Source organism: Thalassospira povalilytica (genome assembly GCF_002844235.1).
GTDB lineage: Bacteria > Pseudomonadota > Alphaproteobacteria > Rhodospirillales > Thalassospiraceae > Thalassospira > Thalassospira povalilytica.
In genome coordinates this window covers 57,672-173,014 of record NZ_PGTS01000009.1, presented here as the reverse complement: position 1 = coordinate 173,014, position 115,343 = coordinate 57,672, and the positions used below count along the sequence as shown (strand labels likewise).

The 115,343-nt window shown below is 55.4% G+C and carries 108 protein-coding genes and 1 riboswitch (2 of these 109 cut by a window edge); of the genes, 42 read left to right on the top strand and 66 right to left on the bottom strand.

Annotation, left to right across the window (positions count from 1 at the left end; translation table 11 throughout):
• On the bottom strand, positions 1 to 758 hold the 5' portion of the coding sequence (locus tag CU041_RS19775) for a diacylglycerol/lipid kinase family protein (RefSeq protein ID WP_101248173.1). 622 nt of this gene lie to the left of the window's left edge; the window shows 758 of its 1,380 coding nt (coding positions 1-758); it begins with the start codon at positions 756 to 758; its stop codon lies beyond the left edge, outside the window.
• A gap of 74 nt (positions 759 to 832) precedes the next feature.
• Positions 833 to 1,336, bottom strand: coding sequence for a Dps family protein (locus tag CU041_RS19770; RefSeq protein ID WP_068517290.1), 504 nt, complete (start codon positions 1,334 to 1,336; stop codon positions 833 to 835).
• 226 nt (positions 1,337 to 1,562) lie between these two features.
• Here CU041_RS19770 and CU041_RS19765 point away from each other — a divergent pair, with 226 nt between their 5' ends.
• Together CU041_RS19765 and CU041_RS19760 are read left to right on the top strand one after the other, a co-directional pair.
• Entirely contained in the window at positions 1,563 to 2,030 is a 468-nt protein-coding gene (locus tag CU041_RS19765; protein WP_101248195.1) for a hypothetical protein, read from the top strand.
• 97 nt (positions 2,031 to 2,127) lie between these two features.
• Positions 2,128 to 2,712, top strand: a complete 585-nt coding sequence (locus tag CU041_RS19760) for a YqaA family protein (RefSeq protein ID WP_101248172.1) — start codon at positions 2,128 to 2,130, stop codon at positions 2,710 to 2,712.
• 71 nt (positions 2,713 to 2,783) lie between these two features.
• On the opposite strand, the gene CU041_RS19755 is transcribed toward CU041_RS19760, so the two are convergent.
• Positions 2,784 to 2,993: a hypothetical protein gene (locus CU041_RS19755; protein ID WP_101248171.1), complete on the bottom strand. Its 210-nt coding sequence runs from the start codon at positions 2,991 to 2,993 to the stop codon at positions 2,784 to 2,786.
• 344 nt (positions 2,994 to 3,337) lie between these two features.
• Between CU041_RS19755 and CU041_RS19750 the strand changes: the two genes are divergently transcribed.
• The 4 genes from CU041_RS19750 to chrA all read left to right on the top strand — a co-directional run bounded on the left by CU041_RS19750 (position 3,338) and on the right by chrA (position 7,577).
• Positions 3,338 to 3,865: an RNA polymerase sigma factor gene (locus CU041_RS19750; protein ID WP_068517288.1), complete on the top strand. Its 528-nt coding sequence runs from the start codon at positions 3,338 to 3,340 to the stop codon at positions 3,863 to 3,865.
• A gap of 1 nt (position 3,866) precedes the next feature.
• Positions 3,867 to 4,109 (top strand): hypothetical protein, encoded by a 243-nt coding sequence (locus tag CU041_RS19745; protein WP_101248170.1) that lies wholly within the window; start codon positions 3,867 to 3,869, stop codon positions 4,107 to 4,109.
• Between the two features lie 516 nt (positions 4,110 to 4,625).
• The gene (locus CU041_RS19740; RefSeq protein ID WP_101248169.1) at positions 4,626 to 6,095 is read left to right on the top strand and encodes an AMP nucleosidase; all 1,470 of its coding nucleotides are present in this window, start codon (positions 4,626 to 4,628) and stop codon (positions 6,093 to 6,095) included.
• Positions 6,096 to 6,395: 300 nt separating this feature from the next.
• Positions 6,396 to 7,577: a chromate efflux transporter gene (chrA, locus tag CU041_RS19735; RefSeq protein WP_233433190.1), complete on the top strand. Its 1,182-nt coding sequence runs from the start codon at positions 6,396 to 6,398 to the stop codon at positions 7,575 to 7,577.
• A gap of 60 nt (positions 7,578 to 7,637) precedes the next feature.
• Here chrA and CU041_RS19730 read toward each other — a convergent pair whose 3' ends face one another.
• The 6 genes from CU041_RS19730 to CU041_RS19705 all read right to left on the bottom strand — a co-directional run bounded on the left by CU041_RS19730 (position 7,638) and on the right by CU041_RS19705 (position 13,919).
• Positions 7,638 to 9,098, bottom strand: coding sequence for a serine hydrolase domain-containing protein (locus CU041_RS19730; RefSeq protein WP_101248168.1), 1,461 nt, complete (start codon positions 9,096 to 9,098; stop codon positions 7,638 to 7,640).
• Positions 9,099 to 9,194: 96 nt separating this feature from the next.
• Positions 9,195 to 10,361 carry an MFS transporter gene (locus tag CU041_RS19725; protein ID WP_101248167.1) on the bottom strand — a complete coding sequence of 389 codons (1,167 nt, stop codon included), beginning with the start codon at positions 10,359 to 10,361 and terminating at the stop codon, positions 9,195 to 9,197.
• Between the two features lie 165 nt (positions 10,362 to 10,526).
• A complete protein-coding gene (locus tag CU041_RS19720) occupies positions 10,527 to 11,114 on the bottom strand; it encodes a helix-turn-helix domain-containing protein (protein ID WP_233433189.1) in 588 nt (195 codons plus the stop codon).
• Between the two features lie 133 nt (positions 11,115 to 11,247).
• Complete coding sequence (gene rsmD / locus CU041_RS19715) at positions 11,248 to 11,817, bottom strand: 16S rRNA (guanine(966)-N(2))-methyltransferase RsmD (protein ID WP_101248166.1); 570 nt, start codon at positions 11,815 to 11,817, stop codon at positions 11,248 to 11,250.
• A gap of 6 nt (positions 11,818 to 11,823) precedes the next feature.
• A complete protein-coding gene (locus CU041_RS21055; RefSeq protein WP_101248165.1) occupies positions 11,824 to 13,200 on the bottom strand; it encodes a pseudouridine synthase in 1,377 nt (458 codons plus the stop codon).
• On the bottom strand, positions 13,197 to 13,919 hold the full coding sequence (locus tag CU041_RS19705; protein ID WP_101248192.1) for a gamma-glutamyl-gamma-aminobutyrate hydrolase family protein: 723 nt from the start codon (positions 13,917 to 13,919) through the stop codon (positions 13,197 to 13,199). The genes CU041_RS21055 and CU041_RS19705 overlap by 4 nt, the downstream gene beginning before the upstream one ends.
• Positions 13,920 to 14,215: 296 nt before the next feature.
• Between CU041_RS19705 and CU041_RS19700 the strand changes: the two genes are divergently transcribed.
• Positions 14,216 to 14,668: a nucleoside deaminase gene (locus CU041_RS19700; RefSeq protein WP_068517281.1), complete on the top strand. Its 453-nt coding sequence runs from the start codon at positions 14,216 to 14,218 to the stop codon at positions 14,666 to 14,668.
• A 1-nt stretch (position 14,669) separates the two neighbouring features.
• Here CU041_RS19700 and CU041_RS19695 read toward each other — a convergent pair whose 3' ends face one another.
• Positions 14,670 to 15,143: an RrF2 family transcriptional regulator gene (locus tag CU041_RS19695; RefSeq protein WP_101248164.1), complete on the bottom strand. Its 474-nt coding sequence runs from the start codon at positions 15,141 to 15,143 to the stop codon at positions 14,670 to 14,672.
• Positions 15,144 to 15,299: 156 nt separating this feature from the next.
• Here CU041_RS19695 and CU041_RS19690 point away from each other — a divergent pair, with 156 nt between their 5' ends.
• The gene (locus CU041_RS19690) at positions 15,300 to 15,941 is read left to right on the top strand and encodes a class I SAM-dependent methyltransferase (RefSeq protein ID WP_233433187.1); all 642 of its coding nucleotides are present in this window, start codon (positions 15,300 to 15,302) and stop codon (positions 15,939 to 15,941) included.
• 62 nt (positions 15,942 to 16,003) lie between these two features.
• Here CU041_RS19690 and CU041_RS19685 read toward each other — a convergent pair whose 3' ends face one another.
• On the bottom strand, positions 16,004 to 16,270 hold the full coding sequence (locus tag CU041_RS19685; RefSeq protein WP_233433186.1) for an Atu4866 domain-containing protein: 267 nt from the start codon (positions 16,268 to 16,270) through the stop codon (positions 16,004 to 16,006).
• A gap of 92 nt (positions 16,271 to 16,362) precedes the next feature.
• A complete protein-coding gene (locus CU041_RS19680) occupies positions 16,363 to 17,109 on the bottom strand; it encodes an SDR family oxidoreductase (protein ID WP_212733824.1) in 747 nt (248 codons plus the stop codon).
• Between the two features lie 170 nt (positions 17,110 to 17,279).
• Here CU041_RS19680 and CU041_RS19675 point away from each other — a divergent pair, with 170 nt between their 5' ends.
• Entirely contained in the window at positions 17,280 to 18,197 is a 918-nt protein-coding gene (locus CU041_RS19675; protein WP_101248162.1) for an AraC family transcriptional regulator, read from the top strand.
• 55 nt (positions 18,198 to 18,252) lie between these two features.
• On the opposite strand, the gene CU041_RS19670 is transcribed toward CU041_RS19675, so the two are convergent.
• Positions 18,253 to 19,854, bottom strand: coding sequence for a glucan biosynthesis protein (locus CU041_RS19670; RefSeq protein WP_233433185.1), 1,602 nt, complete (start codon positions 19,852 to 19,854; stop codon positions 18,253 to 18,255).
• Between the two features lie 170 nt (positions 19,855 to 20,024).
• Positions 20,025 to 20,223: riboswitch (cobalamin riboswitch) on the top strand.
• A gap of 227 nt (positions 20,224 to 20,450) precedes the next feature.
• Here CU041_RS19670 and CU041_RS19665 point away from each other — a divergent pair.
• From CU041_RS19665 to CU041_RS19655, 3 genes are read left to right on the top strand one after another with little or no spacing between them, the layout of a single operon-like run.
• On the top strand, positions 20,451 to 21,482 hold the full coding sequence (locus CU041_RS19665) for an ABC transporter substrate-binding protein (RefSeq protein WP_101248161.1): 1,032 nt from the start codon (positions 20,451 to 20,453) through the stop codon (positions 21,480 to 21,482).
• Entirely contained in the window at positions 21,482 to 22,513 is a 1,032-nt protein-coding gene (locus CU041_RS19660) for a FecCD family ABC transporter permease (protein WP_101248160.1), read from the top strand. The genes CU041_RS19665 and CU041_RS19660 overlap by 1 nt, the downstream gene beginning before the upstream one ends.
• Positions 22,510 to 23,310, top strand: coding sequence for an ABC transporter ATP-binding protein (locus CU041_RS19655; protein ID WP_101248159.1), 801 nt, complete (start codon positions 22,510 to 22,512; stop codon positions 23,308 to 23,310). The genes CU041_RS19660 and CU041_RS19655 overlap by 4 nt, the downstream gene beginning before the upstream one ends.
• A gap of 33 nt (positions 23,311 to 23,343) precedes the next feature.
• On the opposite strand, the gene purD is transcribed toward CU041_RS19655, so the two are convergent.
• Positions 23,344 to 24,627, bottom strand: a complete 1,284-nt coding sequence (purD, locus tag CU041_RS19650; RefSeq protein WP_101248158.1) for a phosphoribosylamine--glycine ligase — start codon at positions 24,625 to 24,627, stop codon at positions 23,344 to 23,346.
• A gap of 119 nt (positions 24,628 to 24,746) precedes the next feature.
• On the opposite strand from purD, the gene xseA reads away from it, so the two are divergent.
• From xseA to CU041_RS19635, 3 genes are read left to right on the top strand one after another with little or no spacing between them, the layout of a single operon-like run.
• The gene (gene xseA / locus CU041_RS19645; protein ID WP_101248157.1) at positions 24,747 to 26,465 is read left to right on the top strand and encodes an exodeoxyribonuclease VII large subunit; all 1,719 of its coding nucleotides are present in this window, start codon (positions 24,747 to 24,749) and stop codon (positions 26,463 to 26,465) included.
• Positions 26,465 to 27,319 (top strand): M23 family metallopeptidase, encoded by an 855-nt coding sequence (locus tag CU041_RS19640; protein WP_101248156.1) that lies wholly within the window; start codon positions 26,465 to 26,467, stop codon positions 27,317 to 27,319. The genes xseA and CU041_RS19640 overlap by 1 nt, the downstream gene beginning before the upstream one ends.
• 15 nt (positions 27,320 to 27,334) lie before the next feature.
• Positions 27,335 to 28,891, top strand: a complete 1,557-nt coding sequence (locus tag CU041_RS19635) for a gamma-glutamyltransferase family protein (protein WP_101248155.1) — start codon at positions 27,335 to 27,337, stop codon at positions 28,889 to 28,891.
• A 31-nt stretch (positions 28,892 to 28,922) separates the two neighbouring features.
• Here CU041_RS19635 and CU041_RS19630 read toward each other — a convergent pair whose 3' ends face one another.
• From CU041_RS19630 to CU041_RS19600, 7 genes are all read right to left on the bottom strand, one after another.
• On the bottom strand, positions 28,923 to 29,426 hold the full coding sequence (locus tag CU041_RS19630; protein WP_068517269.1) for a MarR family winged helix-turn-helix transcriptional regulator: 504 nt from the start codon (positions 29,424 to 29,426) through the stop codon (positions 28,923 to 28,925).
• A gap of 113 nt (positions 29,427 to 29,539) precedes the next feature.
• Positions 29,540 to 30,133 carry a hypothetical protein gene (locus CU041_RS19625; RefSeq protein WP_068517268.1) on the bottom strand — a complete coding sequence of 198 codons (594 nt, stop codon included), beginning with the start codon at positions 30,131 to 30,133 and terminating at the stop codon, positions 29,540 to 29,542.
• Positions 30,134 to 30,233: 100 nt separating this feature from the next.
• Complete coding sequence (locus CU041_RS19620) at positions 30,234 to 31,133, bottom strand: LpxL/LpxP family acyltransferase (protein WP_101248154.1); 900 nt, start codon at positions 31,131 to 31,133, stop codon at positions 30,234 to 30,236.
• Entirely contained in the window at positions 31,126 to 32,097 is a 972-nt protein-coding gene (gene lpxK, locus CU041_RS19615) for a tetraacyldisaccharide 4'-kinase (RefSeq protein WP_101248153.1), read from the bottom strand. The genes CU041_RS19620 and lpxK overlap by 8 nt, the downstream gene beginning before the upstream one ends.
• Positions 32,090 to 33,382 (bottom strand): 3-deoxy-D-manno-octulosonic acid transferase, encoded by a 1,293-nt coding sequence (locus CU041_RS19610; protein ID WP_101248152.1) that lies wholly within the window; start codon positions 33,380 to 33,382, stop codon positions 32,090 to 32,092. The genes lpxK and CU041_RS19610 overlap by 8 nt, the downstream gene beginning before the upstream one ends.
• Positions 33,379 to 34,152 (bottom strand): lysophospholipid acyltransferase family protein, encoded by a 774-nt coding sequence (locus CU041_RS19605; RefSeq protein WP_233433184.1) that lies wholly within the window; start codon positions 34,150 to 34,152, stop codon positions 33,379 to 33,381. The genes CU041_RS19610 and CU041_RS19605 overlap by 4 nt, the downstream gene beginning before the upstream one ends.
• A 26-nt stretch (positions 34,153 to 34,178) precedes the next feature.
• The gene (locus tag CU041_RS19600) at positions 34,179 to 35,909 is read right to left on the bottom strand and encodes an ABC transporter ATP-binding protein (RefSeq protein WP_082817672.1); all 1,731 of its coding nucleotides are present in this window, start codon (positions 35,907 to 35,909) and stop codon (positions 34,179 to 34,181) included.
• Between the two features lie 256 nt (positions 35,910 to 36,165).
• On the opposite strand from CU041_RS19600, the gene CU041_RS19595 reads away from it, so the two are divergent.
• A complete protein-coding gene (locus CU041_RS19595; protein WP_101248150.1) occupies positions 36,166 to 36,966 on the top strand; it encodes a BUD32 family EKC/KEOPS complex subunit in 801 nt (266 codons plus the stop codon).
• Positions 36,967 to 37,014: 48 nt separating this feature from the next.
• Here the strand turns inward: CU041_RS19595 and CU041_RS19590 are convergent, their stop codons facing one another.
• Both CU041_RS19590 and CU041_RS19585 read right to left on the bottom strand, forming a co-directional pair.
• Positions 37,015 to 38,154 (bottom strand): glycosyltransferase family 4 protein, encoded by a 1,140-nt coding sequence (locus CU041_RS19590; RefSeq protein WP_101248149.1) that lies wholly within the window; start codon positions 38,152 to 38,154, stop codon positions 37,015 to 37,017.
• Entirely contained in the window at positions 38,151 to 39,068 is a 918-nt protein-coding gene (locus CU041_RS19585; RefSeq protein ID WP_068517261.1) for a UDP-2,3-diacylglucosamine diphosphatase, read from the bottom strand. The genes CU041_RS19590 and CU041_RS19585 overlap by 4 nt, the downstream gene beginning before the upstream one ends.
• A gap of 219 nt (positions 39,069 to 39,287) precedes the next feature.
• Between CU041_RS19585 and CU041_RS19580 the strand changes: the two genes are divergently transcribed.
• Entirely contained in the window at positions 39,288 to 40,235 is a 948-nt protein-coding gene (locus CU041_RS19580; protein ID WP_068517260.1) for a diacylglycerol/lipid kinase family protein, read from the top strand.
• Positions 40,236 to 40,733: 498 nt separating this feature from the next.
• On the opposite strand, the gene CU041_RS20760 is transcribed toward CU041_RS19580, so the two are convergent.
• The gene (locus CU041_RS20760; RefSeq protein ID WP_170310314.1) at positions 40,734 to 40,895 is read right to left on the bottom strand and encodes a hypothetical protein; all 162 of its coding nucleotides are present in this window, start codon (positions 40,893 to 40,895) and stop codon (positions 40,734 to 40,736) included.
• Here CU041_RS20760 and CU041_RS19570 point away from each other — a divergent pair.
• Complete coding sequence (locus CU041_RS19570; RefSeq protein ID WP_170310313.1) at positions 40,885 to 42,843, top strand: methyl-accepting chemotaxis protein; 1,959 nt, start codon at positions 40,885 to 40,887, stop codon at positions 42,841 to 42,843. The two genes, CU041_RS20760 and CU041_RS19570, sit on opposite strands and share 11 nt — an antisense overlap.
• A 103-nt stretch (positions 42,844 to 42,946) precedes the next feature.
• Here CU041_RS19570 and CU041_RS19565 read toward each other — a convergent pair whose 3' ends face one another.
• Positions 42,947 to 44,296 carry a TldD/PmbA family protein gene (locus CU041_RS19565; RefSeq protein WP_068517258.1) on the bottom strand — a complete coding sequence of 450 codons (1,350 nt, stop codon included), beginning with the start codon at positions 44,294 to 44,296 and terminating at the stop codon, positions 42,947 to 42,949.
• Between the two features lie 251 nt (positions 44,297 to 44,547).
• Here CU041_RS19565 and CU041_RS19560 point away from each other — a divergent pair, with 251 nt between their 5' ends.
• Positions 44,548 to 45,135, top strand: a complete 588-nt coding sequence (locus tag CU041_RS19560) for a hypothetical protein (protein ID WP_233433183.1) — start codon at positions 44,548 to 44,550, stop codon at positions 45,133 to 45,135.
• A 49-nt stretch (positions 45,136 to 45,184) separates the two neighbouring features.
• On the opposite strand, the gene CU041_RS19555 is transcribed toward CU041_RS19560, so the two are convergent.
• Positions 45,185 to 46,711, bottom strand: a complete 1,527-nt coding sequence (locus CU041_RS19555) for a UbiD family decarboxylase (RefSeq protein WP_101248187.1) — start codon at positions 46,709 to 46,711, stop codon at positions 45,185 to 45,187.
• 254 nt (positions 46,712 to 46,965) lie between these two features.
• Between CU041_RS19555 and CU041_RS19550 the strand changes: the two genes are divergently transcribed.
• From CU041_RS19550 to CU041_RS19540, 3 genes are all read left to right on the top strand, one after another.
• Positions 46,966 to 47,322: a DUF4170 domain-containing protein gene (locus CU041_RS19550; RefSeq protein ID WP_068517306.1), complete on the top strand. Its 357-nt coding sequence runs from the start codon at positions 46,966 to 46,968 to the stop codon at positions 47,320 to 47,322.
• A 17-nt stretch (positions 47,323 to 47,339) separates the two neighbouring features.
• On the top strand, positions 47,340 to 48,089 hold the full coding sequence (locus CU041_RS19545) for a hypothetical protein (protein WP_101248145.1): 750 nt from the start codon (positions 47,340 to 47,342) through the stop codon (positions 48,087 to 48,089).
• A gap of 319 nt (positions 48,090 to 48,408) precedes the next feature.
• Positions 48,409 to 50,106 carry a methyl-accepting chemotaxis protein gene (locus CU041_RS19540; RefSeq protein ID WP_068517255.1) on the top strand — a complete coding sequence of 566 codons (1,698 nt, stop codon included), beginning with the start codon at positions 48,409 to 48,411 and terminating at the stop codon, positions 50,104 to 50,106.
• 278 nt (positions 50,107 to 50,384) lie between these two features.
• On the opposite strand, the gene CU041_RS19535 is transcribed toward CU041_RS19540, so the two are convergent.
• The 3 genes from CU041_RS19535 to ubiA all read right to left on the bottom strand — a co-directional run bounded on the left by CU041_RS19535 (position 50,385) and on the right by ubiA (position 54,129).
• Positions 50,385 to 51,092, bottom strand: coding sequence for a class I SAM-dependent methyltransferase (locus CU041_RS19535; protein ID WP_101248144.1), 708 nt, complete (start codon positions 51,090 to 51,092; stop codon positions 50,385 to 50,387).
• 69 nt (positions 51,093 to 51,161) lie between these two features.
• The gene (locus CU041_RS19530; RefSeq protein WP_068517253.1) at positions 51,162 to 52,961 is read right to left on the bottom strand and encodes a cation:proton antiporter; all 1,800 of its coding nucleotides are present in this window, start codon (positions 52,959 to 52,961) and stop codon (positions 51,162 to 51,164) included.
• 214 nt (positions 52,962 to 53,175) lie between these two features.
• Positions 53,176 to 54,129: a 4-hydroxybenzoate octaprenyltransferase gene (gene ubiA / locus CU041_RS19520; protein WP_101248142.1), complete on the bottom strand. Its 954-nt coding sequence runs from the start codon at positions 54,127 to 54,129 to the stop codon at positions 53,176 to 53,178.
• 73 nt (positions 54,130 to 54,202) lie between these two features.
• Here ubiA and CU041_RS19515 point away from each other — a divergent pair, with 73 nt between their 5' ends.
• A complete protein-coding gene (locus tag CU041_RS19515) occupies positions 54,203 to 55,003 on the top strand; it encodes a 16S rRNA (uracil(1498)-N(3))-methyltransferase (protein WP_068517252.1) in 801 nt (266 codons plus the stop codon).
• An 11-nt stretch (positions 55,004 to 55,014) separates the two neighbouring features.
• Positions 55,015 to 56,385 carry a glutamate--cysteine ligase gene (locus CU041_RS19510; protein ID WP_101248141.1) on the top strand — a complete coding sequence of 457 codons (1,371 nt, stop codon included), beginning with the start codon at positions 55,015 to 55,017 and terminating at the stop codon, positions 56,383 to 56,385.
• 81 nt (positions 56,386 to 56,466) lie between these two features.
• Here the strand turns inward: CU041_RS19510 and glpD are convergent, their stop codons facing one another.
• From glpD to phnD, 5 genes are all read right to left on the bottom strand, one after another.
• Positions 56,467 to 57,987, bottom strand: a complete 1,521-nt coding sequence (gene glpD, locus CU041_RS19505; protein WP_101248140.1) for a glycerol-3-phosphate dehydrogenase — start codon at positions 57,985 to 57,987, stop codon at positions 56,467 to 56,469.
• Position 57,988: 1 nt separating this feature from the next.
• Positions 57,989 to 58,813 (bottom strand): phosphonate ABC transporter, permease protein PhnE, encoded by an 825-nt coding sequence (gene phnE, locus CU041_RS19500; protein ID WP_068517249.1) that lies wholly within the window; start codon positions 58,811 to 58,813, stop codon positions 57,989 to 57,991.
• Positions 58,807 to 59,613: a phosphonate ABC transporter, permease protein PhnE gene (phnE, locus tag CU041_RS19495; protein WP_068517248.1), complete on the bottom strand. Its 807-nt coding sequence runs from the start codon at positions 59,611 to 59,613 to the stop codon at positions 58,807 to 58,809. The genes phnE (CU041_RS19500) and phnE (CU041_RS19495) overlap by 7 nt, the downstream gene beginning before the upstream one ends.
• The gene (gene phnC / locus CU041_RS19490; RefSeq protein WP_068517247.1) at positions 59,610 to 60,407 is read right to left on the bottom strand and encodes a phosphonate ABC transporter ATP-binding protein; all 798 of its coding nucleotides are present in this window, start codon (positions 60,405 to 60,407) and stop codon (positions 59,610 to 59,612) included. Before phnC ends, phnE (CU041_RS19495) begins: the two co-directional genes overlap by 4 nt.
• 85 nt (positions 60,408 to 60,492) lie before the next feature.
• Positions 60,493 to 61,461, bottom strand: a complete 969-nt coding sequence (gene phnD / locus CU041_RS19485; RefSeq protein WP_228194372.1) for a phosphate/phosphite/phosphonate ABC transporter substrate-binding protein — start codon at positions 61,459 to 61,461, stop codon at positions 60,493 to 60,495.
• Positions 61,462 to 61,689: 228 nt separating this feature from the next.
• On the opposite strand from phnD, the gene CU041_RS19480 reads away from it, so the two are divergent.
• Both CU041_RS19480 and fumC read left to right on the top strand, forming a co-directional pair.
• Positions 61,690 to 62,493 (top strand): DeoR/GlpR family DNA-binding transcription regulator, encoded by an 804-nt coding sequence (locus CU041_RS19480; protein WP_068517245.1) that lies wholly within the window; start codon positions 61,690 to 61,692, stop codon positions 62,491 to 62,493.
• Positions 62,494 to 62,653: 160 nt separating this feature from the next.
• Entirely contained in the window at positions 62,654 to 64,045 is a 1,392-nt protein-coding gene (fumC, locus tag CU041_RS19475; RefSeq protein ID WP_101248139.1) for a class II fumarate hydratase, read from the top strand.
• Positions 64,046 to 64,120: 75 nt separating this feature from the next.
• Here the strand turns inward: fumC and CU041_RS19470 are convergent, their stop codons facing one another.
• Positions 64,121 to 64,621 carry a DUF2867 domain-containing protein gene (locus CU041_RS19470; RefSeq protein ID WP_170310311.1) on the bottom strand — a complete coding sequence of 167 codons (501 nt, stop codon included), beginning with the start codon at positions 64,619 to 64,621 and terminating at the stop codon, positions 64,121 to 64,123.
• 59 nt (positions 64,622 to 64,680) lie between these two features.
• On the opposite strand from CU041_RS19470, the gene CU041_RS19465 reads away from it, so the two are divergent.
• The 4 genes from CU041_RS19465 to CU041_RS19450 all read left to right on the top strand — a co-directional run bounded on the left by CU041_RS19465 (position 64,681) and on the right by CU041_RS19450 (position 67,150).
• Positions 64,681 to 65,199 (top strand): DUF2946 family protein, encoded by a 519-nt coding sequence (locus tag CU041_RS19465; RefSeq protein ID WP_101248137.1) that lies wholly within the window; start codon positions 64,681 to 64,683, stop codon positions 65,197 to 65,199.
• 67 nt (positions 65,200 to 65,266) lie between these two features.
• Positions 65,267 to 65,809 carry a copper chaperone PCu(A)C gene (locus CU041_RS19460; RefSeq protein WP_101248136.1) on the top strand — a complete coding sequence of 181 codons (543 nt, stop codon included), beginning with the start codon at positions 65,267 to 65,269 and terminating at the stop codon, positions 65,807 to 65,809.
• 112 nt (positions 65,810 to 65,921) lie between these two features.
• A complete protein-coding gene (locus CU041_RS19455; RefSeq protein WP_068517240.1) occupies positions 65,922 to 66,425 on the top strand; it encodes a cupin domain-containing protein in 504 nt (167 codons plus the stop codon).
• Positions 66,426 to 66,502: 77 nt separating this feature from the next.
• Positions 66,503 to 67,150 (top strand): LysE family translocator, encoded by a 648-nt coding sequence (locus CU041_RS19450; RefSeq protein ID WP_101248135.1) that lies wholly within the window; start codon positions 66,503 to 66,505, stop codon positions 67,148 to 67,150.
• Between the two features lie 136 nt (positions 67,151 to 67,286).
• Here CU041_RS19450 and CU041_RS19445 read toward each other — a convergent pair whose 3' ends face one another.
• The 12 genes from CU041_RS19445 to CU041_RS19390 form a co-directional block, all read right to left on the bottom strand.
• Positions 67,287 to 68,282, bottom strand: a complete 996-nt coding sequence (locus CU041_RS19445; RefSeq protein WP_101248134.1) for a dipeptide ABC transporter ATP-binding protein — start codon at positions 68,280 to 68,282, stop codon at positions 67,287 to 67,289.
• Complete coding sequence (gene dppD / locus CU041_RS19440) at positions 68,282 to 69,295, bottom strand: dipeptide ABC transporter ATP-binding protein (RefSeq protein WP_068517237.1); 1,014 nt, start codon at positions 69,293 to 69,295, stop codon at positions 68,282 to 68,284. Before dppD ends, CU041_RS19445 begins: the two co-directional genes overlap by 1 nt.
• A gap of 3 nt (positions 69,296 to 69,298) precedes the next feature.
• Positions 69,299 to 70,222, bottom strand: coding sequence for an ABC transporter permease subunit (locus tag CU041_RS19435; RefSeq protein WP_068517236.1), 924 nt, complete (start codon positions 70,220 to 70,222; stop codon positions 69,299 to 69,301).
• A gap of 14 nt (positions 70,223 to 70,236) precedes the next feature.
• Complete coding sequence (locus tag CU041_RS19430; RefSeq protein WP_068517235.1) at positions 70,237 to 71,247, bottom strand: ABC transporter permease subunit; 1,011 nt, start codon at positions 71,245 to 71,247, stop codon at positions 70,237 to 70,239.
• Between the two features lie 119 nt (positions 71,248 to 71,366).
• Positions 71,367 to 72,974, bottom strand: a complete 1,608-nt coding sequence (locus tag CU041_RS19425) for an ABC transporter substrate-binding protein (RefSeq protein ID WP_101248133.1) — start codon at positions 72,972 to 72,974, stop codon at positions 71,367 to 71,369.
• A gap of 408 nt (positions 72,975 to 73,382) precedes the next feature.
• A complete protein-coding gene (locus CU041_RS19420; RefSeq protein ID WP_101248132.1) occupies positions 73,383 to 74,402 on the bottom strand; it encodes a threonine aldolase family protein in 1,020 nt (339 codons plus the stop codon).
• 115 nt (positions 74,403 to 74,517) lie between these two features.
• Positions 74,518 to 75,633 carry a threonine aldolase family protein gene (locus CU041_RS19415; protein ID WP_233433182.1) on the bottom strand — a complete coding sequence of 372 codons (1,116 nt, stop codon included), beginning with the start codon at positions 75,631 to 75,633 and terminating at the stop codon, positions 74,518 to 74,520.
• 36 nt (positions 75,634 to 75,669) lie between these two features.
• The gene (locus tag CU041_RS19410; RefSeq protein ID WP_101248131.1) at positions 75,670 to 77,952 is read right to left on the bottom strand and encodes a CHASE2 domain-containing protein; all 2,283 of its coding nucleotides are present in this window, start codon (positions 77,950 to 77,952) and stop codon (positions 75,670 to 75,672) included.
• Between the two features lie 36 nt (positions 77,953 to 77,988).
• Positions 77,989 to 79,449, bottom strand: coding sequence for a FecR family protein (locus tag CU041_RS19405; protein WP_101248130.1), 1,461 nt, complete (start codon positions 79,447 to 79,449; stop codon positions 77,989 to 77,991).
• A gap of 2 nt (positions 79,450 to 79,451) precedes the next feature.
• A complete protein-coding gene (locus tag CU041_RS19400) occupies positions 79,452 to 80,921 on the bottom strand; it encodes a tetratricopeptide repeat protein (RefSeq protein WP_101248185.1) in 1,470 nt (489 codons plus the stop codon).
• A 251-nt stretch (positions 80,922 to 81,172) separates the two neighbouring features.
• Positions 81,173 to 82,606 carry a metalloprotease TldD gene (gene tldD, locus CU041_RS19395; protein WP_101248129.1) on the bottom strand — a complete coding sequence of 478 codons (1,434 nt, stop codon included), beginning with the start codon at positions 82,604 to 82,606 and terminating at the stop codon, positions 81,173 to 81,175.
• 228 nt (positions 82,607 to 82,834) lie between these two features.
• Positions 82,835 to 83,890: a COX15/CtaA family protein gene (locus CU041_RS19390; protein WP_101248128.1), complete on the bottom strand. Its 1,056-nt coding sequence runs from the start codon at positions 83,888 to 83,890 to the stop codon at positions 82,835 to 82,837.
• Between the two features lie 255 nt (positions 83,891 to 84,145).
• Here CU041_RS19390 and CU041_RS19385 point away from each other — a divergent pair, with 255 nt between their 5' ends.
• Complete coding sequence (locus CU041_RS19385; RefSeq protein WP_068517228.1) at positions 84,146 to 84,706, top strand: precorrin-2 dehydrogenase/sirohydrochlorin ferrochelatase family protein; 561 nt, start codon at positions 84,146 to 84,148, stop codon at positions 84,704 to 84,706.
• Positions 84,703 to 85,446, top strand: coding sequence for a phosphoadenylyl-sulfate reductase (locus tag CU041_RS19380; protein ID WP_101248184.1), 744 nt, complete (start codon positions 84,703 to 84,705; stop codon positions 85,444 to 85,446). Before CU041_RS19385 ends, CU041_RS19380 begins: the two co-directional genes overlap by 4 nt.
• Before the next feature lie 52 nt (positions 85,447 to 85,498).
• Here the strand turns inward: CU041_RS19380 and CU041_RS19375 are convergent, their stop codons facing one another.
• Together CU041_RS19375 and CU041_RS19370 are read right to left on the bottom strand one after the other, a co-directional pair.
• Positions 85,499 to 86,953, bottom strand: coding sequence for a deoxyguanosinetriphosphate triphosphohydrolase (locus tag CU041_RS19375; protein ID WP_231856650.1), 1,455 nt, complete (start codon positions 86,951 to 86,953; stop codon positions 85,499 to 85,501).
• A 133-nt stretch (positions 86,954 to 87,086) separates the two neighbouring features.
• Positions 87,087 to 87,506 carry a DUF4870 family protein gene (locus CU041_RS19370; protein WP_101248127.1) on the bottom strand — a complete coding sequence of 140 codons (420 nt, stop codon included), beginning with the start codon at positions 87,504 to 87,506 and terminating at the stop codon, positions 87,087 to 87,089.
• A gap of 226 nt (positions 87,507 to 87,732) precedes the next feature.
• On the opposite strand from CU041_RS19370, the gene gor reads away from it, so the two are divergent.
• Entirely contained in the window at positions 87,733 to 89,094 is a 1,362-nt protein-coding gene (gor, locus tag CU041_RS19365) for a glutathione-disulfide reductase (RefSeq protein WP_101248126.1), read from the top strand.
• A gap of 64 nt (positions 89,095 to 89,158) precedes the next feature.
• On the opposite strand, the gene CU041_RS19360 is transcribed toward gor, so the two are convergent.
• From CU041_RS19360 to CU041_RS19340, 5 genes are all read right to left on the bottom strand, one after another.
• Positions 89,159 to 90,361, bottom strand: a complete 1,203-nt coding sequence (locus CU041_RS19360) for a mandelate racemase/muconate lactonizing enzyme family protein (RefSeq protein ID WP_101248125.1) — start codon at positions 90,359 to 90,361, stop codon at positions 89,159 to 89,161.
• 75 nt (positions 90,362 to 90,436) lie between these two features.
• Positions 90,437 to 91,744: a TRAP transporter large permease gene (locus CU041_RS19355; protein WP_068517223.1), complete on the bottom strand. Its 1,308-nt coding sequence runs from the start codon at positions 91,742 to 91,744 to the stop codon at positions 90,437 to 90,439.
• An 85-nt stretch (positions 91,745 to 91,829) separates the two neighbouring features.
• The gene (locus tag CU041_RS19350; protein ID WP_101248124.1) at positions 91,830 to 92,423 is read right to left on the bottom strand and encodes a TRAP transporter small permease subunit; all 594 of its coding nucleotides are present in this window, start codon (positions 92,421 to 92,423) and stop codon (positions 91,830 to 91,832) included.
• 194 nt (positions 92,424 to 92,617) lie between these two features.
• The gene (locus tag CU041_RS19345; protein ID WP_068517222.1) at positions 92,618 to 93,646 is read right to left on the bottom strand and encodes a TRAP transporter substrate-binding protein; all 1,029 of its coding nucleotides are present in this window, start codon (positions 93,644 to 93,646) and stop codon (positions 92,618 to 92,620) included.
• Between the two features lie 45 nt (positions 93,647 to 93,691).
• Positions 93,692 to 94,255, bottom strand: a complete 564-nt coding sequence (locus CU041_RS19340) for a gluconokinase (protein WP_101248123.1) — start codon at positions 94,253 to 94,255, stop codon at positions 93,692 to 93,694.
• A gap of 171 nt (positions 94,256 to 94,426) precedes the next feature.
• On the opposite strand from CU041_RS19340, the gene gntR reads away from it, so the two are divergent.
• The gene (gntR, locus tag CU041_RS19335) at positions 94,427 to 95,452 is read left to right on the top strand and encodes an HTH-type transcriptional regulator GntR (protein WP_101248122.1); all 1,026 of its coding nucleotides are present in this window, start codon (positions 94,427 to 94,429) and stop codon (positions 95,450 to 95,452) included.
• Positions 95,453 to 95,475: 23 nt separating this feature from the next.
• Here gntR and CU041_RS19330 read toward each other — a convergent pair whose 3' ends face one another.
• From CU041_RS19330 to CU041_RS19320, 3 genes are all read right to left on the bottom strand, one after another.
• On the bottom strand, positions 95,476 to 96,048 hold the full coding sequence (locus tag CU041_RS19330; RefSeq protein WP_101248121.1) for an IMPACT family protein: 573 nt from the start codon (positions 96,046 to 96,048) through the stop codon (positions 95,476 to 95,478).
• 52 nt (positions 96,049 to 96,100) lie between these two features.
• Positions 96,101 to 96,745 carry a hypothetical protein gene (locus CU041_RS19325; RefSeq protein WP_170310309.1) on the bottom strand — a complete coding sequence of 215 codons (645 nt, stop codon included), beginning with the start codon at positions 96,743 to 96,745 and terminating at the stop codon, positions 96,101 to 96,103.
• A gap of 126 nt (positions 96,746 to 96,871) precedes the next feature.
• Positions 96,872 to 97,615, bottom strand: a complete 744-nt coding sequence (locus tag CU041_RS19320) for a sulfite exporter TauE/SafE family protein (protein WP_101248119.1) — start codon at positions 97,613 to 97,615, stop codon at positions 96,872 to 96,874.
• Between the two features lie 421 nt (positions 97,616 to 98,036).
• On the opposite strand from CU041_RS19320, the gene CU041_RS19315 reads away from it, so the two are divergent.
• Positions 98,037 to 99,422, top strand: coding sequence for a class II 3-deoxy-7-phosphoheptulonate synthase (locus CU041_RS19315; RefSeq protein ID WP_101248118.1), 1,386 nt, complete (start codon positions 98,037 to 98,039; stop codon positions 99,420 to 99,422).
• Positions 99,423 to 99,816: 394 nt separating this feature from the next.
• Positions 99,817 to 100,302: a hypothetical protein gene (locus CU041_RS19305; RefSeq protein ID WP_068517214.1), complete on the top strand. Its 486-nt coding sequence runs from the start codon at positions 99,817 to 99,819 to the stop codon at positions 100,300 to 100,302.
• A 129-nt stretch (positions 100,303 to 100,431) separates the two neighbouring features.
• Here CU041_RS19305 and CU041_RS19300 read toward each other — a convergent pair whose 3' ends face one another.
• Genes CU041_RS19300 through CU041_RS19290 form a run of 3 tightly spaced genes read right to left on the bottom strand, consistent with a single transcriptional unit; the run spans position 100,432 to position 102,733 of the window.
• Positions 100,432 to 101,007: a hypothetical protein gene (locus tag CU041_RS19300; RefSeq protein WP_101248116.1), complete on the bottom strand. Its 576-nt coding sequence runs from the start codon at positions 101,005 to 101,007 to the stop codon at positions 100,432 to 100,434.
• 31 nt (positions 101,008 to 101,038) lie between these two features.
• Positions 101,039 to 102,370 carry a M48 family metallopeptidase gene (locus CU041_RS19295; RefSeq protein ID WP_101248115.1) on the bottom strand — a complete coding sequence of 444 codons (1,332 nt, stop codon included), beginning with the start codon at positions 102,368 to 102,370 and terminating at the stop codon, positions 101,039 to 101,041.
• Between the two features lie 18 nt (positions 102,371 to 102,388).
• On the bottom strand, positions 102,389 to 102,733 hold the full coding sequence (locus CU041_RS19290; RefSeq protein WP_082817668.1) for a YbjQ family protein: 345 nt from the start codon (positions 102,731 to 102,733) through the stop codon (positions 102,389 to 102,391).
• Positions 102,734 to 102,840: 107 nt separating this feature from the next.
• Here CU041_RS19290 and CU041_RS21035 point away from each other — a divergent pair, with 107 nt between their 5' ends.
• The 6 genes from CU041_RS21035 (at position 102,841) to CU041_RS19260 (ending at position 109,361) form a co-directional block, all read left to right on the top strand.
• A complete protein-coding gene (locus CU041_RS21035; RefSeq protein WP_267893505.1) occupies positions 102,841 to 102,972 on the top strand; it encodes a hypothetical protein in 132 nt (43 codons plus the stop codon).
• Between the two features lie 21 nt (positions 102,973 to 102,993).
• Positions 102,994 to 104,670, top strand: coding sequence for an NAD+ synthase (locus CU041_RS19280; protein WP_101248113.1), 1,677 nt, complete (start codon positions 102,994 to 102,996; stop codon positions 104,668 to 104,670).
• A gap of 24 nt (positions 104,671 to 104,694) precedes the next feature.
• On the top strand, positions 104,695 to 106,047 hold the full coding sequence (gltX, locus tag CU041_RS19275) for a glutamate--tRNA ligase (RefSeq protein WP_101248112.1): 1,353 nt from the start codon (positions 104,695 to 104,697) through the stop codon (positions 106,045 to 106,047).
• A gap of 67 nt (positions 106,048 to 106,114) precedes the next feature.
• The gene (gene cysS, locus CU041_RS19270) at positions 106,115 to 107,491 is read left to right on the top strand and encodes a cysteine--tRNA ligase (protein WP_101248182.1); all 1,377 of its coding nucleotides are present in this window, start codon (positions 106,115 to 106,117) and stop codon (positions 107,489 to 107,491) included.
• A gap of 178 nt (positions 107,492 to 107,669) precedes the next feature.
• Positions 107,670 to 108,611, top strand: coding sequence for an aldo/keto reductase (locus tag CU041_RS19265; protein WP_101248181.1), 942 nt, complete (start codon positions 107,670 to 107,672; stop codon positions 108,609 to 108,611).
• A 24-nt stretch (positions 108,612 to 108,635) separates the two neighbouring features.
• The gene (locus CU041_RS19260; RefSeq protein WP_101248111.1) at positions 108,636 to 109,361 is read left to right on the top strand and encodes a DUF6064 family protein; all 726 of its coding nucleotides are present in this window, start codon (positions 108,636 to 108,638) and stop codon (positions 109,359 to 109,361) included.
• Here the strand turns inward: CU041_RS19260 and CU041_RS19255 are convergent.
• The 6 genes from CU041_RS19255 to lsrA form a co-directional block, all read right to left on the bottom strand.
• A complete protein-coding gene (locus tag CU041_RS19255; RefSeq protein ID WP_101248110.1) occupies positions 109,351 to 110,022 on the bottom strand; it encodes a LysE family translocator in 672 nt (223 codons plus the stop codon). The genes CU041_RS19260 and CU041_RS19255 overlap by 11 nt on opposite strands.
• 158 nt (positions 110,023 to 110,180) lie before the next feature.
• Positions 110,181 to 111,428, bottom strand: coding sequence for a class II aldolase (locus CU041_RS19250; protein WP_101248109.1), 1,248 nt, complete (start codon positions 111,426 to 111,428; stop codon positions 110,181 to 110,183).
• Positions 111,429 to 111,520: 92 nt separating this feature from the next.
• Positions 111,521 to 112,546: an autoinducer 2 ABC transporter substrate-binding protein LsrB gene (gene lsrB, locus CU041_RS19245; protein WP_101248108.1), complete on the bottom strand. Its 1,026-nt coding sequence runs from the start codon at positions 112,544 to 112,546 to the stop codon at positions 111,521 to 111,523.
• 10 nt (positions 112,547 to 112,556) lie between these two features.
• The gene (locus tag CU041_RS19240; RefSeq protein ID WP_101248107.1) at positions 112,557 to 113,558 is read right to left on the bottom strand and encodes an ABC transporter permease subunit; all 1,002 of its coding nucleotides are present in this window, start codon (positions 113,556 to 113,558) and stop codon (positions 112,557 to 112,559) included.
• Complete coding sequence (gene lsrC / locus CU041_RS19235) at positions 113,558 to 114,607, bottom strand: autoinducer 2 ABC transporter permease LsrC (protein ID WP_101248106.1); 1,050 nt, start codon at positions 114,605 to 114,607, stop codon at positions 113,558 to 113,560. The genes CU041_RS19240 and lsrC overlap by 1 nt, the downstream gene beginning before the upstream one ends.
• Positions 114,600 to 115,343: the final stretch of an autoinducer 2 ABC transporter ATP-binding protein LsrA gene (gene lsrA / locus CU041_RS19230; protein WP_101248105.1), read on the bottom strand. It continues 762 nt past the right edge of the window; 744 of the gene's 1,506 nt are visible here — the last part of the coding sequence; its start codon lies beyond the right edge, outside the window — the gene reads right to left on this strand; it ends in the stop codon at positions 114,600 to 114,602. The genes lsrC and lsrA overlap by 8 nt, the downstream gene beginning before the upstream one ends.

Sequence of the window (115,343 nt, the reverse complement as noted above, 5' to 3'; positions counted from 1 at the left end):
CTGCTGTTATCGACCGAGCCGAATAAAAGTTCGGCGGCGATATCAAGACCACTAAGTGTGTCGACACTGTCGCGAATGGCAAACATGTGCAAAAGACCGTCTTCCGGGCTTTTGGATTCGCTCGGACGCAGGCCGCCGCCAAAATACCGGCCATTGGTAATGGTCAGCTGGCGCAGCTTCATTTTTTGCGGTTTCTCATCGCCGCAGGTAATCGTCAGATCCAGCGGATCCATTTCGTGCCAGCTTTGCCAGTTGGCAACGGCATAGCTGATTGCGCCCAGGGTGCGCTTAAGATCGGGATTGATCCGTTTGCGCGCATCGGCCGGAACACCGATGCTGGCCGCATTGATAAAGCTGTGGTCATTGACCCGCCCGACATCCAGCATCCTGATCTGACCATGAATGGCAGCGCGCGCGGCATCAACCAGATCATCGGGCAGGCCAAGGGTCCGCGCAAAGTCGTTTGCCGTGCCAAGCGGTACGGGGATCAGAACGGTGCGGGTTTCAATCACGGTTTCAAGAACCGCATTGATGGTGCCATCCCCGCCACCCACAGCGACAATGTCACCGGGTTTGGCAGTGGATTTCAGGTGTTTGCAAATATCATCCGGATTGTCACACAGCGTAAGATCGGTCTGATAACCGGCATCTTCGAACACGGTGCGCAGGGGTTCTGCGCCATTGGTACGCCAGTCATCAGGCAACTTTTTGCGGGTTAACAGCAAATGTACCTTACCGGTCAGATCGGAACTTTTCACGGCAATGGACTTTCACAAGATGAGAGGGGCGGGGGTGAACCGGCGCCTGATGGCGCCGGTTCATAATATATGTATCAGGAAATCGTTGCGCGCAGCATCCAGGCTGCTTCTTCATGCACGCCGATGCGTTCGGTCAGAAGATCGGCGGTTTTTACGTCATCGACTTCCTCGGCTGCGGCAACGCCGTCACGGATCAGGCGGGCCATTTTTTCGTGGTCATCAACAAGCTCGGCAACCATGTCATTGGTTTCAAGCAGCTTATCCTGATCAGAAATGACAGAATTTTCCATCATTTCCTTAAGACCGGTCGGTGCCGCAAAGCCGATGGCGCGAATACGTTCGGCCATATCGTCAATGGCGGCATGCAGGTCTTCATACTGCTCTTCGGTCATTTTATGCAGCGAATAGAAGGCCGGGCCGACCACGTTCCAGTGAACACCGCGCATTTTGGCATAGAGTACGTGCGACGAGCCAATGATCTGGGTCAGCATCGTGGCCAGTTCGCGGCGATCCTTGCGGTTCACGCCGGTTTCGACGGGAAATTCCTTTGCAACGGTCTGCATACTGCTATGTGCCATTTTAAAACTCCTTTGGTTTTGAGGCGCCCCCGCACGGCACGATATATATATGTCATGTGCCTTATTGCGATTTGGCGGGGCCGCTTTGACCATATAAACGTTGGCCTTTTTCAAAAGTTCCATGAAATAAAATCACCATAATTGGAACATTCTTTTGCACCATCCGTTTGTCAGTGTAAGCAGCGCGCAAGTAATTGTGCTGCCTATTATGAATAAGGAGGTTGTGATGTTGAGCAAGAAAACGCTGATGATTGGTACTGTACTTATGTCGATGGGTGTTGCGGTTCCGGCCTATGCCGGTTCGGCGAATGCCACCGACGCATCGGGCACGATCAAGACCGATGATGCAATGAAGTCGGACGCCAACAAGCTGGGCGACAAGATTGCGGCCCAGTATGAAGAAGCCAAAGACTTCACCTTTGAACAGAAAGAAGATTTCCTGGCGTGGGTCGATGAAAAATCCGACCAGCTTGGTGATCAGTATGACGACGTGTCTGCCCGTGTGAAAGATGACAGCGAAGACGCTGTTGATGAACTGGCAGAAGCCTGGGATAGCGCTACCGACGAGTTGAGCGATGCCATGGCATCGGCCAAGTACGCATCGGCAGATACGTGGGAAGACGTCAAACGCGATACGCTGAACGCACTTGAAAATGCGCAGAAAGCCATCTCGGACAGTCAGTCCGCCGAATAAGACGTCACAACCTGAACTCGGCGATTGACGTCCGAGGGTGACAGCCCGCCCGTTTTGGGCGGGCTGTTCTTTTTTGTGCGGCAGGAAGGACATCATCTTGAAAAGCGATCAAAATCGTTCTTTCGGAAGGCTCGGGGATTTTTTCCGTGCAGCCCAGGAACGGCTGGCAAAACTTGCCGCCGGGCGCAAGGGACTGGCCGGTATTGCCGGGGCGTCGTTTCTTGAAACAACCATCATCCCGATTCCGATTGAAATCGTGATTGCTCCGGTGATGGCGGCATCGCGTGCACGCGGCTTTATCGTCGCCACGGTGACCTTGGCTGGCAGCGTGGCCGGCGCGGTCGGGCTTTATTTCCTGGCCTGGGCATTATTTGATGATCTGGCCCAGCCCCTGATTGACATGATGGGCAGTCAGCAACAGTTTGATGAACTTCAGGCGAAATTCGAAGATGGCGGGTTCTGGCTGGTCTTTCTGGTCAGTGTCACACCTGTTCCCATGCAGATTGCCGCATTGGCAGCCGGGGCCGCGTCCTATCCGGTTTGGCTTTTTCTGATTGCCATTACGATATCGCGGGCCTTGCGATATTACGGATTGTGGGCACTGGTTTTGGGATTCGGCGCGGGAATCGCCCGCATTTTCGAAGGAAAGAAACCCAAAAACATTTCCGTTCCCGGAAAATAAGTCCTGTATTGGGAAAAAATGGATATGAAAAAGGCCCGCTTTTGACGGGCCTTTTTCATGGAAGATTTGTTTTATTCCGGCTCAACACGAAAATCTGTCGTGCTTTTGCCTTCTGTGTCCGGTTCTTCGACGTCCTCGGCGATAAGACCGCGGCGGATCAATTCACGGATTGCGGCGGCACGCGTTGGCATTCGATGATCGAAGCGCCAGTCATCAATGACCTTAAGCTCCTCGTCATCCAGCATGATCTGGAGCTTTTCTGTTCTTTTCGGCGTTGGCACGTGGGGTTTCCTGTCAATTTCAGGAGCTTTAATTAGCCCCTGAAGCCTTTGAAAATCAAGGCATTCAAAAATTTTGGAGTAACTTACGTTACCTCCGTTTCCTCCATAAGACAACCATCTTGCTGACTCTCGGTAAGTTCGAGCAGTGATGTAAGTAATGTAAAGTAATTACAGGCAGTAAATAATGTAACGTGATGCACTTAACTACATTGTGTCAGATATGTGTTTTGATAATGTTGTGTATGTGCTGTTTGTTCATTGTATTGCCTAAGTTAACTATACGATTTTACTTTAAATTTCATTTTCTTTTGTTACGGTAAGTTCATCCGAACAAGGAGGTTGTGATGTCTACTCAAGTGATGAACGAAATCGAAGACCATGTGCCAGCACTGCGCCGTCATGCATATCGCCTGACCGGCAGCACCGATCTTGCGCAGGATCTGGTTCAGGACACTTTGTTGAAAGCCATCAGCAAGAAGGACCAGTTCGAAGAAGGCACGAGCCTTAAGGCCTGGTTGCACCGGATCCTGTTCAACACCTTTATTTCCAGCAAGCGCCGTGAAAAAACCCGCGGCCCGCAGGTCGACTGGGATGATCTTGGTGATGTGTATGGTCATGGCAGCAACCAGATGGCGCGTCTGCAATTGCGTGATGCCGACCGTGTTCTTGAAGAATTGCCCGAACAGGAACGCCAGGCCATCCTGCTGACCGCTGTTGAAGAAGTATCCTATCAGGATGCTGCCGATCAGATGTCTGTTGAAATCGGTACCGTGAAATCGCGTGTTGGACGTGCACGCCGCAAACTGCGTGCGTCGGTCGGTCGAATCGAAGCGCGCGAGCACGCGTCACGCTACGTCTCAGAGGCCGCATAATATGAGCCCGGTTCTTGCGATATATGGCAAGGAGCACATTCTTGGCTATGTACGCGGGACACTTCAGGACGACGAAGAGAAACACGAAATCGAAAGCCTGGTCCAAAGTGACCCGCGTGCCGCCAGAATTGTAAGTGACTTGAAAATGACCCATCTAGGTGACTCGTGGGCATTTGATCAGGGCGCGAAGCACAGGCTTGAATACCTGCAAGAGATCGCCGAAGACGCCGATATATTAGCATGAGATATGCGTCAGGCGAATGGATGCTACGCGTCGATTAAAATTGACATTAATGACCAATGGTCATATAAAACTCACATCAGGGTTGACCGTCTTTTCCCTCAACGTCTAAGGCACCTCCCTGAAATTGCCGAAACCGTCCCCCGGTTTCGGCACTTTTTTTGCCCGGATTCCGGCACCCGCGATAAAGTCACCGGTGCGCAGACTATTTGAGACCGGCCTTGTTATGGGCCGCGCATCAAAACTGTCATTTGGAATTCTTGAAAATAAATCCGACATATAAGTCATAAGCATCTGAAACCGCCGGAAAAGCGGGTTGTTTCGGCACAGCCGGTTCCCTGTATTTCAGGATATTCACCCAGGGATAGAACGGGATGAAAAAGTTTTCGGTTGTCAGAAGGCGGGCGGGCGGTGATAAATCTCTCGCTCCAAGGGCCTTTGTAATTGATCGGGCGTGATTTCACGCACCTTGATCAGACAGGGGTTCTGAAACAACAATAACAAAAAGGAGCATCCATTATGGTTTCTGGAGTACACGGATCGGTACGCGATCTGTTTGAATTCACTGACGCTGACAAGGCACTTGCGCGCATCAAGGATATCTATGCGACCGGTGCCAATGCCGTCCAGGAGGCCTTTAACCGTTTCGGTCAAGGTCAGCAATCTTCCCCCGTACGCGCCTATTACCCGTATCTTGGCATCGAAGTGCCGCCGGAAAAATTGCATGTCGAAAGCACGCTTTCGTTCGGCGCACCACGCGACCCGGGCATTTACGGCACGACGCTGACCCGTCCTGACCTGTTTGAAGAATATTACCGCGAGCAGATCGAGCTTCTGCTTAAGAACCACGACGTGCCTGTTGTGGTTGGTGTGTCTGATCGCCCGATCCCGCTGCCATTCCTGGTCGAATCGGCAACCGACAGTATCGGTCCGACCGATATCCGGTCGATGCAACTGATCTTTGACATGCCCGATCTGGCCCGTACCGATGATGATATCGCCAATGGCGTGCATTACGGCAACAGTGACGGCCCCAAACCGCTGTCGCTGTTTTCCGGGGAACGTGTTGATTATTCACTGGCACGCTTGCGCCATTATACGGCGACTGCACCGGAACATTTCCAGAAGTTCGTGCTGTTCACCAACTATCAGCGCTATGTCGATGAATTCATCGAATTCGCCAAATTGCAGCTCGAAGATCCGCAAAGCCCCTATGTCGCCTTTGTCGAACCGGGGCCGAAGGTCCATGTGCGCAAAGACGCCCCGGCGGGCTGGCAGGAATCGGGCGAGGCAGTCAAGCAACTGCCGCAAATGCCGTCCTATCATCTGATCCGCGAAGACGGGCTTGGTGTGACGCTGGTCAATATCGGTGTCGGGCCGTCCAATGCAAAAACGGCAACGGATCATATTGCCGTGTTGCGTCCGCATTGCTGGTTGATGCTTGGTCACTGTGCGGGGCTGCGGCGCAGTCAGTTGCTTGGTGACTATGTGCTGGCCCATGGTTATGTGCGTGATGACCATGTTCTGGATTCGGATTTGCCCTTGTGGATTCCGGTCCCGCCGATTGCCGAAGTGCAGGTCGCGCTTGCCGACTCGGTTGCCAAAATCACCGGTCTCAAGGGCCGCGAGATGAAGGCACGCATGCGAACCGGCACGGTGGCAACCACGGATAACCGTAACTGGGAACTGCGTTATAGCGAACTGTTCGGCCGTCTGAACCAGTCACGCGCAATTGCCGTGGATATGGAAAGTGCGACGATTGCTGCCAACGGTTTCCGGTTCCGTGTGCCATATGGCACGCTTCTGTGTGTTTCCGACAAACCGGTCCATGGCGAATTGAAACTGCCGGGCATGGCTAACAATTTCTATCGCCAGCGGATCGGTCAGCATCTTCAGGTTGGTCTCGATACCATTGATACCCTGCGTCAGGACGTCAATCAGCTGCATTCACGCAAATTGCGTTCGCTCGACGAACCGGCATTCCGCTAAAACCCGGATTTCCGGTCTGGCGCTTTGATCTTGCCCCTGTCACCGCATCAAACCGGTGGCAGGGGTTTTATTATGGTTTGATGACGAACGGGCAGGGGGCTGCTTTTGACTTTGCAGGTGCAGCCCGGTTGCGTAAGTTCAGGCAAAAAGATCCTGACGAACGTGATCATGGGGCAATAACCCGCAATGTCTGACAACATGACAAACCCTGACTCGGACCCTGACTTTGACCCTGCGCCGGTGTCATCTGTCTCACCTGCTTTACTGCCGGAAAACGGTGTGGGGCTGTGGCAGATTTTCATGATTTTCCTGCGCCTTGGTTTGACCAGCTTTGGCGGGCCAGTCGCCCATATCGGTTATTTCCGCGAAGAATTCGTCGCGCGGCGCAAATGGCTAAGTGATGCGGCCTATGCCGATCTGGTTGCACTGTGTCAGTTCGCACCCGGACCGGCCAGTTCACAGGTTGGCATGGGGATCGGTATGGCGCTTGGCGGTGTGCGCGGATCCCTTGTGGCCTGGCTTGGTTTTACGATGCCGTCGGCCATTGTGCTGGCGGTTCTTGGCATGGCGTTTGTCGGGTTTGATCTGGCATCGGTTGACGGGGTTCTGCGCGGTCTCAAGCTGGTGGCGGTGGGCGTGGTTGCCCATGCCTTGTTTGGCATGGCACGAAGCCTCTGTCCCGATATTGCGCGTGCGGTTCTGGCCATTGTTGCCGCCGCCATCATGATCGCAAGCAACACGGTCCTTGCGCAATTTGCAGTCATTCTGGGCGGGATGCTGGCCGGTTTTGTGATGCTGCGCGCCAAGGTCGATGACCATCCGATGGCGCCGATGGCCCCCCGTTCGGCCACAGGGGCGATTGCCGCACTTTGTTGTTTCTTTGCCCTTTTGGTCATTTTGCCACTGGCTGCCCATTTTGATCAAAGCGGGCTGTTTGCAGTCATTGACGGGTTTTATCGCAGCGGGGCGCTGGTATTTGGCGGCGGGCATGTTGTCTTGCCGCTTCTCGAAAATGCGGTGGTCGATCCGGGCTGGGTCGATACACAGACCTTCCTTGCCGGTTATGGCGCGACCCAGGCGGTTCCCGGGCCGATCTTTACCTTTGCAGCGTATCTTGGTGCTGCCTTGCATAACGGGTCGGCCACGGATGGCGGCATCGTGATCAGTGCGGTGACGTCGATGATTACCCTGGTGGCGATCTTTTTGCCGGCCTGGTTGCTGGTTGTCGGGCTGTTGCCATTCTGGGACCGGGTACGACATATCGGCGCGATGCGGGCCGGGCTGCTGGGCATTAATGCCGCGGTGGTTGGGTTGCTGGCGGCGGTTCTTTATGACCCGATCTGGACCGGTGCAATCCATGACATGTTTGATATCGGCTGTGTCGCGATCGCCTTTGTTGTTTTGCAATGGCGGATCATGCCGGTCTGGGCGCTGGTCGGGATCGGGGCAGGTGCCGGGTATGTTGTGGCGCTGCTGGCCTAGGATCTGAACCCGGTTGAATGTTCAGACACCGGTTCAGTCCTACTGATCAGTCAATGCTTGTCAATCAGTGCTGGGCCCGGTGGCATCCTGGATGTCTTCGCCGTCCGGACTGTTTTGCGATGCGGTCGGGGTATCGGGAAACAGGTTGCTGATATCGGATACGAAATTGCGCAGGTTGAATGCTTCGCGCTTGCGGGTAACGCCAAGCCGCACGATGACCAGTTCCTTGGACGGGATGACACTAAGTGACTGGCCATCATGGCCAAGTGCAAAGAACGCATCATCGGGCAGTTCGGCGATGCCGTTTCGCGGGTTGCCTTCGTCATCACGGTCGCCGGGCAGATCAAGCCACCAATGCGCCCCATAAATGCCGTCGGGATCACTTTCATCCGGGCTGCTGGTGTAATCGACCCAGCCTTCGGGCAGCAAACGCTGTCCTTCCCAAACGCCATCCTGAAGATAAAGCTGGCCGATCTTGGCCCAGTCGCGCGCCGTTGCATGCATGAAGCTTGATGCGATGAAATATCCCTCGGGATCGGTTTCGATCACCGCACTTTTCATGCCAAGCGGCCGGAACAAAAGTTCGGTCGGGCGGGCAAGATATGTGCTGCGTGAACCGCTCAGATTGCGAACAGCAGCCGACAGAATATTTGATGCCCCGGAATTATAGGCAAAGACTTCACCCGGGCTGTGTTCCTGCTGTTTGGATACGGCATAGCCCGCGGCGGCCGGCTGGACGAACAGCATCTGCACCACATCGGAAAGCGGGTTCCAGTAGGATTCGCTAAATTCAATGCCGCTTCGCATCCGAAGCAACTGGTCATAGGTAATGGCCGCGCGCGGATCATTTGTCTGCGCCTGCCATTCATTGATCAGAACCGGATCATGAATGTCGGGCATCATGCCTTCGTTCTGCATGCGGCCCAGAACGGTGTTCCAGACACTTTTGGTCATCGACCATCCCGGAAGCGGCGTCTGTGCGGTAATGCCGTCGGCATATCGTTCGGCAATGACCTTGCCGCGATACAGGATCAATACCGCGCGCGTGCGCCGTTCGGGGCGGACACCGGGTTCGTCCATGACATCAAACAGGATATTGTTCAATGCGCGGCGGTCGACTTCGGCCGGAAGGCTTGTGGTCAGAAGCGGCTTGGCAGCAATCGGTTTGATCACCGGTGTCGAATTGCGCAGGCGCGCAATATGGGCCTGATCATCGGCCAGCGTGCAGCCCAGATTCGGCCGATAAACCGCAAACCGTTTCCGGAAACCGAATGCATGGGCGCTGACCGTCTGGTTGCGCAGATCGACATTGGTGGTGATCAGCGACAGCAACGCATTATTGTCGGCAAGAACGTCTTCATCGCGCGCACGGCTGGATGGCAATCCGTTCACAAAAATCGCCGAACACATGATCTTTGCGCTATAGGCCGCACCGACCGGCGCAAGCCAGATAAAGAACGCGGCAACAACAGACAGGCCAATCAATATCGTTCCGATAAAGATGGCCTTGATCAACTGCATCCCGCTTCCCTGCCCTGTGTGTCATTGCCTCTTTGATTGAGGGGATTGGAGGGTCGCCTGCTTCGCAGGATAGGTCAAGTCATCGTATCGTATAGGTCAGGCGGTTACGCGGCGTATGGGGGACCTGATCGCCGAAATCATGAAGCCTGCAAAATAGAAACCGGCAAGGATCACCGCCGCACCACCCCAGCCATTGAAATCAATCATGGCCCCGGTAAGCGGTGGGACAATGACCACAAAAATCTCGGCAAATTGGGCCAGCATCCCCTGAAGGGCAGGCATTGAAAGACCGTCCTTGGCGATGGCCGGCAACAGGGCAAAACAGGTGCCGGCAACCGCCCCCTGACCGATATTGAAAATCACCAGCGCGATCAGGCTGATTGCCATGTCCGTGCTGACAAACAAGGTCGCGATGGCGGCTGCCATCATCGGCAAAAACGCGATCAGAATGCGCCGTCCGGCAACCTGACGGCCAAGGGCCACGCCCGCACCGATACTGCCGATAATATTGCCGACAATCGCGGTCGTTCCGATGACCCCGGCTGCCGGTGCGATCCCGATATCAAGATTGTCGACCATCATTGCCGGCATGAAGGCGAGGGCTGCGGATGTTGCCCCGGCAAAGGCGGAAAATGTCAGTGCGACTTTCAGCGCGGAACGTGATTTCAGAACCCCCATCACCCCGCTGCCAAGGGATTTGCGCACGGTCGGGGTGGGCGGTTTTTCCATCAATGCCAGAAGCGGCAATAAAACAAGAACAGGAACCGTGCAGGCCGCAACCGCCAGACGCCAGTCCAGCCACACGACCATCGCCGCACTGATCCAGTTGCCCAATGCAATGCCTACCGGAATGAAAGTGCCCCAGATGCTCATGGCCATGGCGACCATTTTCGGATTGTCAAAACCCGCCATCCAGCTCGGCGCACCGACCACAATCAGCAAATAGCCGATCGATGTCACCAGCCGCCCGGCATAAAGCAGTGGCGTCGCATTGGCCGTGGCAAAGATCACGGCACCGGCAATCATCATAAGCCCGCCCAGGACCAGTGATTTGCGCAAACCGGCGCGCGCAGCCCATACACCGGTTGGAATGGCGGCAAGTGCCCCGGCCGCGGTGATCAGGGACGCAACAAGACCGAATTCCGCCTGGCTAAGGCCAAAGCCCGCCCGCAAATCGGGGGCAATCGGCCCGATCAGGCCAACCTGCATGGATGCAGTCAGTCCCAATCCATACAGAATGATGATGGCAAATATCGGTGGCATGTGGCGTTTCCGTCAGGTGGTGTTTTTTATGGTTTGAAATGGCAGATCGCCGGAAACGCACGGCACTTCAAATGCACGGCAATTCCGGTGTCGCTATGACTACCCGAAATCGGGGGCCGGTGACCACGTATGAAATATGCGTGCGGATGGGAAAGTCGAACCGGATCAGATGTGGTTCGGTGCCTGGTCATAGCCGGTGGTCAGGCGCACCGCCGTTCCATCCGACAGGAAAAAACGTTCCCACAGAATGAAGCTGTCAACGATGCGCATCGGCGCACCGTCCCGTCGGGATGTCTCGAAGGTCAGATGATCGGCCTGATCTTCGTGCCATCCCATGTCATGCAGGCTTTTTTCCGCGGTTGCGATTTCCGGTGTGGCAAACCGCCAAAGCGATGTGCCAAGCAGTTCGGTGCAGTCGCGCTGCCATTCATGGGCCCGGGCATGAGATGCGCAGAGCAGTCTGTGGGACCGGTCCTCGATCAGGTGGACCCGCTGGCTGGAATGGGTGACCAGCCGCTTGATCGCATGATCAAGACGGAAATTGCGTTTGCGCGTCATCATCTGATGGATCAGGTCATATTGCAGCGGGGCAGGGCGCTGTGTGCCGTTTTCCCAGCGCGAAACGGTTGCCTGTGTAACACCCAGAATATCGGCCAGACGCGATTGTTTAATGTCGCTCATGCGGCGCCATTGGCGCAACAGGCGTCCAAATTCCTTGTCCGGGGCGGGTGTCGACAGGGCTTTCATGATCATCAACCGTTTCAATGCTGTCTGAACGGTATCACAAATTGCGCAATCTGGCAGCAGGCGGGTGGGAATGGCTGATCTGCGCGATCATTTCAATCGCGCTCGTAAATCGCACTTGTAAATCGCGTTTGGGCGATGATCAGCCTGCCATGCGGCCGATATCAATCTGGCAGCGGCCATATTTGCGTGAATCACAAAGTTCAAACCCGGCAAGGCCGATTTGCGGATCACGGGGATCACGTTCGGCAATGATCAGGGTATTGGCATCAATCCATCCGGCTGTGGCAAGGGCGCTGATGCTGGGTTCGAGCAAATCCTTGCCATAGGGCGGATCAAGGAAAATCATGCTGGCCGGTTCAATGGCGCGGGGTGGTTTGGTGGCATCCGCGCGCTGTGCCTTGGCCTGATTGCCGACCTTCAGGGTATCAATATTCTGCTCGACAATGGCGATGGCCTTGCGGTCGGTGTCAAAGAACACGGCCTTTGACGCCCCGCGCGAAAGGGCCTCAAGACCCAAGGCACCAGACCCGGCATAGGCATCAAGCACCACACCGTCATAAAGCGGGTGGAAGTCATCCTCGTACCAGCGTGATGCGTGCGACAGGATGTTGAAAAGCGCCTCGCGCACACGATCAAGGGTCGGGCGGGTGTCACGCCCTTCAGGCGCGTTCAAAACCCGTCCACGATGACTTCCGCCAACAATCCGCATTTATGGTCAGTCCTTTTTACCGCGCGGGCGGTTGCCTGCGGGTTTGCGACCCGGTGCGGAATTGCCCGATGATGCGGGCTTGCCGCCGCGTGCACCTGAACGACCGACCGGCTTGTTGCTGACATCGTTGAAGTTGCCACCCGAACGGTTGCCTGAACGACCACCGCCTGCACCTGCATTCGACCGGCCGTCCGCACCGGCACCAGAACCGGCACCACGGCCGCGCCCGCGCCCGTTGCCGGGGCCATTGCGGTCATCGGGTGCACCGGCCTTGCCGCCGGTGCCGTAACGACCGCGACCCTTGTTGGTCGGGCGTGCAGCACCGCGTTCATCGCGTTCTTCACGCTCCGGGCGGGTATTCTGGGCGGCGGGTTTGCCGCGTCCACCCGGACGCGGGGCCGCACCGATGCGCGGACCCTTGCGGGCGGCACCGGAACTTGGGCGGGAAGCAGCGCGGTTATCGCGCGCATCCTCGCCATCACTGGTGTTCTGGGCGGTACCTGCCGGGCCACCCTGATTGCCTTGCGGGCGTTTGCGCTGGGCGGGTTGGCCAAATACGGTACGCGGTGCTTTGGGGCGACCGGTGCCGCCACGGGCAACCGATTTCTTTTCGGAAACCTTGCTGTAATCACCGCGGAAGAACGCGGCGAGCTGTTCTTTCATTACCTTGCCGGTGATTTCTTCGCACTCGCCCGGGGCCAGACTGCCCAACTGGAACGGGCCGTAAGATACGCGCATCAGGCGCGTTACCGGCCAGCCCAGATGTTCCATCACCCGGCGGATTTCACGGTTCTTGCCTTCGCGAAGCGTGACGGTCATCCAGGCATTGGTGCCTTTCTGAACGTCGACTTCGGCCTGGATCGATCCGTAATGGACGCCATCAACCGTGATGCCTTCTTCAAGCTGTTTAAGTTTTTCTTCCTCGATCCGGCCATGCACGCGCACACGGTATCGGCGGGCCCATCCGGTTGCCGGAAGTTCCAGATAACGGGCAAGTTCCCCGTCATTGGTCAGCAACAGCAACCCTTCGGAATTAAGGTCAAGACGACCAACCGAAATCACACGCGGCACATAGCTTGGCAGATGTTCAAATACCGTATCGCGGCCCTGTTCATCGCGGTGGCTGGTGACCAGCCCGCGCTTTTTGAACAACCGCCACAGGCGCGGCTTTTCCTTTTCCGGCAACGGCTTGCCATCGACAATGATCTCGTCCTCGTCGGTGACCGTTACGGCGGGGCTATCAAGCTTTCTGCCATTCAGGCGCACCAGACCTTCGGCGATCATGCGTTCGGCATCGCGCCGGGAACAGACACCGGATCGCGCAATGCGTTTGGCAATGCGTTCGGGTTTGTTGTCGTTCTGGGTGTCGTTTTTGTCGCTCATTTGCGGGCCTCGGCAATCAGGGCGTCAAAGATTTTGGCATCGCCCGAGCTGATATGAAATTCGGGATGCCACTGGACCCCGAGACAATAGCGGTATTTCGGATGTTCAATCCCCTCGATCACGCCATCAGGCGCATAGGAATTGATGACCACATCCGGGCCAACTCCATCAACCGCCTGATGGTGGGCGGAATTGACCGACAGTGTTTTGGCATCGCCAACGATTTTGGCCAGAAGCGTATCGGCCTCGACCGTGACGTCATGACCGGCCTCGTCGCGCGGGTTTGGCTGTTCGTGGGGAAGGCAGTTTTCGATCGCGTCTGGGATATGCTGGATCAATGATCCGCCCAGAATAACGTTCAAAAGCTGCTGCCCGCCGCAAATGCCCAAAACCGGCATGTCGCGTTTAAGCGCACCTTCGGCCATCGCCCATTCAAATTTGGTGCGCCGATCCTTGGTGACAACCGTGTCATGTTTTTCGGTTGCGCCAAACAGGCCGGGATCAACATCAAACGCGCCACCGGTCACCACCAGCCCGTCAATCAGATCAAGAAGATCGGGCACCAGTTCAATTTCATGGGGCAGGGGCATGGGAATGCCACCGGCTGCCGTGACCGCACCGGCATAGTTTTCACGCAGCGCATACCACGGGAATTTGGAATATCCGCCCGGTTCTTCGGAATCGAGTGTAATGCCAATGATCGGCTTGCGCGTGGTCATGACGATGCGAACCTTGATGCTGGTGACGGGATGGCGAAACAAGTTTGGCGGAAACTACCTTTCTAACCCGTGAAGGGCAACGGCAATTCACGCCGACAGTCTATGCGTTCTGCGCAGGCGGGCAAGGGTGTGTTGATCCGCCAATGCCGGTGATCATGGCTTGACCGACCCTGTGGAGTGATAGGACAATGTCATGAACCCAAAAAGGACCAAATGTCCTGAAACAAAGTAAAAGACCGGACCCGGCAGGGATGACGCCGGTCTGTCACTGGTTCGATCATCGGGATGGAAAGACTATGAGCGCAGACAGCTATATGGACATGGCCCTTGAAGAGGCCCGCGCGGCCGCACGTCGCGGCGAAGTACCGGTCGGGGCGGTTCTGGTTGATGCCGATACCGGCGAAGTTCTGGCGCGCGCCGGAAACCTGACCGAAGAAATGAACGACCCCACGGCCCATGCCGAAATTCTGGTGATCCGGGCCGCCGCCGGGGCAAAGGGTGAGCCACGTCTTCCCAATTGCGATCTTTATGTCACGCTGGAACCCTGTCCGATGTGCGCAACCGCCATTTCATTTGCCCGCCTTCGGCGCGTCTATTTCGGGGCCTATGATCCCAAGGGCGGTGGGGTTGATCACGGCCCGCGCGTGTTTGAAAGTTCAAGCTGCCATCACCGCCCCGAAGTTTACGGCGGGATTGGCGAGGTGGAGGCCGCAACCCTTCTGAAGGAATTCTTTGGCAGCCTGCGCTGACTCAGTGGTGCTGGTCAGCAAAATGATGCAGGTTATCCGGGCTTAATCCCAATTCCGCCAACCGCTTTTCAAAATCAACGGCCAGATCGGCCATGGTGACCGATGATAGTGCCGTGATGAATGTCTCGGACGCCAATTGCAATGCGCGCGCGGTCGCCGTATTGGCCGCCTTTTCCATCAAGCATTGAGACTCTTCATCCCCGCAGCCAAGGGCAAAAAGGGTCGGTGCGCCCAGCGCCTGATAAATTTCCGCCAGCGTGATTTTTTCAAGCGGCCGTGCCAGTTGCCAGCCGCCGCCATGGCCCTTGATGGATGTTAATATCCCCCGATCACGCAGCCCCGCCATTGTCCGCCGGACAACGGCGGCATTGGTATTGAGCATCCCGGCCAGTTGTTCTGATGTCGCGGGGTCTTTCATGTCGCTCAGATGCAAAAGCGCATGCAAAACCCGGGGCAGGCGGTTGTCCTGACGCATGAAGGCGGTCCTGTTTGTCGATCAGATGTTTTGTCATTTTTATCACATGTAACAATCAAAGATACATGAAATTGACAGGCATGGCGAATCATGTAACTTTTAATGTTACGTGACTCGCCATCACGGATATCCCCCGACTTTATCAAGAGAACTCCGATGAAATTTGATCCAAATGTTGATCCCAAAATGGACGCCAGAACCTTTTGGGAAGAAACCTATGAAAAGCAGTCCCCGCAAACCAGCGGCAAGCCGTCTGCTGTTCTTGAACGGTTTGTTGCCGGTCGCCCGGTGGGGCGCGCACTTGAACTTGGTTGTGGCAAGGGCGATGACGCCGTCTGGCTGGCAAAAGGCGGGTGGCAAGTGACAGCTGTCGATATTTCGGAAACGGCACTCGGCTATGCGCGGGCCAATGCCCTGCGCAATGGCGTGCAGGATAATATTGCCTTCGCGGCCCATGATCTGGATACAAGCCTGCCAGGCGGCACTTTTGATCTGGTAACCGCGCAATTCCTGCAATCACCGCTGGAATTTGCCCGCGACAAGATTTTGAACCGGGCAGCACAACAGGTTGTGACAAACGGCTTGTTGCTGATTACCACCCACGGATCACGTCCATCATGGTCATCGGCCCCCGAAGACATGGTGTTCCCGACACCTGCACAGGCACGCGATGCCCTGGGGCTTGATATGAGCCGGTGGAAAACCGTCACGGTGGATAATTTCGAACGCATGGCGACCGGTCCCAAGGGTGAAAAGGGCTCGGTCATTGATACGGTCATTGCGCTTGAACGTATCTGAGTAAAACAAAACCGGGCGGGCCCGTATGCTCGCCCGCGTTGTCCGGGGGTCGGCAGGCTGATCTAGTTTATGGTCGCCTCGCGGAACATCACCATACCGCCGTGATACAGAACGTCATTTTCAAAATATCCATCTGCGGTAAAGCCGGTGTCATCCTGATAGGTGATGTAATTGCCCGATACCTGATAATCGCCCTGATAGGCCGATTGACGGGTGCCACGGGCTTCGTCATAGCGACCATTGGGCAGCAGTTCCTGACGGACATGGCCGTCCTTGGTCACCCACATGCCGATATAGGGATGCGGGGCGGTTTGGATGGTTTTGCGCATCTCTGTCTCCTGTTGGGCCGATGCTGATGGTGCAAGCACCACCAGCATCATCAGCAAAGTTGCAAAGCCGGATGAAAGGACGGATTGCCTCATCAGAAGGCCGATGCCGTCGGCCGGACGATCACTTCGTTGACATCAACATCGGCGGGTTGATCAAGCGTATAAAGAACCGCACGGGCAATCGCATCGGGTGTCAGGGCGATCTGGCGGAACTGGGTCAGCAATTCCTTGCTGGTCGGATCGGAAATATCGTGGCCCAGTTCGGTTTCAACCACGCCCGGCGAAATGGTCGTCACGCGGACATTTTCGCTTTCCTGGCGCAGGCCTTCGGAAATGGCCCAGACGGCGTATTTGGTACCGCAATAAACCGCCGCACTTGGCACAACAACATGTGCACCAATTGATGCGGTATTGATGACATGGCCGCTGCCCTGTGCCTTGAAAATCGGAAGAACAGCAGCAATCCCGTTCAGAACACCACGGATATTGACGTTGATCATGTTTTCCCACTCATCGGTTTTAAGTTCCGACATCGGGGCAAGCGGCATCACGCCGGCATTGTTGAAAATCGCATCGACGCGCCCGAAAAGGTTCTGGGCGTTATAAACCAGTGCCTCGACACTGTCGGCATTGGTGACATCAACCGACCGGGCCATGGCAGTGCCACCGGCGGCCTCGATTTCGGTAACAATCTGATCAAGGCGTTCGGTACGGCGCGCGCCCAGAACAACCTTGGCCCCGCGCGATGCAAGCAGCCGGGCGGTGGCCTCCCCGATGCCGCTGCTGGCGCCGGTGATGATGACGGTCTTGTTTTCGAGATAATTGATCGGGTTCGTCATGACATGCTCCTTTGGTTTGTGTAATGGCGCTTACTGTGTCGATCAATGGGTATTTGTTGAATACACAGAACTCGAATTGGATTGCCTGATCCTCCAACTCGGGCAAAGTCCGCTTTTTCCAGGGTGTCGGGTGTGTATACTGCATCCAAGGAAATCAAAGGGATTTGGCCATGGACAGTTATCGGCGGCTTTGCGAACTGATTGATAAATACTGCGATGCGGATGGATCGGTGCGCACCTCGATCGAACCTGTCTGGATGTTTCGTTCGACCGCACCAAGCCTTAAGGTGCCAACGATTTACAAGCCCTGCCTGTGTCTGATTGTGTCGGGGGCCAAGGAAGTCACGCTGGGTCAGGAGCTCTATCGATATGAACCCGGACAGCTTCTTGCGGCATCGGTGGATTTGCCCCTTGTCGGGCATGTGACACTGGCAAGTGATCAGCAACCCTATCGCAGTTTGTCGCTTGATCTTGATGGCAAGATTTTAAGCGAACTGGTCACGCATATGGATCTCAAGATCGGGGCAGAAGGCGAAAGTGCCCGCGGGCTGTTTGTCGAACAAACCACCGACAGCCTGATTGATGCGGTGTTGCGCGTGGTCGAGTTGCTTGAAAGGCCCGATGACATTGCGGTCATGTTGCCGCTTCTGATGCGCGAAGTGCATTACCGACTGTTGCGCACCGGCAAGGGCGCGCTGATTGCCGGTCTTGCGATTGGTGGCAGCAATATGCAGCGGATATCGGCGGTGTTGCGGTTGATGAAGGATAATTTCGACAAGCCGCTGAAGATCGAGGAGCTGGCAGATTTCGCCAATATGAGCCCGTCATCCTTCCATCATCATTTCAAACAGGTCACCGCCATGAGCCCGCTGCAATATCAAAAGCGCCTGCGCCTGACGACGGCGCGTCAGATCATGCTCGCAGAAATGAAGGACGCGGCCAGTGCGGCCTATGCGGTCGGCTATGAAAGCGCATCGCAGTTCAGCCGCGAATATGCCCGCATGTTTGGTGCACCACCGATGCGCGATGTCATGGCAATCCTTGGGCAATCGGGCCAAGCGCGCCCGGGCGAAGGCATGGCGTCGTAAATAAAAAAACAGGGGGCGGTGTTGCCGCCCCCTGATCATTCTTGCCGGGTTTTGATCAGCCTTGATGCTGATTACCCAATGCCGGCAGATGCTGGAACATCCAGGTTTCACTGAGCGGGGCGTCCCCGCGTTTGAGATACATGCGCAGATCAACCGGATCGGTGCCGGCCGCTTTCAGGTCAAAGGCCGCCCGCCAGATGCGGGTATCCATGATCGGTTCGATCTTGGTGCGGGTGATTTCACCACGCGATGTCGATACGACGATTTCCGGGAACTCGCCATAGGCAAGGGTGCCAAGAACATCGCCTTCGAATTCGACGGAAAACTTGACCTCGTCTTTCGGGCGGTTGGTGCCCGGTTCGCCGCCGCGTCCCATGCGGGTCGACGTTGCCTTTGCCAGTTCGGCAACCGGGAACGGGTTATGGGCCTGCCAGTGAAGGCGATATTTGAACTGATAGCTGTTCCCGGCCTTGGCCGGGGCGTTCGGAACCCAGAATGCCGCGATGTTATCGTGGATTTCATCGTCGGTCGGAATTTCGATCAACTGTACGGCACCGTCATTCCAGTTTTCCTGGGGTTCGACCCACAGGCTGGGGCGACGGTGATAGCGTACACCATCAAGATAGTTCTTCACATCGCGGTCACGCTGCATCAGGCCAAAACCGCGCGGATTATGATCGGCAAAGGCCGATGCGCGGATGGTTTCGGGGTTGTTCAGCTGTCGCCAGATGCGTTCGCCACTGCCGGTCCACAGTTCCAAGCCATCGCTGTCATGGACTTCCGGGCGCCAGTCAAACCGGAATGATTTGTTCTGTTCGGAATACCAGAACATGCTGGTCAGCGGCGCAATGCCAAGCCGTTCGATATCGCGACGGACAAACAGGTGTTTTTCGATATCCATCGTCACGCCCTGCCCGCGATAGAGCAGGAATTTGTATGCACCCGTAATGCTTGGCCCATCAAGCAGGGCATAGATGGTGACCGGGTCTTCGGCATTTTTGGCCGGCTCGATAAAGAACTGGCGGAAATCGGGGAATTCTTCGGGTTGGGATGTGGCGGTATTGACCGCAATCCCGCGCGCGGACAGGCCATACTGGCCTTCATCACCGATGGCACGGAAATAGGATGCGCCAAGAAACGCCGCCCAGTCCTGGGTTTTCCAGTCATCACGCGACAGTTCTTCATGAAGGCGGAACCCGGCAAAGCCGCTGTTTTCGGGCAGCTGGCGGGCAATACTGTCGGCTGGCATGTCAAAGTAATCGGGTTTATAGATGACTTCGCGTGCCGTGCCATCTTCCAGAAGATACATGTGCACGGGCTTGGCGAAATACATGCCCAGATGGAAAAACGTTACCGGATAGGTGCCCGATCCATCGGAAAACGGCGAATGATCGCGTTTGTAATGCAATTTTCCATGGGTGTCGTAATCGATCCGCCCGACAATTTCCGGGTTGGGGGCGACTGGCGGCTCATAGGCGGCCTGCGCCATCGATTTGGCACGCGCAATCAGATCGGCAAAATCAAACGGCTGTCCCGCACCAAGGTCAAGCCCTGGTACTTCTGCCAATGCATGCTGATAGATCGACATTCCCGGCAGGATAAGACCGGCTGCCGCGATGGATTTCAAAAAGCGTCTGCGTTCAACAGAAGTCGTCATGTGCATCATGTTCCAATGGTTTCATTTGTCGGCAAGCATACCAGACAGTGTGGAGGTAATCGGGATGAAACATGGCAAATTCAAGGTCGTGTCGACTGCAATTTCTGCATGGACCCCTGTGTAAATGCCTCTGGTCATCTGCCAATTTCCTTGACCGGGTTTGGGCTTTAATCTAACGGTCAGATGTCGGTATCCGGATATCGGATAAAGGGAATTCGATTTGGGCTGCATGCCCATCAACCGAAGCTGCCCCCGCAACTGTAGGCGGTGAGCGTTTTTCTGACCAATGCCACTGGGATGAACCCGGGAAGGCCAGGAAAAGTGCTTTGACCCGCGAGCCAGGAGACCTGCCGACATGAATGCGACGGACCGGGCGGGGTGCCCCGGAGAATGTCGGCATATGTCGCGGTTTCCGGCAGTTTTTTGTAAATGAGCCTGAATACCGATCCTGACATCTTCCGCCATTTCCCGACACTTTTGCCAGTCCCTTGACGATAGTAAAGTGTATGTTATGTTATAACATAACATTTGCGATATGCTGTGCAGTGGCCGGTGATTGCCGACCCTTGCCGGTATGTCTTTGAAAGGAAGTCAAAGTGATCAGTAAATACAAATTTGCGCTTGCGGTCGGGGTGTTTGCCGCAGGGCTTGCTCAATTTCCTTCGACAGGAAACGCGACCAGTTATCCTCTGACTATTGAGAATTGCGGACGTAGTGTCACCTTTGACAAGGCACCGGAACGTGTTGTGTCGCTTGGTCAAAGCAATACGGAAATTCTTTTCCTGCTTGGGCTGGCGGACAAAGTTGTTGGCACGGCCGTTTGGTTCAACTCCGTGGCAGAGCAATATCGTGAAGCCAATGCCAAAATCCCGAGGTTGGCAGACAATGATCCCAGCTTTGAAAGCGTAGTTGGGCAGAAACCAGACCTCGTCACAAACCAGTATCAATGGCATGTTGGACCAAACGGTGCCGTTGGAACGGTTGATCAGTTTTCCGAACTTTCCATCCCTGTTTACACGGCACCTGCCGATTGTGTCGGCAAGGACAACAGCACAGGTGGCGATGGCACGCGCATTGACGCATTTTCGATGGATTTGATTTACCAGACCATTACGGAAATGGCGTTGATCTTTGATGTCGAACAGCGCGGGGCAGAGCTGGTTGCAGATTTGCAAGCGCGCGAACAGGCCGCACGTGACCGTGTAAGTGCGGTGGATGGCAACGGCATTTCGGCCGTTTTCTGGTTCTCAAGTGCTGAAATTGATGTTGATCCGTTCGTTGCCGGACAAAAGGGCGCACCGGCCTATATTGCCAATGTGCTGGGTGTTCGAAATGTCATCGAAAGTGACGATGAATGGCCCAAAGTCGGCTGGGAAACGATTGCGCGTTCCAACCCCGACATCATTGCCATTGGCAAAATGGATCGTCGTCGTTTTCCTGCAGATGACTGGGAACTGAAAATGAAGTTCCTGCAATCAGATCCGGTGACCAGCCAGATGTCTGCGGTTAAAAATGATCATGTGATCGTGTTTGATGCCTTGTCGATGAACCCGACCATCCGAACCATTGACGGTATCGAAAAACTTGCGCAGGCCGTTGAAGATTTCCGCGCAGGCGTCATTAATTGATGGCCTTGCTTTCTTCAGCAACCGGACTTCGCATCAGCGCAATATGTTTTGCGCTGATGCTGCTTTGCGGTGCGCTTGCCGTTGCTGCCTCTGTCGGGGAAACAGCCATACCGGTTCAGACAGTCATGGACACGATTGCCAACCATGTCTGGCATGCCGGGCGCGATGTTGATCCGATTGATGCGGGTATTGTCTGGAACTATCGCCTGAGCCGGGCCGTGGTGGCGGCATCCTGCGGGGCAGCATTGGCGCTTTCGGGGGTTGTTTTACAGGCCTTGTTACGCAATGCACTTGCTGATCCCTATTTGCTTGGGATTTCGGCGGGGGCATCAACCGGGGCGGTCAGTGTTGCTATCCTTGGTCTGGGCGCTGGTATGCTTGGATTGTCACTTGGGGCCTTTATCGGATCTGTCCTTGCCTTTGCCTTTGTTACGCTTTTGTCGTTGCAGGCTGGGCGCGGGACCGGGGCGATCATCCTTGCCGGTATCGCCGGGGCGCAGCTTTTTAATGCGATGACAGCGTTCATCGTGACCAAATCGGCCAGTGCCGAAGAGGCCCGCGGGATTATGTTCTGGCTGCTTGGGAATTTAAGTGGTGTGCGGTGGCCCGATGTCTGGCTGGCGCTGCCAATGGCGTTGATCGGGCTGGTGGTGTGTCTTTGGCATGCGCGTGCACTTGATGCCTTTACCTTTGGGCAGGAGTCGGCAGCCTCGCTTGGGGTGCCGGTTCGGCGGGTTTATATCCTGTTGATCGGGGTATCTGCCCTGATGACGGCGGTGATGGTCAGCATTGTCGGGTCGATCGGGTTTGTTGGCTTGGTTATTCCGCATGCTGTACGCTTTTTTGTCGGTACACGGCACGGGATGTTGTTGCCTTTGTCAGGCCTGATCGGGGCATTGTTCCTTGTGGGTGCAGATGTTTTGTCACGTGTGATCATTCCGGGTCAGGTTCTTCCCATCGGGGTGATTACCGCCTTGATCGGGGCACCGGCCTTTGCGCTTATTCTTTGTCATGGAAGGGTTCTGCGATGACACTGGAACTGCGCGATGTTGGGTGGAACGCCGGTTTCAAGAAAATCATCAGTGATGTGTCGCTGCGGGTTGAACCGGGGGAATTTCTTGGCCTGATCGGGCCGAACGGGTCTGGCAAAACCAGTCTGATGTCGGTTCTGGCCGGTATTCGTGCCCCGTCTCGTGGACAGGCCCTGCTTGACGGGCAGGCGATGAAAAAAGTCGGGCGTCGCAATCTGGCGCGACGGATCGGCTTTGTCGAACAACAGGCCGACACCATTGACCGCATTACCGTGCGCGAGGCGGTGGCGCTGGGCAGAACGCCGTATCTGAGTTTGCTGTCACCCTGGTCGGAAGATGACCAGGCGATTGTCCAAAAGGCGCTGGAAGCGGTTGAGATGCATCTGATGGCTGACCGGATGTGGCAAACATTGTCGGGCGGGGAAAAACAGCGCGTTCATATCGCCCGGACATTGGCGCAACAACCCGATTTCCTGTTGCTGGACGAGCCGACCAACCATCTTGATATCCATCATCAATTGGGATTGCTTGATCTTGTCCGTACCCTTCCGGTGACGGTGGTGGCGGCCCTGCATGATCTGAACCATGCGGCGATGTTCTGTGACCGGATTGCGATGATGGATCGTGGCAAACTGATTGCGATTGGCACGCCCGAACAGATTTTGACATCGCAAAACCTGCGCGATGTTTTCGGGGTTGCCGCCGATATCGAACGCGATGATCAGGGCCGCTGTCATATCCGCTATCAGGTCGGGATATCGGGCCAGACGGGCATAAAAAAAGACCGGGTTGCGTGACCCGGTCTTTTGAAAATCGCGTTGGATGCGGGCTTATGCCTGTTCGCGGGCCACGGCGCGCCAGCCGATATCACGGCGGCAAAAGCCACCTTCCCAGTCAATCGCATCAACCGCCTCATAGGCGCGTTTCTGGGTTTCAGTGACGGTTGCACCGCGCGCGGTGACGCCAAGAACGCGACCACCGGTCGCAACCAGCTTGTCACCATCCATCTTGGTGCCGGCATGAAGGACTTTGACCTTGTCCATGGCGTCTGCCGCCGGGACGTTTTTGATCTCCGTACCCTTTTCATAGGAACCCGGATAACCCTTTGCCGCCATCACGACGACCATTGCGGTTTCGTCATGCCATTCCGGTTTGACGGTGTTAAGCGTACCGGTTGCCGCACCATCAAGGATATCAAGTACATCTGATTTCAGGCGGGTCATCAGAACCTGACATTCCGGATCACCGAAACGAATGTTGTATTCGATCAGTTTCGGGTTGCCTTCATCGTCAATCATAAGGCCGGCAAACAGCACACCCTTGAACGGGTGGCCTTCATTGGCCATGCCTTTGACGGTCGGGATGATGATCTGTTCCATGACCTTGGCTTCGACCGCATCGGTAAAGACCGGGGCCGGGGAATAGGCCCCCATGCCGCCCGTATTGGGGCCGGTATCGCCTTCGCCAACCGCCTTGTGATCCTGGGCTGCAACCAGCGGAATGACGTTTTCGCCATCGCAAACCGCAAAAAATGAGGCTTCCTCACCTTTGAGAAATTCTTCAATCACGATTTCCGCCCCGGCGTCGCCGAACTTGCCACCGACCATGCATTCATCAATTGCGGCAAATGCTTCGTCTGTGGTCTGACAGATCGTTACACCCTTGCCTGCGGCCAGACCGTCGGTCTTAACGACAATCGGCGCACCGTGCTTTTCAACAAATGCCTTGGCATCGGCGGGGTTGGTGAAACGGCCATAGGCAGCAGTCGGGACACCGAACTTTGCCACCATGTCTTTCATGAAGCCCTTGGAGCCTTCAAGCTGGGCGGCCGCCTTGGAACAACCGAACGACTTGATGCCAACAGCATCAAGCGCATCAACAAGGCCCGCAACCAGCGGGGCTTCGGGGCCGACAACGACCAGATCAACCGCATTGTCCTTGGCGAAGGTTACCAGGCCGTCGATATCGCCATCGGAAATCGCGACACATTGCGCAGAATCCGCAATGCCGGCATTGCCCGGCGCGCACCAGAGTTTGGAAATGCGCGGGCTGCGCGCAATGGCCCAGCATAGTGCGTGTTCACGTCCGCCGCCGCCAACGACCAGAACCTTCATGACTTTATCCTTCGACTTGTCCGATTGCTTGATGGTCCATGCGCGATGAACTAGGCTAGACCCAAACGCCATCCCGCAGAATGATTCAATGTGCGGGCTTTTAGCATAAAGTGCCCTTGATGACGCAAGATTTGTTCGACCCTTATGCCCCGGTACCGGAAACCCCTGTGAAATCGGGAAATGCGCCCGAATTTTCGGTATCCGACCTGTCCAATGCACTCAAACGCACGGTCGAGGATGCCTTTTCCTTTGTCCGGGTGCGCGGGGAAATTTCCGGCTTCAAACAGGCCAGCAGCGGCCATATGTATTTGGCGCTCAAGGACGACAAGGCGGTTCTTGATGGCGTGTGCTGGCGCGGGCAGGCGGCCAAACTTGGTCTGGTGCCCGAAGACGGCATGGAAGTCATCGTTACCGGCCGCCTGACAACATTCCCGGGCCGTTCGAAATATCAGATCGTGATTGAAAGCATGGAAGTCGCGGGCGAAGGCGCGCTTCTGAAACTGCTTGAAGAACGCAAAAAGAAACTCGCCGCCGAAGGGCTTTTTGACCCTGATCGCAAAAAGCCGATCCCGTTTCTGCCCGATGTCATTGGCATCGTGACATCGCCGACCGGGGCGGTGATCCGCGATATCATGCATCGACTGCGTGACCGTTTCCCGCGCCGGGTTCTTTTGTGGCCGGTGCTGGTTCAGGGGCAGGGTGCCGCCGAACAGGTGGCCGAGGCCGTGCGCGGTTTCAATGATCTGTTGCCCTATGGCCAGATCCCGCGACCAGACGTTCTGATCGTGGCGCGTGGTGGCGGGTCACTTGAAGATTTGTGGTGCTTTAACGAGGAAGTCGTTGCCCGTGCGGTCGCCGATTCCGACATTCCAGTGATTTCGGCAGTCGGGCATGAAACCGACACCACCCTGATTGATTTCGTTTCGGACCTGCGCGCCCCGACCCCGACCGGGGCGGCGGAAAAGGCCGTGCCAGTGCGCATGGACCTGATCGGGCAGGTCGAAGAAGACGGTCTTCGACTGGCCCAGGCCGTGCGTCGTCTGGGTCTTGAAAAGAAAACCGCCCTTGAAAGTCTTGCACGCGGTCTGGGGGATCCCAAAAGGATGCTCGAAGAACGCGCTCAGACACTCGATAACTGGGCGGATCGTTTGCCGCGTGCAGCTGTTAACCTGACGCAGCAGGCGCGTGCGCGCCTGAATGAGGCCAGTGCGCGGCTGGTCAGTCCGCGTGAACAGCTTTCGGAAAAGCGCGGGCGCCTTGAAAATGCGGCCCTTCGTCTGGACGGGGCGATGAAATCCGCCCTTCAGATGCAGCAAGCGCGTCTTGACCGCGCGGCTGCGGGCTTGCGCCCCGGTGATGCCAAGCGTGATGTTGTCCGGGCGGAAACACAGATCGCCGATCTTGGTGCCCGGATGCAGGCAGCGGTTGGCAATATCGTCAAACGCGAGGCCGAAGGACTGGCGCGTTATGACCGGCTTCTGGAAAGCTATTCCTATCGTAATGTTCTTAAACGCGGCTTTGCCGTGGTCCGTGATGGGGCGGGCAACCTGGTTGGCAAGTCGGGCGATCTTGTTACCGGGCAGTCCTATGATCTTGAAATGGGCGATGGCATCACCCGTGTCACCGCTGGCGAGGGTACCGCGACGTCGGGGCCGGGGAGCGCGAAACCGTCAGAACAGTCACAACCGTCAGAACCGGTACAGCGCAAGGATGATAGCGCTAACATCGCGGTTGAAACAGCTGGCGCAACCGTGGCGCCAAAGCCTGCCAAACCTAAGCCGGCGAAAAAGAAAAATCCGCGTCCACAGGACGATGACAGGCAGGGGAGCCTTCTGTAATGCGTTTGGCATTTAAAACCGTTATCGCAATTGCCGGTCTTTTGGGGGCAAGCATCACCGCACAGGCGGCCGAGCCGACCTATCAGGGGCAATTTGTTCAGGGCGGGATTGTTTTTGGTCAGACAAATGCCGGTGATGTTGTCCTGCTTGACGGGGATGCGATTGATACCATTGCCCCGGACGGGCGGTTCATCATCGGGTTTCCCCGCGATTATGAAGGTCCGGCCAAACTGACGGTTCGCCATGCAGATGGCAGCACCGAAGAATTCGCCTATGCGATCGCCGATCGCGAATTTGATATTCAGCGCATTGACGGTCTGCCGCCCAAAATGGTCACGCCCGATCCCGACGTCATGAACCGGATCAAGGATGACAGCCGTCAGGCCCGCGAAGCCCGCACCGAACGCTTTACCGAGAATTTTCTTGAGAACGGCTTTATCTGGCCTGCCCTTGGCCCGATCAGCGGGGTTTACGGATCACAGCGTATCCTGAATGGCGAACCGCGCGCCCCGCATTGGGGGGTGGATATCGCCGTTCCGATCGGAACCCCGGTGGTGGCCCCGGCTGACGGGATCGTGACCCTTGCCCATCCCGATATGTATTTTTCGGGTGCCACCCTGTTTATTGATCACGGGCTTGGCATGGTGTCGGCCTTTTTGCATCTGTCTGAAATCGACGTCAAAGTTGGTGATGTCGTCAAACAGGGGGATGTGATTGCCAAGGTGGGCGCATCAGGTCGGGCAACCGGTCCGCATCTGGACTGGCGGATCAATGTCGGGGCGGCACGCGTTGATGCCCAATTGCTTGTACCGCCGATGGACCAAGCCCAAAAGGCGGCAAACGCCAATAATTAACGGGAAACGCAAGCCATGAAAAAGCACGGGGCCGTCGCCGCAGGACATGAAGTCACCGCACGCGCCGCCGCCCGTGTGCTTGATGATGGTGGCAATGCGTTCGATGCGGTGGTGGCGGCCATGTGGGCGGCCTGTGTTGCCGAACCGGTTTTGGCGTCCCTTGGTGGTGGCGGTTTTGTGATGGCACGCCCGGCTGGGGAACCGCCGCGTCTTTATGATTTCTTTGTTGAAACCCCGCTTGAAAAGCGATCCCGCGAAGATCTTGAATTCGAAAGCCGTCTTGCGACTTTTGCCGGGGGTGTCACCCAGGAATTCCACGGCGGTTATGGATCGGTGGCAATGCCGGGCGTTATTGCCGGCCTGTTTGAAATTCATGATGATCTGGCGACTTTGCCAATGGCACAATTGGCCGAACCGGCAATTGATGCGGCCCGAAATGGCGTGATTCTGGATGATTTTCAACGCTATGTGATGGGGATTGTCGAACCGTTGCTGGGCTTTTCGGCGCAAAGCCGTGCCGTTTTTGGCAAGCCGGGCCATACCGACGAAGCCGGGTTTGAACTGCTTGAAACGGGTGCCCGCCATGTTCAACCCGATCTTGCGCACTGCATTGAATATTTGGTGCGGACCGGTGCCGACGGGTTTTATCGCGGGGACATCGGACATGCGCTGGTCCGGGAATGCCAGGAATTCGGTGGATATCTTGGGGCGGATGATCTTGCGGCCTATCGTGTGCTGGTGCGGGACCCGCTTCTGGTTGGCGGGCGCAAGGGCCGGTTTGTCCTGAACCCGCCCCCGGCGTCGGGCGGGGTGCTGGTGGGATTTGGTCTTAAGCTTGCGCGGGAAATGGCACTGGGTGGTTTCGGGTCGGCCCGCCATCTTGAGGCAATGTCGCAGATCATCCACGCAACCGGTTTGGTGCGCGGGGAATATGGCGCGACGTCGGCGATCCTGTCGGACGAGCTTTGCGAAAGATATCGTCTGATGATCGGCGAACGCCCGCTTAGTCAGCAGGGCACGACCCATATTTCGGTTGTCGATGAAGACGGCAACCTTGCCGCTGCGACCATCTCAAACGGGTCAAGTTCCGGGCGGATCGTGCCGCAAACCGGCATCATGATGAACAATATGCTTGGCGAAGCGGATCTTTCGCCCGACGGGTTTCATATGTGGCCCTGCGGGGTGCGGATGACATCGATGATGACGCCTGCGCTTTATCTTGGCGATGATGGCGGGGCGATTGCGCTTGGATCGGGGGGATCAAATCGCATCCGGTCGACCATGCTTCAGGTGCTTTTGAATATTGATGTATTTGACATGACCCTGCACGGGGCGGTATCCGCGCCGCGCATGCATGTCGAAGACAGCCTTCTGTCGGTGGAACCGGGCTTTGATGATGCGTTGCTTGATCAGCTTAGTCTTGAAAATCAAAGCCGCTGGGACCGCGAAGACATGTTCTTTGGCGGGGTTCACGCCGCAAAGGTCAGCGCGGATGGCGCCAGGTTTTCGGCGGTTGGTGATGCCAGACGCAATGGAAACCAGATCATCGGTCTGCCCGAACAAGGCGTCTGATCGCGACCGGAATTGGGCGTGGTTGCGCAGCCTATCCGTTCTGGCCGCTTTGCGGGGGCACCCAGTCGGCGGCCTTGACGTCAAGGATCGGGGCGGCGTCAATCTGTTCTGCGTCCATCATGGTTGCCACGCGCTGCATTGATGACAGAAGCTGTGTTTTTTCCCAGTCGGGCAGAGCTTCGAACTGGGTAATGAATTCTTCATGCAGCATGGTTGGCGCCGTTGCCAGAACGTCGCGCCCGGCATCGGTCAAAAAGGTGTTTACCACCCGTTTGTCGGTCGAACTGCGACGGCGTTCGGCAAGGTTGCGCTGCTCAAGACGGTTCAAAATGGTCGTCACAGTCGCCTGGCTAAGCGACACGTGATTGGAAATGCGTTTGACCGTGACATTCTGCAATTCGTCAATGGCGCGCAACACCATGACTTGCGGGATGGTCAGGCCACATGCCTTCATCACACGTTTGGAATGGAGATCCGTCGCCCGGATAATCTGGCGCAAGGCGACAAGAATGTCCTGCCAATAGGCTTCGGTCATGACGGTTCCCTTTGACGTTTCGGGCGTTTGAAGGTGTGAGTTACCGGGTAACGACCTTTGCGTGATTGATCAAGACCAATTGTCCTGTGACAAACGCGATGGGGCGTTGAATTCTATCTGAACCGCTGGATCACGGCAAAAATCAGCGAAAAGATCGCAAGCAGGATAATCGCCACTGTTGCGATCAGTAAGGCCTGCTTGGTGCGCAATTCATTGGCCTGTTTCAGTTCGATATAGGCAATGACATTGTGGCGCAACTGATCCATTTCCGGGCCGACATCAAGACTGTTCATGTAAAGTTTGGCGCCAGCACGCGCCAAAAGATCATTGGTCTTGTTCATTTGCTGGGTAAACAGGGCAAACCGTTCTTCGGTATCGGCAAGATCGCCTGTCAGGTCGTCTTCAGTATCGCCCGCACGTGCAATCGTGATTGCCGTTCGGGTCAGGTCATTGGCGTCGGCTTCGACACATTCGGCAAGTGTGGACCGTGGATTTTCGTCCGAACATTCGACCGGGCGGTCGCCATATTCCTCGATGGCCTTGCGCAGATGTTCCTTGAGCTGCTGATCAAGTTCGGATATCCGCAGCCGGATTTCCCGGGCGGTTTCGCGGATATCGGCAATGTCATGATCAAGCGCCATGCTTGGCCAAACGACAAACATCGATCCGGCGATCATCAAAGTCAGAATGATCAATAAGCGGCGCAAGAAAGGGTAGCTCCTGACCCCGGGGTTCAAATTTCAGAACCGCAAGTCTGAAGCAATGATGTTCTCAATGCGTTAATAAATGCCGGAAAATTTGCAAATGCTAATTTGGCCAGCGGCGATGGACCCAAAGCCACTGGGCGGGGCGTTCGCGGATCCAGGATTCCATCATCGCATTCACATCGGTCATGATTTTGGCGACATCGGCGTGACGGTCGCCGGTTTTGGTGACCGGAACGGGGGGATAGAACGTCATGCGAAAATGCGCGCCATTGATCCGTTCTGAACGCACCGGAACAATCGGCGCATCGTATTTGAGCGCAAATTGCGCAAGTGCGGGGGCCGTCATTGCATCGCGGCCAAAGAACGGGACCGCGATGCCGTCGCTCATTTTCTGATCGACCAGCATGCAGGCATGGCCGCCGTCTTTCAGGCAACGCGTCAGTTTGCGGGCGCCACTTGGACCTTTTTGTACCAGTTCGCCCCGGAATGTCTTGCGGGCGCGCATGAACAGGTTATCGACCCACGGATTGTCGGGCGCGCGATAGACGCTCATCATTTCCATGTCCAGCACGGTGGCAATGCACATGGTGACTTCCCAGTTGCCGATATGACCGGTAAAGAACAGGCCGGGTTTGTCATCGTCCTTTAGCGCCAAGCCGTTTTCCACGCCGACGATTTCGATGCGGGGCCCGCCCGGACGCAGTTTGTGAAGATGGGGGATTTCCCCGGCCGACCGGCCAAGATTGTCCCACATATCAACGATGATCTGATCAATTTCGGCCGGTGACTTTTCCGGGAATGCCTTGACCAGATTGTTGCGGGCCTTTTTGGACTGTCCCAGTTTGGGGCCGATTGTTCGCAGCAGCCAGCCGCCAAACCCCGATGCCATATCGATCGGCATGATGGCGAACATCCAGTAAAGCAGATAGGCCCCGAACCCTTGCAACGGGTGGGACAGGTATTTTTGGCGCATCCGGTAAAGGTCGCTGTTCTTATCCATCGGCGAGTACTGTCTTCACAATCTGGGAAAGCTGATCGGGTGCCTCGAACACCAGTCGAATGTCGAGACTGTTTATGCCGTTCCGGCTGTCGGATGGCAAGCGCATCAGGTCTTTTTGCGTGGTTACAAGTTCCGCATCGAGTTTTGCCGCTGTCATGCGCAAAGCTGTCAACTCATCGGGCGCAAAGACATGATGGTCGTCAAAATCCTGTGTGGCGACGATCCGTGCCCCGACCGACGCCAGACTGTCATAGAGTTTCTGTGGGCGGCCAATGCCGGCAAAGGCGACAACATTCTTGCCGGCAAAGCGGTCGCCGTTTACGGGCACGATCCGTGCGCGCAGGATCGGTACGGATGCCGGAAGATTGGTGATGAAGTCCGGGGTCTTATCGCCGATCAGAATGATCGCATGGACCTTTTCAAGGCCGCTGATCAGGGGTTCGCGCATGGGGCCTGCGGGCATGACGCGGCCGTTTCCGATGCCATAATTGCTGTCGATAACGGCAAAGCTGCAATCCTTGATCAGGGACGGGTTTTGCAATCCGTCATCAAGAATGATCGCATCCGCACCGGCATCCCGGGCCATTTCCGCACCCAGAAATCTTTCGCGCGATATCCATGCCGAACCATGATGCGCCAGAAGCAACGGTTCATCCCCGACCTTTGATGCGTCATCAAGATCAGGGTCGACGCGATGGGGACCGGCAATGGAGCCGCCATAGCCGCGGCTGACAAAATGCGGGTGACGACCCAATGCGCTTAGAACATCAAACAGGGCAACGGATGTCGGTGTTTTACCCGCACCGCCGACGGTGAAATTGCCAACGCAAAATACCGGGCAGCCCGGATGGCGCGCGGTTGTGGTTTTTGCGCGCACACATGCCCCGGCACGCCACAGCAATGACAACGGGCTTAGCAGCTTCGGAACCAGACCATCTTTCTGCCAGAAGCGGGGATCACGCATGATCGGCCTCGTCGATTGCTTTTTGCGCCATCAGCGGGCGCAGCGCATCAACGGTATGGTCAAGAACTTCTGCCTTTGAATTGGCATAGTGCAGGGCGGCTTCGGCGATCGTTCGCGCGGTCTCGCGATCACGCAGCAGGGCACCAACCTGACGGCACAGATCATCTGCATCCGATGCCGGGCGGCATGCACCCGCAATACGCATTTCTTCGCTGATGGTGGCAAAGTTGCTCATATCCGGGCCATGCAGGATGGCGCAATTCAGGCGGGCCGGTTCAAGCGGGTTTTGCCCGCCCGATGCGCAAAGCGTCTTGCCCATGAAGCAGACCGGCGCGATCCGGTAAAACAGGCCCAACTCGCCAATTGTGTCGGCAAGATAGATATCCGTGCCCGGGGTGATGATGTGACCAAGGCTGCGTCGGGCAACTTGCAACCCTTGTGCGATCAGCTCGGCCTCGATCTCGTTTGCGCGGTCCGGGTGGCGTGGCACGATGATGGTCAAAAGCCCGGCCTGTTCGGCTGAGAGCTTTTTGTGAATGTCCCCGGTAATGCGTTCTTCACCGGCGAATGTGCTTGATGCCAGCCAGACCGGGCGCAGTCCGATCTGTTCCTGAAGCTTTGCCAGTGCGCTTTCATTGGCAGGCAGCGGCGGGGCGGCGAATTTGAGGTTCCCGACCGTTTTGACATTACCAGCGCCTAGTGAGGCAAACCGATTTGTTTCGTCATCACTTTGCGTCAGCACAAGATCAAACGCCGATATGACCGGGCGAATGAATGACGGATAGCGGGAATAGCCCTTAAAGCTTTTTTCCGAAATCCGGCCATTCAGAAGGGCAAGTTTCACACCGGCCTTTTGTGCCTTGGTCAGCATATTGGGCCAAAGGTCACTTTCAAGCCACAGTGCGACATCGGGTTTCCAGTGATGCAGGAAACGGGCAACGCAGACCTGTCGGTCGATTGGAATGAATTGATGGATCACACCTTCCGGCAGGCGGGCATTCATGAGTTCGGCCGAAGTAACAGTCCCCGTCGTCACCAGAATGGACAGGCCGGGATAGCGACGGCGAATTTCATCAATCACCGGCAAGGCAGACAATGATTCGCCAACACTGGCGCCATGGATCCAGACAAGGTGACCCTTGGGACGAACCGCACTTGGATGACCGAAACGTTCGCCAATACGGCCCGGATCTTCCTTGCCGCGTTTTTTTCGCCGGTTCAGATAAAGATGAAGTGCCGGACCAAGCAGGCGGGTCGCCGCGCGATAGGCGTAAAACAGGCTCATTTGCCGGTTTCCCCCGCTGCGATTTCGGACCGTTTCTGTTTGGGCAATTCATCGGGCCCGGCAGGTGTAATGACGTCAAGTCCAAGATCGCGGTCGGTATCCTGGGTCAGTTTGGTCAGGGCGTTTTCGATTTCAAGCCGCTTTGCTTCAAGACCGGCATCATCGAGTTTGCGCTCAACGAAAACCGGTTCCCCCCAATGAAACACACCGCGAGAAAATGGCACCGGCAGGGGCAGGACAAAACGGTCCCAGCTTTTGAAAATCTTGCGACTTGATGCGGAATAAGTCAGTGGGAAAACCGGAACGCCGCCCATGCGGGCTGCCTGTACGACCCCGTCGGATGCCCGCATTCTGGGGCCGCGGGGGCCATCGGGGGTCATGCCGACAACGTCACCGGCCTTGAGTGCCTTGATGATTTGACGCAGGGCCGCAGCACCGCCTTTGCCAACCCCGGTGGAGCCCGCGATGGTTTGAATGCCGAAATGAGCCACGGTGCGCGAAATGATTTCACCATCGCGATGTGAAGAAATCAGCATATGAAACGGCAAATCACCGCCAACCGCACGCCAGGTATAGGGCATCATCAACAAACGTTGATGCCAGAAGGCAACGATGAACGGTTTGCCGTCGCGCAAATATTGCGCGGGCAGATCGCCGCCTTCTGTTTTCCAGCGGCCGGTCACGCGGACAAGGCGCACATAGGCTGCTGCTATCCAGCACAAGGTGCTGCGCATCGTGTCGCTTTTGATGATCCGCTTATGCCACTGCACGCCCGATTATCCCGAAATTGCCCGGATCAGTTTCCGTTTTCTTCTGAGAATTGCAGATTATAGAGGTTTGCGTAAGCCCCTCCAAGTTCAAGCAATTCTTCGTGCTTGCCCTGTTCAATGACGCGCCCGTTATTGATGACACAAATCTTGTCGGCATCAACAATGGTCGACAGACGGTGCGCAATCACAAGGGTGGTGCGCCCCTTCATCAATTCGGAAAGCGCGCCCTGGATATGGCGTTCGGATTCCGTATCAAGGGCCGATGTTGCTTCGTCCAGAAGCAGGATCGGTGCGTTTTTAAGCATTGCGCGCGCAATTGCAATACGCTGACGCTGCCCGCCTGAAAGCTTCACGCCATGTTCGCCAACTATGGTGTCATAGCCGTGTTCAAGCTGAAGGATGAAGTCATGGGCGGCGGCGTGACGGGCGGCTTCCTCGATCTCGGCGTCGCTGGCACCGGCGCGACCATAGGCAATATTGGCGCGTACCGTATCGTCAAACAGGGTGATTTCCTGACTGACCAGTGCGGTTGCCTTGCGCAGGGATTCAAGCGTAACGCCACGGATATCCTGACCATCAATGGTGATCGCACCGGCATCAATGTCATAAAAACGCGGGATCAGGTTCAGGATGGTGGATTTGCCCGCACCGGACGGACCAACAAGTGCGACGGTTTCCCCGGCCTTGATATCCAGATCAATATCGCGAAGGGCGGTGATTTCCGGATTATAGGAAAAGGCGACGTTTTTGAAGCTAATATCGCCACCTGAAACCGTTAGCGCTTTGGCATCCGGCGCATCCTTGATTTCGGGTTCTATATCAAGAACTGTGAAAACGCGCTGTGATGCTGCCAGACCTTGCTGCAGGGTGATGTTGATATTTGCCAGACGTTTTACCGGCTCATAGGCCAGCAAAAGGGCCGTGATAAAGGCAAAGAAGCTTCCGGGATCACTGGCACCGTCGATCACCCGGCTGCCGCCATAAATAATAATCGCTGTAATCGCCGCACCCCCAAGCGTTTCCATGATGGGGGATGAACGGGCACTGACGGTTTGTGCCTTGAAGCTCAGTTTGAAGACTGTCTCAACCAGCTTGCCCATACGTGAACATTCGTAAGGTTCCATGCCATATGCCTTTACATGGCGGATGCCCTGGAATGTCTGTTCAAGCAGGGTGGCAAATTCACCAATTTGCTGCTGGGTGTTGGCTGACACCTTGCGCATCCGGCGACCCAGTCGCGCAATCGGATAGATCGCAGCGGGAAAGACCGTGAATGCAATGATGGCAAGCAGCCAATCCTTGTAGAACATGACGCTGATCAGCACGATGGCAGTCAACAAATCCTTGCCAAATCCGGTCAGCGAGTTGGAAACGGCCGCACGCATTGCCGTGATGTCGTTGGTAAAGCGCGTGATCAGCTTGCCGGTATTGGTGCTGTGGAAGAAGCCGATATCAAGACGAATGACATGTTCGTACAAACGGTTTTGGATGTCGGCCAGAATGCGTCCACCGACATAGCTCATCAAAACGGTCTGGCCGTAATTGGCGAAACCTTTCAGTGCAAAGGAACCAAGAACTGCGGCGCCGACAGGAACAAGCATCGCTTCGCGCTTGTTGATGAAGACATCATTGATAATGGGGTCCATCAGAAGCGCATAAAGGCCGGTTGCACCAGCCATTAAAGCCATACACAGAAGAGCAAGAAGAATTTTCCCGAAGTATGGAGCAACGGCATCTTTGACGATGCGCTTGACCAACGGCCATGTGCCCCAATGTTCTGTGGTGTGGTCCAAGGAGTTCTTGGGCAATTGCTTCTTCCTGGTCGTTTAGGCCATTTCCACATTGTATCGAACTGATACTGTCTATATGGATAAGGCTTCAAATAAATATTCAAATGTACGCGCTGTTGCTAGCACGCCGAGCCATAAGCGGCAAGCCGCAGTAAGCTTCATGCGGACACAAAACTGATCTGTAGATCAGCAGGTCACAAAGAGCGACATATAAGACAAAATAATGAACGAGCAACTGCACGCACTTGTCGAGCACACAATAGCCCAGGGCGTGGGCGCACGCGTTTTCCCGTTAAGCTGGAATGGCCGGCGGATATGGGTCAAACAGGCGGTGCCGGCAAAGGAAAAAGTCTGGCATCGGTTGCAGCGTTTTCTGGCCAATGTCACGGGCATTCCGCTTTTGCGTCCAACGGTGTCGCCCGGCGGCAAGGCGGGGCTTGTGAATGAAGCCAATACCCTGCGCAAGCTGGCCGCACGTGGCGTACTTGTGCCTGATCTGATTGGCGAAGGGGCCAACTGGATCGCAATCGGTGACAATGGCGGTATCCTTCAGACCAGGATCGAAGATGATGTTCGGTCCGGCAATGAAGACCGGGTCAAACAGCATATCACTGCTGCTGCATCCGCTTTGGCGCGGTTGCACGCATCGGGTGTGTCGCACGGGGCACCGTTATTGCGAAACATGACGATACGCGATGATGGCCAGATCGGCTTCATTGATTTTGAAGAAGACCCGAATGCCCGCATGCCATTGGAAGATGCGCAAGCCCGCGACATTTTGTTGTTCGTATTTTCCATTCAGCGCGAATTCAAAAAACGTCCGGAATTGTTGCGGTCGGGATGGGCAACCTATGTTGCCACAGCGGGCGAGACTGCCGGGCAACTTGTCCCGTTGCGCAAGGTCATCAGGCTTTTGCGACCGGTTTACATGATTTTGCGCCCGTTCCGCAGATGGCTGGGAACGGACGCGTTGAATGGTATTCTGGCTTATCGCACTTTGCGCAAAAGCCTTTATCGCAAATAGAACTTCACCCGTTCCACGCTTTCCGTCGGTTTCCCCGGGGCCAGCCACTTACTGGGCGGGTTGGCCGACCGGGGCTGTGCCAAGGCTTTCCTGATCTTGATCGGGGGATGTCGCCGGGTTTGTGCCTGCATTGTGCCGGGTAGCATCGTCAACCGAAATCCGGACGGCCTCGATCCCGTCAAACCCGCCGGAAAACGGTGCCAGATTGTGCAGGAACTGGGTGGCGGAATTCTGCCAGCTATATTGTTCAGCCAATGCACGGGCATCTTCGGATGTCAGCTCAAGTGCGGCCAGGGCTGCTTCGCGTAGGTCGGCATCAATGGCACCGGCCTTGGTGCCGCGCACGATATCGGCTGGTCCCTGAACCGGGAAGACGGCAACCGGGGTGCCCGATGCCAGTGCTTCAAGGATCACAAGGCCGAAGGTGTCGGTTTTGCTTGGAAACACAAAGACATCCGCCGAAGCAAAGGCTGTTGCCAGTTCTTCGCCAACCTTTTTGCCCAGAAACTGCGCATTGGGATATTTGCCCTTAAGCTCGTTAAGTTGCGGGCCGTCGCCAACCACGAACTTTGTCCCGGGCAGATCAAGGTCAAGGAAATGGCCGATATTCTTTTCCACTGCAACCCGCCCGACAAACAGCCAGTGTGGTTTCGGGAAATCGCCAAATGAGGCGTCTGGTCGGGGCCGGAACAGATCAAGATCCACCCCGCGCGACCAGATATGCAGGTTTTCAAAGCCCCAGTCGGACAGTTCCTGACGCAGGCTTTCGGTGGCGACCATGACCGAGCGTGATTTGGAATGGAATTTGCGCATCCCGCGATAGGAAATCGACAGCGGAAGCCGCCAGCGCGCATGAATATATTCCGGAAACCGCGTGTGATAGGCGGTTGAAAACGGCAAACCGTGTTTCAGGCAATAGGAACGCGCAGCCTGACCCAGCGGGCCTTCGGTCGAAATGTGGATGGCGACCGGGTGCAATGCCTCGATCATTTTGGCCATCTTGCGTTTGGCAAACAGGGCCAGACGGATTTCCGGATAGGTCGGGCATGGAACGGTTTTGAACTGATCGGGCGAAATGATGTGAACATCATGTCCCATCGCGCCCAGCTCGCCACGTACGGTTTCAAGGGTACGGACAACACCGTTTACCTGCGGATACCAGGCATCGGTTACGATCAGTATTTTCATGCAGTCTTTCCAATCGGGGCATCGCTGCGCTTTTTGGAAGCACCCGATGCGGAATTGTCCGTGCCATGGGCAATGCGGAACATGGAGATCAGTTTGCCAAGACCCAGTGACGGGGTACTTGCAGCGTCCCGTCCGGGGCTGGAATGGCTCATGGCCATCTGGCGCATTTCGGCCCAGTGCAGAAGTTCAAGCTTGCCATCCTTGTCTTCAACAAGGGCGGTGCAGCTTTCGACCCAGTCGCCGTCATTGCAATAAAGCACATCTCCGATCATGCGTTTTTCGGCATGATGGATATGACCGCAAACCACACCATCGACCTTGCGTTTCGCGGCTTCGTGGGCGACGGCATTTTCGAAATTGCAGATGAACTGAACGGCGTTTTTGACCCGGTTTTTAAGATAGGCCGAAAGCGACCAGTAACCGTATCCAAGGCGGCGGCGAATGCCGTTATAGTAACGGTTAAGGGCGATGGCCAGGTTGTAGGCCGTGTCCCCAAGATAGGCCAGCCATCTGGCATATTTGACAACCCCGTCAAATTCATCGCCATGGATGACCAGCAGGCGTTTGCCATCGGCTGTTTCGTGGATATCGTTCATTTTGACATCGACATGCCCAAAGGTCATATCGACAAATTCACGGGCAAATTCATCATGGTTGCCGGGGACAAAGATGACTTTGGCGCCATTTTTTGCCTTATCCATGATTGTCGTGATAACAGCATGGTGACTTTCCGGCCAATACCAGCTTTTCTTGAGCCGCCAGCCATCAATAATGTCACCGACCAGATAATAGGTATCTGCTGTTACTTCATTGAGGAAATCCAAAAGAAGATCTGCCTGACATCCACGTGTCCCCAGATGGACGTCTGAAATCCAGACCGTGCGGTAATGCGGTTGCAGCGTCATCGCTGTCATTGCCGCTCCTCCGTATCCTGCCAAAAGGATGGCTGGAATTCGGCGTTTCGAGGTGCCGAATACTGTCCCCAACCAGTATCGGTTTAAAATAAAAAACGTGATTTTATAACCCGTTCACAGAAATTTCGTCGTTCTGTAAAGCAACTGTTACATTTTTTCTTTCATATGGTAGTGCGTGTGTATGATTTATTTCGGTTTTATTTCGGAAGTATGTTCTGAATGACCCATGCCGATGTGACTGTGATTTTCAATCCCCGTGCGGGGGGGAACAAACAGCGGTTTCTGTCCAAGATTTTGCAACATGCAGGGATCAGGGTGGAATTGTTGCAGACAACCCATCCCGGGCATGCCCGTGAATTGGCGCGCAAGGTGCGTGCCCATCAACGCCTGTTTGTTGCCGGCGGCGACGGATCATTGAACGAGGCCCTGAACGGTCTTCTTGATGCCCAGATCGATGGTCACGAAGTCCCGCCACTTGGCGTGATCCCGCTTGGGACGGCGAATGTTCTGGCCGTCGAAGTCGGGCTGGAACGCAAGGCAAAGGCAATTGCCGACTATATCAACAATCCCGGTCAGGTCTGGATCCGGCCCGGACTGGTCAATGGGCGGGCCTTCTTTTTGATGGTCGGAATGGGGGCCGATGCCGATACGGTTGCCAATGTGTCGCTCAAGCTCAAACGCATGATCGGCAAGGGTGCCTATGTTCTTGAAGGATTGCGGAACATCTTTTTCCCGCGTCATCGCGACTTTGAAGTCAATATCGGGCGGGAAAACTATCGGGTGGCCGGGGTTGTGGTGACCCATGCGCAGCATTACGGCGGCGAATTCATCATTTCACCAACTGCGAAGCTGACCGATAACGGTTTTGATGTTGTCCTGATGCCCGGCAACGGTATCGGTGCATTGTCGCGCTATGGGCTAGCCCTGACGTTAAACAGGTTGCATGAGCAAAGCGATGTCTCGGTTGTGCGGTCTGAACGCATCACGATCACCAGCCATTGTGGCCCGGCTCCGCTTCAGATTGACGGTGAAAGTGCCGGCAAACTGCCATGCGAAATCAGTCTGTCGCCCTATCCGGTGCGGCTGATGGTGCCACAGGCCTATGCAATGGCCGCGGGTGGTGTGGTTGAAACCGGCCCGGAACCACTTCGCCTGACCAGCGGTTAACCCCGAAGCGAGGACTTCAGAGCAAATGCACGATATCCCGGTTGTTTGCGGCCGGGATATCAGAAGGCATGTGATCACGCTTGGAAGTCGCAAAGCAAAGATCAGGTATTCTTTTGCAAATCCCCACGACCTTACCCGCCATTTTGCGGGTTTCCCGCGTGTAAATCGGCGTTTTATGGACCGATGCCCCGGTTCTGATTTTCGATGCCCTTGGGTTGATAACGGGGGATGGTCCAATGCGTTTGCCCTGCTTTGCGGCGGTTGCCAGCATGTCTGGAAATTACAGTGTCTGTTGCTGAGAAACAGGGAAACTGATCCGCCGAACTGGGCCGATCTGCCGGGCATATTCGAAAGGACAGGTATACAGGTCTTCTGGATAGGTCGGCCTTACTTTTCCTTGTAATTTCGCATGTTACGCCAAACCTTTAAGTTAGTTGCAATATTGTGATTATCTAAAACAAGGGTTGTGTACTCCCCATATGGGGAGGGTAGTGACTGTCATGAGCAGATACCTTGGTAATCAAAGAGATCGTAGCGCGGTGCTGCGAACACGGAGGGTATGATGGTGTCGCGTGTTTCTTCTGCGCCGACGGGGGCGTTTTTGGAAAACTTGGGTGTTAAGACAAAGATTCTATTGGGGTTTTCAGCAGTGCTGGTCATTCTTGTCTCAGCGCTGGCATTCGCATTCTACAGCTTCACCAAAGTTGCACATGATGTTGATGAATATGCGTTGCGGGTCGAAGAAGCCGCACTTGTTGCCCAGATTGAAACGCGGTTTTTGCGTTTCAAAAGTCATGCCCGCGAATTTGCCAACAAGGCAAGCGCCCATGACGCGGAACAGGTGTTCGTCATCGCCGATCAAATCCGCCCAATTCTTGACAAGGCATTGCAAAGTTTCGAGTCAGCCGAACATCGTGCCCGGATCGAGAAAATATCAGGGGCACTTGATCGCTACATGCAGGATTTCGAAAAAGTCCGTGATCTGAGCGATGAATATCACGCCCTGATCACTGACCGTCTTGAACCCGACGGGATCAAGGTCGTTTCCGATCTCAATGCATTGATCGCACGTGCAGAAACCACCCAGAATATCGATGCCCTGAAAAAGGCGGTGGCCGCGCGTGAACATGCGCTTCTGGCGCGTCTTTATTCCAATATTCTGATCGGGCGTCAGGATGACAGCTTTGGCGAAAAGGCGGCCAGCGAGTTCGGTCTTCTCAAAACCGGGCTGATTGAAATCAACCAGACAGTACCCGATGCGGAATACAAAAAGACTATCGGCGAAGTCATGACATTGTTTGATGATTACCGTGATGCATTTGACAAGATCCGGTCAAATGAACTGGTCATCATTGAAACGGTCAATGGCGATATGGAACAGGCATCCAGTCTGTTGCTGTCTGAAGCAGCCGATCTGATGGCGGAATTTTCGGCGACCGAACATTCAATTTTTGAACGTGTTGTTGATGAAATCGGTCTGGCGGAAACCGAAATCCTGATCGCGTCGCTGATCGGTATGGGGCTTGGCATCGTCATTGCCATTCTGATCGGTGATCGTTTGTCAAAGCCGATCATTGCCATCACCCAGATCATGCGCAAGCTTGCCGATCATGATCTTACGGTCAGTGTGCCCTGGCAGGAACGGCGCGATGAAATCGGCCAGATGGCCGGCGCGGTTCAGGTCTTCAAGGAAAATGCCATTCGCAATGACGAACTTGAAGCCAAGGCAATCGAAGATGAAAAACGCGCCAAGGAAGCCCAGCGCCAATTCATGAACCAGACGGCCGACACGTTCAATTCCGATGTCGGGCAGATCATTGAAACCGTTGCCGCGGCGGCGGTGGAATTGCAGGCAACCGCAGACAGCATGTCACGGCTGGCAAGTTCGGCATCCGAACAGACGGTGGCTGTGGCATCGGCAACCGAAGAAGCCAGCGGCAATGTGCATTCTGTTGCCTCGGCCACAGAGGAACTCAATTCCTCGATCGAGGAAATCAACCGTCAGGTTGTCCATTCATCCGATGTGGCACGCAGTGCAGTCGGGCAGGTCAACAAGACCCAGGCCGACCTTCAGCAACTGGTCGAAGCATCGGAAAATATTTCAAATGTGCTGAAACTGATTTCCGATATTGCCGATCAGACCAACATGCTGGCCCTTAATGCCACGATTGAAGCCGCACGGGCCGGTGATGCCGGGCGTGGTTTTGCCGTGGTCGCAAATGAGGTCAAAAATCTTTCCGATCAGACCGCCAAGGCGACCGAGGAAATCACCCGTTATGTCGAAAACCTTCAGGCCCGCACCGGAAGTGCGGTCAATCAGGTTGAGGCAGTGGGCAAAACCGTCAGTGAAATGGATGCAATTATTGCCACCATTTCATCGGCGATCGAAGAACAGACCGCAGCAACCCGTGAAATCGCCTTTAACGTTGAACAGGCGGCAACCGGCACCACCACGGTCAGTTCAAACATCGCAACCGTCAGTTCGGCCGTCAATGAGGCCGGAACAGCATCGGGTGACGTTTTGCGTGCGGTCAGCATGCTTTCGGAAAACTTCACGACCCTGAAAGGTGCCACGGACAATTTCGTCAACACGATCCGCGCAAGCTGATCGGTGAGGTAATCTGACGGATACAAAAGACCTGAAAAAAAAACGCCCGGCACATTCAAGCCCGGGCGTTTTTGTATCTGGATGTCTGTTGTGTCGGTCAGGATTACTGACCGGCCAGCGTCATGCCATCAATGCGCAAGGTCGGTGCATTGGTGCCGTATTTGAAGGTCAGATCATTGGCCGGGACCACGGATTTGAACATGTCCTTGAGGTTCCCGGCCACCGTGATTTCCGATACCGGATAAGCCAGTTCACCATTTTCAATCCAGTAGCCCGACGCACCGCGCGAATAATCGCCGGTAACGCCATTGACGCTGCTTCCGATCATTTCGGTGATATAGAGACCCGATTTGATATCCTTGATCATGTCTTCGGGCGAAATGGTGCCCGGTTCCATGTAAAGGTTGGTGGTTGACGGCCCCGGAAGGCTTCCGGCCCCGCGCGATGCGTTGCCCGTTGATTTCAGCCCCAACTGGCGGGCCGAGCGCAAATCAAGGATCCAGGTTTTCAAAACGCCATTTTCAATCAGGTAGCGTTTTTCATTGGCGACACCTTCGGCGTCAAACGGTTTGGAGCGCAGACCGCGTTTGCGGTGGGGGTCATCGACAATGTTGATATGCGGGGCAAAGATTTCCTTGCCCATCGCATCAAGCAGGAAGCTGGTCCCGCGCGCGATGCCCGATCCGTTGATCGCACCGGACAGATGGCCAACGATTGAGGATGAAACACGCGGATCATAAATGACGGGAACCTGCGTGCTTTTGACTTTGCGCGGGTTCAGACGGCGCAGGGTTTTTTCAGCGGCCTTTTTGCCGATCTCGACCGGGTCACGCAGGTCGGTCGAAAAGACCGCGCTGTCATAATCATAATCGCGTTCCATTGCAGTTCCGGTCCCGGCCAGCACCGAAACCGAAATGTGACTGCCCGAACCGGCATAGGAATTGGCAAAACCATTGGTCGCGGCCAGCGTGATCTGATGGCGGCCCCAGCCGGCTTCCGATCCTTCGGAATTGGTGATGCCATCGACGGAACGGGCGGCTTCTTCGCAGGCACTTGCCCATTCGATCAGTTTGTCCTGGCTGACTTCACCCGGTTCACAAAGTTCAAGCGCGTCGACATCAAAACTTGCGGCAAGTTCGGACGGATCGGCAATACCGCAATACGGGTCTTCCGGGGCGTTCTTGGCCATGGCAACGGCCCGTTCGACCAGTTCGTTCAAGGCAGCGTCGCTGGTGTCCGATGATGACACGACAGCCTGTTTCTTGCCGATCAGAACGCGCAGGCCAAGATCGGCTCCTTCGGACCGTTCAAGCTTTTCCATCTTGCCCAGTCGCTGGGCAACCGAAAGAGATGTTCCTTCGACATAGACGGCATCTGCGTCATCAGCACCGGCTTTCTTGGCGCGCGCCAGCAGATCATTGATACGATCAAGTGTCATGTCGGTCTTGGGCATGGAAGCTCCCTTATTTCGGAATGTATCTATCGGCTAGTTATAGGCGGCAGGGACGTATTCGCAAAGAACAGAAACGGTTTGACGCATCTGCATTGCAGGTGCCCTTGGTCTTGTTCCCAAAGGTGGCGTGAATGTATCTGTGGGGCAAGGGGCTGGACGTTCTGTTTTCATCTCTGTTTCTGCTATAGTCCGGAAAACAGCAAATAATTGGCGGTGATGCCGCCAGACAAAGCACACGGGATAGAATGCAAATGCGGAACATAACGTCGGGCGTAATCGGCTTGGCATTGATTTTGGGAATTTCCCATCCGGCTTTGGCAGATGAGCCGGGTAATCCGTCTGGTCCCGATGAAAATGGCGTTTGGGAACTGAATGCCAATGGCAATGCCGACCCGGTTTCAAGCGCGCAGCTTTATAGCGAAATGCGCATTCAGGGTGGCCAATATGCCAGCAATTACCGGCATCAGATGCTGACCGGGGATTTTACCTGTGACGATGTGGTCGACCGGGTTGCGGGCTGGGTCGATCTAGATAGTCCCGACGGTCCGAAATTTGCCATGCTGTTTGTCACCAACCATGGCGGTAAGGCACAAAGCGAAATCCGCTACCTGCCGTTCGAGCAGTCCGAACAATATGCACTTTGCATCCATGATGAAACCGCCCCGCCGGTCATGAGCTGGCAGGAAAACAGCCCGGAATTCATGGAAGAAGTCATCGGATCGAAAGAGATGTGCAATTTCGCCATCCGGGTGGATGACTTCATGTGTGATGCGCCGCAATTCTTCTATTCTGAAAAACCGGCGGAGAATGGCGATCACTGGTTATTTTTCCGAAATTGATTGTGAGTTCTTGAAAAGAAAAGGCGGGTTAGAAGCCCGCCTTTGTCAACTAATCCCGCCAGATTTTCTTGCCTGATCCGGGAAGGCCATAGCGTTCCCATTTCTGATCAACCCGGTCGATGATGTCATCATCCATATAGATTTTTTCGCCCCATTCGCGGTCGGTTTCGCCCGGGAATTTGTTGGTGGCATCAAGGCCAAGCTTGCCGCCAAGGCCCGATACGGGGGATGCGAAATCAAGATAATCAATCGGGGTGTCGGTAACCGTGGTGATATCGCGCACCGGGTCCATCCGGGTCGAGATCGCCCACATGACGTCCTTCCAGTCGCGCACATCAATGTCGTCATCCACGACGATGACGAACTTGGTGTACATGAACTGACGCAGGAATGACCACACACCCATCATCACGCGCTTGGCGTGACCGGCATAGGCCTTTTTCATCGATACAACTGCGATACGGTAACTGCATCCTTCGGGTGGCAGCCAGAAATCGACGATTTCGGGGAATTGCTGTTGCAGGAGTGGCACGAACACGTCGTTGAGTGCCTCGCCCAGAACCGACGGCTCGTCTGGCGGACGCCCGGTAAAGGTCGAAAGATAGATCGGGTTCTTGCGCATGGTGATCGCGGTCACGGTAAAGACCGGGAAATCTTCGACCGAGTTATAATACCCGGTATGGTCGCCATACGGTCCTTCGGGCGCATATTCGTCCAAGGATACGTAACCTTCGAGCACGATCTCGGCCGTTGCCGGTACCTTGAGCGGCACGGTCTTGCAATCAACCAGTTCAACCTTTTCACCGCGCAGAAGCCCGGCAAACTGATATTCCGAAAGGGTATCGGGCACCGGGGTAACCGCGGCAAGGATCGTGCCCGGATCGGCACCAAGAACAATGGCGGCCGGAAGCGGATCACGCTTTTCCTGTTTCCAGCGGGCATGATGTTGTGCCCCGCCACGATGTTTGAGCCAGCGCATGATGGTCTTGTTCTTGCCAAGCACCTGCATGCGGTAAATGCCAAGGTTAAACACATCGCGCTTGTCGCCGCCTTTTTCACCGGCCGTCGGGCCCTGGGTCACAACCAGGGGCCAGGTGATCAGCGGGGCGGGTTCGCCGGGCCAGCAGGACTGAACCGGGATTTTTGACAAATCGATATCGTCGCCCTGAAGCACCACTTCCTGACAAGGGGCCTTGGAAACCGTTTTGGGTTTCATCGCCATGACGGTCTTGGCCAGTGGCAGCATCGAAAATGCTTCGCGGATGCTTGCCGGTGGTTCGGGCTGTTTGAGGAAGGCCAGCGTTTCGCCGACTTCACGCAGTTCTTCGGGTTTGCGGTTCATGCCCGCGGCAACCCGGTCCACCGTGCCAAACAGGTTCACCAGAACCGGCATGTCATATTTTTTGCCGTCATCGCCAACGACGTTTTCAAACAGAACCGCCGGGCCGCCTTCGGCCAGAAGTCGGGTCTGGATTTCCGTCATTTCAAGATTGGGGGATACCGGTTCAGTGACACGAACAAGACGGCCGGACTTTTCCAGCGCATCCATGAAGTCACGAAGGGATTGATAGGGCATGGCACCTGTCATCTGCAAAGCTTTGAAACCTGATTGTCTTCATACGCGTGCACGCGGGCTTGGACAACCTTGCTGTTATCAAATACGCCATTTGTAACCGGACCGATCGCTTCCTACATGAAACCGGGATGCTGCGTTGCATAATTTTGCGGTTTTGGTTGACGCATCATTTGGTTATACATTGGCTTAGAATTGAGTCGCGTGGCCCACAACACGCGACATGGCAACTCACCAAAAGCATGAAGGACGCACAGATGGCCAAATACTGGGTTATCGGGGGCACCTATCAGGATACCGGTTTCGACAAGCCGATCGGCGAAGAAACCAAAGTCGGTCCGTTTGGCAGCTTCGAAGACGCGGAACAGGAATGGTCGAAAATGGCCTGGCAGTCGGTCGATGACGCGAATTCGCGCTATCGCATCGAACGCCTTGAAGAATACTGGGTCGTTGGCGGTGAATATGAAAGCACCGACTTCGAAAAGCCGGTTGGCGGTTCCGAAGAACGCCATGGTCCGTTCGCCACATTCAGCGACGCTGAAAAAGCATGGTCGAAACTGGCCTGGCAGCATGTTGATGACTGCAACTTCCGTTACCGTGTCGTTGAAGGCTAAGCCGGATCGACCAGACAATGTTTTCTATATCCGATGTGCGGGCGATCAGTGACCCCGTACTCCGTGAACAGATCGAACATCATCCACGCGCGCAGGATCTCCTGCGCGCGTTTTTGTATCCCTATGCCGCCCCGGACCGGGATTTCCTGTTTTGTGGTGGATCGGTAACGCCGCTTGATACATCGGAAGTCGGCGACGCCATCGCCGGGCGGGTCCCGGTCCTGGCCGTCGGGTCAAACCGTGCGCCGGTTCAGTTGACGCGCAAATTCACCCATCAAAACCTGCCCGATGATGTTCCGGTGACACTGGGATGGATGGGTCATCATGATATTGTCTATTCGGCACATGTCACCGGGTATGGCGCCTTTCCGGCAACCCTTGCTCCGTCACCGGGGACACGGGTCCGGGTTGCGGTGACCTGGCTTACGGCGGCGCAGCTTGGTCATATGCATGTAACCGAAAGCGTTCCGACACATTACCGTTATCAGCAATTGCATGGCCGTGATCTTGACCTTGATTGCGGTATTGCGACTGACCATGTCGGTCTTTATCAGTCGGTCGCCGGGTTTGAATGCGCATCTGGCCATATCTTTGCCCTGAACGCGGTTGAGGCAACCGGACGCAGATATCCGTCCCTAGAACAGTGGCAGATGGTCGCACATGTCGCGCGCCTTGCAGGGCAGGTTTTTCGACCTGATCTGGTGATCCGGCTTATTGACGATCCGGCCTTCAGAAAGTCGTTTGGCGATCTGGATCACACAAAATAGCGCCGACCCTGTAATTGCCATTGGTGTGACCCTATATATATTCCAGAAATGTGTTTTGATACTTGAAATTGTGTCAGGATTTTATGTAAGTAATTGAAAGTTAAATACTTATATCAGATCCAGTAAGCCGTCCAAAGAACGGTGTATTCAACCGGCTGATTTCGGAATGAACGGTTGAATTGTAATTTCAAAGGTACCAATTGTGCAGCAAGGGTACCGAAATTTGGGTGAATCAATCTGGGAGAATGCCGACGACGCGGTTTGCGTGCGTTATGTGTTCGCGTGCGTGTTTCACGCTTCGTGATTAAGGGAGAACTAAATGTTTGGCTCTGGTTCTGATGACCGTCATATCGTTCAGGCTATCAAGCAGTCACAAGGTACGATCGAATTTACGCTCGATGGTAAAATCCTTGATGCAAACAAGAATTTTCTGGATCTGGTCGGGTATGATCTGTCAGAGGTGCGAGGCAATCACCACAGCATGTTTGTTGATCCGGAGTTCGCCAGAAGTGCGGAATACAAGAATTTCTGGGACCGCCTGAAGGGCGGGGAATCCTTCACCGCCGAATTTCAGAGGTTCGGCAAGGGTGGCAAGGAAATCTGGATCCAGGCGACCTATAATTCGGTCAAAGGCAGCAATGGCAAACCCTATAAGGTGTTCAAGGTTGCAAGTGATGTCACTGCACAGAAATTGCAGGCCGCCGACTATGCCGGGCAAATTGACGCCATCAGCAAGTCGCAAGCCGTGATCGAATTTGATCTTAAGGGCAATATCCTTAATGCCAACGAGAATTTCCTTGTGACGATGGGCTACAAGCTGTCGGAAATCAAAGGAAAGCATCACCAGATCTTTGTTGATCCGGCCTATGCCAAAAGCGACGAATACAAGGATTTCTGGAAACAGCTTGCCGCGGGCAAACATCTGATGGCCGAATATCAGCGGTTTGGCAAAGGCGGTAAGGAAGTCTGGATCCAGGCCAGCTATAACCCGATCTTTGATATGGCCGGGCGGCCGTTCAAGGTGGTGAAATACGCTACCGACATTACCGAACAAAAGCTTCAGGCAGCTAACTTTGCCGGACAGATCGAAGCAATCCACAAATCACAAGCCGTCATTTCGTTTGAAATGGATGGCACCATCCGCAATGCCAATGCCAATTTCCTTAATGCGATGGGATATAGCTATGACGAGGTGATCGGCAAGCATCACAGCATCTTCATGGATCCGGCCGAAGCCCAAAGCACCGAATACAAGGAATTCTGGGATGCCTTGCGGCGCGGAGAGCACAAGGTTGCTGAATTCCGGCGCTTTGGCAAAGGCGGCAAGGAAGTCTGGATTCAGGCCAGCTATAACCCGGTGATGGATATGAACGGGCGTCCGATCAAGGTGGTGAAATATGCGACCGACATCACCAAGCAGATCTATGCCCGCCGCAAGGCCAAGGATTTGGCCGAAGGATCAAGCACCAGTGCCGAAGCCGTGGCCAGCGCATCCGAGGAAATGCTGGCAGCCATTCAGGAAATCAGCGAAAGCATGCACCGGTCACAGATCGCGATGAACGATATCGTGTCCAAGACCGAAGAAGCCAACGAAGTACGTGCCGATCTGGAAACCACGTCGGAATCGATGGCGGGTGTGGTTCAGATTATCCGTGATCTGGCTGAACAGGTGAACCTGCTTGCGCTTAACGCGACGATCGAAGCCGCGCGCGCCGGTGAAGCAGGCAAGGGCTTTGCCGTGGTCGCAGGCGAGGTCAAAAACCTTGCCAACCAGACCGCCAAGGCTACCGATGAAATCGAAACCCAGATCGAAGCGATGATGAATATTACCAAGCGGGTGGTTGCGTCGACCGCCGGGATTTCGACATCGGCGGAATCGGTCAGCAGCTATGTCGATTCCATCGCATCAGCCGTCGAGGAACAAACCAGCGTCACCCAGGATATTTCCAAGAATATCCAGTTTGTCTTTAACGGGATTTCCGAACTGAATGATTGTGTGAAAAGCATCGCAAGCTGACGCACAACAAACATCCCTGATCACGCAAAAGCCCGACGGTCCCAAAGACGGTCGGGCTTTTTTCAGGCGATCTGCAATGGGTCACAGAGCCGTTTCCGTTTAGAATGCCCGGCCCGCAGGGTCCGCAAGGTCCGCAAGGTCCGCAGGCTTCAGTTTGGCGATGTTTTGCGGCGTTACACCGCTTGAACGGCGCCGCGCATTGCCCTTGCGCGTTGTGCCTGCCAAACAATTCGCCAAACACGACCGAAACGCTTCAATCTAACGAAACAGAAATTGCCCTAGCCGCGATCGGGCAACAGTTGCCAGATGCGGGTGAATTTGGTGTCGGCATCTTCGACCGCGACATCGACGGGCACATCATATGTTTCTAGCTCGTCAATATTGTGGGTCGGCGCATAGGTCCGGCCCGGATCGGCCAGAATGACCCGGGTGCCAAGACGGGCTTCGGCCATCAGCCATTGCAGAACCGCATTTGCCATATCCTGCTGATAGCAGACATCGCCGGCAAAAATCACATCCCAACGTTTCTGCGGGGCGCTGGTGCCGACAAAATTGTCCGTCGTGGTGGCAAATTCGACACCATTGCGTTTGGCATTGAGGCGCGTGGCGGTGATGGCCACCGGATCAATGTCATTTGCCGTAATGTCCGCCGCATCCGCCATCACACAGGCAATAGCCTGCATGCCGCCGCCACAAGCAAAATCAAGCACCCGCTTGCCACGCACCAGTTCTGGATGGTCCAGAATATAGCGCGTGATTGCCTGCCCGCCGGGCCAGGCAAAGGCCCAATAGGGGGGCGGGATATCAAGGATGCCCAGAATATCCTCGGTCGCCTGCCACAGTGGCGTGATATGGGTCGCCAGATACATTTCGATTTCCGGCGCCAGCGGCACGCGCGCGGGCACGGTGAAAGTTTCGATCAGATCGGCAAATTGCGGATCATCGACATTTGGCACCAGGGCATCGGCAAAGACGTTATCGGTCATGCTGGGCTGCTTTGACTATGAACATTTGCGCCGGAGTAACGGCTTTGCCGATCTTGGGCAAGCAGTTCTTCATGATGCGGTTTCGGTTTCAGCCATCCCGAGATACAGGATCACGTCACGCGGTTTGGCTTTGGGAATTTCGGTTCCCAGAAACAGCTGGTTGCCGCGCACCATGGCAAGAACGGTCGGCGCTTCGTCATGCAGGGCAATAAAATCATCCCAGCCAAAGCTGTCGGTGAACCGTGTCTGACGGACAGAAACGCCGCTGCGATAATCATAGCGGATGTCATCGGTGGTCAGCGGTTTGGCACATAGCGGCAATCCGCCAAGTGTCTGGCTGGCGCTATGACGGCTGCGATCATCCGACCCGCGATGAATGCCGGTCTGGAAGACCGAGCGTCGCCCGAATTCCGGGGCGAAGTCGGTGCAAACCAGCGTGTTATAGGCATCATTGTCGGTGGCCGCGATCAGTTTGCCCAATGCGCTGGTATCAAGGTGATGTTCAAACACCTCTGACAGGACTTCACCGTAAAATGTCGTCAGGCCCGCTTCTCGTGCCGGGCGCAAGGCGTGCCAGCGTGAATCGGTCACCACGACCGGAATATCAAGTTCATCAAGGCGGGTGGCCAGATCAATTGTCCATTGATGCGCACCGACAATCAGAACGCCGGGCGGACCATTGACCGCAAGATCAAGGTAACGGGCCATCGGCCGGATCGAAAATCCGTGCAGAACCACGGTTGAAAACACCATGGCAAAGGCAAGCGGGATCAGAAGCGCCCCATCGGCATACCCAAGATGGACAAGCTCGGCGCCAAAAAGACCGGAAACGGCAACCGCGACAATCCCGCGCGGTGCGATCCAGCCGACCAGCAACCGTTCACGCCATTCAATCTTGGAAAAACTGAGCGCGCCAATGATCGAAACCGGGCGCACAATCAACAACATTGCCGCCACAAACAGGCCATGGCCCAGGGTCAGTTCTTCGACCATCGACCATTTCAGGGTGGCGGTCAGAATGATAAAGACGCTTGAAACAAGAATGACCGTCAGGGTTTCCTTGAACCGGCGGATTTCATCAATCGCCATCAGATGGGCGTTGCCGATGACAAGACCAAGAACAGTCACGGCCAAAAGACCGGTTTCTTCCTGAACGATATTGGCCCCGGCAAAACAGGTCAGCAACACGCCCAGAACCAGCGGCGCCTTGAGAAATTCCGGTATCCAGCCACGGCGAAACACCTGGGCTGTGCAAATGCCGGCAATCAGGCCGATGGCAATGGCGACAAGGATGTTAAAGGCCAGATGGCCGATCACACCACTTAGTCCGTTGCCATGTTCGGTGGCGACAATGATTTCATAGACCAAAACGGCAAACAGCGCCCCGATCGGGTCATTGACGATGCCTTCCCATTTCAGAAGTGTGCTGGGATGTTTTGCCAGACGGGCATGACGCAACAGCGGGGCAATTACGGTCGGCCCGGTCACAATCATGATGCCGCCAAACAGGGCCGCAACCGGCCAGCTCAGCCCGGCCAGATAATGGGCGGCAAAAGCACCAAGCAACCATGCCAGAAGCGGCGCAATCGTCGTCAGGCGCAATATGCCGCTGACACTGTGGCGCAATTCACGGAAATCAAGCGCCAGACCGCCTTCAAACAGGATCACGGCAACGGCAACCGCAACAAGGGGCTGCAATAGCGGACCGAAATCGGCAACCGGATCAAGAAGCCCGGTCCCCGGTCCAAGAATAAGCCCAAGTGCAGACAGCAACACAATGGCCGGCACACCTGCGCGCCAGGCAAACCACTGTGCGCCAACGCCAGCCAGGATCAAGCTTGCAATCATCAAGGCAATCGGTGCGGCCATCTATGCGCCTCTGTTGTTGGTATCAGTTAATCGAAAAAAGGTTTCAGACAGATGGTGTCTGGTTTCCAAAAACCTATAGGGCGCGTTCAATTCAATTGGCTGAAATTGCACAAAAACTTTCGACCCGGTCGCGCCCGATCATCCCGCAGGCAAACGCCCACAGTTTTCTTAGCATCTTTTGGCCGTGTGCAATCCTTACAAACCTGTGACGCTATCACGCAGCAGCAATCAGATGCGAAAGAACGATGGCCACAAGAACCAGAAGTCCATAGTCGCGATTTGATTTGAAACGCCGCAGGCAATTGGCCGCATCATCGAGTTTGACGGTTGCAACCTGCCAGCCAAGATGAATGCCCGCCAAACCCAGCAAGATGAAATAGGACCAGTGCAGATCGGCCAGCATTCCGGAAATGCCCAGCAAAAGCGTGGTCAGGGTATAGAAACCCTTGGCCCATTTCGGGGTGTCATCCCCCAGACGCAGGGCAAGGGATTTGAGCCCGATCTTGGCATCATCATCCTTGTCCTGATGGGCATAGATGGTGTCATAGCCAAGCGTCCAGAAAAAGCCCGCCGCATACATGGCAATCGCAGCCGGTTCGACCGTGCCGGTAACCGCCGCCCAGCCAACCAGCGCGCCCCAGTTAAACGCAAGTCCCAGAACCGATTGCGGCCAGTAGGTGTATCGTTTCATGAACGGATAAACGATGATGATCGGGATCGAACACAGCCCGACAATGATCGCTTCAATCCGGAATTGCACCAGAATGGCCAGGCCCAGCAACATCATGAAACCAAGAAACAGCAAGGCCTGCCAGACCTTGACCTGACCGCTGGGAAGCGGACGGGTGATGGTACGTTCGACCTTGCCGTCAAAATTGCGATCGGCCAGATCATTGATGACACAGCCCGCACCACGCATAATCACCGCGCCAAGCCCGAACAGGGCCATCATGATCACGATCTGTTTGGCATCGACGCCCGGTGTGATGCCGCCTGCCATGGCGGTTGACCACCAGCACGGCAATAACAGAAGCCAGGTGCCGATCGGGCGATCCAGACGCAGCAGCTTGAGATACGGCCGTATGGGCACGGGCATATAGCGGTCAATCCAACCATCTGCCGGCATGTCGTTTTTGGTATTCTGTATTGGTTGGTTGACCTGTGTCATAATTGGCCTATCTAACGATTTAATCTTATAAAATCCGGGCGCGACCATTGCCCGGGCATCTTTGGGGACATCCATGACCGCAGACGCCACCCGCGCCCGTCAACGCCTTTTCGTTCACGATCCTATCACGGCCGGTTGCGAGATCGAACTTGCTCCTGAACAGTCTCATTACCTTGAACATGTGATGCGTCTCAAGCCCGGAACGCCTGTTAAGATTTTTAACGGTCTGGATGGCGAGTGGCTAGGCACGATCAGCGAACTTCGCAAAAAGAAGGGGCGCATCACCGCAGAGACCCGATTGCGTGAACAGGGGACCGAAACCGGACCGACTCTTGTCTTTGCACCGATCAAAAAGCAGCGGCTTGATTTCCTGATTGAAAAATCGGTTGAGCTGGGTGTCGGAAAACTTCAACCCATCATCACCCAACATGGCATCACCGACAAGGTGCGCCTTGACCGGTTGCAGGCACAGGTGATCGAGGCCGCCGAACAATGCGAACGCCTGACTGTGCCCGAAATTGCCGCCCCGGTACGGTTGCTTGACTGGGTCGCAAACGGTGCTGAAAATCACCATGTTCTGTTCTGTGACGAAACAGGAACCGGGTCACCAATTGGTGAAGTGTTAAGTCAGCTATTGGCAAAGGGCGCTGGCTCGGTTATCGACAATACCAATGTTGTTAACCATGCACTCGTGATTGGACCTGAAGGCGGCTTTAGCGCCGACGAACTTGAACGTATCCGCAAACAGCCTTTTGCAACGCCTGTCAGTCTCGGCCCGCGCATCCTGCGTGCCGAAACAGCGGCAATTGCTGCATTGGCGGTATTTCAGGATCGCATCGGCGATTGGTCGCACCGGCCAGTTACGAGAGATTAGGGGAAGCCCTTATGACTGTCAGCGCCTCCACTGGCGACAGCCCGGTTATTGAAAGCCGGCGCCAGCTTGTCGAATGGTTTGAGTCCGGTTGTAAACCGAAAAGTGACTGGGCCATCGGCACCGAACACGAAAAATTCGCCTTCACCCGCGATGATCTTCGCCCGATCCCCTATGAGGGGGAGCGCGGTGTCAAAACCCTGCTTAATGCCCTTGCCGAACGCTATGACTGGGAACCGATCATCGAGAACGGCAATGTCATCGCCCTGACCAAGGACAAATGTTCTGTGTCGCTTGAACCGGGCGGTCAGATCGAATTGTCGGGTGCCCCGCTTAAGAATATTCACCAGACCTGTGGTGAAGTTCATACCCATCTTCATGAATTGCGTGAAATTTGCGGTGATCTTGGCATCGACATGCTTGGTGTCGGTCATCAGCCGAAATGGTCGCGCGAAGATACCCCCTGGATGCCCAAAGGGCGTTACGGGATCATGCGCGACTATATGCCAAAGGTCGGCAAGCTTGGCCTTGATATGATGCTTCGGACCTCGACCATTCAGGTCAATCTGGATTTCAGTTCGGAAGCCGACATGGTCAAGAAGTTCAGAACGTCATTGGCGCTTCAGCCGGTTGCGACCGCGCTGTTTGCCGCATCCCCGTTCGTCGATGGCAAACCAAGCGGTTTCCTGTCGTCGCGATCCAATGTCTGGACCGATACCGACCCGGATCGTTGCGGCATGTTGCCATTCGTGTTCGAAGACGGTTTCGGCTTTGAACGTTATGTCGACTATATGCTTGATGTGCCGATGTATTTTGTCTATCGCGACGGCAAATATATCAATGCGGCGGGCAAGTCGTTCCGTGACTTCATGAATGGCAAACTTGATGTTGTTCCGGGCGAACGTCCGACCATGAATGACTGGTCCGATCACATGACCACCGCTTTCCCGGAAGTGCGCCTTAAGAAGTTTCTGGAAATGCGCGGGGCCGATGGTGGTCCGTGGAAACGCATTTGTGCCTTGCCGGCCCTTTGGGTCGGGCTTCTTTATGATGATGCGGCCCTTGATGCGGCCTGGGAACTGGTCAAGGACCTGTCGGTTGAGGAACGCGAAGCCCTTCGCAATGATGTGCCGCGCACGGCCCTTGCCACCAGGTTCAAGAATGGCACGGTGCAGGATCTGTCGAAGGATGTTCTGGCGGTTGCCAGACAGGGGCTTCAGGCGCGTGGCCGCATGGATGGCTATGGCGATGATGAAAGCCACTTCCTTGACAGTCTTGACGACGTCGCCCAAAGCGGCCGGACTCTGGCCGAGGAATTTCTCGATAAATACGAAACCGAATGGAACGGGTCGGTCGATCCGCTCTTTAAGGAATACGCCTATTAAGGGGATCGTGATCCCGTATCGGCAAAAAAGGGCAGTGATTTCACTGCCCTTTTTTCATGTGTCGATTGTCGATACGACGGCTTACTGTGCAGCCTGACCAAGTCGGGCTTGGGTGGCAAACCAATGATGGACAGCATCGATCTGATCAGGCTGCATCCCGAGACCAAGCTTGGTTCTGCGCCACAGGACGTCGTCTGCGTCACAGGCCCATTCATTGGCAATCAGGTAGTGCAGTTCAGCTTCATACAGATTTGGGGCAACCTGTTGACCCAATTGCGCCACTGACGTGGCAGTACCCAGAACGGTTCTGATTGCGGTGCCGTAACAGCGTGCAAGGCGTTCAAGCAGCGGTTGGGGCAACCAGTCAAACTCTGTGCGAAGATCACCGAGGAAGCGGTCATAGTCGCCATCTGCCATATCCCCGCCGGGCAGGGTTGCCGATGCGGTCCAGTCGGGGGCCTTGTTGCCAAGGACCGGGGCCAGTTTTTGCATCGCATGTTCGGCAAGCCTGCGATATGTCGTGATCTTTCCGCCGTAAATTGACAGGATGGCCGGCGCGGTGCCACCAGTGCCGGTATCGAGATCAAACACATAATCGCGGGTCACGGCAGATGCATTGGCATTCTTGTCGTCATAAAGCGGCCGGACCCCGGAATAATCCCAGACAACATCATCGCGTGTCAGCGGCGTTGCCAGATAGCCATTGACCAGATCAAGCAGGTAATCGACTTCCTGATCGCTGATCTTTACCTGTGCCGGATCCCCGTCATAGGGCACATCGGTCGTGCCGATCAGGCTGTAATCGCGCTGATAGGGGATGGCAAAGGCAATGCGGCCATCGTCATTCTGGAAGATATAGCAATGATCATGGTCATGGGTGCGCGGCACGATGATATGGCTGCCCTTGACCAGTCGAAGACCGGCGGCCTTGTCGCCAAGACCGGCATTTTCCACCATCTGCGTTACCCATGGTCCCGCCGCATTGACAATCGCGCGCGCCTTGACGGTGCGTTGCGATCCGTCGGCCTGCGTCAGTTCGGCCGTCCAGTGGTCAATCTGGCGCGACAGGCTTGTGCATTTGGTGCGCGTGCAGATTTCGGCACCGCGCGCCATGGCATCCTGCGCATTGAGAACCACGAGGCGGGCATCATCAACCCAGCAATCCGAATAGGAAAAGGCACGGGTGTATTGCGGCTTTAACGGGCTGCCTTCCGGGGTTCCGGTCAGTGACAGGGCCTTTGAGCCCGGCAGTCGTTTGCGTTTCGCCAGATGGTCATACAGAAACAGACCGGCACGCAGCATCCATTGCGGGCGCAAACCCTTGTGATGGGGCAGAACGAATGTCAAAGGCCAGATGATATGCGGGGCAGCAGCCAAAAGAACTTCGCGTTCCTGAAGAGCTTCACGCACCAGTCGGAACTCGTAATGTTCCAGATATCGCAGGCCGCCATGAATGAGTTTGGTCGAAGAAGAAGAGGTGGCCGAGGCAAGGTCGCGCTGTTCGACCAGAAGAACAGAAAGTCCGCGACCGGCGGCATCACGTGCAATACCTGCACCATTGATGCCGCCGCCTACGACCAGAAGGTCGTATGTTTTATCCACGTCAGATCACCTTTTTACGCAGGTAAGCTGAAATGGCCTCGCCAATAATCACCAGACCGATGATCGCCAGAAGAATGGTGGCAACCGTCTGCCAGGCAAAGGTGTCAATCGCCCCCTGAAGGATGATTCCGATGCCGCCTGCACCGACCAGACCCAGAACCGTACTTTCACGCAGGTTGATGTCCCAGCGCAGAATGGACACGGCAAAGAAGGTCGGCATGACTTGCGGAATGATGCCATAGATCAGAATCTTGAAGCGCGACGCGCCAACAGATTCCAGGGCTTCGATCGGTGCGCGGTCGATTTCCTCGATCGCTTCGCCCAGCAATTTGCCAAGGAAACCAAGCGACCGGAAAATGATTGCCAGAATACCGGCAAGCACACCGGGGCCGAACACCGCCACAAACAGCAATGCCCAGATGATGGTGTTAACCGAACGCGATGACACCAGAATGAACCGGCCAAGCCACAGCGTGAAGCGGTTCGGCGTCGTGTTCTGGGCGGCGATCAGGGCAATCGGCAAGGACAGGAACACTGCAAAGAATGTCGCAATCGTTGCGATATTGACGGTTTCAAGCAACGTCCATGCAATGTCTTTCCAGCCATCCAGTGATGGCGGGAACATACGTGCAAACAGATCGCCCATCTGTTCGGGCGCATCCCAAAGCCACGGCCAGATGATGTTGATGGTCGAAAGTGACCAGACAACAGCCAGTGCAACCAGTGCCATGACACCATAGCGGCGCCAGCGTTCCTTGGTGGTGTAACGTGACCATTCGCGATGGGCGATTGCGTCCGGTCCGGTAGGTTGAGTGGTGGCTACCATAGGTTCCTCCTGATCCGGCCGCTGATGGCCTCGCTGACAAGGATCACACCGATGATGCAAAGGGTGATGGCCAGCGCAAAGTCATAGTCATATCGGCCAAACGCATTCAGAAGCGTCGATCCGATGCCGCCCGCACCGACAATGCCGACAATCGCCGAAGCACGCAGGTTGCTATCAAGTTGATAGATCGAAAGACCGATCTGACGGGGCATGATTTGCGGAATGACGGCATAAAGCAGGGTGACAAAGGTCGCCCCGCCCGCAGCACGGATGGCTTCGACCTGTCCCCAGTCGATTTCCTCGATCCGTTCGGCCAGCATTTTGGCAACGAAACCGATGGAATAGACCGTCAGGGTCAGGATACCGGCAAGCGGGCCGAAACCGACTGCTTTGACAAACAGGATGGCGACAATGACCGGGTGGAAGGAACGGGCAACGATGATCACGCCACGCCCGATGGTATAAAGCCATTTCGGTGCGATGTTCGATGCCGATGCAAAGGCAATCGGAACGCTCAGTGCCAGACCCAGAAGGGTCGAGACAATGGCGATCTTGATGCTTTCCATAAAGCCGTCAAACAGCAGCTCGCCACGGATGAAGCTTGGCGGGAAGGCACCCTTGAAAATGCGAATGGCGCGCGGAACACCATCCTGGATACGGTCCCAGTCAAAGGGCAGGCTGGTCATAGCCCACCAGACATAGGCCACAGTCGCGATCAGAAGACCCCAGCGCAACACAGGGTTGGCAATAAAGGGTGGCTTCTTCCATGTGCGGCCCGTTGATTGAACGGTGCTGCTCATCGTGCTGCTACCTCGCGCAGGTGGGTGTTGCTTTCGGCACCACCGCGTTCTTCGGCCGGAACACCGGCATAGATTTCATCCATCGCATCATTGTTCAGATCGGTCGGTTCGCCGTCAAAAATGATGCGGCCAAACCGCATGCCGACGATGCGCTGGGTATATTCCTTGGCTTCGTTGACGTTATGGATGTTGATCAGAACCGGCAGGTGCAGCTCGGACGCCAGGGCGCGCAGCAGTTCCATGATCTGGCGCGACGTTTTCGGGTCAAGCGACGCGGTCGGTTCGTCGGCCAGCAGGATTTCTGGTTCCTGCATCAGGGCGCGGACAACGCCAACACGCTGACGTTCGCCGCCGGAAAGTTCGTCGGCGCGTTTGTCGGCATAATGGGCGATCCCGACGCGTTCCATCAGATGAAATGCACGGTCGATGTCTTCTTGCGGATATTTGCGGGTCACGGCACGCCAGGCCGGAAGATAGCCAAGGCGCCCGGATTGAACATTTTCCATGACCGTCAGGCGGTCAATAAGGTTAAAGCCCTGGAACACCATGCCGATACGGCGGCGCGCCAGACGCAGCGCCTTGCCTTCAAGCTTGGTCAGTTCGGTGCCATTGAGTTCGATGGAGCCAGATGATGGCTCAACAAGGCGGTTGATACAGCGCAGAAGGGTACTTTTACCCGCCCCGGATGCGCCAATGATCGAAACCACGCTTTCGCCAGGTACTTCAAGGTTCAGGTTCTTCAACACTGCCTTTTCGTCGCCATAGCGTTTTACAAGTTCTTTGATACGCAGCATTGCGTTACCCCGGTTTGAATGGGAGACGACACAGGGCCACGGCAAGCCGGGCCCTGTGATGTTTTCGTCAATTGATTGATGTGAATTACTTCAGGTTGTCCGGGGTGTATTTGACACCGTTGGCAGCCTGGATTTCACGAATGACGGCCCAGTCTTCCTGATAGGTGACCGGCAGGAACTTCGACACACCCTTGAATTCTTCACCAAGGGCGGTGCCCTTCATGTCGAAGGTAAAGAAGGCTTCCTTGATCTTTTCGATCAGTTCCGGCTTCAGGTTATAGGCATAGTTGAACGAAGTGGTCGGGAACGGCTTGCTTTCGTAGATGATCTTGACTTCTTTCGGATCGTAAAGATCGCGCTGGGCCATACGTTCGACAACTTCGGAGGCAACCGGGGCTGCGTCATAGTCACCGGCGACAACACCAAGGATCGACTGATCGTGGGAGCCGGAATAGACGACTTCGTAATCCTGTTCCGGAACAATGCCCTGACCCGGAAGAAGGGCGCGCGGTGCCAGGTTGCCCGAGTTCGAGGTCGGCGAAGTGTGGGCAACACGCTTGCCTTTCAGGTCGGCCGGGGTGTTGATGCCGCTGTCAACGCGGGTGTAAAGCTGAAGCGTGTAACCGAAACGACCATCATCGCCACCCATCAGGGCGAACGGAACCGCACCGGCAAGGTTGACGGCAAACGGGGTCGGACCGGTCGAGAAGCCGGCAACATGCAGACGGCCGGAACGCATGGCTTCGACTTCGGCCGAGTTCGACTGAACCGCAAAGAAGTGAACGTCCTTGCCGGTTACTTTTTCAAGATGCTCAAGGAACGGCTCCCAGATGTCGGCATAAACGGCCGGGTCTTCGACCGGGGTATATGCAAAGACAAGGGTGTCGGGATCAACAAGCTGATCAGCGGGCGGTGCATCGGCAACCAGATCGCCATCCATGTCGCAATAAATCGGATCAAGATCGCCACGCGCGATGCAGTCGTCAGCCGCAGCTGCCGGGCTGGCGGCGAAGCCAAACATACCAACCGCAGCAAGCAGTGTGGTGAGTTTCAAAACGTCAGTTTTTTTCGGATGTGAAAACACGGCTACCGAACCTTTCTTCCCTGTGAACGCTGGATTTCAGCCATTTGTGATGTGGTTTTGTTGGTTTTATTGTTGCTTTTAACAACATTATGGGTTCGGAAAAGTTGAGAAATCAACATAAAACTGTAACAAAAGATTTCAGCAGAGGTTGCTAGAATGCCTGTATCATCATGAAAGCCGCCAATATTCAAAGGGGATATGGCTTTGCGTTTGGGAAAAAAAGAACGCCAACAACGCATTCTCCATGAACTTCAGGTTCACCCGCATGTGAGAGTTGCCACATTGGCCGAGCGATTCGACGTGGCGACCGAAACAATTCGCCGCGATCTTGATGCGCTCAGCAACGAAGGCCTGATCAAGCGCGAGTTTGGCGGGGCATCGGCCCGGCCGATGGGCCATCAACCCGATCTGGCCGAACGCCAGTTATCGGCCGTTGCCGGGTTTGAACGGATTGGCATGCTGGCCGCCGATATGGTGCGTTCAGGCGATGTTGCGATGATCGATGCCGGATCAACCGTGGCACAGATCGCCCCGTTTCTTGCAGCACGTCGCAGCCCCTTGCCCCGGACCTTTTTGACCAATTGCTATGCGGTCGTGCAGGGCATGGCTGATCTTTGCGATTATGATGACGTCCTGATGTGCCCGGGTCAGTATGACCGGCGTGAAAATGCGGTTTACGGAACGGATACGGTCGAATATCTGCGCCGTTTTCATGCCAATATCGCCTTTATCGGGGCATCGGGCGTATCGCGCCAGGGATTTAGCGACGTCAACCGTCGCGCAGTTGCGGTCAAACGCGCCATGATGGAACGGTCAGACGAAACCTGGCTGATGGTGGATCACACCAAGTTCGATCAGCGCTATCTTGAAAATGTCGCACCACTCGAAGATCTGACCGGGATCATAACCGACCGTGCCCCGGCCCCGGAAATCGCATCCCAGCTTGAACGGGCCGGCATCAGATTGCTGGCCTGGCAGGAACAGATGGAAAAGGCGGGCTAGGCCGATTGAGCAATAAATGCAAACAAATCTTATTTGCATTTGCCTTTGGGCATGTTCCGAACCATATTTCTGGGCGACGTCCCGCGTTGAAGCGCACGGGATTGTTGCACCGGGTTTCCCGCCCCGGTCAGTTTGACGTCTGACACGGAGGATATCTATCGTGACTACAACAGTGACCACCCGTACTGAACAGGACACCATGGGCGAAATCGAGGTGCCCGCAGACCGGTATTGGGGGGCGCAAACCCAGCGTTCAAAACAGAATTTCCGCATTGGTGGCGAACGGATGCCCGATGCCCTGATCAAGGCATTCGGCATTCAGAAGCTGGCAGCAGCGCGTGCCAATGCTGCCCTTGGCAATCTTGATGCGGAACTGGCCAAGGCGATCGAGGCCGCGGCACTCGAAGTTGCCGATGGCAAATTGCTTGATCATTTTCCGCTGGTTGTCTGGCAGACCGGGTCGGGTACCCAGACCAACATGAACACCAACGAAGTGATCGCCAACCGTGCGTGTGAAATCCTTGGCAAACCGATGGGCATGCGCGATCCGGTTCATCCCAATGATCACGTCAATCGCGGGCAATCCTCCAATGACAGTTTCCCGGCTGCGATGCATATCGCCGCGGTGGTGGAAATTGAACGGGCGTTGAAACCGGCTCTGAAACATCTGAAACAGGCACTTGATGACAAGGTCGCGGCCTTTGCCGATATTGTCAAAATCGGTCGAACTCATATGCAGGACGCTGTCCCGCTGACATTGGGACAGGAATTTTCCGGTTATGCGGCGCAAATCGAACTGGGGTTGGAGCGGGTTGAAGATGCGCTGAAACGGCTGCGCAAACTGGCCCAGGGCGGGACTGCTCTTGGCACCGGGTTGAACGCGCCCAAGGGCTTTGACGTTGAATTTGCCAAACAGGTTTCCGAGATTACCGGACTTGATTTTTCAACCGCTGAAAACAAGTTCGAAGCCCTGGCCGCACATGATGCCTGTGTTGAAATGTCGGGTGTCATGAATGTGCTGGCCGCATCCCTGATGAAGATCGGCAACGATATTCGTTTGTTGGGGTCGGGGCCGCGCTGTGGTCTTGGCGAATTGATCCTGCCGGCCAACGAGCCCGGATCATCGATCATGCCGGGCAAGGTGAACCCGACCCAGGCCGAAGCATTGACCATGGTCTGCGCACAGGTGATGGGCAACCACGTCGCCGTGACAGTTGGCGGGTCGAACGGGCATCTTGATCTTAATGTGTTCAAGCCGGTGATCATTTATAACCTGCTGCAATCGGTGCGCCTGATTGCCGATGCATCGGTCAGTTTTGCTGATAATTGTGTGGTCGGGCTTGAAGCCGATCAGGAAAAGATCGACCATTACGTCGAACAAAGCCTGATGCTGGTAACCGCACTGGCCCCGCATATCGGATATGATAATGCGGCCGCGGTTGCCAAAAAGGCTCACAAGGATCGCAGCAGTCTTAAGGAAGCCTGCATGGCGCTTGGTTTCCTTGACGGGGAAAAGTTCGATGAACTGGTTCAGGCCCGCGACATGATCTGATCACGCTGATCCGATCCATTCAGATTTTCCAAGGCCGGGCACTGTTTGTCCGGCCTTTTTGCGTGTCTGAACAAGTTATCTGCTGCCATAGGCAGCATTCAGCATTGCCGGCACAATCAGGTTGTGAAACGGCAGGACTGCGGCAAGATAGATCCGCCCAAGGGTGTTGTTGCGCCGGACAAGTGTGATGCTGCGGACAAGGGTGCGATTGCGTTCCAGTGCTTCGGTCTCGAACACAATGCGGAAATTCAGATGATGGTCATCCAGACCAAGGATGACGCAGTCATCTGTTCCCGAGATCACCGGAAACACGCCGATCGTATCGACCTTGGTCATGGCGGTGGTATCAAGATCGGTCTTCAGTCCAAGCGGCCTGACAATGGCGTTTCGCAGTGCCAGCAGATGATAATACCAGCGCGGTGCGGAATTGATGACGTGACGGGCGGCTTCACGGGCGCCAAGCCCGGGCTTGTCGACCGTAATGACAAATGAATCCCCCCAGTCTGCATCTTTAAGGGCGCGGTGGGGCAGTTTGACGGGGCGGGCACTTGCATTGGTGCTGGCGGGGTGGTGCATCGCGGGACTCCCGGTGGGGCGACAGGATCGCATCATCATCGCAAGATGTGATCTTGGCAATGATCAATGTCATTGCAGGTGATGATGAATTCGGGCATATCAACCAGATGATCTCAATCCGGCGCCATACCCGTCATGATCGGGGACCATCAATCACCCGCGTTTTGCAAACGTGGCTGATGGCGTTCGTGATCCTGCTTGCCGGGGTTACCCAGTCCGGTTTGATCCCGGCCTTGCTTGGCGGGCAGGCAAGCGGAATTGCCCGGGCCAGCACGGCTGATGTGTTTCCGGGTGGTGATGTTCTTCTGATCTGTACGCCAAACGGCATCAAGTCGGTGACTGTGGCCGACGGGGATGTCGGACACGCGTCGGCCCCCGACGGGATACCGTCACCCGCAGGACATGCGTTTTGTTCGCTTTGCGCGACCCATCACGGGGCGGTGGTTGCGGTTGAACTGCCGGATATTGCGCCGGTTGCTGTTGTTCATGATGTTCGCTTTGCCGCGGCAAATGGCGTGGCCACCGGGCATGAATGGCCACGCATCCGTCATTCGCGCGCGCCGCCAGCCGTCGTCTGATTTTCAATTCCCACTCAATTGATGAAATCGGACCCGCATGTGGCGGGCAAAAGACGGATGAATTTTCATGAAAAAGCTGTTTGCTGTTCTGGCGACCTTGGCGTCGCTGTTTGTTGTGACCAACGCCTTTGCGGCTGATATCGAAATCAAGGATGCCTGGGCAAAGGCATCCCTTGGACAGGTGCGCAATGGTGCGGCCTTTTTGACGGTTGTGAACCATGGTGGTGCGGACCGCATCATTGGTGTACGCAGTGACCTTGCCGATAAAACCGAACTGCACACCCATATCATGGCCAACAATGTCATGAAGATGCGCCAGGTTGAAGGCGGCATTGACGTGCCGATGCATGGCGAAGTTCTTTTCAAACCGGGCAGCTATCACGTGATGATGATGGGTCTGAAAAAGCCGCTTGAACAGGGCGAGATGGTTCAGGTGACGCTGGAATTTGAAAAGGCCGGTGACATTCCGGTGACGATCCATGTGATGGATGCCATGGCCAAGGGCCCGGCAGGCATGGATCATGGCCAAATGGATCATGGCCAAATGGATCACAACCAGATGGAACATGGTCAAAAGGACCATGGCGGCATGAACCACAACGCCAACTGATCGGGTTCGTATCCTCGGGTCGGTACTACTATTTTGCGGGGGAAGGTTTGCGCCTTCTCCCGTTTTTCGTCATGATGGGAAAAACAATCGCGCCGGTCAGAGGGAGCCCGTCATGTCAGAAAACATCACCATCGACGATCTGATTACCAAACTCGGCCTGCAACCCCATCCCGAAGGCGGATATTACACCGAAACGTTTCGCGCCTTTGAAACATGCAATCCGGGGAACCGTTATCTCGGCGTACGCAGCACCGGTACCGCGATTTACTATTTGCTGACACCCGATACCTTTTCGGGGATGCATATTCTGACCAGCAACGAGATCTTCCACCATTATCTGGGCGATGCGGTTGAACAGCTTCAGCTGTTTGATGACGGCACCCACAAGCAGGTTGAAATCGGCAAGGACCTGTTGGCCGGGCAAAAGCCGCAAGTGGTCGTGCCCAAGAATGTCTGGCAGGGGGCACGCCTGAAACCGGGCGGAAAATATGCCTTGTTGGGATGCACGGTCGCGCCGGGATTTGATTTTGCCGATTTCTCCATGGGCAAACGCGCCGCGCTGACCGCCAAATGGCCTGCGGCGGCGGACATGATTGCGGCATTGACGCGCGACTGATTTTCGGGCGAAATCACACGGTCACCCAAACGGGACGTATTTACGCAATATGATCCCGCCTTACAGGATTTTGCCCCATGCAGTTCGATACCTGGCTTTTATTTGCCGGGGCTGCGATCGCCTTGGCGATGGCCCCGGGACCAAACAATCTTCTGGCGATGTTTAATGGTGCGCGTTTTGGTGTCTCGTCCGCTGCAATCGGGGGAATCGGGCGTATTGTCGCCTTTGCACTGATGATCGCCATTACCGCGACCGGACTTGGTGTCATTCTTGCGGCCAGTGAAACCGCATTCTTTGTGATCAAATGGGTCGGGGCGGTTTATCTGGTATGGCTTGGTGTCAAAAGCTGGCTTGCCAAGGTCAATGATACCGATGAAACCGATGGCCAGATGGCGCTTATGACCAATCCCGGGGCGCTTAATCTGGCGCGCACGGAATTCATCACGGCAATCGGCAATCCCAAGGCCATCCTGATCTTTACGGCCTTCTTCCCGCAATTTCTTGATCCGGCTGTGGCTTACGGGCCGCAATTTGCCGTGATGGGTACGACCTTTATTGCGATGGAAACGACTGTCTTGCTGGCCTATGGCCTGATTGGCGGACAGGTCAAAGGTCTGATTCGGTCGGCAACCCACATGCGGATGCTCAATCGGGTGTCGGGAACGCTTCTGGTGGGGGCGGGTGTGCTTCTGGCCTTTACCGACCGGACGCGCTCAACCGCCTAGGCAAAGGGCGGACTGCCCGCAAAAGGGCGCACCGCATTCAATCCGTTCTTCATTCAGAAATGCGCAGGGGCGCAGCTCGTTAAAGCGCGCCCCCTTGCTCCCTTGTCTACCCGGACATCCGGGTGATCGCCTGTTCTCAGGCGATTTCTTCGACCCGATGGCATGCCACCTCGCGGCCTTCGAATGTGCGCAGTTCGGGTCGAACTTTTGCGCATTCCTCGGTCGCAAACGGGCAGCGTTTATGGAACGCACAGCCCGAAGGCGGATTGATCGGCGAAGGCAATTCACCGGTAAGCGGTTCTGCCTTTACACGATGTGCCGGGTCGATCTTCGGTGCCGATGCCAGAAGCGCCCGTGTATAGGGGTGCAGCGGCTTGGCAAAGATTTCTTCGGTCGGTCCTTTTTCAGCGACGCGCCCGAGATACATCACCATGACGTCATCTGCAATATGTCTGACGACAGAAAGATCATGAGAGATGAAAACATAGGCGACATTCATCTCTTCCTGAAGGTCCATCATCAGGTTGAGAACCTGTGCCTGGACCGACACATCAAGGGCCGAAACCGGTTCATCGGCAACGATGACTTTCGGTTCAAGTATAAGCGCACGGGCAATCGCGATACGCTGACGCTGCCCGCCCGAGAACATGTGCGGATAACGCTGATAGAATTCGGGGCGCAGGCCAACCTTGGCCATGGTTTCGCGCACACGTTCTTCGCGTTCCTTGCGGCCCAGCTGATCCATGTTCAGCAAAACCGGCTCGGCCAGGATCTGACCGACCTTTTTGCGCGGGTTCAGCGACCCGTAAGGGTTCTGGAAAATCATCTGAACCGTGCGACGGAACAGCTTGGCTTCCTTGTCCGACAGGTTGCCGACCGTGTTGCCGTTGATTTTCAGTTCGCCGGCACTTGGCTGTTCAATCAGGGTCAACTGACGGCCAAGGGTCGATTTGCCGCAACCCGATTCACCAACAACCGCAAGGGTCTTCTGGGCTTCGAGCGTGAAGGATACACCATCAAGCGCCTTGACCGTGGCATTGGGTTTGCCAAAGCCGCGATTGACGTCGTAATGGCGGACAAGATTATCGGATTCCAGAAGCGGAACACCGGGTTTGGTTTCCAGAAAGCTCATTATACATTCTCCCCGGTGGCCATATCGGCAGTCAGGCCGGTGGGCTGGCCCTGATCGTTTAGCGGATAGAAGCAGCGGACATCGCGTCCGTTGAAGTCACGGACTTCCGGACGGGCAGTGATGCAGCTTTCATTGGCGTAGCGGCAACGCGGTGCCAGAAGACAGCCCGTCGGGCGGTCATACTGACCCGGTACCACGCCGGGGATGGTGCGCAGGCGGTCATGGCCTTCTGAACGTTCCGGCAATGCTTCGAGCAGCGCCTGCGTATAGGGATGACGCGGGGCGGCAAAGATGCTGTCGGCCGGGCCGCTTTCAAACAGCTGACCGGCATACATGACCTGAATGCGGTTGGCAGCTTCCGACACTAGTGCCAGATCATGGGTGATCAGGATCAGCCCCATGTCACTGTCTTCCTGAAGCTTGAGCAGAAGATCAATGATCTGGGCCTGAATGGTGACATCAAGCGCCGTGGTCGGTTCATCGGCAATCAGAAGGCGCGGCTTGCAGGCAATCGCCATGGCAATGACGATACGCTGGCTCATGCCACCCGACAGCTGATGCGGATAGGCGGTCATACGCGACTTCGGATCGGGAATGCCGACCTGATTAAGAAGTTCGAGTGTGCGTTCGCGACGCTGCTTCTTGGTGCCGCCTTCATGGACCTTGAGGGCCTCCATGATCTGGGCTTCGACCGTGAAGCACGGGTTAAGCGCCGACATCGGATCCTGAAAGATCATGGCGATGTCTTTGCCGGTGATTTCACGACGACGTTTGGCGGGCATGCCCAGAAGATCCTGACCATCAAAGGTCAGGGCATCTGCGGTGACACGCCCGGGGAAGTCGATCAGGCCCATAACGGCCAGGGACGATACCGATTTACCGGAACCCGATTCACCGACAATGCCAAGGACTTCGCCGCGATCGACGGAATAGCTTACTGAGTCAACAGCACGAAACGGCTTGTCTTCGGAGCCGAACTCGACTGTCAGGTTTTTTACTTCGAGAAGAGCCATGACTTACCGTTTCATCTTGGGATCAAGGGCATCGCGCAGACCATCACCCATCAGGTTGAAGGCAAGCACGGTGACAAGGATGCAAAGGCCGGGGAAGGTGATCACCCACCAGGCCGAACCCACGAATTCACGGGCTTCGGACAGCATGGTGCCCCATTCCGGCAGCGGCGGCTGTGCACCAAGGCCAAGGAAGCCAAGGGCAGCAGCGTCAAGGATCGCACTCGAAATACCAAGAGTGCCCTGAACAATCAGGGGTGCCATACAGTTCGGAAGAATGTTCACAAACATCTGGCGCATATGTCCGGCACCGGCAATCTGCGATGCGATGACATATTCCTTGTTCAGTTCGGATACCACCGATGCACGGGTCAGACGCACATAATGCGGCAACTGGACAATCGCGATGGCCAGCATGGCGTTTTCAAGACCCGGGCCAAGGATCGCGACAATGGCAAGCGCCATGATCAGGCTGGGCAGGGCCAGCATGATGTCCATCAGGCGCATGATGCAAACTTCGACCCAGCCGCGGAAATAACCCGCAACCATGCCCAGGCAAATGCCCGAAATCATCGACAGGATCACAACGAACACGCCGATCGACACCGACAGCTGTGCACCATGGATCAGACGCGACAGGATATCGCGGCCAACCGCATCGGTTCCAAGCAGGTAACGCGGGTCACCGCCTTCCATCCAGACCGGCGGTTTCAGGAACGCGGTGCGGTCCTGTGCAATCGGATCAAACGGTGCAATCCATTGGGCGGTCAGTGCCAGGAACAGGATGAAGGCAATGACCATCAATCCGACATAAGCACCACGGTTCTTACGGAAATAGTCCCAGGTTTCGCGCAGCGGGCTGGGCGGAGCACCAATCGGCTCTGCGACATTGGCTGCCGGGGCTGCGGACGGGGTGGTATTCTCGCTCATCTTTCGCAGTCCCCTTAGCGTTTATGACGAATACGGGGGTTAACAATCCCGTACAGAAGATCGACGATCAGGTTCACGCCCATAACCAGGAAGGCAATCATCAGAATGCCGCCCTGAATGGTCGGATAATCGCGACGGTTCATGGCTTCGATGATCCATTTGCCAATGCCCGGCCAAGAGAAGATCGTCTCGGTCAGGATCGCACCGGCCAGCAACACACCGACCTGAAGGCCGATGACGGTGATAACCGGGATCAGGGCATTGCGCAGGGCGTGGACCATGATGACACGGATCGGTGCCAGACCTTTGGCACGGGCAACGCGGATATATTCTTCGCCGAGAACTTCAAGCATCGAAGAACGTGTCATACGCGCGATCACCGCCATCGGGATGGTGCCAAGCGCCACCGTTGGCAGGATCATATGGCGCAGCGCGCTGATAAAGGCACCTTTTTCATCACTGATCAGGGTATCGATCAGCATGAAGCCCGTGGTTGGCTGAATGTAGTACAGCACCGACAGACGCCCGGAAACGGGGGTCCAGCCGAGTGTTGTCGAAAAGAACATGATCAGAAGAAGCGCCCACCAGAAAATCGGCATCGAATACCCGGTCAGGGAAACTGACATGGTCAGATGGTCGATCCATTTTCCACGATGGATGGCAGCCAGCACACCGAGCGGCACACCCAGGATGACGGCAAACAGGATCCCCATGATGCTGAGTTCAACCGTTGCCGGGAACAAAGTCAGGAATTCTTCAATGACCGGCTTCTTGGTGACAAACGATTTGCCCAGATCACCCTGGAATACGCCCATCAGGTAATCGAAATACTGAACGATAATCGGTTGGTCGAAGCCGTATTGTGCCTGAAGTTCTGCGTATCGTGCTGCATCAACACCACGTTCACCGGCCATCATCAGAATCGGGTCGCCGGGAATGAGGCGTATCAGGAAGAATACCAGAAGGGTGACACCGAAGAAGGTCGGGATGATGTCCCCCAAACGGCGAAACAGGAATCCTAGCATGCCATCGGGCCTTTTTGTGCATCCACGCGTGTTCTCGGCACGGGCGGACGTCTCTCTCTATTGCGGAATTGCAAAGAGGCCCGGAAGACCGGGCCTCTTCGACAAGGTTTTAGGTCGTCTTATTCTTTGATGTCGACGCCATAGAAGATGTGACCGCCAAACGGATCAATCTTGTAGTCAACGACTTCGTTACGGATCGGTTCGAAAACGATCGAGTGTGCGATGGTTGCCCACGGTGCTTCACGTTTGAAGACCAGCTGAGCTTCTTCGTACAGACGGGTACGCTCAAGAACGTCCGAGGTGGTTTTTGCCTGCTGGATCAGCTTGTCGAACTCTTCGTTGCACCACTGTGCACGGTTCGAGCCGCCAACTGCATCGCAGCCAAGCAGAACAGCAAGGAAGTTGTCGGGGTCGCCGTTATCACCGGTCCAACCGAGCATGAAGGTACCCTGTTCACCCTTTTTGGTGCGCTCAAGGTATTCGCCCCACTCGTAAGACACGATTTCGGCATCAACACCGATTTTCGCCCAGTCAGCCTGAATCAGCTCGGCCATACGGCGTGCGTTCGGGTTGTAAGGACGCTGAACCGGCATGGCCCAGATGTCGGTTTTGAAGCCTTCCGGGAAACCTGCTTCTGCAAGCATTGCTTTTGCAGCTTCCGGATCATACGGGTCATCAACGGTGTCGTTGTTATAAGACCAGATGGTCGGCGGGATCGGGTTTTTGGCAGCAGCACCGGCACCCTGATAAACACCTTCGATGATGGCGTCTTTGTTGATCGCCATGTTCAGTGCTTTACGGACTTTCGGATTGGTGAACGGCTCTTTCTGGGTGTTGTAGCCCAGATAGCCGACGTTCAGACCTTCCTGGCTCATCAGGTTGATCGACGCGTCTGCATCCATCTCGGTCAGGTCAGCCGGGTTCGGGTACGGCATGACATGGCATTCGCCAGCTTTAAGCTTCTGGTAGCGAACGGTGCTGTCCGGGGTAATGGCAAAGATCAGGTTGTCGATTGCGGCTTTGCCTTCCCAATATTCCGGGAATGCCTTGTAACGGATGACCGCATCTTTTTGATACTGAATGCGCTGGAACGGACCGGTGCCGACCGGCTCAAGGTCAACCTGCTCCGGCGTGCCGGCTTCCATCATCTTGTCTGCATATTCAGCCGACAGAACAGATGCGAAATCCATTGCCATGTTGGCGATGAACGGTGCTTCCGGACGGTTCAGAACAAATTTAACGGTGTAATCGTCAACTTTGACGATGTCCTTGATCAGGTCCGGCATGGACATTGCGTTGAAGTACTCGTACGAGCCGCCGGAAACACCATGATACGGATGATTTTTGTCAAACTGACGCATGAAGGTGAAGATCACGTCATCAGCATTGAAATCACGGGTCGGGGTGAACAGGTCAGTCGTGTGGAACTTCACACCTTTACGCAGGTTAAAGGTATATTCCTGACCATCAGCCGAAACGTCCCAGCTGGTCGCAAGACCCGGAACGATGGTGGTGGTGCCGCGTTTGAACTGTACCAAACGGTTGTAGATCTGACGCGAAGAAGCATCAAACGTGGTACCTGCGGTGTAAAGCGACGGGTTGAAGCCTTCCGGGCTACCTTCCGAGCAATATACCAGGGTTTTTGCCGAAGCGGCGGTCGGAGCAGCAAGTGCAGTGGCCGCAAGCAGGCCTGCACCAATCGCCACTTTGACGAAATTCGCTTTCATTAAATGCCTCCCTCAAGGCTGGTCCGTGCAAATCAAGGCGGCCTGCATGATCTTGTTCAGGTCATGTTTGACTTCGCCATATTGGAACGGACGGGGTTTACCCGATCCAACAGAAATTTATGTTGGCAATCGACGAGGGAAAATAATCAGGGTTTCTACGTATCGTCAACGCTTGCTGCGTGGTTCTACGTAGTTTGGACATGACATCTGAATGATGAATTTATGTCAAGTGTTTGTTATTTTTATGAAAATCACCCCAACATTTACGTATGGGAGATGTGCATTTTTTTCGGGGCTCGGACCGGCAAGGATGAATATCACGTCATTCAGATGTGCTTTTAAACGATTCATAATCCGTTGAATTTTAATGATTCGTTTGATTCGCAAGCCGGTCCGAAAGCCTATTTACTACCCCAGGGTAGTATTCAATTCGGTGATTTGCCCGATATCCGTGTTCCAGGCCGCAACAAAGCGATAGATGTCCGCCCCGAGTGACGGCCACGGATGGAACATTACCCCGGCGTCCCGCAATCGCGAAGCCAGTTCAGACGACAGGTTGACAAACAGTTCGTTGCCATCGGCCGGATGGGCCAGGCTTGCACCACGCCCGATCAGGATGTCGCCAAGGGTCGCGGCGGCCTTGTTGGCATGCGCGGCATTCTTGAGCCACACGTCATTTTTGACATAGGCCAGAAGCTGGGTCGCCAGATAGCGATGTTTGGAATGCAAATGACCACTGCGTTTGCGGGCCTGCTCGACCCGATGTTTCAGGCTTGTGTCAAACAGCACAATGGCATCAACCGCCATTGCACCATTTTTGGTGGCGCCGAAACTGATGGCGTCCACGCCGGCTTTCCAGGTGATGTCTGCCGGGGAACAATCAAGATGGGCAACCGCATTGGCAAAACGTGCGCCATCCATGAACAGGCGCAGACCGTGTTTGCGGCACACATCGCCAATGGCCGCAACCTCGTCCGGGCGATAGACCGTGCCAAGTTCGGTGGCCTGGGTGATGGCAACGCATTCCGGCGCAACTGAATGCACCCCGCGATTGACCTGACCGGCAACAAAGCGGTCAAGGGCATCTGCTTCAAGCTTGGCGGTCGGGCCGTCCATCGCAATCAGTTTTGCCCCGCCGGTGAAAAAGGCAACCCCGGTGCTTTCATCTTCGTTGATGTGGGCCTCGTGATGGCAAATGATGCCGCCATAGGGGGACACAAGTGCCGACAGGTTGATGCAATTGGCGGCGGTGCCGGTCGCAACCGGGATGACGGCCACTTCCTTGTCAAACAGTTCGGAAAAGGCATGGTCAAGTTGCTGACTGATGTCATCACCGCCATAGGCCGGGGCGTTGCTTTTGGCTTCTGCGCTCAGGGCTTCAAGGATTTCCGGGCAAAAGGGCGACACATTGTCAGAGGCAAAATTCATCTTCTATCTCGCAGTTATCTGGTGGCAGTCCGGTGAACCCTGATCGGGTGCAACCGGGCAGGCGGGCTTTGAATGCTTATCACATGGCGGGCGTTATTTTGGCAAACAGCGCGGATCAGGCAAGTGTGTGAGGCAGATCGCGGATGGCCTCAATCGGGCTGTTCCAGGCACAGACAAACCGATAGGCATCCGGGCCAATGGATCCCCACGGGCGGAATGCCAGGCCATTGTCGCCCAGACGTTTGGCAAGATCGTCATTCATATGCATAAACAGCTCGTTGCCTTGCGGCGGAAAGGCCGCAGTCGCACCAATCTGTTCAAGGCTTTTTTGCAGTTCTTTGGCCGCTTCATTGGCGTGGCGGGCGTTGCGCAGCCAAAGATCATCTTCCAGATATGCCAGCAATTGTGCGGCAAGATAGCGGTGCTTTGAAAACAGGTGTCCGCCACGTTTGCGGTTTTTTTCGGTGTGGCGGCGCAAGGCCGGGTCAAACAGCACAATCGCATCAACCGCCAATGCGCCATTCTTTGTGGCCCCGAAGCTCAGAACATCAACACCAGCCTTCCAGGTGATGTCGGCCGGATGACAGTCAAGGGCTGCGACCGCGTTGGCAAAACGTGCCCCGTCCATGAAAAGACGGGTCTGGTGTTTCTGGCAGACCTTGCCGATCGCCTGAATTTCCGAAACGTCATAAACCGTTCCGAATTCCGTACTTTGGGTGATCGCAACACATTCCGGATCAACCGAATGCATGCCATTGGAAATATGGGTGCTCAGATACCGGTCAAGGGTTTCGGCCTCGATCTTGGCGGACGGACCGTCAATGCCCAGAAGTTTGGCGCCATTGCCATAAAAGGCCACACCGGTTGATTCCGTCATATTGATATGGGCGTGATGGTGGCAAACAATCCCGCCAAACGGGGAAACAAGCCCGGATAATCCGATAAGATTGGCCGCCGTCCCGGTCGCCACCGGCACCACCGATACATCTGTGCCAAACAATCTGGAAAAGGCGGCATCAAGTTGCCGGCTTTGGTCATCTGCCCCGTATGGAAGGGCGGCACTTTCGCTTTCGGCGGCGATCGCGTTCAATATTTCCGGACAGATTGGCGACACATTATCAGACGAGAAATTCATCAGGGCCTCGTTACATTGGTGGGGCGCAAGGCAGGTGGCAAGCAATCCGATAGTGGCCTGTATGTTCCAGCCACCATCAAGACTGCCTGTTTTCATTCACAGTGTTGCGAAACCGGCCTTTTGGCAAGTCAGCTATTTGCTGGTTGCCACAAACACCCCGTTCCAGTCGGCGGGCGGCGGGCTTGTGCGGAATGTGGCAATGCGCTCGGCATACATGTCATACAGACCTGCAAGCGCGCCAATACCGCGTGATGCCTGACGACATTGCGCAATCAGGTTTTCGGCCTCTTGCCAATGTTGCTGGCGATAGGCCGCAAGCATGGATTTATGAAGAGCCGCACAGTTTCGGAATGCATCAGTATGGCACAGCTTGCCATCACCAAGCAGTGCAAAGATGTGGACAGCTTCGCTTTTGCCTTTGACCGCAATCAGGTCAAGTTCAAGGGTGGCGAAATCGTTTTCCACCCGTTTGGCGACTTCTTCGCCCAGAACGATATCAACACCGTAATTCTTTGACTGACCTTCAAGGCGCGACGCCAGATTGACCGCATCGCCCAGCACAGAATAATCAAACCGCTGATCGGATCCCATATTGCCGACCAGGCAATCCCCGCAATTGATCCCGATCCCGATATTCAGCGGCAGGAAAGGTTCATTGTCGCGTTTGGCTTCGGCAAGGCGTTCGGTATTGAGAACATCAAGTGCTTGTCGCATGGCAAGGGCACTGTCACATGCATGATGGGCGTGGTTTTCAACATCAAGCGGCGCATTCCAGAATGCCATGATGCAGTCGCCCATATATTTGTCGATGGTGCCTTCGCGATCGAGAATGCATTTGGTCAAAGGTGTCAGTAGCCGGTTGATCAGGCGTGTCAATCCTTGCGGATTTGATTTGAAACCTTCGGAAATGGATGTAAATCCGCGAACATCACAAAACATCAATGTCATGTCGCGGGTTTCACCGCCCAGTTTCAGGCGTTCGGGATGGCGCGACAATTCATTGACCAGTGCCGGGGACAAATAGTTGCCAAATGCCGTGCGCACCTGGCGGCGTTCGCCTTCGGTCCGCATGAAGCCGATTGAACTGGTGGCAAGATACACTGCCAGCAAACTGACCAGCGGATAGACCGGATCAATCAGCAGCAGTTTGGCATCATATGCCCACCAGGAAATACCGGCCGCACCAAATGCAAGGGTGCCGCCAATCACGGCTGGCCAGACCGCACCAAGTCGCGGAACCGCAAACACAAAAAACAGACCGATCAAAAGCAGGGCAAGGCTTTCGCTTTCCGCTGCCCAATAGGGGCGGGTCAAAAAATGCCCAAGCAGCATCTGTTCAAGCATTTCTGCATGGACCTCGACCCCGGGAAGAACCCGGTCAAGCGGGGTCGAGCGCAAATCAAGCAGCCCGGCTGCGCTGGTGCCGATCAGAACATATGTGTTACGCAGGCTGTCGGCTGGCAGCTTGTCGGTCATGACATCAACGGCTGAAATGTAACGTTCGGGCTTATGACCGGTAAAATGCACCCACATATATCCGGCATAGTCGGTCGGGATGGTGACCGCGCCAACGCGGATGGCTTCGACCCCTTCGGACTGGGTCCAGCGGGCACTGCCGCTTGCGCCCGAAAGACGGACATTCATGGTTCGCGGTGCATCTTGCAGCACGCGCAGCATCTCCATCGACAGGGTCGGATAGATCGGCATGCCAATTGCGGGCAGGTCATAGTCAAGTGCGGCCAGCAACGGGACCCGCCGGACCACCCCATCCTGACCGGGTGAAACATTGACCAGTGCGTTGCCGCTTGCGGCTTCTTCTATGACATCAAGGTTCTTCGCAGCCCCAGGCAATACGGCGATGAAATCGGATAACTGACGCCCGGCTTCGCCGGAAACACTGAAATTGCCAATCTGGCGCGGCGGGGTTTCAAGCTTTTTGGTACTAAGTTGAATAGCTGTGACGACCTGTCCCGTACCGCGGATGAATTTGGCAAACAGGCTGTCATGATCAGGAAGGCTTTCGGCCAGTGCCGTGATTTCGCCGATCTCACGACCCTTGGGCCAGTCCTTGACCACGCGCGCAGGTGACGTCCGATCGGGTTCGGCAAAGACCACATCAAACCCGACAACTCGTGCACCTGCCGAACGCAACCGATACACCAGCCCGGCAAGCCGGGTGCGCGGCCAGGGCCATTGGCCCAGTTCCTCAAGACTTTTTTCGTCGATATCGATGATACGCACCCCGACATCTTCAAAAGGACGCGGTGCAATACGCTGATAGGTGTCAAAAACACTCATCCGCATCTGATCGACGAATGGAACATCCTGCCATCGCAAAAAGATGCAAGTCAGCAGGATGCCCAACGGAATCAGATAATGAAGAACGCGAAGCAGGCTGTTTTTGCTCAGGCGCATGTCTGGTCCTGTTTTCGTATTACAGCCTGCGTCAGCCTAGTTCAGTGTCGCGCTGCCGTCCGTCCCCGAAGTGTAGGTCGTGGTCGACAAATTGAATTCGACATTGTAGGCGTCCTTGAATGTGGCAGTCGCGCTGCAGCCAAGAGCGCTACAGTTCGGGTCGTACGAGAAGTCCCCGCTTGCAAACTCAACATTGCCCGAGCTGCTGGTGTAATCAAGGGTCGAAGGATTGAAGCTGCCATCCAGAATACCAGCCTTGCCGGTCAGGCCCGATCCAGTCTGGGTGATGTTTGAAAACAGGACGGCAATTGTCCGGTTGGCGAAATCGACTGTCGAGCTGAAGCTGTAATCCACGTCTGCTCCGTCAACATTGATCGTGCCGGTCGACACGGAACCACTGGTGATCTGGCGCAATGCATCGTAGGTGAATGGATCGTTGCTATTGTTGTTATTATTGTTGCTGCTGCTCGCGGTATCGATGTTGCCCAAAATGGAGGTGATTTCATTTTGGGCTCCTGACGCGGATGTTGCACTAAGTTGCGCCATAGCCACTTCGATGCTGCCGACCATGTTCGAGCCGGTTTGTGCATTTGCCTGTTGGGCCTGGCCAGCGGTCAGGCCGGTTTGTTGCGAGGACGCTGCAGCATTTTGGGTGGTTGATGTTGATGTGCCACTGCTGGTGCCGTCACTGTCATCATCGCTGCGCGATGCCGTGCGAACAAGATTGGTCGAGAAGTCAAAATTCGCCGCACCAAGCGGGAAGCGTGATGGTTCTGTCACCACGTTGCTGCCAACAAACACCCCGAAATTTTCCCCGGTGATATTTTCACTGTTGCCATTCTGATCGGTCACAGCGAAGGCGCCCGGGCGCGATGTTGTGTCGTTACGTGCAAGGCCGGGGCCCTGATTGACCGCCATAAAGATCTGCTGATTGGCGGTGTCGGGATCGGATGTATCAAAAGAACCCGGCAGAATTGCATTGGCCTGTTCGACCGAAACCGACCGGATCAGGCCGATGGTTCCCCGGATGCCGATTGAGCCGACCGGAAGGTTGATATCCATGCTCGACGGGTTATTTAGCGGAATTTTTCCGGTGACAAACCGCATGACCCCGCGCGCCATATCGGCAACAATCCGTCCATCGCCCGTGGCAGGGTCATAGACAAACTCGTCAATGGCAACGTCGCTGTCCGGACCAATGGTGAAAACGGTTTCGTCAAGCAGCAGGATCTGCATTCCCGAATTGGGGGATGTGATGATCCGGTCGCCCAGATAGACAGGCATGCCGCTTTCGACAAGGATGCCGATTTCGCCTGTTACCTTGTTAAGTGTCACATCGCCGGTAACAGCGGCGGATACGCCTGCCATTTCAACGGTGACTTCGGCCCGGGCCGGTGCTGCTTGCATCAGGGGCAGGGCACAAACGGCACAAAGCGCAGCACCGCGCACGAGGTGTTTGAACCGGTGGTGAAGGGTGGTGGTCGCATTGTTCAGCATCACTAGAACTCCCATCGCCGGGTCAGATAAATCTGCGCCCTGGCATTGTGGTATTCATAGTTGGGAATGTTCGATTTAGTGTTCAGATATTCACCTGTGATCGACCAGTTGATTGGCGCAAGCAGGTCATAAATCTGATTTGCCGTATTACTATCCCCAAACAAATCCGATGGCAGTATTTGTGAAAGAGGCGCGCCATAGGTCAATCTTGTCCGTGCGCTGCGATCCATGCGGTGGCGGGGTGAATTGCCCGTCACCAGATAATCCGGATCGCGATACCGGTCGATCCCATAGCGGAAACTTCCACTTATGTAACTTCCCCCACCAAACAGATAAGCATGGATCAACTCGCCACTCAAGCTGTCATAGCTGTAATAGTTGCGCGCAGCCTCCTTTTTACCTGCAGAAAGGTTAAACGAGGTGCGGTTGTTGGGGGGCCAGCTGTAATTCGTGCCCAGCCTGCTGCCATAGCGTTGACCGGAATGAAGGCGCAATGCACTGGATTCACTCGTGTTCTGAAAACGCTCATCAGCATAACTGACTTCGCCATTGAGGTTGAAAAACGGGCGCGGGTTCCAGTCAAGGCGCAGCCGTCCTGAACGGGATGTCAGGTATTTTTCCTTGCTCAGCGATTGGACGGTCTGGTTCACACTTGGTGTCAGCATCCAGTAACCGCCGCGCAGACGGGTTCCGACATCAACAGAAAACGAACCAAGATCAAGGGAATCAAGCCTGACCTGGTCGCTGCCATAACCGGTTACGCTGGCAAAGACTTCGTGCCCTTCCTGATAGCCAAGATCATAGCTGATATCGTAACGCAGCGCCCCGATATAGGCGATGTCGTTTTGCGGTTTGTCACCACTTGCTGTGATGTTTGTCAGGGTGCCGGTCACCAACTGCTGTTTATCATTCGGGGCCGAGTTTCTGTTGCTATCGACTTGCGAACCCAGCGTGACAGTCAGTGCCTGACGAAGCCGTTGGCGCCGTCTTTCGATGGCATCAACATAGCTGTCGATGTTGGTGGCAACCTCGGGCGAGATGTCCATTTGGCGCAGACGGTCAAACTGTGCGCGTGCCTCATCAAGACTATCAAGACGATACAGCACGATGGCGTAGTAAAGCCGCACCGGCGCCAGATCCGGGTCAAGAACCAGAATGCGTTCAAGGGTTGCCGAAGCACCACGGACTTCACCGCGCGCCAATTGCGCCTTGGCCCAGCGGAAATTCAGAACAATGTCGTCAGGATTGGCAAGAATATCGGCATAGGTAATGTCGCCGCCATCGTCGGTGCGCAAAAGCAGGTTGGCACGTTCCGTGGCGTCTCGCAGGCGGTCAAAATCGTCCGAAAGCTGACGTGCTTCATCTGTGCGCACATCAACGCTTTGCTGGGCATTGGCACCGGAAACCCCCATTACCAGCGTGCCAAGTACGGTTGCAATTGCAGAACCGTGCCGCCATCGGCTTGTCTTCAAGCTTTCCCCCAAATGTTCTCGGATCGTGACGGCCGCCTCGACTTGATCATGACAATCAAGCCGGGTGGCAAACTTCAACCCTGACGCGTCAAAACCTTATTGATCTTCTTTAGACAGATTATGAACTATGACGGGCCGATGGAAGCCATTCAGGTGACCGGTGAGATTGGATTTGTCTGTATAGTTTTCTTATACTTGCGGATGCAGAAATTGGCGAAAACCCCTGCATCCGGATGAGTCAGGCCGGATTATCAGACAGCGGTCCCACCCACTGTCAGGCCATCAATGCGCAAGGTCGGCTGGCCAACGCCAACCGGCACACCCTGTCCATCCTTGCCACAGGTGCCGATCCCGTTATCAAGCGCCATGTCATTGCCGATCATGGAAACCTTGGTCAGGCTGTCGGGGCCATTGCCGATCAGGGTCGCGCCCTTGACCGGTGCGCCAAGCTTTCCGTCTTCGATCAGGTAGGCTTCCGATGCGGAAAATACGAATTTGCCCGACGTGATGTCGACCTGGCCACCGCCGAAATTCACGGCATAGATGCCTTTTTTGACGGACGCCAATACTTCTTCGGGTTCCTTGTCACCGCCCAGCATATAGGTGTTGGTCATGCGCGGCATCGGCGCATGGGCATAGGATTGGCGACGGCCGTTACCCGTTGATTTCACCCCGGTCAGACGCGCATTGAGGCGATCCTGCATAAAGCCTTTGAGGATACCGTCCTCGATCAAAACGGTGCGCTGGGTCGGTGTGCCTTCATCATCAATGGAAAGCGACCCGCGGCGATCATTTATGGTACCGTCATCAACTACCGTGACACCCGGCGATGCAATGCGCTGACCAAGCAGCCCGGCAAAGGCCGATGTGCCCTTGCGGTTAAAATCACCCTCAAGCCCGTGACCGATGGCTTCGTGCAGCAGAATGCCCGGCCAGCCCGGGCCAAGCACCACGGTCATTTCACCCGCAGGGGCGGCAACGGAATCAAGGTTCACGACAGCCTGACGAAGCGATTCATCAACGGCCTTTTTCCAGGTTTTCTCATCAAAGAAACCGTCATAGCCGATCCGGCCGCCTTCGCCATGCGATCCGGTTTCCATGCGGTCGCCCTGTTTGACAACGACCGAGACATTGAAACGTACCAGCGGGCGGATATCGCCAATGCGCTGCCCACCCGAACGCCAGATCTGCACGGCCTGCCAGTTGCCGGAAATCGATGCGGAAACCTGAACAACGCGCGGATCACGCGACCGGGCATAGGCATCAATCTGGGCCAGAAGGTCAACCTTGGCCTCGAACGTTGCTTCGCCAAGCGGGTTCACATCGGAATAAAGCGACACATTGGTGCCGATTGATCCCAAATCGACCTTGCCCGAACGACCTGATCCGACCGCCTTGACGGTTTCGGCGGCACGCGCAACCGCATCATTGGACAATTCGTTGGAATGGGAAAAGGCCGTGGCTTCGTCGGCAACCGCACGCAGGCCAAAACCCTGGGCGGTATCGAAATTCGCACTGCGCAGTCGTCCGTCGTCCCAGACGAGGCTTTCGGACTGGCGATATTCCAGGAACAGTTCCCCGTCTTCGGCGGTACCCAGCGCGTCATTGACCTGTGATTCAAGCCGGTCACGATCAAGATCGCCCTTGGCGAAAAACAGATTATCAGTGGTGCGAAGATCGGTCATGGAACCTCCTTGGGGGCTGAAAATTTCAGCCTGGGCAATTTGACTTTCCCTTTGTGGCAATTGGCCGTGACGCCAGATGCCCCCGAAAGATGTCCGGGTATCCATCCGTGCCGGCCGGTGCCGTCAAAGGTACTTTTCGGTCAATGGCAAAGAACCATTGCCGTAGCGTTTTATATAGACCGCAAAGCACGATTATGAAAGCCCGCGGCACTGTTTGTTCAATATTGATCAGTTCTCGGAACGTAACCGGTATGCGGCATAGGTTGCCGTGCCGACCAGAACCACCGCCCCGGCCTGATGTGCAACGCCAAGCGGAAGCCAGATGACACTGAGCAGGGTCGAAATGCCAAGCGCAACCTGAAGGCAGGCCGCAGCCAGAACCAGATGTGTGGCAAAGCGCTGATCAGATGTCAGGTTCCATTTGCCCGCACGCCACCAGAAGACCAGAACCATGACAAAGGTCAGTTTCGCCAACCAGCGATGATCCCATTGCACAGTCATATGGTCCTCGAACGGGGCCAGCCAGACCGGATCAAACACATAAAGCCCGTCGGGGATCAGTTGCCCGTCCATCAGCGGGAAGGTATTAAAGGCATATCCGGCATCAAGCCCGGCAACAAAGCCGCCGGAAAGGGCGGTAAAGACAATAAGCCCCAAAAGCTGCCAACTGCGCCTTGATGCATTTGTGGCAATCGCACGCGGTGCAAACTGTTGCAGTCCGACCCACAGAAGGGCGATGAAAATCACAAGTGCCAGCCCGAAATGTGCGGTCAGGCGGTACTGGCTGACATCGGGGCGGTCGACCAGACCGCTCATCACCATGTACCAACCCATCAGTCCCTGAAGACCACCAAGAATGAACAGGCCCCACAGTTTCCACTTGGTGGTGCCATCAATCGACTTTTTGGCCAGGAACCAGACGAACGGAATAAAGAACACAACCCCGATCAATCGACCCCAAAGGCGATGGATGAATTCCAGCCAGAAGATCGATTTGAAATCTTCGACCGACATCCAGGCATTGATTTTCTGGAATTCGGGATACTGGCTGTATTGCTGATAAAGGGCGGTCCAGTCTGCTTCGTTCAGCGGCGGGATAATGCCGGTGAACGGACGCCATTCAACGATTGAAAGTCCCGACTCTGTCAGGCGGGTCAGGCCACCGATCACCACCATGATAAAGACCATCGCCGCGCACCCGAAAAGCCAGATGGCAACATTCTTGTGGGCAACAGGGGCGGTGGTCGGGTGATCGGACAGGGCAGGGGCGGCACTGCTTGGCATCGGGACGCTCTCTTGGTCGTTATTCTCAAGGGCACAGATGTGCCTGAATTTGGCCCAATATAGGGGCTTTTTCGAAAAATTGCAGGAAAAGCTTTACGGGCGCAGGTGGCCGTTCGGATCAAAAATTACCATGCTTAATAAACACAAAATAAACTGTTGTATAAATATAAAACACATAAAAAATGTATTGAATATTTCCATTTCCACACCCATAGTCATGGACAACAACCAGAAACTACGTTTAGAGGATCGACGATGTTTCCCATCAATCTGGACCTTACGCGACTTTCGGTCGCTTTGGTTGGGAACGGTCAGGCAACCCTGAACCGTTTGCGCCAGTTTGACGGTGATGGGGCAAAATACGTCACCGTTTATTCAGAAAACCCAATACCCGAACTGGTCGATCAGGCCGGTGATCGTCTGCATCGCTATTTGCCGAATTCGGCCGATGTCAATGCGGCATCGATCATGTTCATTGTCGACCTTGGCGAAGAAAAGGCAGCCGAACTTGCCGCCATTGCCAAGGCCGTCGGCACCATTGCCAATGTCGAAGACGTCAAAGAATACTGTGATTTTTTTTCGCCAGCGCGGGTACAGCGCGGTGACCTGATGATTACGGTATCGACGAACGGTCACAGCCCGCGACTTGCTGGCCGTATCCGTCGTGCGATTGAAACCTGGCTGGTGCCAACATGGGACAAGCGCCTGCGCGAATTGTCCGACCAGAGAGAGAAATGGAAAGCCAGCGGTGCCGATATGCAGACACTGCTGCAAAAGACCGACGAATATATCGATCGGCGGAGATGGTTGCCATGAATGTCATGCGTGAAGAAGATATTGTTTCTGGCGGCTCCATGTCCGTCGAAGAAGCAACCGATCGTGCCGCGCGTCTGCTCGACAAATATGGTCATTTGCAGGGCGTTTCGCTGATCGAACCGATGGTGCATGAAGAATTCCAGGGGCGCGTGACCATGACCTCGTCCTTCGGGACCGAGGCAGCGGCTTTGCTCGCACTGGTTGCCGAGGTGGATCGTGATCTGCCGGTGATTTTCCTCGATACCCGCAAGCTGTTTGGTGAAACCCACAAATACCGGGAACAACTGGTTGATCAGCTGGGCCTGACCAATATCCGGATCATGCGCCCGGACGAGGAAAAGCTTAAGGCCGAAGACCCTAACGGGATGCTGTTTGCTTCGGACACGGCGAAATGCTGCTACCTGCGCAAGGTTGAACCGCTGCAACGTGCGCTTGAAGGCTATGATGCCTGGCTGACCGGTCGCAAACGGTTCCATGGCGGGGAACGCGATGCCCTTCCGGTGATCGAACCGGCCGGCACGCGGATCAAGATCAACCCGCTGGCGGGCTACAAGCGCGAAGATATAGAAGATATCTTTGAACATCGCGCACTGCCGCGTCATCCGCTTCAGGCCGAAGGTTTCCTGTCGATTGGCTGCATGCCCTGCACGGACCGCGTTGATCCCAATTCAACCGATGTGCGTGCCGGTCGCTGGGCCGGTCAGGACAAGACCGAATGCGGTATCCACTACATCATCTAGGCACATTGTTGCTTGAAACGAAAACCCGGCCATTTGGCCGGGTTTTTTTCATTCAGATCGTAATGCCCTGAAGCTTGCGAAACAGGGTGACGGCATAGCGGTCGGTCATGCCTGATATGTAATCCATCACCCGCATCAGGCGGCTGTAAAGATCGGGCGCCTCGGACAGTTTGCCCGACAGAAGCTTGTCGATCCGGTCTGCCTGGGGCGGCAAGCGCTTGCCATGATTTTTATGTTCGTCAATGTCGATGGCAGCACGGACAAAACTGTCGAGCAGACCGTTTATGACCTCGAACCCGGCCATCTCGATCGGCAGGACATGGGGCGCATTGTAAATCTTTTCGACCGCAAGCTTCTTGCACGCCTTGGCATGTGGACCAAGCGGGGTGTTGGCCAACAGATCGCCTTCAAGTGTGCCGGCCAGAAGCGCGTCTTCATGTTCGATAAAGGCATCAACCGCGGCCTTGACCAGATTGCCGATGGCCTTGCCACGCAGGAACCCGATCCGGTCACTTTCCGATTTCTCGGCATACCAGCCCTCGGCGCGAAGGTCTTTCCAGCGTTGTTCGGCATCACCCTGATATTTTTCCGGGTGGCGCGCAATCGGGGCAAGGGCACGTTCGACTTCCTCGAAACTGACACAGCCCAATTCCCAGCCATCTTCAAGATCAACCACCGAATAGCAAATATCGTCCGCCGCCTCGACAAGGTAAACCAGCGGATGGCGCCGCCATGCCCCGTCAAACCCGTCAAGCGGGCTAAGGCCGCAAACGCGCGCAATGGCAAAGGCGATATCGCGTTCCGCCTGATAATAGCCGGGCTTTTTAAGGCCGGTATATTCCTTGCGGCGGCTATCGGGGACCGACGTGCTGCGCGGATATTTGATGAAACTGCCAAGCGTTCCGTATGTCAGGTTAAGTCCGCCGTCAAAGCGCTTCATTTCAAGCTGGCTGATGATGCGCAAGCCTTGCGCATTGCCTTCGAAATGACGAAGGTCTTCAAGCTCCGGCCCGGAAAGACGCGATGTCAGCTCGTCCTTGGCAAGGCGCGATGTGGTGAACCATTCATTGATGGCATCTTCACCGGAATGGCCAAAGGGCGGATTGCCGATATCATGGGCAAGACAGGCCGCCTGAACCATATAGCCGATATCGGCGACCGTGGTTTCCGATCCTTCGGGCAGGTTTTTGACGATATGCGCCCCGGCCATCAGGCCAAGTGACTGCCCGACCGATCCGACTTCAATCGTATGGGTCAGACGGGTATGGACATGGTCGTTATCGGAAAGTGGATGAACCTGTGTCTTGTTCTGAAGACGACGGAACGAGGAGGAAAAAATCACCCGATCCACATCGATCTGAAACGGGCTTCTGCCATCTGGCGTGGGATAGGGCGCACCTTCGGGCAGGCGGATTTTGCCATCCCGAAATTCAAGCCGATGAGATGAAAGAAGGTTTTCCCAGCGCATTTTATCGCCAGACCCTTGCGCAGACGACGCCAATGTCATGGCGGTGCTACCCCTGTCCGTGTCGTATGTCTTGTGTTCCGACTGACTTTAACGGGCGAGGGAGTCCGGTGCAATCGGGCAAAGTGATTTCGCGCCGATTGCACCATATTTAAAGCATCATTGGAATGCCGACTTAGCCGAAGAACCAGCTTTGCGGGTTGTCGATCGGACGCCCGTTAAGGGCACGCAAAAGCCCGATCACATTGCGCCCGATGAACCAGGCAGTGGTATAAAGGCCCATCAAGCCGACAATCGCCCAGCCCAGAAGCGGAACCCAGCCAATCACAAAGGTAAAGAAGCCCAGAATGATGGCATAAAGGATGCTGATCCAGAATGTGCGGATCACGAATGTGTAATGGCTGTTGGTCCAGTGATTGTCATCTTCGCGCGCGATATAGGAAACGATCAGCGCAATCAGCCCGGTGGCAAAGGCCGTAAACAGGGTTGCGATCATAAGCCCGTAACAGACAAGGGCGGTATTGCCGCCACGCTCGTCCGCATAATGCGGTGCATTGTCAAAAGACGCGTCCTGACCGTGAATATGGTCGTTCATCGAGTTTTTCCTTTATTCATCGCAATCCCCATCGCGTCTTGCCCATCATATAGCGCGAAAGTTTAAAAATGCTATCTCGGGTTGGTTAATCTGATCATCCTTTTTGATCTTCACGGCCCTTCACACGAAATTTACGGCCACTTTGCTTGGTTTTGCCTCGACTTTGGGAATTATCGCCCTACATTTGGCGCCATGTTGTCAATTGACCGAAAATAGGGATTTCCGCATGTCGGACTATGATTTTGATCTGTTTGTAATCGGTGCCGGATCGGGTGGCGTGCGCGCAGCCCGCGTGGCATCGGGATATGGTGCAAAGGTCGCCATCGCCGAGGAAAGCCAGGTCGGCGGTACTTGTGTCATCCGGGGTTGTGTGCCCAAAAAGCTTCTGGTCTACGGGGCACATTTCGCCGAGGATTTCGAAGACGCATCTGCCTATGGCTGGACCCTTCCGGGGGAGCCGACCTTCAGCTGGAAAACACTGATCGCCAACAAGGATGCCGAAATTGACCGTCTGAACGGCATATATAAAAAGCTTCTGGCAGGCTCGAATGTCGAACTGTTTGAACATCGCGCTACCTTCAAGGATGCCCACACCGTCATCGTTGGCGACCGCGAAGTCACGGCCGAGCGCATCCTGATTGCCGTTGGTGGCCATCCGACCAAGCCCGACATTCCGGGGGCGGAGCATGCCATCACCTCGAACGAGGCATTCTATCTTGACGAGCTGCCCAAGCGCGTTGTCGTGGTTGGCGGTGGCTATATCGCGGTTGAATTTGCCGGGATTTTTGCCGGTCTTGGATCCCGCGTGACCCAGCTTTATCGCAGCGAACAGATCCTGCGCGGCTTTGATAACGACATCCGCAACCATTTGGCCGAGGAAATCGTTAAAAAGGGCATCGATCTGCGCGTGAATACCAATGTCACCGCGATTGAAAAACAGGCTGATGGAAGCCTGTCACTGACCCTGACTGACGGGTCGACCATGATTGCCGATCAGGTGATGTTTGCCACCGGGCGCGCCCCCAATACGGCGGGCCTTGGTTTGGAAAAAGCCGGTGTTGAAACCGATAAACGCGGTGCGGTCAAAATCAATCAGGGCCTTCAGACCACGACCGAAAACATCTATGCGGTTGGCGATGTGACCGACCGGGTGCAACTGACCCCGGTTGCGATCAAGGAAGGCATGGCCTTTGCCGATACTGTTTATGGCGGCAAGCCATGGCACATGACCTATCAGGCGATCCCGACCGCCGTATTCAGTCAGCCGCCGGTCGGCACCGTCGGCCTGTCCGAGGAAGAAGCACGTGCCAAGGGTGGCGAGGTCGTGATTTACAAATCAACCTTCAAACCGATGCGCCACACGCTTTCGGGCCGTGATGAAAAAACGCTGATGAAGCTGATTGTCGATAAAACGACCGATGTGGTTCTTGGTGCCCATATGGTCGGTCCGGATGCAGCCGAGATCATTCAGGGCATCGGCATTGCGGTTCGTATGGGTGCGACCAAGGCCCAGTTCGACCAAACCGTCGCAGTTCATCCGTCCGCGGCCGAGGAATTCGTCACAATGCGGTTCCCGGTTTCCGAATAAACCCGATTGAACGGGCTGAAATCAAAACAGGCGGTGCTATATGGCACCGCCTGTTTGCATTTGGTTATTCAGCAACCGATTTCCGTCGCGAAACCTTAAATGCCTTTTCAAGGTCCGGGTTCAGTTCTGTACCCAGTCCCGGTCCGTCGGGGATGGTGATCATGCCATTTGTGACTTTGGGCAGGTTGGTTACCAGGTCGCGATACCAGGTGTTGTAGAACGCACGCACACTTTCCTGCACCAACGCATTGGGCGCATTAAGCGACAGATGGGTGGATGCGGTCAGAACAATCGGCCCGGTGCAATCATGCGGCGCGACCGGCAGGTGCCAGGCTTCGGCCATGGCGGCAATCTTGCGCGCCTCGGACAGACCGCCGCACCAGCTTAGATCAAGCATCACAACCCCGGCAGCATCGGTTTCAAGCAAATCGCGAAATGCCCAGCGCGATCCGAGTGTTTCCGATGCGCAAATCGGGGCCGGTGAAACCTCGGCGTAGCGTTTCAGGCTTGAAAGACTGTCCATGCGGATCGGGTCTTCGTGCCAAAACGTCTGATAGGGGGTAAGTGCCTTGGCGATTTGCTGGGCAGGGAGGAGCTGCCACATCGAATGGAATTCGACCATGATGTCGATCTTGTCGCCCACGGCCTTGCGGATTTTCTCGAACGGTTCGAGACAGGATTTCAGATCCGGCAGCGAAATATATTGCCCGCGGGTTTTCTCGGCCGCGATATCAAACGGCCAGATTTTCATCGCTGTAATGCCGTCTTCCAAAAGCGATTCTGCAAGCTCATCTGCCCGATACAGGAACCCGTTCAGATCGTCATAATCCTTGGCCGATTTGGCATTCAGATCATAGTTGGCCGTGGTCTGGCCAGTGGCCTTTTTGATGTATTCGGTGCCGGCGCAGGTATTGTAAGTGCGGATTTCACGGCGTGAAAAACCGCCCAGAAGCTGGGTGATCGGAAGGTTGGTGGCCTTGCCGAAAATATCCCAAAGCGCGATGTCAAAAGCCGAATTACCGCGTACTTCCGCACCGGATGACCGAAACCCGACATAACCGACAAGATCCGCCGATAAAAGATCGATTTGCAACGGATCGCGTCCGATCACGCGCGGGGCGACATATTCATGCAAATAGGCCTCGACCGTTTCAGACATGAAGAATGTCTCGCCAAGGCCGGTAATGCCTTCGTCGGTATGGACCTGTACCCACAACAGATTGGGGCGTTCAGCAATGCGGACGGTTTCGATGGCGGTGATTTTCATCGGTGGTGACCTTTGATACGCAAATCATACGCAAAAGGCGGAGCCGCGCGGCTCCGCCCACAGGGATCAGTCAGATTATCGCCCGGTAATGCCCGGGAAGATAATCAGAAGCGCAACCGCCAAAATCTGAAGACAGATAAAGGGCAGAAGGGCCTTGAAAATATCGCCCAGTGATATGTCGGGCGGGGCAACGGATTTAAGATAGAACGCGGCCGGGCCAAAGGGTGGCGACAGGAAGCTGACCTGCATGTTCATGGCAAACAGAACGCCAAACCAGACCGGATCAAAGCCAAGCTGTTTAACGATCGGCACAAAGATCGGCATGGTCAGAAGTGCGATGCCCACCCAATCGAGGAACATGCCAAGCACAAACAGGATCAGCATCATGAACAGGATGATCATGGTCGGATCATCGGAAATTCCGGTAATCAGGCCCGATACGAACTTGATCCCGCCCATCAGGTTGAACACCCCGACAAGGGCCGATGCACCGATCCCGATCCAGACAATCATGCCACAGGTCGAAAGCGTTTGAATGGCCGCGGCCTTAAGCATCGTAAGCGAGAATTCACGACGCAGGATGGTCGATACAATCACCCCGGCAACACCAACTGCCGATGCCTCGGTGACCGATGCGATCCCGCCATAGATTGATCCAAGAACACAGAAAACCACCAGAATGGGCAGGAAAAGCCCCTTAAGCAGGCGCATTTTTTCCGCATGGGGGATTTTTTCGGTCTGGGGTGGCGGCGCGACATTGTCCCCGGTATAGGACCGGAACAGGACATAGGCGACATAAAAGCCCGCCAGCATGAAGCCTGGCACAAAGGCCGATGTAAACAGATCGCCGATCGAAACATTGGCGGTCAGGCCGTAAATGATCAGAACGATCGAAGGCGGAACCATGGTACCAAGCGACCCGCCCGCACATACCACACCGATCGCAAGGTTCTTGTCATAGCCCTGACGCAGCATCTGGGGCAGGGCAATCAGGCCCAGCAGTACAATTTCGCCGCCGATGATGCCGCTCATGGCGGCCAGAATGACCGCAACAAAGATCGTCTGAACCGCAACGCCGCCGCGCAAACGCCCGCCAAACAGTCGCATGGCATCAAACAGATCACGCGCAATCCCCGATCGGTCAAGGATTGCTGCCATCAGCACGAACATCGGGACCGAGACAAAGACAAAGGATGAAACGAATGAATAAACCCGGCTGGTGATCAGCGGAACGGCCATCGGGCCGAACCATCCCAGGGTAAAGATCAGGGCAATCAAAAGCGTAACAAAGGCCAGCGGCATGCCGGTGATAAGAAAACCAAGCAGCATGACGAACATGGCAAGTGTGCCGTATTCAATGCCAAGGGACTGTAAATCAAACATCAAGCCGGTTCCTGATTGCGCATCGTGGCGCGTCGAATGTCATGTGAAAGCGATGGGGGATGTTGGCATTTGGCATGCGGCGGGCCTAACTTTTGGCATCCTTGCCGCCAAGGCCGCGCATGTAATTGATGGCCAGAATGACAAACTGAATGGTCAAAGCCACCATCACGATCAGCAGAAAGATTTTAAGAAGCGACGGAAAAGGCGGGTTCCAGGCCGATCCGCTGGTTTCAAGGCGGATCGATCCGTCCGGGGCAAAGGCCGCACGTCCGACCATCAACCATGCCGCCCAGGCAAAGAAGCCGGATGCCACCGCGCAGATCATCGAAATGGCGATATCAAGTGCCCGGCGCATTTTCGGTCCGGCAATATCATAAAGAATGACCACCCGGATGTGCTTGTTGCGTGACGCACAGAACAGGCCGCCAAACACAAATCCGATCCCGCACAGGAATGTCGTTGTTTCATGGGCCCAAAGTGTCGGGCTGTCAAAAACATGGCGCATGATGATTTCAATGATCAGCACGCTCATCGAGGCCAGAAATCCGATGGCAAAAACGGTGCCGACCTTGTCGACCATCTTGCCATAAAACCCGGATTCCGCCGGGACCGTCACGGTGTCCTCGTCGGCGATGGCCGCCGGGGTTGTCGGCGCGTTCTGTTCCGCGGGATGGGTCATTATCAGGTAATCCTTCGGGACGATATAGAAACAGCCTGCAATCTGACACGCGGGGGAGGCCGCACCGGTCCCGCCGTCTCGAACGGTACCGGTTGTCAGATTGCACCGGGCAGACCGGGTGGTCTGACACCGCAGGCTGTTGCAACCGGGGCAGCAAGCATGGTGCTTGCCACCCCGATCAGGTTCGACAGGTCTTAGATCATGCCCTGCGAGGTCAGATATTCCATCAGGGTATCATAGACCTTTTTGGCATTTTCGGAACGTTCGGCAACTTTCGCCCACTGTTTGGTGGCAATGGCGCGGAACTTGTTGCGTTCTTCCTGCGACCAGTTGTGAATGGTGATGTCACCTTTGGCGCGGGCTTCGGCAACTGCCTTCATGTCCTTGGCCACCAGCTGGGAAACTTCATCCTGCGCAAGGTCGCGGACCGAAACGGTCAGGATTTCCTGAAGATCGGCCGGAAGGCCATCCCATTTCGCCTTGTTCATCGAAACTTCGACCAGCGGCATGGAATGGAAGCCCGGATAGACCGGATGTTTGGCAATGTCGTGCAGACCCTGTGCCTGGTTGGTCGAGAACACGGTGTAATCGGCAGCCTCGATCACTTTTTTATCAAGGGAGGTAAAGACTTCCGAACCCGGAATATTGACCGGGGTGGCACCGGCAGCAGCAAAGACTTCGTTTACCATGCCTTCGGGCGCGCGCATTTTAAGGCCTTTTAGGTCGTCAACGCCATCAAGCGGAACGGCGGAAACGAATGCTTCAAGGCCCGGGGTGGTCGCACCGATGAAATGCAGGCCATAAGGTTCGACCAGCGAATTCATCAGTTCCTTGCCGCCGCCATATTCCATGAAGCGGAACATTTCCTGCGGGTCGGACCATGCGCCAACCGGGTTGGCAATCAGGCCGAATGCCGGATCCTTGCCCGAGAAATAGCTGGTATCGGTGATGTGACCGTCAAGAATGCCGGCCGCAATCGCGTCCTGGGTTTCGTTATGTTCAACAACCGATCCAACCGGCAGCATTTCGATGGAAATGCGACCACCGGTCAGGGTGCCAACGCGTTCTGCCCATTCCTGCTGAATGATGAAGTTCGGGTTGCCAGCCGGGTCACTGGACTGGAATTTGAAGCTGTAATCCTGGGCGTTTGCGGCAAACGGGGCGCTTACGCTCATGGTGATGGCAACGGCTGCGCCGGCCAATGTTTTCAAGGACATGTTCATTTGTTTTCTCCCTGGGTTGATTTTTATACGCGGTTCCGGTCGCCGTCAGGCTCCCGGGGTGGCGTAACGCTGCTTCAAACCCGAAACAGCGGTTTGGACGATTGCATCAAGCGGGCCTTCGATAGAAACAGCCAGCGGGTCTTCATCGGGGCCCGGTGGTTCAAGATCGTGAAGCTGACTGTCAAGAAGTTGTGACGGCATGAAGTGATCAGCGCGGCTGTTCATGCGGTCGAAAATCAATTGGCGCGGACCATTGAGAAACACAAAGCTGACATGACCCAGGCGGCTGCGAATGAAATCGCGATACCGGCGCTTGAGGGCCGAACAGGCAATGAAAACCGTGCCGGGAAACGGCGTGCCGAGCGGGGTGGTCGGATCGGTGGTTTCGCCAACAGTCTGTGCCGCGGCACAGACCGCATCCAGCCATGGCCAGCGCATTTCATCATTCAGCGGCAGGCCGCGACTCATATGCGCGACATTTTCTTTGGGATGATGATCGTCGGCATCAAGCCAGGCATTTTCCGTGATGCTGGCCAGGCGTGGCGCGACTTCGGTTTTGCCCGATCCGCACACGCCCATGACGACGACATATTTGGTCTGCCGGTTCATGAAATTGATGGTCTCACTGGTTTTCAGGGCGGGTTTTATACTTGGACAGCCCTGTCGTGTTATGATGTTAGCGCTAACATAATGTTAGCGCTAACATCGAGTCAACTGCCGAATTTCGTGCCAATCACAAGGCGCTTGTCGGCAGCCAAAAGACGTAATAAATGTAAGGGTATGAGGAAACGCAAAGGGGCCGGGCGGCCGACAATTGCTGATGTTGCCGAGAAGGCCGGCGTCAGCACAATCACAGTCTCACGCGCATTGCGTGATCCCTCAAAGGTGTCTGATCACCTGCGCAGGAAGATCAATAATGCGGTGAGAAAGCTCAATTACGTGCCGCATTCCCATGCCAGCGCATTGGCCTCGACTCGTTCCAATATTGTCGGGGTGATCGTGCCGTCGCTCACCAACAACGTGTTCGCCGATACCCTGCGTGCGATTTATGACGAACTGGATCAGGGGCCGTTTCAGGTCCAGCTGGGCAATTCGCGTTACGTCGCCAAGGACGAGGAACGCCTTGTGCGGACCTTCCTGGGGCAGGGGCCGTCGGCAATGATCATTGCCGGCACCGATCAGACCGATGCCACCCGCGAACTTTTGCAAAATGCCGAATGCCCGGTGGTTCAGATCATGGAAGTCGGCGATGACCCGATTGATATGATGGTCGGGTTCTCGCATTTCGAAGGTGGCAAGGCTGCCGGTACCCATCTTATGCAAAAGGGATACAAGCGCATCGGTTTCCTTGGTGCACGAATGGATCCCCGGTCGCATCGTCGTCTTGAAGGCTTCAAGGATGCCCTGCGGATTGGCGGGCGCTATGACCCGGATCTGATCATGACCACCACGGTTTCATCCAGTGTGTCGCTTGGTGCGGAACTGATCGGGCAATTGCGGGCACGCCGGTCCGATCTTGATGCGGTATTTTGCAACAATGATGACCTGGCACTTGGGGCATTGTTTGGCTGTCAGAAGGCCGGTATTTCCGTGCCTGATGACATGGGCATCATCGGGTTTAACGACCTTGAAATGATGGCGGCAAGTCACCCGTCCCTGACCTCGATCCGAACCGACCGCTATGCCATTGGCAAACGTGCGGTCGAAATGATCAAGGCCGAACTTGACGGCGAAGTACCCGAACAAAAGATCCTCGATCTCGGGTTTGAGCTTCAGCAACGCGAAAGCACGTCACGCCAGAAGTAACGCCGGCCTGATTTGTCACGGGCCTAATCGGCATCGGGTAGCGGGAAACGTTCGGCAAGTTCGCCAAGCATCTCGCGCGGCCCGGCAATTTTGATGCGCGTGCCTTGGGTGTCAAACTGCCGATCAAGGATGGTGATGCCATCCTGTGCGCAGGCCTGTTCAAGCGTGCCGGCATCGGAAAATCCGGCAAACAGATCAGCCTCGCCCTGCGGGATATAGTCAATGATTTCCGCAACGTCACACACCGCGTTGGCCGCCCCGCTATAGGCGCGGACCAGCCCGCCGGTGCCCAGTTTTGTGCCCCCGAAATAGCGGGTAACGATCACCGCAACATTGATCAGATCACGCCCCTGAAGAACCTTGAGGCACGGGATGCCTGATGTCCCCGACGGTTCGCCATCATCCTTGCCATGCTCGATCAGCTGATCTTCCTCATTAAGATAGCGATAGGCATTTACGTGATGGTTGGCCTTGGGATGAAGGGCGCGCAACGCGTCAATCCGCCGGGCCAGATCGTCATGAAAAACGAGTTCGGCCAGAAAGCGTGATTTCTTTTCTTCGGTTTCGGCAAAAGCGGGGCGGGCGATGGTTTTCATTGAAGCGTTGATATCAAAATCCCTCAGCGATCGCCAGTCAGGATCGGTGTTGCTATCGGGTAGCGGAGATAAAGCTGACAGTCTGACCGAATTCTTCGAGCAGGACAGCGTTCCAGACGTCATCGATTGCCACGGAATGCTGTTTGCTTGCCGCCGAGAAATCGGGCTTTTCGGGGGCCGGGCTGTTCCAGTTCATGGTTTGCGGATCGATGAATTCAAAGACGTGCTGCATTTCGCCATCGACATAGCGATAAAGTGTCGCGCGGGGTTGATAGAATACGCGCGCGTTCGGTTGGCTGATATGTTGTTTGATCTTGCGATGGCCAATGACGGTGTAGAACAGCTTTCCTTCGATATTAAAGCCCTTCAACATTGCCAGAAAATCCGATGTGCCGCCCTCAATCCGTTCGCCTTCGTGGTAAAACGTCCAGCCGGTATTGGCAATGCTGCGCCCTTTCAGCGCGCGCATGCACAGCAGCTCGAATACGTCATTTTCTTTGGTTGCCTTGGAAAGGTCGCTGGCTGACATGATGTTGCGGTTGCTGTCGCAGAACTGCAAGGCCTGTACATGCATGTGCTTCAAGTCGCGCAAAAACGCATCCATCGCCGTGATACTTTGGGCCTGTGCGGTTTGGTGGGCTGCGGTGGCAAGCCAAAGGGTCGCAGCCGCAATGGCGATCGTCAAAATGCGTGTCATCAAATCAGTGTCCGGGCTTTGCGCTTTGCGGGTGTGCTTCGGGATTACTGATCCACTATAAATTCCATGCGATTGATTGCACGCGCTTTTCTGCCACATCCCCCGTGCGGGGGATGTGTGATTGCCTTAGTTGGTCACGAATTTCGCAACAAGGATCACGCCAAAAATAATCAGCATGATCAGAACAACCTTGCGGAATGTTTCGGCACCCATGCGGTTGCGCACAGCACTGCCAAGTTTCGTTCCGATATAAACCGGAACCAGTCCGGCAAGTGATATCCAGATGGTTTCAAGCGTCATCAAGCCCATCCGGCTCAGGCCAAAGGCCATTACGATGCTTGAAAGACTGAACGAGATATTGATCGCCTGGATAAAGCGTTTGGGATCAAGGCGCATGGAAAGCAGAAAGGGCAGAACCGGCATCACCTGTGACCCGGTAATGCCATTGACCAGCCCGGTGGAAAAACCGGAAATCGGTGCCAGTCGGCGTGCGATCTTGTCCGAAATCGGCTTGCCATGGCGAAACAGCGTGATTGCACCGTAATTCATCAGGACCAGCCCCAGAACCGCACCCGCCACAATGCTGTCGACCATTTCAAGGACGGCAAGCCCGATCAGAAGTCCCGGGATGGTCGCCAGAAACATCGGCCAGAACCGATTGACGGTTTCGCGAAAATGTCCGGCCTGAACCATGATGATTGAATTGCTGACAAGGGACGGGATGATGACAAGCGGCATGCCGGCCTTAAGACCCAGTCCAAGGGCCAGGATCGGCAGGGCCGATGTCGAAAACCCGAGACCCGTTGCGCCCTTTACAAAGGCGGCAACAAAATAGGCGCAGGCAATAATGGCAATGGTTTCAATGGGCATGGAGGGTCCGGACAATGGTGTGACGCGTGCGCAGTGTGCCCGCATTTGCCAGACTGTGCAATTGATCAGCGTTGTGGGTCAGCGGAATTGGGTGGCGTAACTGGTTGGGATAACTCGTCCGGCGATTGCGCATGGGCGGATTCGCACCTAGTTGATTGCTATGACTGTTTGGTCAAGCCCGCCGCCATCCGGATAATCTGGCGGGAATGAGTGGAATTTTGCGTGGTTTTTGGGTGTGTTGGCAAAAAATTGCGGGTTTTTATCGTCCTTAAGTCTAGAAGGGGTGGAAATACGTGATCAAAACCCGTATCAAGTTTGGCCCGGTTCAATGACCGGACCACAGGGCGGAAATCCGCCGAAAAACCGGATTTGTGTTATAATGGCGGCATGATCAAGAACATGCCGGATTGAGAGGAAGCAAATGAGCAAGAGCTGGAGCATTGATAGCTGGCGCAACCTGCCGATCAAGCAGGTGCCGACTTATCCAGATGCACAGGCCCTCGAGGCCGTAGAGCAAGAGCTCGGCAGCTATCCTCCTTTGGTATTTGCTGGCGAAGCGCGCGCACTTAAAGAAAAGCTTGGTGAAGTCGCAGAAGGCAATGCCTTCCTGCTGCAGGGCGGCGACTGCGCCGAAAGCTTTAAGGAATTCCATCCGAACAACATTCGCGACACCTTCAAGGTCATGTTGCAGATGGCGGTTGTTCTGACCTTTGGCGCGTCCTGCCCGGTGGTCAAGGTCGGCCGTATGGCCGGCCAGTTTGCCAAGCCGCGTTCGGCGGATACCGAAACCATCAATGGCGTCGAACTGCCAAGCTATCGCGGTGACGTGGTCAACGGGATCGAGTTCACCGAAGAAGCCCGCATTCCTGATCCGCAGCGTCAAATTCGCGCCTATAACCAGTCGGCGGCGACGCTTAACCTGTTGCGTGCGTTTGCCCAGGGCGGTTTTGCCGATCTGACCAAAATCCATCGCTGGAACCTTTCATTTGTCGATGGCAGCCCGGCGGCCGAACGTTACAGCAAGCTGACCACCCAGATTGACGAGGCGGTCGCCTTCATGCAGGCCTGCGGCATTACCGCCGACAGCGCCCCGCAGTTGCGCGAGACCGATTTCTATACCTCGCACGAAGCATTGCTTCTGGGCTATGAGCAGGCCCTGACCCGTCAGGACAGCCTGACCGGCGAATATTATGACTGCTCGGCGCATATGCTGTGGATTGGCGATCGTACCCGTAACCTTGACGGGGCACATGTTGAATTCATGCGCGGGGTCAAAAACCCGATTGGCATGAAATGTGGCCCGACCATGGATGAAGATGATCTGATCCGACTGATTGATCGTCTGAACCCGCAAAACGAAGCCGGTCGTCTGACCCTGATTGCGCGTATGGGTGCCGACAAGGTTGGTGATCATCTGCCGCGTCTGGTCAAACGTGTTAAGGCCGAAGGCCGCAAGGTCGTCTGGTCGTGTGATCCGATGCATGGCAACACGATCAAGGCCGCGAACGGTTACAAAACCCGTCCGTTTGATTCGATCCTGTCGGAAGTCAAAAACTTCTTTGACGTTCACAAGGCCGAAGGCACCCATGCCGGCGGCGTCCATTTCGAAATGACCGGAACGGACGTGACCGAATGCATCGGTGGCGCACGCGAAGTGACCGAAGACGCGCTTTCGGATCGTTACCACACCCATTGCGATCCGCGCCTTAATGGTGGTCAGGCGCTTGAGCTTGCCTTCCTGATGGCCGAAATGATCAAAAAAGAACGCGACAGCACCCGCGCAGAGCAGCTTGCAGCTTCTGCCTGATCTGATTTCGAATATTTCGACATGCGTGTCGATCAGCAAGGCGTCCGGGAAACCGGGCGCCTTGTTTTATAAGGCGGCCCCGATGGTCGATAAGGACCGTACCCGACAGGAAACGAACATCGCAGACGCATTACTGCGGACGAATTTCTTGCGATTTTGGTGTGTTCGGGGTGATGATGGTTGGTGATACAGGCAATTTCACAAAATTGAATCCCGTTTGGGGGCTGAATATCAGTATTTTGTGGGTTAAATTGCGTTACAGGAACGTTTCGTCGTGCAATCAAGGGGCCTGGCTGTAAAAAAAACCTCTACCAAACGCCAAGAAATATCCTTAAGTATAAAGAAATTCAGGGCAATCCTGCACAAGAACAAAATTCAAGAGGTCGCAACGCGGATGGTGGATGAAGCGGATTTCACCGAATGGCAACAGAAAGTAGAGGGAACAAATATTTCCTCGACCACGCTTTTGGCGACCGATTATCTCAATCATTTCAATGAGATCGTGATGCTTCTCGAAATGGTGCCGGACATGCCTGACATGATCGAGGATTGCAAGGAATGGGCACCGAAAAGCTATCAGGACCATTTCCGCGATAGCACCTTTTCCGACAAGGAACTGGCGATCGAGGCCTATGAACATGTGCCGCCGCGATTCCGTCAACCGTTTGAAGAAACGATCAATCACCTCAATACCATTGTAGCCCACGCGATAACCCAGCTTGAAGCCATCATTGCGGACGGGAACGAGGCATTGTTGCGCGAAACCGCGCATGCCATCACCGTATCGCTGCAAAAATTCATGGATGTCGCCAGTGGCATTATCCACGGTTCGGCCAAAACCATGAGCCAGGATGAAATTGACGCCGCACTTGCCCTTTGAACGGTCACTTTGGCGTGCAGCTTATCTGGGCGTCAGGCGTCGTTCGGCCCGCTTTCCCGGATCCATCGAAATTAAAAGCCGGGACAGTTTTGCCCCGGCTTTGTGTTGTTCGGATATGGCAGATGACGGTCAGTCCGTCATGTCCGCCAGTTCCCCGTCCAGACGTTCGATTTCCGATCTGAGCAACGGCAGGACGCCGTTACGTGCCGTGGCGACGATTTCCCCCATGTTCTTAAGGGCATTGCGTGCCATGCCATTGGCATTTTGCTGCATGAACATGATGGTCATCAGGGCGTCAATGTCGGAATAGAACCGGCGCACACCGGTAATGATCTGCGGATCGACCTCGAAAGTGCGCGGGGAATAGCGCATGGTTTCCCAGACCATATCATCAAGTTTGTGGCGTTCGCGCGGCGCAAGTTGCGGGGCGTGCCAGGTCATGGGGCCTTCCGGATATTCGGCAATCCAGGTTTCGACTTTTTCGATATTGTCGACAAATTCCGCTTCGAGCGATCGTTCAAGGTTATAGACATCCGATGTGCTTTGATAGCGGTCGAAATCGACGGCAATCTCAAAGCCGGCAAAGCTTGCCAGATACACACCCAGAACGGTTGATGCCAGAATGATGCACTGGGTCAGCCAGAATTCGGTATTGGGCTGGCCGCTGACGCTCAGAAAGCGGAACGGGGCGAAAAGTCCACGCATTGTTCAATATCCTGTGTCGGAAAGTTGTTGTTTATTGGAATTCCAAAGACTGGGCCGGAATTTCGTCAAACTTTTTAAGAAAGTTATCAAACCCGGTTTGCAGGTCGATCGTCTCGCCAATCGGAAGTCCCCGTTCACGGGCCATGTCATCAAGCCGGTTTACGCGGTCCATCGGGTGGGGATGTGTCGACAGATAGTCCATGACGCTGTGATCCCCCTGCATGGCAGCCAGTTTTTCAAAGGTCCGCGATACGCCGCCAACATGACCGTATTTTGCCATCAGGATCTTGAGGCTCCAGTCATCGGCATCGAGTTCCTGACTGCGCGAATGATCTCGATCAGCCAGCAATTTCGGCCATCCGGCGACCCATGTTGTCAAAATCGCATCGGTCTGGAACATCATGGCGGACAAGGCGACACCGACAATTTCGCGTCCCAGTCCTTCAAGATGATCGCGGCCGTTATAGTGACCGATTTCATGACCAAGGATCGACAGAAGCTCGTTCTCGCTTTCGACCAGATCAAGCATCCCGCTATTAACCAGGATCAGGCCGCCGGGCAGGGCCGCGGCATTTGGCGACGAATCAAGAATGATCATGACATCAAAGTCATAATCGCGTGCCGGACCAAGGGCCTCTTTGGGGACAGAATTGATCAGATCAACCAGATAGTTTTCAAACACATTGCGTTGGGAACCGACGCGATGGCCGTCAATGATTTCCGGTTCAAGTTCAGACCAGATCGCGACTTCGTCCTTTACCGAAATGCTGCTTGCCGCCCATTCGATGGCAAAGCCGCTTGCGGTATAAATCCCCCAGCAGATCAAAAGAAATGCCATGCTGGCCGATGCCAGTTCGGTCAACAGATTGTGGTGACTGATATTCACCCCGTCATCGGGCAGGGAGGCCGGTTTGCCACCCGTTGGACGATGATCGGTATAAAGGGCGGTGCCCGATGCGATCATTTCGATCATGCCGCGACTGATTTCGGCCGACTGGAACCGAAGCCCGATGATGTGGCTTGCCCCCTTGGCATTGATGCGCAGGCGCAGGACGGCTTCGCGTTTGGCGCGGATAACGGCGGCCTCGTGGGCGGCAAGACGTCCGCCAACAAAAACGCGCAACCGCGCCAGCAGATTGCGAAAACGGTCTTCGGCAATGACGACCTTGCCGGTCACCATGCGGGATTGCTGTATTGAAACTGTGTCGGGAACTGCATCCCCGGAATCAAGATATTGATGGGACAACAATGCTTCGTCGCGCACAAGCGCGCGTTCATGTGCCCTGTCGGCCAGACGGCCGGTCAAATAGGCGATTCCGATCAGGATGGTCAGTGCAATTCCCGGAAGAAACAGGTCTTCCATGATAAATGCACCTGTTCCTTATTTCAGTCTTACGGCCGTGCCGTATGCAAAAATCTCGGCGGCCTTGTAGGCGACCTGGGATGTGGCGAAATGGACGTCAACGACGGCATCGGCATCCATTTTTTGTGCCTGGGCGACCAGGCGGCTGGTGGCTTCGTGCTGGGCGTCTTCAAGAAGGCGGGTATAGGATCGGACTTCGCCACCGAAAAGGTTTTTGAAAGTCGCGAAAATATCAAACAGGAAGCTGCGGCTGCGTACCGAGCTGCCAAAAACGATACCAAGATTTTCGCTGATCTCCCGACCCGGGATATGGGAAATGGTTACCACCGCCATTTCGGCGGCAGAGGTGGGGCTGTTGGCCATTTTGTTTGCTCGTATCAATTGTTATGTTTTTTGCCGTGTGTTCACGGTCGGGTGAAATAGACCGGGCTGCTTGCGGAATTGCAAGTCATTATCAACATGAAAAAATCATGACAGATGCAGAAACAGACTGCGATCCCAGTCAATTAGCGGGATTTGCGGTGCTGCAATTCTGCCATGCAGGAATGGCAATCTCGTTTGAAACATGGGATATTGCGTATTCCGCAATTGACACCGCGTAAGGCGGCTCCTATTCCAACATCATGACAAATATGCTTGCCATTGCGATTGCCCAGCTTAACCCGATTGTCGGCGATGTTGCCGGTAACCGGGACAAGGTTGTGGCTGCCTGGGAATCTGCGGCCGATCGGGGCGCTGATATTGTTTTGTATTCCGAATTGGTGTTGTCGGGCTATCCGCCGGAAGACCTGGTGATGAAGCCTGCTTTCATGCGTCACCTGCATGAAGCCGTCGCCAGCATTTGCGAACAGACAGCCAAACGCGAAAATGGTCCGGCATTGCTGTTGACCACGCCATGGGAAATCGACGGCATTCGTCATAATGCGGTTCTCCTGATTGATCAGGGCAAGATCGTTGATGTCCGGGCCAAGCAGGATCTGCCGAATTATGGCGTGTTTGACGAGAAACGCGTTTTCGCAGCCGGTCTGATGCCCGAACCGGTTTCGTTCAGGGGGGTGAAGCTTGGCGTTCCGATTTGTGAAGATGTCTGGACCCCCAATGTGGTCGGCCATCTTGCCAAAGCCGGGGCCGAGATTTTCCTGGTGCCCAACGGATCACCGTTCGAGGCAGACAAGGGCGATTTGCGCCGCAAACTGATCGAGGACCGCGTTTCGGAAACCGGCGCGCCGATGATCTATTGCAACGAAGTTGGCGGTCAGGACGAGCTGGTCTTTGATGGCGGATCGTTCGGGCTTAATGGCGACGGGTCGCTTGCGGTTGCCCTGCCGGCCTTTGCCGAGGATGTTGTCGTGACCACATGGTCGAAGGACGATAACGGCAAATGGCGTTGTGGCGATGATGCGCCCAAGGCCGATTATCCGGTTGGCCTTGATGCGATCTATCAGACCCTTGTTCTGGGCTTGCGCGATTATGTGAATAAAAACCGGTTCCCCGGTGTCGTGATCGGCATGTCGGGCGGCATTGACAGTGCGCTTTCGGCCGCGGTTGCGGTTGATGCGCTGGGGGCGGATCGGGTGCGGCTGGTGATGATGCCATCGCCCTATACGTCGCGCGAAAGCCTGGAAGACGCGGAAATTTGTGCGGGGATGCTGAAAACCGGGATTGAAAGCATCAATATCGGTCCGGCCATGGCCGCGTTCGAACAGATGCTGGCCCCGGCCTTTGACGGGCGTGATGCCGACATCACCGAAGAAAACATTCAGGCCCGTTCGCGCGGGATCATCCTGATGGGGATTTCAAACAAGTTTGGCCACATGGTGCTGACCACCGGCAACAAGTCGGAAATGTCGGTCGGCTATGCCACGCTTTATGGCGACATGTGTGGTGGCTATTCGGTTCTGAAAGACCTTTATAAAACCACGGTGTTTGCTCTGTGCCACTGGCGCAACGAACACAAACCGGCCGGGGCACTTGGCCCGGATGGCATGGTGATCCCCGAACGGATCATTACCAAACCGCCATCCGCCGAACTGCGCCCGGATCAGAAAGACGAAGATAGTCTGCCGCCTTATGATGTTCTTGATGATATTCTTCATCAGATGATTGAAGGCGAGCGGTCAGTACGCGATATCGTGGATAGTGGTCACGACGAGGCCACAGTACGCCGGGTCTGGCGGTTGCTGGATCGGGCGGAGTATAAGCGCCGTCAGGCACCGCCGGGGGTCAAGATCACCCCGCGCGCCTTTGGCCGTGACCGTCGCTATCCGATCACCAATGGCTTCACGAACCTTGTTACGTGATTCAAGTGAACTGAAAAGTTAGATATGACAAAACCTGTCCTTCGATTTGCCCCCAGCCCGACCGGGCTTCTCCATGTTGGTAATGCCCGCGTTGCCATGATGAACTGGCTTTATGCCCGTAAATCGGGTGGCCAATTCATTCTGCGCTTTGACGATACCGATCCGGAGCGTTCCAAGGATGAATATGTTGATGCCATCCGTGAAGATCTGGAATGGCTTGGCATTGACTGGGACCGCGAAGAACGCCAGTCGCTTCGTCAGGACAAATATGATGCGGCAATTGCCGACCTGAAAAAGCGTGAATTGCTTTATCCGTGCTATGAAACCGAAGGTGAACTGAACTGGAAACGCAAGGCCGCCCGCCAGCGTCACCAGCCTTTCATCTATGACCGCAAGGCGCTGACCCTGTCGGCTGACGAGATCAAGGCGCTCGAAGCCGAAGGCCGCAAGCCGCACTGGCGTTTCCTTCTGACCGACGGCATGGTTGAATGGGACGATCTGACGCGCGGGATTTGCTCATTTGACACCGAACATGTGTCGGATCCGGTCTTGATCCGCGAAGACGGATCGCTGCTTTATATGCTGGGCTCGGTGGTGGATGACCTTGAAATGGGGGTTACCCACATCATTCGCGGCGAAGATCACGTGACCAACACCGTGTCGCAGATTTTGCTGTATCTTGCCCTTGGCGGTAAGCCGGGTGCGCTTGAATTTGCCCATATGCCGCTTTTGGCGGGGCCGGGTGGTTCGCAGCTTTCCAAACGTCTGGGCAGTTTGTCACTGCGTGAATTGCGCAATGACGGGTTCGAGGTCGAAGCCCTTGTCGGTCTTCTGACCGGTCTTGGGGCGTCTGATAAAATCGAACCGGCCAGCCTGACCCAGGTTCTTGATAAATTCGATCTGGATCATTACGGCCGTTCGACGCCGAAATTCGATCCGGCCGAACTGGCCAGCCTGAACGAAAAAGTCATCCATGACATGCCGTTTGAAACCGCGCAGCCGAAACTGGTTGCGGCGGGCATGAATGATGCCAACGAGATGTTCTGGAATGCGGTGCGCGGCAATTGCTGGCGCGTGGCCGAGGCCCTGGAATGGTGGGACGTTATTCATCAGACCGTGATCCCGGAAATCGATGCCGAGGATGCCGAGTTCGTCAAACAGGCGGCCGATATGCTGCCTGAAGGTGAGCTTGACGCAACCAGCTGGAAAACCTGGACCGGGGCGCTCAAGGAGGCGACGGGCCGTAAGGGCAAACAGCTTTTCATGCCGCTTCGCAAGGCGTTGACCGCGCGTGAACATGGCCCGGAAATGTCGGCGATGCTGGTTCTGATCGGGTCTGAAAAGGCGCGTGCGCGGTTGTGTGGGAAGGCGGTCTGAGCATCTGCTTTGATCGCCGGAAATGCCCGCATTCAATCGCCAATACAGCCAAACGGACAATTTTGACATGACCAAGACCCTTCGTATCTATGACACGCTGACCCGCGAAAAGCAGGTGTTCGAGCCGATCGATCCCGATCACGTGCGCCTTTATGTCTGCGGCCCGACCGTTTACGACTATGCCCATGTCGGCAATGCGCGCCCGGTGGTGGTGTTTGATACGCTGGTGCGCGTTCTGCGCCATATCTATCCCAAGGTAACCTATGTCCGGAACGTCACCGACGTTGACGACAAGATCAATGCCCGTGCCAAGGAAAGCGGCGAGCCGATTTCCGAAATCACCAAACGCACGCATCAGGCTTATCTTGATGATATGGGCGCGCTTAATGCCGCCAAGCCCGATATCGAACCGCGTGCGACCGAACATATCGCCGAAATGATCGCCATGTGCGAAAGCCTGATCGAGCAGGGCTTTGCCTATGCCGCCGAAGGCCACGTTCTGTTTTCTGTCAGCAAGTTTGACGACTATGGCAAATTGTCACGTCGCGATCGCAAGGAAATGATTGCCGGTGCCCGCGTTGAAGTCGCCCCCTATAAACAGGACCCGGCGGACTTTGTTCTGTGGAAACCGTCCGAAGATGACATTCCGGGCTGGGACAGCCCGTGGGGGCGTGGTCGTCCGGGCTGGCATATTGAATGCTCGGCCATGTCGACCCGTTATCTCGGTGAAAACTTTGACATCCATGGCGGGGGTTCTGATCTGGTGTTTCCGCACCATGAAAACGAACTGGCGCAAAGCTGCTGCGCGAACAAGGGTTCGAGCTATGCCAAATACTGGATGCATAACGGCCATCTGATGGTCGAAGGTGAAAAGATGTCCAAGTCGCTTGGCAACTTTGTCACCGTGCATGAGCTTCTGGAAAAATGGCCGGGCGAAGCCATCCGTCTGGCGATGATGGGCACCCATTATCATCAGCCGATCAACTGGACGGAAGATAACCTGCGCCAGGCCAAAGAGGCACTTGATCGTTTCTATACCGCCCTTCGTCAAAGTGCGGACGTGACCCCGGAAAATGTGCCGGTGCCGCGTGCGGTTCTTGAGGCGCTGTGTGATGATCTTAATACGCCGCTTGCGATTGCCGAGTTCCATAACCTTGTGACCCGTTTCAACAAGGCGGAAACCAAGTATGAACGCGCCGAGGCCAAGGGCGAAATCCTGGCCGCGGCCAAGCTGCTTGGTATTCTTGAAGGTGATCCGGAAGCCTGGTTTACCGGTTCTGCCGATGCGGATGAGGCCGCCGAGATCGAAGGCCTGATTGCCCAGCGTGCGGACGCCAAGAAGAACAAGGATTTCGCAACTGCTGACAAGATCCGTGATGATCTTCTGGCGCGCGGCATCATCCTTGAAGACTTCAAGGATGGTACAAGCTGGAAGCGCGTATAAGGCATATCCGAGCTTTAAATCACAAAAGGCCGCAAGCAATGTGCTTGCGGCCTTTTTGTTTGGGCGGGCAACAGTCGGGCAATAAATGCCAAAGGTTGCGCATGGGCAGATTTCTGCCCAATTCATGTTGGATCATGGTTCGGAACGGATTGGACCCAACAGGAAGGCAACGTCTTTCATGTCTGAAATTGACCGTCGCAGATTTATGCAAGGGGCCGGTGCGCTTGGCCTGTCGGCATCTTTGGGGGCCTTGATGCCCGGTGTGGCGCATGGCGCCCTGCGCAAGGATGTGCCCGACATTATCCGCAAACAGGTGCCGTCCACCGGCGAAGCAATTCCGGCGGTCGGACTTGGCAGTTGGATCACGTTCAATGTCGGCAATGACATGGCCCTGCGTGATCAGTGCGCGGATGTGGTATCGGCGTTTTTCAATGCCGGCGGGCGGATGATCGACAGTTCGCCTATGTATGGATCGGCCCAGGAGGTTATCGGTTATTGTCTTGATAAACTGGGTGCCCATGACCGGGTATTTTCAACCGACAAGGTCTGGACGTCCGGGGACGGGCTTGATCAGATTTCCGAAACACGCAAACGCTGGAACACCCGAAAATTTGACCTTTTGCAGGTCCATAATCTTTTGGGCATCAATGACAATCTGCCGCTTCTTTTCCGTCTGAAGAATGAAGGGCAGTTGCGCTATGTCGGGGTGACGACATCCCACGGGCGGCGGACCGAAGACCTGATTGCGGTGATGAAAAACGAACGGCTTGATTTCGTTCAGGTGACATACAACCCGGTCGACCGCAAGGTCGAGGAATATTTGCTGCCGCTGGCCTATGACCGGGGCATTGCCGTCATCGTCAATCGCCCGTTTCGCGGTGGCAGTCTTCTTGATCAGCTCGAAGGTGAACCTTTGCCGGAATTTGCCGCCGAGCTTGAAGTGGAAAGCTGGGCACAGCTGATTTTGAAATATCTGATTGCCCATCCGTCCGTGACCTGTCCGATCCCGGCCACGACCAACCCGGCCCATGCGGCGGAAAACATGCGCGCAGCAACCGGACGTTTGCCCGATGACAAGATGCGCGAACAGATCGCAGCGGTCATTGGCGTTCTGATCTAGGAAACAGGATATGGGAAAGCTGGCATGACCGAATGGTGGGATTACGGACTGGCGGATTTTCTGCTGTTTTCGCCGCGTGTTTATTACCGTTTGTTTGAAACCATGAACAGCGTGTGGTGGATGGCGGTACTGGCGGCCTTTGTTGCCGGTCTGGTGGCGGCTGGCATGGCGATGCGCCATGGCCATCGCGGCAACCGGGTGATCCTTGTTTTGCTGTCGCTGATCTGGGCTTGGGCCAGCTATGGCTTTGTCTGGCAATATTATCAACCGATCAACTGGGCGGTGGCCTATATCCTGCCGGGCTTTGTGATCGAGGTTCTGTTGCTTTTGGTTTTTGCCGCCCGTCCGTTGCCGTTGCGGTTTGGCTGGCGCGGGGATCTGACATCTTATGTCGGGGCCGCGATCATGGTTGTGGCAATCGTGATCTATCCTTTTGTCGGGCTGCTTGAAGGGCGTGATCTGATACAGGCGGAGCTGTTTGGCAGTGCAGCCGATCCGACAGCACTGGGCACATTGGGGTTTGTTCTGATGGCGCGCGGCACGTGGCGCTGGTTGCTGTTGCCGGTGCCGCTGATCTGGTGTGCTTTTGCCGCGGCCACGCTTTGGGTGATGGATCAGCAGATTGCCTATGTCATGCTGATTGCTGTTTGGCTGACGATCTTTTCGGGTTGGCTTGATCTTAAAAACGGGGTGACGACCCGTCGGCTGACCAAGGCCGAACTGGCCGATCCCCCGCCAATCAGCGATTGACCAGTAGCCGCAATCCAACCACGGCAAAAAATACGCCCAGCACCCCGTTGATCCAGTTGGCTGCCCGCCGATAGATCGATATGGCCGGGGCCGTCGAAAAGGCGGTGGCATAAAGCAAATGGATGCTGGTCGAAATCATGCCGCATCCGATCACGATGGCTGCGCCAACCCATAACGGGGCGCCCTGGTGAAAGCCGATCGAAATGATCGCAATCCAGGTCAGGATGGCTTTGGGGTTGGTCAGATGAAGCGCAAGTCCGCGGAAATAATATCCGCGTCCGGAAATCTGGCGTGGTGACGTGCCATCGGTCGCGTTGTCTGTCCCTTGTGGATCGGCAGATGGCGCCTTGCGAAAGGCGGTACGAAACGCCCGATAGGACATCCACAGCAAATACAGGCCGCCAAAAATGCGAATGGCGGTCATGGCATCGGCATAGGCGGCAAGAACCGCCGACAACCCGGTCAGGGTCAAAAGCCCGATGGAAAACGACCCGGTTCCAATGCCCAGTGCAAAACGCTGTCCGGCGAAGCGTCCCTGTTCAAGCGATACCCCCATCAGGCCCAAAAGAGCAGGGCCGGGGCTGATCAATCCGACCAGAAGGGCGGCATAGGATAGCAATATTCCGGGCAAATACAGCCCGATCTCGGCAAGTGACGGCATGGGGCAGGTTCCTTTGCTGGTGGCAAAAGAACAGTAAGTCGCCAGCTACCCAATGTCGAGCAAGCAAAAAGAAACCCCTGTCAAAGACAGGGGCGAGTTGAGCTTGCGGTTGTTCCAATGCCAAGTGGGGGAGTGAAAAGCACTGGAACAACAGGGAGTTATTTCTTCTGGAGTTTCGCCTGTTCAAGCGACCAGTATTCCATGTCGAACAGATCGGCTTCGTTGATCGGGGCGAAGGTGCCGACTTCTTCGGCGGCATTGATGATGCGTGCGGTCTGTTCGCCAAGGTCACCGGCAATGCGCGCGGCCTTGTCATTGGCACCAAGCCCGATCAGGCCGGCACCCTTGACCAGAACCATGCGCGGCCAAGCATCAAGCATGACTTTCGGTTCACTGGCATTCGGGGCATTGCGTTCGAAATAGGCCGCATATCGGCTTTTGAAATCAGCCAGTGCAGCGGCGATGTCATCAATGCCTGCATTGGCGCCAATAATCAGCGGGAACGGCTTGATGCGGATCACGTGATCGGGCGTTGCCGTGCCACGTGCGGCAATGGTTTCAAGGTTATCGTTTTCAAGATAACGCCGGATCGAGGGGGTGCTGCGGAAATCAAGGGTAATTCCGCTGGCAAAGGGGGAGTTATCAGCGCGCAAAACGGCTTCAATATTCTTCGCCAGCGCCGGATCAATGTCGCGGTCCGAGCTTTCCGGACCGGGCAGGGCAATGCCCTTGGCGCTCAGATAGTTTTCGGCATCGGTGACGAAATCAATCATGCGGTCATAGGATTGTTTGGCGGTATCGCCAAAGGTGAACAGGCCATGGTTCTTAAGCCACAGACCTTCGCAATTCGGGAACTGGTCAAACAGATCCGCACCGGCAATCGAAAGATCATAACCCGGCATGACATAGGGCAGGAATGCAAGGCGATCACCATAGATTTCCCGCATGATTTCTTCGGAATGGTCCTGGTTGGCGAGCGCGAGGACGGCCGTGGAATGGGTATGGTCGACGAAATCAAACGGAAGATAGGCATGCAGCAATGCTTCGACCGACGGGTTCGGGGCGGACGGATCAAGCAGGTTGCTGCGCAGAAGTGCGACCATTTCAGGATCGGAAAGCTTTTTGCTTTTGCGTGCGGCATGAAGCGGGGCGAGCTTCACCGCCGGCAAGCCGGGGGCTTCGATGGTTTCAAGGTCCCAGCCGCTGCCTTTGACATGCATGATGGCGTCGCCGTTGGTATCGGTAACCTTGACCGATGTATTGCCACCGCCATGCAGGACAAGATCGGCGACCTGACCAATGATGCGCGAGGTATAAACGCGCAGGCCAAGAGCCTCGGGCTGGCCGGCTTCGCGGGCCTGGTTGGCATAGCGCGCGGCGTCGTTATCGTTCCAAAGGTTTTCCATCAAAAAATCCGTAGCGTTAACAAGGGGGAGCTGGTCTGAAGAAATCCGGGTACGGCAAACCCCCAGGATCGCCGTACCCGTGGTGCCAAAGATCAGAAATCGAAATTGTCGATATTGTCTTTGGTAAAGACGGTGCGGTGCGGCAGCAGGATGATGCCGTTACCTTCGGCTTCGTACTCGTAACCCTGAACACTGTTCGGGGAAACTTCGACGGTGCCGACACCCGGAATGTCGAGCTTGTCGCCAACATTCATCGGGCCGTTATCAAGAACGTGGTTGGCAACAAAGACCGAAATTTTGCCCTGTTCGGTGACGTCCCAAAGGCCGAAACGCTCAACCGTGCCGCGTTTGACGTAAGGACGCATCACGTTCGGGGTCGAGAAGCCGACAATGGTTACCTTGCCAGCGCGATCAAGGTTTTCAGCCGCCTGTGCCGATGCCGGAAGGGCGTTGGCATCCGGGGCGATGATGGCATCAAGATCCGGATAGGCTTTCAGGATGCTTTCGGCTGTCTGAAGGGATTTCTGCGCATCGTTATAGCCATACTGGGTGGTAACGATTTCCCAGCCCGGATGTTCAGCAGCAATTTTGGCCTTGGCGGCATTGGCCCAGGCATTCTGGTCGGTCACGGTCGGGCTGGAATAGAAGAAGGCGACTTTTGCCTTTTCCTTTTTCACGCCGTCATTTGCCATATCGACAAGAAGACCGCCGAGCTGTTCCGGGGTTCCCTGGTTGATATAGTACGAACGGCATTCCGGTTTGACATCACTGTCCCAGGTCATGACCAGAACGTCGCGCTTCATGGCGCGCTGCAGGGCCGGGCACAGACCATCCGGGGAAACCGACGACAGAATGATCGAGTTGTAACCCTGGTTCACGAAGTTGTTCACGAACTGGACCTGGCCGGAAACGCTTGGTTCGGTCGGGCCATCATAGGTCACATCAATTCCCAGTTCCTTGCCAGCGGTGGTGGCACCATTGCCGCCACTGGTAAAGAAGCCGACACCGACAAGTTTCGGAATGAAGGCGATCTGGTTTTCGGCAAATGCCGGTGCTGCTGCCAGAAGCGAGCCGGCAAAGGCCGCGGCTGACATCAGTTTTAACGTTCTTCCTGACATTTCTTCCTCCTTATGATGCTGCGCGTTTCCGGTTCATCGCCATTATTCGCGCAGCGACAAAATCGGCCAGCACGGCGCTTCCGTGGCGCAATGCGACCGCAACGACCAGCAACGCACCTGAGAGCGCGCTGGAAATCTGGCTGGGGACACCGCTCATTTGCAGGCCCTGCTGCAAATAACCGATGACAAGGGTGGCCAGAAGGGTGCCGATGATCGACCCCTGACCGCCGTAAATGGATGCACCACCAAGGACCGCTGCGGTGATCGCAGGCAGCAATGTCGCGGTGCCCAGGTCCACACGTGCCGATCCGAAATAGGATGACAGAACAAGTCCGGCAATCGCGGCAAAGACACCGGTCATGACATAGGTGATGGTTTGAATGGTTTTGATCGGAAGGCCGCTATAACGGGCGGCATGTTCGCTTAGTCCGCACATAAATACCGACCGGCCAAAGCGCGAATAATGCAAAACAACAAACAGGATTGCCGCTTCGACCAGCAGGACCAGGAACGGGGCGGGCAAACCACCCAGTTCGAAATAGGCAAAGGCGGTAAAGGCATCGGGGAAGTTGCCGATCCCCTCATAACCGCTTGCCCCGACAACACCCGAAAGCACGGTCGCCGCACCGCCAAACAGGTACAAGCTGCCAAGCGTTACAACAAGTGGCTGAATGCGGGACACATGAATGACGGTGGCATTAAACAGGCCGGCCGCCGCACCCGCCGCAAGCGATGCCAGAATCGATACCGGCAACGGCATGCCAAAGAAGTTGGCAATACCAAAGACAATGGCGCAAAGACCAACTGCAGAAGCAAATGATACATCAATCCCGCCAGCAATAATCACGATGGTCAAAGGCAGGGCGACAATCCCGATCTGGGCAAAGTCGCTGGTGCTGTAAAGCAGGTTAGACAGGTTCAGAAAACGCGGATTGATCATGCCAAAGATCGCAAACTCGGCGACCAGCATGGCCAGAAGGGCAGTTTCCCAACGCAGAAGATAACGTTTCATTATTCACCTGCCTCCTGGGTGCGGGGTTTGGACATGGTTTCGGGGCTGGACGCGGTTGGCTGGTCGGGGTTGGTGTGGTGATGTACCGCATAGCGCTTGGCGCGGATGGCGCGATCAACGGCCATGCGCACACGACCATCAAGCAGCAACACCAAAAGCAACACCGCACCGGCAATGAAATCGTTCCAGAAGGCCGGGATTTTCAGGAAAACCAGCGCACTGTCGATCGAGGTCAGGAAAATGACGCCGACAAAAATGCCCGGAACCGTGCCGCTGCCGCCAAGAAGGCTGACACCACCCAGAACGTTTGCAGCAATGGCTTTCAGCTCCAGCCCGTTACCGGCCTGATTGGGGATAAAGCCGATCTGGGCGGCGAAGATCATGCCGGCGATTGCGGCCAGAACGCCGGCCGCAACAAAGGCCGCGATCTGCACCAGTTTGACCGGAATGCCAAGATGGCGGGCGGCTTCGCGGTTATCGCCCACGGCATAGAAATAGCGTCCGAAACGGGTTTGGCGGACAAACAGGCCAACCACGATCAGGGATGCAATGACAATGACGGTCAGAACCGAAAACCCGACGGCGCCGTTATCTGCCAATGCCTTAAGCGACAGCGGAAGTTCTTCGATCCAGTTGCCGCCGGTCAAAATCAGCATCACACCGCGAAACAGGCCAAGGGTGCCAAGGGTTGCGATGATCGACGGCACATTCAGCATGGTGACAAGCAGGCCATTGATCAGTCCGGCAACCGCCCCGGTTAACAGGCAGGCGGCAATCGCAAGGCCCAGGCTGTGCCCGTCATTGAGCATCATGCCAAGCACCACGGCACTCAGTCCCAGCACAGAACCGCTTGAAACATCGATGTTGCGGGTCAGGATCACCAGCATGGTGCCCAGTGCGACCGACATCAGAACAAGGCTGTTGGACATCACGACCGATGCGGTCGACAGCGACAGATATCCCGGTGCCACCGCCCCGATCAGAAGAAAAGCAAGAATGGTGACAGCACACAGGGTCGCCACGCGATTACGTGCGAAAAAATCAAGCATGTGCCGGGCTCCCGGATTCAAAGGCAAGATGGGCAATGGCATCAACCGTCACCGCGTCACGTTCGAGCGCACCGCATTGCAGGCCATGGGCCATGACGACAACCCGATCGGCAAGTTGTTCGATTTCGTCAAAGTCCGACGAAATCAGAACCACGCCCAATCCCTTGGCGGCCAATTCGCGAATAAGCCGGTAAATGTCGTTGCGTGCGGCAACATCAACGCCACGGGTTGGCTCATCAAGGATCAGAACCCGCGGATCGGCGGCAAGGCATTTTGACAAAAGAACTTTTTGCTGATTGCCGCCCGACAGGCGACCGGCTTGCTGACCTTCGCCTTCGCACTTGATGCCAAGACTTTGACGGAACGTGTCAAAGGCCGATGTCTCGTCCTTGCGTTTCGGGAAGAAACCAAGACGGTGCATGGTATATCCCGACATGTTCCAGGCAAGAGATGCCTCAAGAAACAGGCCGTTTTGCTGACGGTCTTCTGGAAGGTAAACCAGACCGGCATCAACGCAATCACGCGGGGAGCGTTTGGTGAGCGGCGTGCCCAGAAGATTAAGATTGCCGCTGCGTGCCGGGCGTAGTCCAAACAGGGTTTCGGCCAGTTCCGACCGACCCGCACCAACAACACCGGCCAGACCGACAATTTCACCAGCCCGTACATTAAAGGAAATGTCGCGGAATCCTTCGCCGCTGAAACGGTCGATTTCAAGAACCACGTCGCGGGTCCTGAA

Bases quoted from the DNA above. Each gene is read 5' to 3' on its own strand.
- phnE (WP_068517248.1), bottom strand. From the start codon at position 59,613: ATGAGCAGCACCGTTCAATCAACGGGCCGCACATGGAAGAAGCCACCC.
- CU041_RS19240 (WP_101248107.1), bottom strand. From the start codon at position 113,558: ATGAAACGTTATCTTCTGCGTTGGGAAACTGCCCTTCTGGCCATGCTG.
- CU041_RS19725 (WP_101248167.1), bottom strand. From the start codon at position 10,361: ATGCCACCGATATTTGCCATCATCATTCTGTATGGATTGGGACTGACT.
- CU041_RS19460 (WP_101248136.1), top strand. From the start codon at position 65,267: ATGAAAAAGCTGTTTGCTGTTCTGGCGACCTTGGCGTCGCTGTTTGTT.
- CU041_RS19415 (WP_233433182.1), bottom strand. From the start codon at position 75,633: ATGAAAACAGGCAGTCTTGATGGTGGCTGGAACATACAGGCCACTATC.
- CU041_RS19510 (WP_101248141.1), top strand. From the start codon at position 55,015: ATGACTGTCAGCGCCTCCACTGGCGACAGCCCGGTTATTGAAAGCCGG.
- CU041_RS19740 (WP_101248169.1), top strand. From the start codon at position 4,626: ATGGTTTCTGGAGTACACGGATCGGTACGCGATCTGTTTGAATTCACT.
- CU041_RS19620 (WP_101248154.1), bottom strand. From the start codon at position 31,133: ATGGATAAGAACAGCGACCTTTACCGGATGCGCCAAAAATACCTGTCC.
- CU041_RS19370 (WP_101248127.1), bottom strand. From the start codon at position 87,506: ATGAACGACCATATTCACGGTCAGGACGCGTCTTTTGACAATGCACCG.
- CU041_RS19730 (WP_101248168.1), bottom strand. From the start codon at position 9,098: ATGCAGTTGATCAAGGCCATCTTTATCGGAACGATATTGATTGGCCTG.
- CU041_RS19765 (WP_101248195.1), top strand. From the start codon at position 1,563: ATGTTGAGCAAGAAAACGCTGATGATTGGTACTGTACTTATGTCGATG.
- CU041_RS19375 (WP_231856650.1), bottom strand. From the start codon at position 86,953: ATGACATTGGCGTCGTCTGCGCAAGGGTCTGGCGATAAAATGCGCTGG.
- CU041_RS19390 (WP_101248128.1), bottom strand. From the start codon at position 83,890: ATGCCAAGCAGTGCCGCCCCTGCCCTGTCCGATCACCCGACCACCGCC.
- CU041_RS19535 (WP_101248144.1), bottom strand. From the start codon at position 51,092: ATGACCGATAACGTCTTTGCCGATGCCCTGGTGCCAAATGTCGATGAT.
- CU041_RS19280 (WP_101248113.1), top strand. From the start codon at position 102,994: ATGACAAATATGCTTGCCATTGCGATTGCCCAGCTTAACCCGATTGTC.
- CU041_RS19435 (WP_068517236.1), bottom strand. From the start codon at position 70,222: ATGAGCGAGAATACCACCCCGTCCGCAGCCCCGGCAGCCAATGTCGCA.
- CU041_RS19380 (WP_101248184.1), top strand. From the start codon at position 84,703: ATGAATGTCATGCGTGAAGAAGATATTGTTTCTGGCGGCTCCATGTCC.
- CU041_RS19265 (WP_101248181.1), top strand. From the start codon at position 107,670: ATGTCTGAAATTGACCGTCGCAGATTTATGCAAGGGGCCGGTGCGCTT.
- CU041_RS19630 (WP_068517269.1), bottom strand. From the start codon at position 29,426: ATGACCGAAGCCTATTGGCAGGACATTCTTGTCGCCTTGCGCCAGATT.
- CU041_RS19305 (WP_068517214.1), top strand. From the start codon at position 99,817: ATGGTGGATGAAGCGGATTTCACCGAATGGCAACAGAAAGTAGAGGGA.
- CU041_RS20760 (WP_170310314.1), bottom strand. From the start codon at position 40,895: ATGACCAGCACTGCTGAAAACCCCAATAGAATCTTTGTCTTAACACCC.
- CU041_RS19530 (WP_068517253.1), bottom strand. From the start codon at position 52,961: ATGGCCGCACCGATTGCCTTGATGATTGCAAGCTTGATCCTGGCTGGC.
- CU041_RS19420 (WP_101248132.1), bottom strand. From the start codon at position 74,402: ATGAATTTTGCCTCTGACAATGTGTCGCCCTTTTGCCCGGAAATCCTT.
- CU041_RS19545 (WP_101248145.1), top strand. From the start codon at position 47,340: ATGTTTTCTATATCCGATGTGCGGGCGATCAGTGACCCCGTACTCCGT.
- CU041_RS19470 (WP_170310311.1), bottom strand. From the start codon at position 64,621: ATGCACCACCCCGCCAGCACCAATGCAAGTGCCCGCCCCGTCAAACTG.
- cysS (WP_101248182.1), top strand. From the start codon at position 106,115: ATGACCAAGACCCTTCGTATCTATGACACGCTGACCCGCGAAAAGCAG.
- dppD (WP_068517237.1), bottom strand. From the start codon at position 69,295: ATGGCTCTTCTCGAAGTAAAAAACCTGACAGTCGAGTTCGGCTCCGAA.
- CU041_RS19660 (WP_101248160.1), top strand. From the start codon at position 21,482: ATGGCCTTGCTTTCTTCAGCAACCGGACTTCGCATCAGCGCAATATGT.
- CU041_RS19410 (WP_101248131.1), bottom strand. From the start codon at position 77,952: ATGCGCCTGAGCAAAAACAGCCTGCTTCGCGTTCTTCATTATCTGATT.
- CU041_RS19260 (WP_101248111.1), top strand. From the start codon at position 108,636: ATGACCGAATGGTGGGATTACGGACTGGCGGATTTTCTGCTGTTTTCG.
- CU041_RS19300 (WP_101248116.1), bottom strand. From the start codon at position 101,007: ATGCGTGGACTTTTCGCCCCGTTCCGCTTTCTGAGCGTCAGCGGCCAG.
- CU041_RS19445 (WP_101248134.1), bottom strand. From the start codon at position 68,282: ATGAGCTTTCTGGAAACCAAACCCGGTGTTCCGCTTCTGGAATCCGAT.
- CU041_RS19350 (WP_101248124.1), bottom strand. From the start codon at position 92,423: ATGACCCATCCCGCGGAACAGAACGCGCCGACAACCCCGGCGGCCATC.
- CU041_RS19750 (WP_068517288.1), top strand. From the start codon at position 3,338: ATGTCTACTCAAGTGATGAACGAAATCGAAGACCATGTGCCAGCACTG.
- CU041_RS19745 (WP_101248170.1), top strand. From the start codon at position 3,867: ATGAGCCCGGTTCTTGCGATATATGGCAAGGAGCACATTCTTGGCTAT.
- CU041_RS19355 (WP_068517223.1), bottom strand. From the start codon at position 91,744: ATGTTTGATTTACAGTCCCTTGGCATTGAATACGGCACACTTGCCATG.
- CU041_RS19595 (WP_101248150.1), top strand. From the start codon at position 36,166: ATGAACGAGCAACTGCACGCACTTGTCGAGCACACAATAGCCCAGGGC.
- CU041_RS19610 (WP_101248152.1), bottom strand. From the start codon at position 33,382: ATGAGCCTGTTTTACGCCTATCGCGCGGCGACCCGCCTGCTTGGTCCG.
- CU041_RS19295 (WP_101248115.1), bottom strand. From the start codon at position 102,370: ATGGAAGACCTGTTTCTTCCGGGAATTGCACTGACCATCCTGATCGGA.
- CU041_RS19385 (WP_068517228.1), top strand. From the start codon at position 84,146: ATGTTTCCCATCAATCTGGACCTTACGCGACTTTCGGTCGCTTTGGTT.
- CU041_RS19480 (WP_068517245.1), top strand. From the start codon at position 61,690: ATGGCTTTGCGTTTGGGAAAAAAAGAACGCCAACAACGCATTCTCCAT.
- CU041_RS19465 (WP_101248137.1), top strand. From the start codon at position 64,681: ATGATCAATGTCATTGCAGGTGATGATGAATTCGGGCATATCAACCAG.
- phnE (WP_068517249.1), bottom strand. From the start codon at position 58,813: ATGGTAGCCACCACTCAACCTACCGGACCGGACGCAATCGCCCATCGC.
- ubiA (WP_101248142.1), bottom strand. From the start codon at position 54,129: ATGACACAGGTCAACCAACCAATACAGAATACCAAAAACGACATGCCG.
- phnC (WP_068517247.1), bottom strand. From the start codon at position 60,407: ATGCTGCGTATCAAAGAACTTGTAAAACGCTATGGCGACGAAAAGGCA.
- CU041_RS19635 (WP_101248155.1), top strand. From the start codon at position 27,335: ATGAAAAAGCACGGGGCCGTCGCCGCAGGACATGAAGTCACCGCACGC.
- gor (WP_101248126.1), top strand. From the start codon at position 87,733: ATGTCGGACTATGATTTTGATCTGTTTGTAATCGGTGCCGGATCGGGT.
- CU041_RS19770 (WP_068517290.1), bottom strand. From the start codon at position 1,336: ATGGCACATAGCAGTATGCAGACCGTTGCAAAGGAATTTCCCGTCGAA.
- gltX (WP_101248112.1), top strand. From the start codon at position 104,695: ATGACAAAACCTGTCCTTCGATTTGCCCCCAGCCCGACCGGGCTTCTC.
- CU041_RS19330 (WP_101248121.1), bottom strand. From the start codon at position 96,048: ATGAAAACCATCGCCCGCCCCGCTTTTGCCGAAACCGAAGAAAAGAAA.
- CU041_RS19315 (WP_101248118.1), top strand. From the start codon at position 98,037: ATGAGCAAGAGCTGGAGCATTGATAGCTGGCGCAACCTGCCGATCAAG.
- CU041_RS19455 (WP_068517240.1), top strand. From the start codon at position 65,922: ATGTCAGAAAACATCACCATCGACGATCTGATTACCAAACTCGGCCTG.
- CU041_RS19640 (WP_101248156.1), top strand. From the start codon at position 26,465: ATGCGTTTGGCATTTAAAACCGTTATCGCAATTGCCGGTCTTTTGGGG.
- xseA (WP_101248157.1), top strand. From the start codon at position 24,747: ATGACGCAAGATTTGTTCGACCCTTATGCCCCGGTACCGGAAACCCCT.
- CU041_RS19580 (WP_068517260.1), top strand. From the start codon at position 39,288: ATGACCCATGCCGATGTGACTGTGATTTTCAATCCCCGTGCGGGGGGG.
- CU041_RS19345 (WP_068517222.1), bottom strand. From the start codon at position 93,646: ATGAACATGTCCTTGAAAACATTGGCCGGCGCAGCCGTTGCCATCACC.
- CU041_RS19450 (WP_101248135.1), top strand. From the start codon at position 66,503: ATGCAGTTCGATACCTGGCTTTTATTTGCCGGGGCTGCGATCGCCTTG.
- CU041_RS19515 (WP_068517252.1), top strand. From the start codon at position 54,203: ATGACCGCAGACGCCACCCGCGCCCGTCAACGCCTTTTCGTTCACGAT.
- CU041_RS21055 (WP_101248165.1), bottom strand. From the start codon at position 13,200: ATGAGCGACAAAAACGACACCCAGAACGACAACAAACCCGAACGCATT.
- CU041_RS19405 (WP_101248130.1), bottom strand. From the start codon at position 79,449: ATGCTGAACAATGCGACCACCACCCTTCACCACCGGTTCAAACACCTC.
- CU041_RS19565 (WP_068517258.1), bottom strand. From the start codon at position 44,296: ATGCCCAAGACCGACATGACACTTGATCGTATCAATGATCTGCTGGCG.
- CU041_RS19585 (WP_068517261.1), bottom strand. From the start codon at position 39,068: ATGACAGCGATGACGCTGCAACCGCATTACCGCACGGTCTGGATTTCA.
- CU041_RS19690 (WP_233433187.1), top strand. From the start codon at position 15,300: ATGAAATTTGATCCAAATGTTGATCCCAAAATGGACGCCAGAACCTTT.
- chrA (WP_233433190.1), top strand. From the start codon at position 6,396: ATGATTTTCCTGCGCCTTGGTTTGACCAGCTTTGGCGGGCCAGTCGCC.
- CU041_RS19700 (WP_068517281.1), top strand. From the start codon at position 14,216: ATGAGCGCAGACAGCTATATGGACATGGCCCTTGAAGAGGCCCGCGCG.
- CU041_RS19695 (WP_101248164.1), bottom strand. From the start codon at position 15,143: ATGCGTCAGGACAACCGCCTGCCCCGGGTTTTGCATGCGCTTTTGCAT.
- CU041_RS19590 (WP_101248149.1), bottom strand. From the start codon at position 38,154: ATGAAAATACTGATCGTAACCGATGCCTGGTATCCGCAGGTAAACGGT.
- CU041_RS21035 (WP_267893505.1), top strand. From the start codon at position 102,841: ATGACAGATGCAGAAACAGACTGCGATCCCAGTCAATTAGCGGGATTT.
- rsmD (WP_101248166.1), bottom strand. From the start codon at position 11,817: ATGCGGATTGTTGGCGGAAGTCATCGTGGACGGGTTTTGAACGCGCCT.
- CU041_RS19705 (WP_101248192.1), bottom strand. From the start codon at position 13,919: ATGACCACGCGCAAGCCGATCATTGGCATTACACTCGATTCCGAAGAA.
- CU041_RS19325 (WP_170310309.1), bottom strand. From the start codon at position 96,745: ATGACACGCATTTTGACGATCGCCATTGCGGCTGCGACCCTTTGGCTT.
- CU041_RS19360 (WP_101248125.1), bottom strand. From the start codon at position 90,361: ATGAAAATCACCGCCATCGAAACCGTCCGCATTGCTGAACGCCCCAAT.
- lsrB (WP_101248108.1), bottom strand. From the start codon at position 112,546: ATGTCAGGAAGAACGTTAAAACTGATGTCAGCCGCGGCCTTTGCCGGC.
- CU041_RS19540 (WP_068517255.1), top strand. From the start codon at position 48,409: ATGTTTGGCTCTGGTTCTGATGACCGTCATATCGTTCAGGCTATCAAG.
- CU041_RS19255 (WP_101248110.1), bottom strand. From the start codon at position 110,022: ATGCCGTCACTTGCCGAGATCGGGCTGTATTTGCCCGGAATATTGCTA.
- CU041_RS19290 (WP_082817668.1), bottom strand. From the start codon at position 102,733: ATGGCCAACAGCCCCACCTCTGCCGCCGAAATGGCGGTGGTAACCATT.
- lsrC (WP_101248106.1), bottom strand. From the start codon at position 114,607: ATGCTTGATTTTTTCGCACGTAATCGCGTGGCGACCCTGTGTGCTGTC.
- CU041_RS19680 (WP_212733824.1), bottom strand. From the start codon at position 17,109: ATGACGAACCCGATCAATTATCTCGAAAACAAGACCGTCATCATCACC.
- CU041_RS19670 (WP_233433185.1), bottom strand. From the start codon at position 19,854: ATGACGACTTCTGTTGAACGCAGACGCTTTTTGAAATCCATCGCGGCA.
- gntR (WP_101248122.1), top strand. From the start codon at position 94,427: ATGAGGAAACGCAAAGGGGCCGGGCGGCCGACAATTGCTGATGTTGCC.
- CU041_RS19685 (WP_233433186.1), bottom strand. From the start codon at position 16,270: ATGCGCAAAACCATCCAAACCGCCCCGCATCCCTATATCGGCATGTGG.
- tldD (WP_101248129.1), bottom strand. From the start codon at position 82,606: ATGACCGATCTTCGCACCACTGATAATCTGTTTTTCGCCAAGGGCGAT.
- CU041_RS19555 (WP_101248187.1), bottom strand. From the start codon at position 46,711: ATGCCCTATCAATCCCTTCGTGACTTCATGGATGCGCTGGAAAAGTCC.
- CU041_RS19560 (WP_233433183.1), top strand. From the start codon at position 44,548: ATGCGGAACATAACGTCGGGCGTAATCGGCTTGGCATTGATTTTGGGA.
- CU041_RS19720 (WP_233433189.1), bottom strand. From the start codon at position 11,114: ATGATCATGAAAGCCCTGTCGACACCCGCCCCGGACAAGGAATTTGGA.
- CU041_RS19430 (WP_068517235.1), bottom strand. From the start codon at position 71,247: ATGCTAGGATTCCTGTTTCGCCGTTTGGGGGACATCATCCCGACCTTC.
- CU041_RS19550 (WP_068517306.1), top strand. From the start codon at position 46,966: ATGGCCAAATACTGGGTTATCGGGGGCACCTATCAGGATACCGGTTTC.
- CU041_RS19675 (WP_101248162.1), top strand. From the start codon at position 17,280: ATGGACAGTTATCGGCGGCTTTGCGAACTGATTGATAAATACTGCGAT.
- CU041_RS19250 (WP_101248109.1), bottom strand. From the start codon at position 111,428: ATGGAAAACCTTTGGAACGATAACGACGCCGCGCGCTATGCCAACCAG.
- CU041_RS19320 (WP_101248119.1), bottom strand. From the start codon at position 97,615: ATGCCCATTGAAACCATTGCCATTATTGCCTGCGCCTATTTTGTTGCC.
- purD (WP_101248158.1), bottom strand. From the start codon at position 24,627: ATGAAGGTTCTGGTCGTTGGCGGCGGCGGACGTGAACACGCACTATGC.
- lpxK (WP_101248153.1), bottom strand. From the start codon at position 32,097: ATGCGTGATCCCCGCTTCTGGCAGAAAGATGGTCTGGTTCCGAAGCTG.
- CU041_RS19340 (WP_101248123.1), bottom strand. From the start codon at position 94,255: ATGAACCGGCAGACCAAATATGTCGTCGTCATGGGCGTGTGCGGATCG.
- CU041_RS19425 (WP_101248133.1), bottom strand. From the start codon at position 72,974: ATGAAAGCGAATTTCGTCAAAGTGGCGATTGGTGCAGGCCTGCTTGCG.
- CU041_RS19655 (WP_101248159.1), top strand. From the start codon at position 22,510: ATGACACTGGAACTGCGCGATGTTGGGTGGAACGCCGGTTTCAAGAAA.